Genomic DNA, 107,054 nt, shown 5'->3' with positions numbered 1-107,054 from the left:
GCCCTCTCCCTAGCCCTCTCCCACGGGAGAGGGAACAGGTTTCTGCTGCGGGTAAGAGGATGTGAATATTCAATAATTAATTGCCGCATCTATAGCTTTGTCAAAACAAAGCGTAATCGTATGCATATAGTGGAATGCATAAAAAAGTGACACGACGGGTAGGTTGGGTTGAAAACCCAACAAGCCCACGGGCCGTCTGAAACGTTGGGTTTATCAACCCAACCTACTCCGTGATAGTGCGTGGTTTTGTATCACTTTTTCTTGCATTCCACTATAACACAAAAATGCCGAAACCTTTGCAAAACGCCCGTTCTGTCGCTCCTGCGCAGGCAGGAGCCTAGTTAAAGCGCAGCTTCAGTTGCCAGACCCATTCAAAAAATAACCCCACTGCGTTGGCTCGCCTTGCCATATGTGTGTACTGTCTTCGGGCCGCCTTGTCAGCTTACTTTTTTGAATGGGTATTATTAAATGATGGTTTGTTTATTTTTGCGCAATCAAAACAGCCATTGCGACACGCTGTAAATCACCAGCCCCACCAAGCCGCCCACCAGCGTGCCGTTGATGCGGATAAACTGCAAATCGCGGCCCACGCTCAATTCGAGTTTTTCCACCATTTCGCGGCTGTCCCAGCCTTTCACCTTATCGGACACAAATTGCGCCGCCTGCTCTTTATAGCGCATCACGCCATCGCGCACCATCAACGACAAACGCACATCCGCGCGGCGCATAAATTGCGGGTATTGCGCCGCCTGCGCCAGCATATGATCCAACAACTTATTGAGCTGCACGAGCCAGAGCGAATCCGCTTGCTGCACATCGGCCGCCGTCCACGTTTGTAGGCTCTGCCACATCCGCGCCAGGCTTTGCTGCACCGCGCTGGAATGCGCAAGCTGGCGCTTGCCCGCTTCGAGCCGCTTGTGCCACAGGCGCGAATGGCGCAAGGCTTCGCTGATGCGGTCGATTTGTTCATCCACATTTTTGCGCAAACGGTGCTCAGGGTCTGCCAAGGCCGCGGCCAGATAATCATCGGCCCAATCGAGCGCTTTGGCGGCCACCCAACCATCCACCCTGTCTACCAGCGAGCCTTTGAGCGAAGCTTTGATTTTTTCCCAGGCGCTGGGCGCTTCGCTTTCAATGCGCGCCGCCCATTCGTGCAGATTTTGCTCCAACAAAGCGCGTGTTTGCGGATCGCGCAGCCAGCGGCGCGTTTGCTTCATCAAAGCGCGCAAGAGCGTTTGGTGCAAGCCTTGCGATTTCAGCAGCGCGAGCGCATCGGCCAGGGTTTTGCCGATTTTGTCGCCGCTGTATTGCTCGGCCAGCATCATGCTGCCGAAACGCGCCACCTGCTCGGGCTTGGCCACATTCAAAAGCGCCGGCAGCTGCGAGGCCAGCCACGGCAGCCAACGCGCGCGGTTGGCCGGCGCGGCCAGCCAGGCCAACAATTTTTCACTCGGCGCAGCCTGATACACGCGCAACGCAATCGGGCGGCCCTGCAAAAAATTGTTTTCAATAAAGCGCCCCAACTCATCGGCGATACGGTGTTGGTTGCGCGGCAAAATGGCGGTATGTGGAATCGGCAGGCCCAAAGGGCGGCGGAACAAGGCGGTAACGGCAAACCAATCGGCCAGCGCGCCCACCATCGCCGCTTCGGCAAAGGCTTTCACATAGCCCAGCGCCGGATATTGGCGCACATTCATGGCCGCCACCACAAACAGCACCGCAGCCAAAAAGAGCAGCCCCGTGGCCAAGCGGCGGCTTTTTCGCAAGCGCAGCCGCGCCGCTTCCGTGCGCGCTTGGGCAGATAAAATCGTCATATTCTTCTCCGGCAGATACCGATTCGGTTATTGCTTAAATTTTAGGCAACAATATTTTTCGTTATCATCACAATGGCTTGCCCAGCTTATCCACATATCTTGCACAAGATAGCAAACAAAAGCTGTGGGCAAGGCTTGAAACTCAAGCCCTTTGAATTTTCCGCGCTAAATTGATTAAATTTTAAGCAGCTCGATTTTTCGCAATTATTTCAATCCTCAGCCCGCCTTATCCACAAGCCGCCCACAGCTTTTTGCCGTGCAAATGCGGATAAACGCCGGCTTGCCGCTCAGATTTTCAGACGGCCTTTTGCCTATATTTTAAGCAAATTTATTTTTGTCTGTGCAATCAACACATCACGCGGCTTATCCACATCTATTGCACACCCACACCAACATAAATGGGGGCAATTGCCACCTTTTTTGCGCATAATACCAATCCAAAAAAATAACCTAACTTCGTTGTCTCGCCTTGCCGTACTATCTGTACTGTCGCAGGCTTCCGCCTTGTTAGCTTACTTTTTTGAATGAGTATAATTTCCGTGCTTGAACAGCGGGATTGCTATCGGCGCGGCTTCACGCCATTTTAGCATGCGCTCTGCATCCTATTGCCGCCATTCAAACAAGGACTGCACAAAAGCCTGAGGCCGTCTGAAAACATTTCAGCCTGTAGGTCGGATTCTCGAATCCGACACTTGTTCGCAGAACAAGGCACGCACATCGCTTTGGCCGTTGGCCAAATGTCGGATTCAAGAATCCGACCTACGCGGATGATGCTGCCGAACTGCTTTTATTTTGTAAGGTTATTTTTTTGAATTGGTATAAGTTGTTTAATAATAAAATGAATTTTGTAAAAGCCTGAGGCCGTCTGAAATTTTTTCAGACGGCCTCAGACTTTTACAGCCATCAATGCAAATTCAGGCTGGCTCAGCTTTTGCGCTCAACTTGCGACACATCGCGCACGGCGCCGGTGTCGGCGCTGGTGGTCATGGCGGCATAGGCGCGCAAAGCGGCCGACACTTGGCGCTCGCGATTTTGCGGCTTCCAAGCGGCTGCACCGCGCGCTTCCATTGCTTCGCGGCGCTGTTCGAGCACGTCAAACGGCACGGCCAAGTGGATGCTGCGTTTGGGGATGTCGATTTCTACCGCATCGCCCTCTTCCACCAAGCCGATTGCGCCGCCCTCGGCCGCTTCGGGCGAAACGTGGCCGATGCTCAAGCCCGATGTGCCGCCGGAAAAGCGCCCGTCGGTGAGCAAGGCGCATGCTTTGCCCAAGCCTTTGGATTTTAAATAGCTCGTGGGATAAAGCATTTCTTGCATGCCGGGGCCGCCTTTGGGGCCTTCGTAGCGGATAATCACAATATCGCCGGCCTCGATTTGATTGTCGAGAATCGCCGCCACGGCATCATCTTGGCTTTCAAACACGCGCGCTCGGCCTTTAAAGGTGAGAATGCTGTCGTCCACGCCGGCGGTCTTCACCACGCAGCCGCGCTCGGCGATGTTGCCGAACAACACCGCCAGGCCGCCGTCTTGCGAATACGCGTGCGCCTGGCTGCGGATGCAGCCGTTTTCACGGTCGAGATCCAGGCTCGGCCATTGGCGGTTTTGCGAAAAGGCTTCGGTGGTGCGCACGCCGCCGGGCGCGGCTTTGTAGCGTGTGTGCGCCGCTTCATTGGCCGGGTTGGTGATGTCCCATTTATCCAGCGCGGCTTGCAGAGTATGTTCGTGCACGGTGGGCACATCGGTGTGCAGTTTGCCGGCGCGGGCAAGCTCGGCCAAAATGCTCATCACGCCGCCGGCGCGGTGCACGTCTTCCATATGGTATTTCTGCGTGGCCGGCGCCACTTTGCACAAACACGGCACGCGGCGGCTGATGCGGTCGATGTCGGCCATTTTGAAATCCACTTCGGCTTCGTTGGCGGCGGCCAAAAGGTGCAGCACGGTGTTGGTGGAGCCGCCCATGGCCACATCGAGGCTCATGGCGTTTTCAAACGCGGCTTTGGTGGCGATATTGCGCGGCAACACGCGCTCATCGTCTTCTTCATAATAGCGTTTGGTGATATCCACAATCAGGCGGCCGGCTTCGAGAAACAATTCTTTGCGGCCTGCATGGGTGGCCAAAAGCGAGCCGTTGCCCGGCAGCGACAAGCCCAAGGCTTCGGTGAGGCAGTTCATCGAATTGGCGGTGAACATGCCCGAGCAAGAGCCGCAAGTGGGGCAGGCGCTGCGCTCCACCGCAGCCACTTCTTCATCGCTGATGCTGTCGTCGGCCGCATCCACCATGGCATCCACCAAATCGAGCTTGCGCCCGTCCACAATATTGGCCACGCCGATTACCTTGCCCGCTTCCATCGGCCCGCCGGATACAAACACGGTGGGGATATTCAGGCGCAGCGCGGCCATCAGCATGCCGGGGGTGATTTTGTCGCAATTGGAAATGCACACCAGCGCATCGGCGCAATGCGCGTTGACCATATATTCCACCGAATCGGCAATCAAATCGCGGCTGGGCAGCGAATAAAGCATGCCGCCGTGGCCCATGGCGATGCCGTCGTCCACCGCGATGGTGTTGAATTCTTTGGCCAGGCCGCCGGCTTTTTCGATTTCGCGCGCCACCAGCTGCCCCATATTGTGCAGATGCACATGGCCGGGCACGAATTGGGTAAACGAGTTGGCAATGGCGATAATCGGCTTGCCGAAATCTTCGTCGGTTACGCCGGTGGCGCGCCACAGCGCGCGCGCGCCGGCCATATTGCGGCCGTGGGTGGAGGTTTTGGAACGGTAGGCTGGCATGGTGGTTTCCTTGATTCTGGTTCTGATTGACTTAATTTCAGCAGGCCGTCTGAAAGCGTTTCAGACGGCCTTATGTGGATAAAACCTTGTGCGGCTATTTTATACCAATTGTTAACGATTAAGAAGCCGACAAAATGTCTGATTATGCTTTATGCGCGTTCAGACGGCTTATGCTTTGGTTTGCGGCAAGCAATCACCGCTCAATTATTTTTGATGTGGGGATTTTTAAGGGGCTCTGAATAGCTCCGGCGAGTGAATTTTATCGGCATGAGTTGCTCTGAGCCTCTTTAAAATATAGGCCGTTCTATGGCTGCAGCCGCCGCAAAGCAGATTGGCGTTGAAATCGCGCAATTATGTGCACAAAGTTATCCCACAGGCCGTCTGAAAAGTTTCAGACGGCCTGTGGGATATTGTGTCTTTAGCCTTTCCTTACCTTTCAAGCGCCGCGCCACAGCAGCGCTTTGGGCTATAATGGCCGCTTGAAAAATTTCAAGGCCACGCATCATGATGATACATCCGCAGTTTGACCCGATATTGCTCAGCATCGGCCCCTTGGCCATCCGCTGGTATGCGCTCAGCTATATTATCGGCTTTGTGCTGTTTATCTGGCTCGGCCGGCGCCGCATTGCAGAAGGCAACACGGTGTTTACCAAAGAAATGCTCGACGATTTCCTCACTTGGGGCGTGATCGGCGTGATTTTGGGCGGGCGCTTGGGCTATGTGTTGTTTTACAAATTTTCCGATTATCTCGCCCATCCGCTGGATATTCTCAAAGTGTGGGAAGGCGGCATGTCGTTTCACGGCGGCTTTTTGGGCGTGCTGGTGGCGATGTGGCTGTTTGGCCGCAAGCACCACATCGGCTTTTGGAAAGTAGCCGACTTTGTGGCACCGCTCGTGCCTTTGGGGCTGGCTTCAGGGCGCATCGGCAATTTTATCAACGGCGAATTGTGGGGCCGCGTCACCGACATCAATGCTTTTTGGGCGATGGGCTTTCCGCAGGCGCGCTATGAAGATTTAACCGCCGCCGCCCACAACCCGCAATGGGCGGCCTGGCTCACCCAATACGGCATGCTGCCGCGCCACCCGTCGCAGCTTTACCAATTTGCACTGGAGGGCGTGGCGCTGTTTGTGATTGTGTGGCTTTTCTCGAAAAAACCACGCCCCACCGGCCAAGTGGCGATGGTGTTTTTGGCGGGCTACGGCTTTTTCCGCTTTATCGCCGAATTTGCGCGCCAGCCCGACGATTACCTCGGCCTGCTCACTTGGGGCTTGTCGATGGGGCAATGGCTGAGCCTGCCGATGGTGGTGCTGGGCATTATCGGCTTTATCTATTTCGGCAAACGCGGCAAAGCGGCGTAAACAAGTTATACCAAACAAACAGGCCGTCTGAAGGCTTTCAGACGGCCTGTTTGTGATGCATCATGGTTCACAACACCAAAGGTGCCACCAAAAAGCCCAACGCCACGGCAAACACAATTGCCAGCACGCCCGGCAGCAAAAACGAATGGTTGAACACAAAGCGGCCGATGCGCGTGCTGCCGGTGTCGTCCATCTGCACCGCGCCCAGCAGCGTGGGATAAGTGGGCAGCACAAACAGCGCCGACACCGCCGCAAAGCTCGCCACCAAAATATACACCTGCCCATTATTCGCCGGCGTGATGCCCAGCGCCAGCACCACCGCCGGCATAATCGCCTTGGCCGTGGCCGCTTGCGAATAAAGCAGCATGCTGGCAAAGAAAAGCGCCACCGCCAAAAGCCACGGATAATTGCTCACCAGCGCGGCGGCGGTTTCTTTCACCGCATCCAAATGCGCATTCACAAAAGTGTCGCCCAGCCACGCCACGCCGAGCACGCACACGCAGGCGGCCATGCCCGATTTGAAGGTGCTGGTTTCCAAAAGCTTGCCGGTGTCGAGCCTGCAAAAAATCACAATCAGCGTGGCAATAATCATCATAAAGCTCACAATCGCACCATCGCGCGGCAGCACCGGGTTTTCCACCAAGCCGATGGCCGGTGAAATCGCGCAGGCATAAAGCACCACCGCCACCACGCCGAGCAGGAAAATCCACACCGACAAACGCGCGCCCTTGGGCAGCGCCGCCCGCGCACCGCGCTCAGGTGGCAGCACCAAGCCCGCAGCCAAGCGCTGCCGGTAAACCGGGTCTTGCGACAAATCCAGCTTGAAAAAAAGATTAATCAGCAAAGCCACCAGCATGCAGGCCGCATAAGTCGTGGCCAACCAAATCAGCAAAAGCCTAGGATAGCTCACGCCCAAAGGCTCGAGTATGCCGCTCATAAACACCACCGCCGCGCTCACGGGCGAGGCGGTGATGGCGATTTGCGAAGCCACCACCGCAATGCTCAAAGGCGCGCTGGGCTTGATGTTTTCACTTTTGGCCACCTCCACAATCACCGGCATCATCGAATAAGCCGTGTGGCCGGTGCCCGCTAAAATGGTGAGAAAATAAGTAACCGTGGGCGCTAAGAAATTGATGTTTTTCGGGTTTCTGCGCAAAATATTTTCCGCCATGCGCACCAGATAATCGAGGCCGCCGGCCAGCTGCAAAGCCGCAATCGCTGCAATCACCGCCATAATGATCAAAATCACATCGTGCGGAATATGCCCGGGCGCCAGCCCCAAGCCCAGCGCCAACACCGCCACGCCCAAGCCGCCGGTGTAGCCGATGGCCATGCCGCCCAAGCGCACGCCGAGAAAAATTGCGCCCAAAAGCACAATAATCTGCAAAATCAAAGAGGTATCCATATAATGCATTTATATTCGTTTTAAGAGGCATGCTTTGTAACATAATTTCATACATTGCGAAATAGTGCTTTCGCAGCATGCTGCACCGCCGCATCAAACACAGCAAACCGCTTTGCACAAAAGCAGCGGCGGGAAACGGCCTGCTTAACAAGAGCTTTTAAAGATTCAAAAGCTTAGCCAAAAGCCAAAGCGCTCTTTTATAGCAGCGTGTAGGATTTTGTAATTTGATTCAAGTCAATTTCTTTTCAGGTGCAGGGTATACAATTCACATAATCTATTTTTAATCGCACATAAACGAAAGGAAGTTACATGATCAAAGGCATCCAAATCACCCAATCGCAAAACCCGGCCCTGCTCAACTCATTCTGGCTCTTGGATGACGAAGCCCAAGAAGTGCGCTGCCTGTGCGCCAACAGCAACGATTTCGAAGCCGACACCGTGCTGCCGCTGCCGCAGCTGGGCGAAGTGTCTTACCGCGAAATTCCGGTTGATTTCAGCAACCGTCCGCAAGTGGAAGGCGGCCAACACCTGAATGTAAACGTGATGACCCGCGAAACCTTGGAAGAAGCCATCGCCAACCCGGAAAAATACCCGCAGCTCACCATCCGCGTGTCCGGCTACGCCGTGCGCTTCAACTCGCTCACCCCCGAGCAACAACGCGACGTGATCACCCGCACCTTTACTGAAAATATGTAATTCGTGTGAAGATGGCGCCAAGCCGTCTGAAAAGATAAACAGCCCTTTTGAACCGGGATTTCGGTTTAAAAGGGCTGTTTTTATAGTGTGTTGCACAAAATATAAAACGGAAGTCATGCCCGCTTAAATAAATCATCATGACATAGCATGCAAAAGCCGGCGGATTCGGATGCGAAGCACACAACCGGCAACCCACCGTAGGTACGATTAGGCTGTAAGCCGTAATCGTACGAATGCAGCTGCCGCAGCGAACACAGTTGGAAGTCGATCAAAGCAAGCCGTCTGAAAATCAATCTTCAGACGGCTTGCTTGTTTCATGCGTACGATTACGCCGCTGCCGGCGGCTAATCGTACCTACGCGGGCTGTTTCACGGGCAAAGCCCTCGTTACGCGGCTGCGTAGGTACGATTAGGCTGCAAGCCGTAATCGTACGAATGCAGCTGCCGCAGCAAACACAATTGAAAGTTCTATCAAAGCAAGCCGTCTGAAAATCAATCTTCAGACGGCTTGCTTGTTTCATGCGTACGATTACGCCGCTGCCGGCGGCTAATCGTACCTACGCGGGCTATTGATACGGCAATTAAATATTGAGAACCTTAAAAGTTAAATAATTGAAAATTTTAAATTTTTATGATTTAAGTTTCAATGTTTAATTGCCAAATCTATAAATTTCGATAATTTAGGCCGTCTGAAACCTTTCAGACGGCCTATCTCACTTCAAATTCAAGCCAGCTTGCCGCCGACCCAATCTTTCACCCCGTTCAACACTTCCGGCAATTTCTCCGCATCGCTGCCGCCGGCTTGCGCCAAGTCCGGCCGGCCGCCGCCTTTGCCGCCGATTTGTTCGGCCACGAATTTCACCAAGTCGCCGGCTTTCACTTTGCCGGTGAGCGGTTTGGACACGCCGGCGCAGAGGGATACTTTGCCTTCGTTCACGGCGGCGAGCAGCACCACGGCTTGGTCGGATTTGCCGGTGAGGTCGGTGACGATGTCGCGCAGGGCGGCGGCTTCGGCGTCGATTTGGGCAACCACCAGTTTGGCTGTGCCCAAATCTTGCGCGTTGTCGAAAAGTTTGGCGGCGGCGTGCACGGCCAATTCGCTTTTGGCTTGCGACAAGGCTTTTTCCAACGTTTTCGTTTGAGCCGCATTGGCTTGGATTTTGGCGAGCACGTCTTTTTCGGTTTGTGCTTTCACTTCGCCGATGATGTCGCGCACCAAGCGCTCTTGGTTTTGCGCCCATTGCAGCGCGTTTAGGCCGGTGATGGCTTCGATGCGGCGGATGCCGGCGGCAATGCCGCCTTCGCTGATGATTTTGAAGAGGCCGATGTCGCCGGTGCGCGCCACGTGGGTGCCGCCGCACAATTCGGTGGAAAAATCACCCATTTTCAGCACGCGCACTTCGTCGCCGTATTTTTCGCCAAACAGCATCATGGCGCCGGCTTGTTGCGCGGCTTCCATGCTCATCACATCGGCTTCCACCGCCACGTTGGCCAAAATGGCTTCGTTTACGCGGCGCTCCACTTCGGCGATTTCTTCGGCGCTCACGGCTTGCGGGTGGGAAATGTCGAAGCGGGTGAGCTCTGCGCTCACAAGCGAGCCTTTCTGCTCCACATGCTCGCCCAACACTTCGCGCAAGGCGCGGTGCATCAAGTGGGTGGCGCTGTGGTTGCGCATATTGGCGGCGCGGATGTCGTTGTCGATTTTAGCGCTCACGGCATCGCCCACGTTCAGACGGCCTGACACGAGCACGCCGAATTGGCCGGTAACGGCGGCTTTGATTTTTTGGGTGTCGCGCACTTCAAAGCGGTTTTCGCCGGCAAAAATATAGCCCACATCGCCCACCTGGCCGCCGCTTTCGGCATAAAACGGGGTGAAATCAATCACCACTGCGCCGCTATCGCCTTCTGCCAAGCTTGCCACCGGTTCGCTGTCTTTATAAAGGGCGACAATTTTGGCTTCGGTTTGGCGCTCGCTATAGCCTTTGAATTCGGTGTCGCCGCCTTCATAAGCCAATTGGGTGTCGGCTTTGAAGTTTTGCGCGGCGCGGGCGCGGGCGCGTTGGGCTTCCATTTCGCGCTCGAAGCCTTCGCTGTCGAGCTCGATACCCAATTCGCGCGCCATATCGGCGGTGAGGTCGTAGGGAAAGCCGTAGGTGTCGTAGAGCTTAAACACATGCTCGCCCGAAATAATCATTTTGCTGTTGGCAATGTTGTCGTTTAAATAGCGCTCAAGGGCTTCGGCAAACGGCCGGTTTTCTTCGGTGGCGGCTTTTTGCTCGATCACGTCGGCGATATTCAGATTGAGGCTCTCGTTAATTGCGCCCTCGATATGCTTGCGCACCACCACCAATTTTTGGTCGGCATTGTGGCGCGAAGCCACTGAGAATTCCACGCCGTCGGCCGTGCTCAGCAGCAGCGGCTCGCCGATGCCGTCGGCCGGCAGCAGGCTTTCCAGCTTTAAAAACTGCATGCCGCGCCAAACCTGGCTGAACAACACCATGCCTTTTTCCAAAGTTTCACCAAAGCGGGTTTCTTCGCCGCGCAAGGCTTCCATGATTTGCGTTTGCTTTTCTTTCAATTCGGGATAAGCGCCGCCCATTTCGGCCACCAAATCGGGCACGAGTTTGTAGAAAAACGCGCCTTTTTGGCCGAGCTTGTAGCCGTGGCGCACGGCGCGGCGGATGATGCGGCGCAACACATAGCCGCGGCCTTCGTTGCTGGGCATCACGCCGTCGGCAATCAGAAACGAGCAGGCGCGGATGTGGTCGGCAATCACTTTCAGGCTCGGCTCGTCCATGCTGAATGCCACACCGGTTTCGCGCGCGGCGGCTTTGAGCAGGTTTTGGAAAAGATCGATTTCATAGTTGGCGTGCACATGCTGCATCACGGCGGCCATGCGCTCCAAGCCCATGCCGGTATCCACCGAAGGCTTGGGCAGCGGGTTCATGGTGCCGCTTTCGTCGCGGTTAAACTGCATAAACACGCAGTTCCAGATTTCGATAAAGCGGTCGCCGTCTTCTTCGGCGCTGCCCGGCGGGCCGCCCCAGATATGGTCGCCGTGGTCGTAGAAAATTTCCGAGCAAGGGCCGCAGGGGCCGGTGTCGCCCATTTGCCAGAAATTATCCGAGGCATATTTGGCGCCTTTGTTGTCGCCGATGCGGATGATTTTTTCAGCCGGCATGCCGATTTCGTTGAGCCAAATATTGTAGGCTTCGTCGTCTTCGGCATACACAGTGGCCAGCAGTTTTTCTTTGGGAATGTTCAGCCATTCGGGCGAAGTAAGAAATTCCCACGCAAAATGAATGGCATCGCGTTTGAAATAATCGCCGAAGCTGAAATTGCCCATCATTTCAAAAAAGGTGTGGTGGCGGGCGGTGTAGCCCACGTTTTCCAAATCGTTGTGCTTGCCGCCGGCGCGCACGCATTTTTGCGCGGTGGTGGCGCGGTTGTAGGCGCGTTTGTCGAAGCCGAGAAACACGTCTTTAAATTGGTTCATACCGGCGTTGGTAAACAAAAGCGTGGGGTCGTCGTGCGGCACCAGCGAGGAAGAAGCCACAATCTGGTGGCCTTTGGTTTCAAAGAATTTTAAGAATTTTTGGCGGAGTTCTGCGGTTTTCATAATGTTTTCTATGTGGGTTAAACGATTTTCAGACGGCCTTAATGCATCAGCAAAGGCCGTCTGAAAAGCAAATATCAAATCTTGGCTATCTTACCGCAGATTTGCCTTTGCGCCTACCCGAGGCATACTGCTTTTGCTATACTCTGTTTGCATTTCCCCTCCACTCCAATATAAGGAATCATGATGAAATCATTGCCTTTATTCGGCCTTGTGGTGCTGGCGCTGGCCGCCTGCGGCGACAAGTCCAACGAGAAGCCCCCCAACAGCGCCGCAGCTTCTGCCACCGCTTCCACTTCCGGCACCCTGCCCGAAACCGCCAACCTGAAAATCTACAACTGGTCGGATTATGTCGACCCCGCCACCGTGGCCGCCTTTGAAAAGCAATACGGTGTGGCCGTGAAATACGATTATTACGACAGCGATGAAACGCTGGAGAGCAAAATGCTCACCGGCAAATCCGGCTACGACTTAGCCGGCCCCTCCAATGCCTTTATCGGCCGCCAAATCAAAGCCGGCGCTTATCAAAAGCTTGATAAAAGCCTGATTCCCAATTATAAAAACATCAATCCCAAGCTTTTGGCGCTGATGCAGGAAGTGGATCCGGGCAACGATTATGCCGTGCCTTTTTTCTGGGGCACCAACACATTTGCCATCAACACCGAGCGGGTGAAAAAAGCGCTCGGCACCGACAAGCTGCCCGACAATCAATGGGATTTGGTGTTCAACCCCGAATACACCGCCAAGCTCAAGCAATGCGGCATCAGCTATCTGGACAGCGCCGCCGAAGTTTACCCGATGGTGCTCAACTATATGGGCAAAAACCCCAACAGCAGCAATATCGACGACATCAAAGCCGCCAGCGAATTGCTCAAACAAAACCGCCCCAATATCAAGCGCTTCACCTCATCGGGCTTTATTGATGACTTGGCGCGCGGCGACACCTGCGTGACCATAGGCTTCGGCGGCGATCTGAATATCGCCAAGCGCCGCGCCGAAGAAGCCGGCGGCAAAGAAAAAATCCAAGTGATGATGCCCAAAGAAGGCGTGGGCATTTGGATTGATTCGTTTGCCATTCCGAAAGACGCCGCCAACGTGCTCAACGCCCACCGCTATATCGACAACATTCTCGAGCCCGAAGTGGCCGCGCAAAACGGTGATTATGTTACCTACGCGCCCTCCAGCCTGCCCGCCCGCGCGCTGATGGCCGCCGAATACCGCGACGACAACACCGTGTTTCCCACCGATGAAGACATGGCCAACAGCTTTATCATGGTGCCCATCGAGCCGGAAAGCCTGAAATTTATGGTGCGCCAATGGCAAAGCATTAAAGCGGGCAAATAACGTTTTTTGGTGATGATGTTTGGCAAACAAAGCCTGAGGCCGTCTGAAAGATTTTCAGACGGCCTCAGGCTTTTGTTGTGGGCATGCACGTCATACCAATTCTAAAAAATAACCTTACAAAATAAAAGCAGTTCGGCAGCATCATCCGCGTAGGTCGGATTCTTGAATCCGACATTTAGCCAACGGCCAAAGCGATGTGCGTGCCTTGTTCTGCGAACAAGTGTCGGATTCGAGAATCGGACCTACAGGCTGCTGAAAGATTTTCAGACGGCCTCAGCGTTTGCCCATGCATACCACATGCTGCTCGCTTGCATGCATAGGGTTGCAGCCTGCACAGCGGGCAGCTTGGGCTGAAAACCCAACGAATCCCTCAAGCCGCCTGAAATGTTGGGTTTGGCAACCCAACCTACGCGCTGAAGCTTTGATGCTCAGGCGGCACGGTTGTTTTCCGGTTGGGTGCACGTTTCATGCACACGCGCATACGAGATGCCGTCTGAATATTTTCAGACGGCATCCCGTATCAAACCATGACGGTTTATTGATTTAAACAACCATCACTTCAAGCCGCGAAACGGCACCCACGGCTGCATGTTCAGCAACAAGCCCCACAATACATCAGGAATATGTTGCGCTTGTGCGCCCAGCGGGCCGTCGAGGCTGTCGGCCAGCTCGTTTTCGCGGCCGGCGGCGATTTTGAGCGCGAAATCGGGGTTGATAATCGCGCCGCGCCCCACGGCAATCAGCTCGGCGTGGCCGCTGTTGCCCGCATCGGCAATGCTTTGCGCACTCACCAAACCGCCCACGCCGACAAGCGGCAGGCGGCCGGCCAGATGGCGGTGGATTTGCGCAATGCGCTGCGGCGGCAACTCGGGATGGGCGGCGGCGTTTTCGGCCGGCTCGTTAAAATCGCCCAGCGACACATGCAGGTATTGCAGCGGCAGCTTCACCAATTCATCAATCAAGGCCAGCGTGTCGGCCATTTTAATGCCGTTTGCAGGCGCTTCTTCGGGTGAAAAACGATAGCCGACGATAAAATCTTGGCGGCCGGATGCGGCCACGGTATCGGCCACGGCGCGGGCAACGGCCAGCGGGAAAGCCATGCGTTTTTCGCGGCTGCCGCCCCATTCGTCATCGCGCAGGTTGCTGGCGGCGGAGTAAAACTGTTGCAGCAGATAGCCGTTGGCGCCGTGGATTTCCACGCCGTCGAAACCGGCGTCTACAGCATATTGCGTGGCTTGGGCATAAGCAGCCACTATTTCACGGATTTCGGCATCGGTGAGCACGCGCGCTTCGCTTTGCAGGCGTTTGTCGGCTTCGATATCGAATGAAAACGACGGGGGAATCAGCGTAAACGCGCTGGGCGCCACCACGCCGTTGGCCGGCACCAAATGCGGCAGTGCGCGAAAGCCGCCGTGATGAATCTGCAACACGGCTTTGGCGCCTTTTGCCTGTATGCTTTGCGCCAAGCGGCGCAGGCCGGGCAGATCTTCAGCGCGGATGGCGTTGGGCTCGCCGTCAAAGGCGCGGCCGGTGGGGTGCACGGTGGTGGCGGCGGTAATCACCATGCCTAAGCCTTTGCTGCGGCTGGCCACAAAATCGATTTCGGCTTCGCTGGCCGTGCCGTCTGCATGCGAGGCCCAATGCGTCATCGGGGCGAGCACCAAGCGGTTGGGCAGAGTTGCGCCGTTGTTGAAAGTGAGGGGTTGGAACAAGGCTTCAAATTGCGGTTTCATATTTTGCTTTCTTGGTTAAATATCAATCGTAAATCGGTTTCAGACGGCCTCTACCGCCTCTTTAAACAAACGGTAAGACGCAAACTGCAAGGCTTCGTCATAAATATAGCTCACCGCCATATATTCATCGGCACGCAGGCGCGTGTGCAGCTCGCTAAATTGCGCCGCCAAGGTGGCGGGGCCGCCGATTAAAGAGCAGGCGGTCATGCTGTTAACCGTGTGTTGCTCCATCTCGTTCCAGCGCCCGGCCATGCTGTCGACTGGCGGCGAGAGCGGCTGGCGGCTGTTGCGCACCACGTTGAGAAAAAATTGCTGCTGGCTGGTGGCCAGATATTGCGCGGCTTGATCATCGTCGGCGCCAATCACATTGAGCGCCACAATGGCATAAGGCTGCGCCAAGGTTTCAGACGGCCTGAAGCGGCTGCGGTAAATCGCCAGCGCCTCTTCAAGCATACGCGGCGCGAAATGGGCGGCAAACACATAAGGCAGCCCTTTTTCAGCAGCCAAATAAGCGCTTTCGGTGCTGGAGCCGAGGATATAAAGCGGCACATGGGTGCCAATGCCGGGAAAGGCTTTCACATAGCCCTGCCCTGCCGCATCACCCAAATAGCGCTGCAAAGCGGCCACATCTTCGGGAAAATCAAGCGAGGTTTCGCGCTCGGCGCGGCGCAAGGCTTGGGCGGTGAGGCGGTCGGTGCCGGGGGCGCGCCCCAATCCCAAATCCACGCGCTCGGGATAAAGCGTGGCCAGTGTGCCGTATTGCTCGGCCACCATCAGCGGGCTGTGGTTGGGCAGCATCACGCCGCCGGAGCCCACACGGATGCGCTGGGTGTGTTGCAGCGTGTGGCTGATTAAAATCGAAGTGGCGGAGCTGGCGAGCGAGGTGGTGTTGTGGTGCTCGGCAATCCAATAGCGGCTATAGCCCAAGGCTTCGGTGTGCTGCGCCAGCACCACCATGCTTGCCAAAGCCTGCTCGGTGGTGTGGCCGGCGCGCACGGGCACGAGGTTGAGTGCGGATACGGCGGGTGTGGTCATTATTTTTCCTTTCAACGGCAAGCCTACTTTCAGACGGCCTGTTTTAATTCAGCGATAATTTCTTATATCTAAAAATATAGATTGGATAAAATCAAAATATAGTGGATTAAATTTGAATCAAGACAAGGCGGCGAGCCGCAGACAGTACACACGTACGGCAAGGCGAGCCAACGCAGTATCGGTTCAAATTTAATTCACCATAATCCCGCGGCTGCGGGGAGGCGGGCAGATTTGCGCCCTGCCCGTTTAAATCTGCTCGCGCAATTGCTGCAATAAAGCTTCCACGCCGGCGCGGTGATAGCGGTAATACGTCCATTTACCGATACGGCGCGATTCGAGCAGGCCGGCTTTTTTCAAGGTGTTGAGATAGCCCGACACCACCGATTGGGCCAGCCCGGCTTTTTCGGCCACCAGCCCCACACACACGCCGCCCTCAAAATCGTGCACCACATCGCAATGCGCATGCGCGGCAAAATGCTGCTGCGGGCTTTTCAGCCACAGCAGCATTTGATAGCGGTATTCGTTGGATAAGGCTTTGAAGGTGTCGGTGGGTTTCATGGACGCTATAATAAATCTAGTTTTATAGATATGTCAATATAAAACAGGCCGAAATCTTACAAAACGGGTGTTTTACAAAAGCCTCAGGCCGTCTGAAAAATATTTCAGACGGCCTGAGGCTTTGATTCAAATATACCGTAAAAACAATGTCGACAAAGCTTCAAAACCGCTTTCGATTGATCCTCAATCATCAATCCAATGCTGCGCCGCCTTCACCGCTTTATGCCAATAATGCAGCATTTTCTGCACGCGCTCGGGTGGCAGCTGCGGCGAAAACACTTTATCCGCCTGCCATTGCGCCCGCAATTCGTCGGTGCTCTGCCAAAAGCCCACCGCCAGCCCGGCCAGATAAGCCGCGCCCAGGGCGGTGGTTTCGGTGATGCGTGGGCGCACGATATCGAAGGCAAACAAATCCGACTGCACCTGCATCAAATAATCGCTTTGGCTCGCGCCGCCATCCACACGCAATTGCGCGGTGGCCTGGCCGGCATCGGCTTCCATCGCCTTTACAATGTCATACACCTGAAATGCAATGCCTTCAAGCACGGCGCGGGCGAGGTGGCCGTTTGACGTGCAGCGGGTGATGCCGAAAAAACTGCCGCGCGCATATTGGTCCCAATAAGGCGCGCCCATGCCTGAGAGCGCGGGCACGAAATACACGCCGCCGTTGTCGGCCACGGAAGCGGCCAGCGTGTTGATTTCATCGGCTTCGCGTATCAGCCGCGCGCCGTCGCGCAGCCATTGGATTGCCGCGCCGCCCACAAACACGCCGCCTTCGAGCGCATAAGTGGTTTTGCCGCCGATTTTCCAGGCCACGGTGGCGAGCAGATTGTGTTGTGAATCCACAGGTTTATCGCCGGTGTTCATCAACAAAAAGCAGCCGGTGCCGTAGGTGTTTTTGAGCATGCCTTTATCCAGGCAGAGCTGGCCGAATAAGGCAGCTTGCTGGTCGCCCGCGATGCCGGCAATGGCAATCGGCCGATTGGTGAAGCGCGGCGCGGTGTGCCCGTATATTTCGCTGCTGGATTTCACTTCGGGCAGCATGGCGCGGGGAATATCGAAAAGGGCGAGCAAATCTTCGTCCCATTGCAGCGTGTGGATGTTGAAAAGCATGGTGCGGCTTGCATTGCCGGGGTCGGTAACGAAGGTGCGCCCTTCGGTGAGGTTCCACACGAGCCATGTGTCTACCGTGCCGAAACACAATTCCCCTTTTTCGGCGCGCGCACGGGCGCCGGGCACATGGTCTAAAATCCATTTCACCTTGGTGGCGGAAAAATAAGCATCGAGCACGAGGCCGGTTTTGGCGCGGATGGTGTCGCCGTGCGCGGCGCGGATGCTGTCGCAATATTTGGCGGTGCGCCGGTCTTGCCACACAATGGCGCGGTGCACCGGCTCGCCGCTGGCTCTATCCCACACTATCGTGGTTTCGCGCTGGTTGGTGATGCCCAGGGCGGCGATTTGATCGGCGGCAATGCCCGATTGCGCCAGCGCTTCGGCCAGCACCGACACCTGCGTGCTCCAAATTTCTTTCGCATCATGCTCCACCAGCCCCGGCTCGGGAAAATGTTGGGCAAAGGCTTTTTGCGCCTTGGCAACGATTTGGCCTGCATGGTTGAAAATCATCGCACGCGAAGAAGTGGTGCCCTGGTCGAGCGATAAAATATAGTGTTCCGCCATAATTGTGCCTTGTTGTGGTTTGGGCAAAATGTAACGCGTTTGCAGCAGCTTTGGCAACGGCGGCGCTACTCGCGGGCGGATAAATCCCGTAAAATAGCGCCATTCTTTCAGACGGCCTCTCTTTCATGCTCAGCTACCGCCACGCTTTCCATGCCGGCAACCATGCCGATATGCTCAAACATTTCGTGCTTTATCTCACGCTCGATTATTTCAACCGCAAAGACAAACCTTATTGGTATATCGACACCCACAGCGGCGCGGGGCTTTACGATTTGCGCGGCAACGAAGCGCAAAAAGTGGGCGAATACAAGCAAGGCATCGCCCTGTTGCAGCAAGCCGCCAAGCTGCCGCCGGGTTTGCACGACTTTTTAGGCCGTCTGAACGCGATTCTGCCCGAGCCGCACCTTTATTGCGGCTCACCCTGGCTCGCGCAGGCGATGCTGCGCCCGGCCGACAAGCTGCGCTTGTTTGAGCTGCACCCGGCCGATTTCCAGCATCTGCAACACAATATGCAGCAAGCCCGGCTCGGGCGGCGCGGCCAAGTGGTGCAGGCCGACGGCTATCAGGGTTTGATTGCCTTATTGCCGCCGCCCACCCGCCGCGCCGTGGTGTTGATCGACCCGCCTTATGAAGAAAAACAGGATTACGAACGCGTGGTGCACACCCTGAAAGAGGCGCAAAAGCGCTTTGCCCAAGGCTGCTATTTGGTGTGGTATCCCTGCCTGAGCCGCGAAGAGAGCCGCAAATTGCCCGCGCAGCTGCAAAAGATTGCACCCGATAATTACCTGCAAGCCGAGCTGCATGTGCAGCGCCCGCGCTCCGACGGCTTCGGCATGCACGGCAGCGGCATGTTTATCATCAACCCGCCCTATCTTTTGGCGCAGCAGCTGCAAGAGAGCCTGCCCGCGCTGGCCGCCTTGCTAGCGCAAGACGATGGCGCGCGCTTTGTGCTGGATTTTCAAATCAAATAAACCACAGGCCGTCTGAAACCGCTATGCGTTCAGACGGCCTTGATGAATTCACCCGATGATGCGGCAAAGATAGAAAGCAGCCGCGCTTTGCATTACAATCCTCATTGTCCGCTTACCGAAAGAGCTGCTTTTTATGCGCACCACCCGCCCTATTCTCACCTTATTGCCCGCCCTCTTATTGCTGGCAGCCTGCGGCGAGCAAAAAGCAGCCGTCGAAGAAAAATTCAACAGCGAATTTATCAGTTCGTTCAGCAAAGCCTGCGTGGAAAGCATACCGGAAAACACGCGTATTTCGTCCGAGCAAAAGCAGCAAGTGTGCCAATGCGCGGCCGAGAAAGCGCTGGAAGTGCTCACCCCGGCCGACATCGCGCGCGCCATCAGCGGCAATATCGATGAAGCCACGCAAAGCAAAGCCAACACCGCGGCCCAGCCCTGCATCGAAGCCTTGATTCAACAGCATCAACCCGCCTCCGCCCCCTCAACCGATTCCCACTAAAGCGAGAAACTTATGACTACCCTGGCCGAATTCCTGCCCCAACACCTGCAACAACACGCTCTGCCCGACCAACTGGGCGGCGTGCTCCAATCCGTGGTCGATGCCTGCGTGCAAATCAACCGGCAAGTGCGCCTGGGTGCGCTGGCCGGCGTGCTGGGTGAAGCCGGCAGCGGCAATGTGCAGGGCGAAGATCAGAAAAAACTCGATGTGATTGCCAACGATGTGCTGATTGCCGCGCTCAAAGCCAATGCCGATGTGGCCGGGCTCGCCAGCGAAGAAGAAGACACATTCGTGCCCTGCCATGAAGAAGGCCGCTATTTGGTGCTGTTTGACCCGCTCGACGGCTCGTCCAATATCGATGTGAATATTTCCGTGGGCACCATTTTCTCCATTCTCACCAAGCCGCAAGGCGCGCTTGCTACCGAATCGTTTCTGCAAAAAGGCCGCGACCAAGCCGCCAGCGGCTATGTGCTCTACGGCCCGCAAACCCAGCTCGTGTTTACCTTCAAGCACGGCGTGTTTGTGTTTACCCTTGATGAAAACGGCCAATTCGTGCAAACCGGCGCCCACCCGCAAGTGCCCGCACAAACCAAAGAATTCGCCATCAATATGTCGAACCAGCGCCACTGGTATGCGCCGATGCAGCAATACATCGCCGAATTGCTCGCCGGCGACACCGGGCCGCGCGCCAAAAATTATAATATGCGCTGGGTGGCCTCGATGGTGGCCGAAATCCACCGCACCCTGATGCGCGGCGGCGTGTTTATGTATCCGCAAGACGCACGCGACCCCGCCAAGCCCGGCAAGCTGCGCCTGATGTATGAAGCCAACCCCTTGAGCTTGATTCTCGAGCAGGCCGGCGGCGCGGCCACCAATGCCGCCGCCGATATGCTCGACATCCAGCCCGAAGGCCTGCACCAGCGCGTGGCCGTGGTGATGGGCAGCCGCGAAGAAGTGGAATATGTGCGCCGGCTGCATGTATAAATATTCAAAGTAATTGTTTTATAAAGGCCGTCTGAAAACTTTCAGACGGCCTTTTGCACTTTTTTACAAACCACAACCGCAAATTCAGCGATAATACGCACCCATTTAATATCCGTTTTCTCATTATGCAAACTTTATCCAAATTCCTGCTCTGCGGCCTGCTCGGCTTTGCCGCGCTGGGCGCACAAGCCGAAACCCGCGCCGTGATCGACACCAATATGGGGCAGATCCGCCTTTCACTTGATGAGCAAAAAGCACCCAAATCCGTGGCCAATTTTGTGAACTATGCCAATAAAGGCTTCTACAACGGCACTATTTTCCACCGCGTGATGGACGGCTTTATGATTCAGGGCGGCGGCTTCACCCCCGATATGGAGCAAAAACCCACCGAAAAAGCCATCAGCAACGAAGCTGAAAACGGCCTGAAAAACACCGTCGGCACCATCGCCATGGCACGCACCGCCAACCCCAATTCCGCCACCAGCCAATTTTTCATCAACGTGGCCGACAATGATTTTCTAAACTATAAAGACCGCACGCCCCAAGGTGCCGGCTATGCCGTGTTTGGTAAAGTTACCGGCGGCATGGATGTGGTGCAGAAAATCGCCAAAGTGCAAACCGCCAACCGCGCTTATCATCAAAATGTGCCGGTGAAACCGGTGGTGATTGAAAAAGTAAGCATCCTGCCATAAAGCGCCCATCTTTAATTGATGGGAAAGATATCATCAAGCCGTCTGAAATGTTTCAGACGGCTTTTCATGTTAGGATGCAAACACTTTCACTTTCAAAAAATCAAGGAGCCCTCATGAAAAAAACCCTGTTTGCCGGCTTACTGGCCGTGGCCGCCGGCGCTGCTTCCGCCGCCACCTACACCATCGACAGCCACCACGCCAATGCCCGCTTCGCCATCGACCATTTCGGCGCCACCACCAACACCGGCGGCTTCTACAACCTCACCGGCACCGTAGCATTCGACCCGAAAGCACAAACCGGCTCGGTGGATGTGCGCATTCCCGTCAGCTCGCTCAACACCGGCAACGCCCGCTTCGACGAGCACCTGAAAAGCGCCGATTTGTTTAACGCCGCCCAATATCCCGAAATGCGCTTCCAATCCAGCAAATGGCATTTCAAGGGCAATAAAGTGAGCAGCGTTGAAGGCACGCTCACCCTGCTCGGCCAAACCCATCCGGTAACGCTTAAAGCCACCAAGTTCAACTGCTACAACAGCCCGATGCTGAAAACCGAAGTGTGCGGCGGCGATTTTGAAACCGTGATCGACCGCAGCAAATGGGGCATGAATTATCTGGTGGCCGCCGGCATGTCGAAAAACGTCAAGCTCACCATTCAGATAGAAGCCGCCAAACAATAAACCGATAAACGGCCAACCGTTTGATTCCATAAACAGGCCGTCTGAAAACTGTTTCAGACGGCCTGTTCTGTTATTGATTCCGATAAAAATAAAAAAAGCTGCCGCAGCAGCTTTTTTATCATCCGGCTTAAATCGATGCGTTTACAAACGCCACCAATTGGCCTTTGGCCAAGGCACCCACTTTGGTGGCCACGTTTTGACCGTCTTTAAACACCATCAAAGTCGGAATGCCGCGCACGCCGAATTTGGCCGGGGTTTGGTCGTTGTCGTCGATATTGATTTTCACCACTTTGAGCTTGCCCTCGAATTCGGCGGCCACTTCATCCAAAATCGGCGCAATCATTTTGCAGGGGCCGCACCACGGTGCCCAAAAATCCAGCAACACCGGCACATCTGATTTCAAAACATCTTGCTCAAAGCTCGCGTCGGAGGCGTGTACGATTAAATTGCTCATGTCGGTTTCCTTTTGAAGTGAATGCGCCTGCATTCGGTTGGTTGTTTGATGCGCTTAGAATAGGGGTTTCGGCGCAAAATTTCAAGTGCCCGCGTGCATCAATAGTTTTTTTGTATAGTCTGCATTCGGTTTGGCAAACACCGTCTCCACCTTGCCTGCTTCTATCACACAGCCGTCTTTCAACACCATCACCCGATGCGCAAGTGCGCGGATCACGGCCAAATCGTGGCTGATGATGATCAGGCTCAGCCCGTGCTGCCGCTGCAAATCGGCGAGCAAAGCCAAGATCTGTTGCTGCCATTGCACATCGAGCGCGCTGGTGGGCTCATCGAGCACCAACACCTGCGGGCGCACGATAATGGCGCGCGCAATCGCCAGCCGCTGGCGCTGGCCGCCGGAAAAAGCATGCGGATAGCGGCTCAAAATATCGTCATCCAGCCCCACCTGCCGCAACACTTCACCCACCCGCGCACGCATGGCGGCCTGATTCAGCTGCGGCTCATACACGCGCAAGGCTTCCGACACAATTTCCAGCACCGTCATGCGCGGGTTGAATGCGCCAAACGGGTCTTGAAACACCATCTGCATTTCGCGTCTAAGCTCGGGCCGCCACGCCTGCCCGTTGATGTTCAGACGGCCTTTGGCCGGCATCAACCGCATCAGCGCTTTGGCCAGCGTGGTTTTGCCGCTGCCGCTCTCGCCGATAATGCCCAGCGTTTCACCCGCCTTCAAATCAAACGATAAAGGCTCGAGCAGGATTTTTTCGCGCTTTTTAAACCAGCCCACGCGCTCGCTCACCGCCACGCTGATTTGCTCGGCCGCCAGCACCGTGGCCGCATCAGCAGGCACAGCGCCCACTTCGCGCCGTGCACCGATGCCCAGCAGCATTTTGGTGTAATCGTGTTGCGGGCGGGCAAACACATCGGCCACGCTGCCCTGTTCCACAATGCGCCCACCCTGCATCACCGCCACATCGTCGGCAAAGCGGCGCACCAAGTTCAAATCGTGGGTGATGTAGAGCATGGTCATTTGATGCTCGGCCTGCAGGCGCGCGAGCAAATCGAGAATCTGCGCCTGCACCGCCACATCCAGCGCCGTGGTGGGCTCATCGGCAATCAAAAGTTGCGGCTCGGCCGCCACTACCATCGCAATCATCGCCCGCTGGCGCTGGCCGCCGGAGAGCTGAAACGGATAAGACAGCGCCTTGGTTTCAGGCTCGTGTATGCCGGTTTCGGCCAGCAAAGCCACCGCTTTTGCCCATGCCTGTTTCGGCGGCAAACCCAAATGCAGCGTGAGCACTTCGGCAATTTGCCTGCCCACCGGCATCACCGGATTGAGCGCCGTCATCGGCTCTTGAAACACCATGCCTATGCTTTTACCGCGCAGCTTCTGCAATTGGCGCGGTGATTTTCCAAGCAGGTTTTCGCCGTTGAAATTCAGACGGCCTGTGAGCGACACCGCCGGATTAAGCTGCATAATGCCTTGCGCCAACACCGTTTTGCCGCTGCCGCTCTCGCCCACAATCGCCAGTTTGCGGCCGCGGCGCACGCTAAGATTGATGTCGTGCAGCACCGGTTTGCCGGGAAAAGCGGCGCTGAGGTTTTCGATTTCGAGGATATTCATACTCAGCTCCTCGCCCGCACATCAAAAGCCTGTCGCAGCCCCTCGCCTATCATCACCAGCAGCAACAGCATAATGGTGAGCGCGCACACGGCAGAGAGGCCTATCCACCAAGCATCGAGGTTGTCTTTGCCCTGCGCCAGCAATTCGCCCAAGCTCGCTTGCGCAGCGGGCACGCCTAGGCCGAGAAAGTCGAGGCTGGTGAGCGCGAGCACGGCGCCGGAAATGCGAAACGGCAAAAACGCCAGCACCGGCGTGAGGCTGTTGGGCAGAATATGCCGCCACATAATGGTGCGGTTGCCCACGCCCATGCTTTTGGCCGCCAGCACATAATCGGCCTGGCGGTTTTTCAGAAACTCGGCACGCACATAATCCGACAAGCCCATCCAGCCGAACAGCGCCAGAATCACCAGCAAAACCAGTAGGCCGGGGTTGAAAAACGAAGAGAGGATAATCAGCAGATAAAGCTCGGGCAGGCCGCCCCAGATTTCAAGAAAGCGCTGCATCACCAAATCCACCTTGCCGCCGAAATAGCCCTGCACGGCTCCGGCGAGCACGCCGATGACGGTGGTGACGGCGGTGAGCGCCAGCGCAAACAAAAGCGAATCGCGAAAGCCGTAAACCAGGCGCGCCAGCACATCACGGCCGCGGTCGTCGGTGCCGAGCCAGTGTTGTGCCGAGGGCGGCGCGGGATCGGGCGCGGTGTCGAAATCGTTGAGCGTGTTGGCGGCATAGGGGTTGGGCGGATACACGGCATTATTGCCATCGGCGGTGATATTGCGGCGCACCAGCGGGTCGAGATAATCGGCAGGCGTGTCGAAATCGCCGCCAAACACGGTTTCGTTATAGCTTTTCACCATCGGAAAATAATAGCTGCCCTGATAATGCACCAACAAAGGTTTGTCGTTGCTCCAAAGCGGCGCCAACAAGGCCAGCGCAAACAGCACGGCGAGCAGGCGCAAAGCCCGAAAGCCGCGTTTGTGTTGTTTGAATGCCTGCCAGGCGGAAAAATGTGAATTCATCGGCTAAACCGTAAAAAAAGCGGCATCATAGGCCACCACGCCTTGCGGCAAGGCTTTGTTGGCCAGCGCAACGGCCATAAAGTTTTCAGACGGCACCTCAAACGGCGGCAAAATGCCCAATGGCGCGGCTTCTTGATAGCCGAATTTCGAATAATAAGCAGCGCTGCCCAACACCACGCAAGCGCCGTAGCCCAGCGCACGCGCCGCTTCGTGGCCGCATTGAATCAAACGGCCGCCCACGCCCTGCCGCTGAAAATCGGGGTGCACCGCCAGCGGCGCCAACGCCAAGGCGGTTTCGCTCCCGATGCCGATTTCAGTAAACAAAATATAGCCGGCAAGCCGCCCTTCTATTTCGGCCACCAGCGACAAGGCCGGCACAAAGCTGCGGCTTTGGCGCAAGGCAGCCACCAAATCCTGCTCTTTGCCATCGCTATGCTCGGCCGCGGCAAATGCGGTTTGCACCAGCCGGTAAACGGCGGCGTAATCAGCGGGGATTTCACAGCGGATATTCATATGGCTGCCTTTTAATGTTTCAGACGGCCTCATTATTTCTGGCCGCCGAAATGGATGCGCGGGTCCACCCACGAATAGGAAATGTCCGACAATAATTTTGCCAGCAAGCCCATCAGTGTGAACACATAAAGCGTGCCCATCACCACCGGATAATCGCGCTTCATCACCGCTTCGTATGAGAGCAGCCCCAAACCATCGAGCGAAAACAGGGTTTCTATCAAGAGGCTGCCGGTGAAAAAAGCGCCGATAAAGGCAGCGGGAAAGCCCGTGATCAGCGGAATCATGGCGTTGCGAAACACATGGCGCAGCAAAATCTGCCGCTCGGGCAAGCCTTTGGCGCGGGCGGTGTAAACATATTGGCGGCGGATTTCTTCGAGAAACACATTTTTGGTGAGCACCGTCATTACCGCCAGATTACCCGCCACCGAGGCGGCAACCGGCAGCGCCATGTGCCAGAGATAATCCTGAATTTTGGCCGGCCAGCTCAAGCTTTGCCAATCATCGCTCACCAAGCCGCCTTGCGGAAACCAGGCAAAAAAGCTGCCGCCACCAAACAGCACCAGCAACACGAGGCCGAGCACAAACGGCGGAATGGTGTAGCCCAGCAGAATCAGCATGCCGGTGGCGGCATCAAAACGCGAGCCGTCGCGCACGGCTTTGATAATGCCCAGCGGAATGCAGATAAGATAAGTAAGGAAAAAAGTCCACAACCCCAGGCTCATCGACACCGGCATTTTTTCTTTCACCAGCTCAAACACGGTTTGGTGGTGGAAAAAGCTCTCGCCCAAATCGAAGCGGGCAAAGCGGGAAACCATGTCGCCGAAACGCTCCAACGGCGGCTTGTCGAAGCCGTAGAGCGCATTGAGCGCGGCCATATCGTCGGCGCTCAAATGGCTGCCGCTGCGCATCAGCGTGCCCGTGGCCGCAGCAGCGGTTTCGCCGCCCACGCTGCTTTGGGTGAGCTGCTGCACCATCTGCTCCACCGGGCCGCCGGGCACAAACTGGATAATGGCAAACGTAATCGCCAAAATGCCCAACAGCGTGGGAATCAGCAGCAGCAATCGTTGGAAAATATAGCGCCACATGTGCGCGGCCTTTTTAAAATCAAACGAGTTATCATAGCAAAGATTAAGGCCGTCTGAAACGCTTTCAGACGGCCTTTGAGCCACACCGTTTATTTAGACAGCACAAAAAATTCGATCAATACGTTTTTAAAGATAAAACCGAACACGCCCAAACCCAGCACCAAAAACAAAATAAAGGTGCCGAATTTGCCGGCTTTCGATTCTTTGCCCAAATGCCAAACGATAAAACCCAGAAAAACAATCAAAATGGTCAGGCAGATTTTTAATGCCCATTCGGAAAATACGGCTTCATCCATAATATATTCCTTATTTGAAAGGTGTTTCAGACGGCCTGAACACTTCGAGGCCGTCTGAAAGCCAAGCTGATGATTATGCCAAAGCCTGCTGCAAATCGGCAATCAAATCATCCGCATGCTCAAGGCCGACGGAAATGCGGATCAAGCCCGGGCGGATGCCGGCGGCTTCTTTGGCTTCGGCGCTCATTTTGCCGTGGGTGGTTGTCCACGGGTGGGTGATGGTGGAGCGTGCGTCGCCCAAGTTGGCGGTGCGCGAAAAAATCTGCACTGCATCAATCACTTTCCAAGCCGCCTCTTGGCCGCCGGCCACTTCAAACGCCAGCACCATGCCGCCGCCGCTTTGCTGCTTTTTCACCAAATCGGCTTGCGGGTGATCGGCAAAGCCGGCGTGATACACATTCACCACTTGCGGCTGATGGCGCAGCCACGCGGCCACTTTGTCGGCATTGGCGCATTGGCGCTCGATGCGCACAGCAAGTGTTTCCAAGCCGCCGATCAGCACCCAAGCGTGAAAAGGCGCCATCGACAAGCCCGCCGCATTCATATACATCTGCACCTGCTTCATTTTTTCGGCATCCCCCACCACCACACCGCCCTGCACGCGGCCTTGGCCGTCGATGGCTTTGGTGGCCGAATGCAGCGAAATATCGGCGCCCAATTGCAAAGGCTGCTGCAATAAAGGCGTGAGAAAGGTGTTGTCCACCACCAAAAGCGCGCCCGCATCGTGCGCGATTTGCGCCAAGGCTTCTAAATCGGCCACTTCATTGAGCGGGTTGGAAGGGGTTTCGAGGAAAAACATTTTTGTGTTCGGCTGCAACGCATCGCGCCATTCCTGCAAATCGGTTTGCGACACAAAGCTCACTTCGATGCCGAAGCGCTTGATGTGGTTTTCAATCAGGCTGATGGTGGTGCCGAACAGGCTGCGGCTGCACACCAAATGATCGCCGGCGCTCAAAAAAGTGAGCAAGGCCGCCTGAATCGCCGACATGCCGGTGCCGGTGGCCACGGCTTGCTCGGCGCCCTCCAGCATGGCCACGCGTTTGGCAAAGGTGGCGGTGGTGGGGTTGGCGGTGCGGCTATAGGTGTAGCCCGCCTGTTTGCCGGCGAATAAAGCTTCCGCATCGGCAGCGCTCGGCCACATAAAGCTGCTGGTGAGAAACAGCGCCTGGTTGTGTTCGTTGTATTCGGTTTGCTCTTTAAAGCCGCGTATGGCGAGGGTTTCGGGGTGGAGTGTTCGGCTCATGGTGCTCAATCGTTTAAATAATTGTTAACATTTTGCGCTTATTCAGGCAGGCTTTCAAGCTTTGTTTCAGACGGCCTGATGCTATCGATATAACAAAAAGTGATAACAGGCCGTCTGAAAAAAAGCCGCGCAATCTTTTCACGCGGCTTTTTGCTTCATCTTATTCTTCTTCATCATCATCGCTGATGCGCACGCTGTGATCGATCAGGCTCGGATTGAGCTGCGCGGCGGCCGCAGATGATTTGCTGCCGGATAGGCGTTGCAGATAGGCTTCGTCGATGTCGCCGGTGGGGTAGCAGCCGCTGAAGCATGAAGTGTCGAAATTTTCGATGGCCGGATTGAGCGCGCGCACCAAGTCTTCCAGCGCGCCCAATTCTTGAAACACGCAGCCGTCGGCGCTGATTTCACGCGCGATTTCGGCGGCGGTGCGCCCGTTGGCAATCAGCTCTTCGCGGGTGGGCATATCGATGCCGTACACATTGGGAAAGCGCACTTCCGGCGCGGCCGAAGCGAAATACACTTTGCGCGCACCGGCTTGGCGCGCCATTTCCACAATCTCACGGCTGGTGGTGCCGCGCACGATGGAATCATCCACCAGCAACACGCTCTTGCCGGCAAATTCGCTCTCCATCGGGCTGAGCTTTTGGCGCACCGATTTTTTGCGCGTGGCTTGGCCGGGCATGATAAAGGTGCGGCCGATATAGCGGTTTTTAATCAAGCCTTCGCGATAAGGCTTGCCCAGGCGGTGTGCCAATTCCATCGCGCTGGGGCGGCTGGTGTCGGGAATCGGCATCACCACGTCGATATCGTCGAGCGGCAATTCGCGCGCCACTTTTTCCGCCAGCGTTATCCCCATATTCACACGCGCTTGATACACCGACACGCCGTCCATCACCGAATCGGGGCGCGCGAAATACACATATTCAAACAGACAGGGGTTGAGCCGGGGCGCTTTTGCGCATTGGCGCGTAAAAATCTGGCCGTCAAAGCCCACAAACACCGCCTCGCCCGGCGCAATATCGCGCTCGCGCTCAAAAGCGATGCTGTTAAACACCACCGATTCCGAAGCCACCGCATAAGCCGTGTTGCCGGCTTCATCGGTGTGTTTGCCCAACACCAGCGGGCGGATGCCCAGCGGGTCGCGGAAAGCCACCATGCCGTAGCCGGCGATCAGCGCCACCACGCCATAAGCGCCGCGCACACGTTTGTGCAGGCTGCTCACGGCGTTAAACACATGGTTCACGCTCAGCTCTGTGGTGCCCGAACCGGTCACTTCGCGGCGCAATTCGTGCGCAAACACATTGAGCAGCACTTCCGAATCGGAGCGGGTGTTGATGTGGCGCAAGTGCTTGAAACACACGTTTTCATACAGCTCTTCGGTGTTGGTGAGGTTGCCGTTGTGTGCCAGCACAATGCCGAAGGGCGAGCTCACATAAAAAGGCTGCGCCTCGGCGCTGCTGCCGGCATTGCCGGCTGTGGGATAGCGCACATGCGCAATGCCGGCGCGGCCGGCCAAATCGCGCATATTGCGGGTGCGGAACACATCGCGCACCATGCCTTTGCCTTTGTGCATATGAAACACATTGCCCTCAACGGTGACGATGCCCGCCGCATCTTGGCCGCGGTGCTGCAACATCTGCAGGCCGTCATAAAGCAATTGGTTTACCGGCTCGTGCGCCACTAATCCTAAAACACCACACATTATTCTTCTCCAAAATCAAAGTGTCGGATACTGCACTTGATCTGCCACCACCGGCGGCAGATAAGGCACGGCCAATTGCGCCAATGCCTCGAAATATACTGCGCTGAACGATTTCCGCCAATCGGGCGTTTGCGGCAAATCGGTAAACGAACACACCAGCACCGCCAGCGTGATAATCAACACGCCCTTGGCCGCGCCAAACACCGCGCCGAGCAGGCGGTTGACACCGCCCAGGCCGATGGCCGACACAGCCGAAGTGAGCAGCGAACGTAAAAAATGCTGCACCAGCCATGCAGCAACAAACAATAAAATAAAGCCCACCGCCACCGCAAATTGCGGCGGCTGCACGGATGTGAGGGCCACAGCGGCAAAAGGCGCGGCAAACATTTTCGCCACCAAAAAAGCCACCACCCAAATCACCAGCGAAGCCACTTCGGCAATCACGCCGCGCATCATCGAAATCAAAATGCAAACCACAATAATGCCCAGCGCCACAATATCGAATATCGCCATGATTATTGGCCGATCACCATGCCGTCGAGCCCTTGCTGGCGGATTTTGGCCAGCGCCTGATTGGCGGCGGCGCGATTGGGATAGCTGCCGGTGCGCACGCGGTAAACCGTGCCTTTGCTGGTTTCACTCTCACTCACATGCGCGCTCACGCCGGCGTCGGCCAGCTTTTGCAGCACTTGATTGGCCTGGGCGCTGCTGCTGTAGGCGCCTGCCTGGATAATCACGCGACTGCCGGTGGTGCTGCCTTCCAAAATCGCCTGCGGATTGGCGGCAGATTTGGCGGCTTTATTGTTAAGCACATCTTGGGCAGCGGTTTTTTTCTCGGTTTGCGCCTTGGCCGCCTGCTGTTTTTTCAAAGCTTCGGCTTTTTGCGCTTCAGCCTTTTGTGCAGCCGCACGCTCGGCTTGCTGCTTGCGTTCGGCTTCTTTGGCTGCGGCCTGTTCACGTGCTTTTTGCTCGGCCTGCCGGCGCGCGTTGGCCGCCGCTTCACGCTCGGCAGCCGCCTTGCGCTCGGCCTGATTGTCGATTACCACCACCGGCGGCGGCGCGGTTTCGGCCGGCTTGGCGGCTTCCACAGGTTTGCTCGTTGCCGGTTTGGCCGTTTCAATCGGTTTGGCGGCATCCGCAGGTTTCGCGGTTTCAGACGGCCTCACTTCAGGGGCGCTTGTTTCTGTTGCACTTGGGGCAGCGCGCCCGGCTAGCGGATTAGCCAATTCGGTGCTGGTGCCGGTGTGGGCATCAGTGTCGGTGTCGGCTTCGGGCGCAGGCTCGAGCACGGCAGAAGGTGCCAAATCGGAAGCATCATCGGCAGATGCGGCTTCGTTATTCACCATGATTTGCGGCGCTTCAACCGAAGCGGCAACCATTTCCGGTGCGCTGGCCGCAGGCGCGGCTTCTTCACCCGCGCCTTGGTTGAGCACTTTGGCCAGCAAAATGCCGGCCAGCACCACCATGGCCGATGCGCCCACGAGGCGGCGGCGGTTTTTGCGTTTGAGTTGTTCGTATTCGTCAAGCGAATTCAAGCGTGGGTTTGCCATTGATTTAACCTTGCTGCTGCGCTGCCATCACTTCGGCAACGGTGTGAAACGATCCGAAAACGGTGATTCTATCATTTTCCGATGCGCCCGCCAAAGCGGCATGATAAGCCGCGACCACATTTTTCAAACAATGCACATGGCCGATGCCGTGCGCTTCGAGCTTTTGCGCCTGCACTTGGGCGCTTTGGCCGCGCGGCAGCGCCAGCGGCGCGAGATACCATTCGTCGAATTGGTCTTTCACGATTTCAATCACCGCATCCATATCTTTATCGGCCAGCATGCTGAACACCGCGATGCGTTTTTCAGCAAAAGGCAGCGCCATCAAGCCTTGGCGCAGCGCTCGGGCGGCGTGCGGATTGTGACCCACATCGAGTATCACCAGCGGGCGGCCGGGCAGCACTTGGAAGCGGCCGGGGTTGCTCACCAAAAGCAGGCCGCGCTTGATGGCGCCGATGTCTATCGGCAGCTCGGCATTCAGGCATTCGATTACCGCCAATGCGCAGGCGGCATTGCCCAATTGATAGGCGCCGCGCAAAGCGGGCACCGGCAAGGCATTGCGGTTGCGCATGAGGCCGTCTGAAAAATCGGGCGCCTGCGGGTGGAAGTGAAACGACCATTGCTGCTGCTCGAGCCTGCTGAAACCGAAATCGCGCCCGGCCAGCAACAATTGGGCACCTATGGCCTCGGCGTGGCGGCGCAGCGATTCGGGCGGCGGGTTTTGGCCGCAAATGGCGGGTTTGCCGCTGCGGAACACGCCGGCTTTTTCAAAGCCCACCTGCTCTACTGTGTCACCCAAAAAAGACTGGTGATCCAAATCGATGCTGGTCACCACGGCGCAATCGGCGTCAAACACATTCACCGCATCCAAGCGGCCGCCCAAGCCCACTTCCAATATCATCACATCAACATTTTCGCGCATGAAAATATCCACCGCGGCCAAGGTGTTGAATTCGAAATAAGTGAGCGAAATCTCGCCGCGTGCTTCTTCGATGCGCTCAAACGAAGCCACAATGGCTTCATCATCCACCGGCTCGCCGTTAATGGCGATGCGCTCGTTAAAGCGCAGCAAATGTGGGCTCGTGAGCGTGCCCACTTTAAAGCCGGCCTGCTTGTAGATCTGGGTGAGAAAGGCACACACCGAGCCTTTGCCGTTGGTGCCCGCCACCACCACCACCGGGCATTCAGGATTAAGCTGCATGCGCTGCTTCACTTCGTCCGTGCGCGCCAGCCCCATATCAATCAGGCCGCTGCTGTGGGCGGTTTCAAGGTGCGCGAGCCAATCGTTTAGTGTTTTCATGTGTTGTTAAACATTCAGATAAAGGCCGTCTGAAAGCATTCAGACGGCCTTCGTGGTTATGGTTCAAATAATCTGCGTTTCAGACGGCCTCAATCTTTGGGCCGCCCCCATTTTGCCCAAACCATCAAGCGGCGGTAGCTTTCGCGCTCTGTCATATCGGGCAGCACGCAATGGTAAAAAGTGCGCCCGCCGATATCCCACTGCAAAAACAAAACATGGCGTGAAATCAGGCTTTTCGGCATTAAAGTGGCGGCAAACGCGGTGTGCTCCGCGCCGGTAAACACCGCTGCGCGCCCCTGCCGGTCTACCGCGATTTTGTGCACGGCACCGCGCCCGCGCAAGGTTTGCACGCGCCACGCCCAAACCAAGCTGGCAGCCAGCAGCGATAAACCCAGCCAGCGGGCTGCGCCATAAAAAAACAGCAGGCAAAACAAAGCCGCCGCCAAATGCAGCAGCACGGTGAATATGCAGCCTGCACGCGAAGGTTTCAAGGCCGCCTGAAAAGCTTGCATGGCTTTTACATCATATTGTCAAACACCGGGCTCACATTGAGCTCGCCCGCTTCCATATCGAGCACCATATCGTGGATTTCGATAGTGAAGTATTCCCAAAAAGCGATCAGGCTCATGTCTTGCGGCCAATTTTCTTCCATGGTGTCCCACGCAGCCAATTCGGCCTGGAAAATTTCCAGATAACGCTCATCGAAATAAGCCACCGCTTCTTCCGGCTCATCACATTCGGGAATCAGATACACCGAGCAATTGGTGCGCAGCTGCTCGAGCGTGAGATCGGGCATGTCGTCATCCAGGCTTTTGAGCCATTCGAGAAATTTGGCGGTGGGCTTCACCACCACGGCGGTGCGGTCAACGAAATACATCGGCTTATCCTTTTGGGCAAATATTGTTTGGGCAAATATTGTTTTCAGACGGCATTCTACTATAAACCGCCCACAAAAAAGGCCAAATCGCCCATAAAAAAAGGCCGTCTGAAAAATTCAGACGGCCTTGCATCATGCCGGTTTAGTGATCGGAAGCTTCTTCCGCACCGATGCCGGTCATCGAGCGCACATATTGTGCTTCAAAGCCTGCTTTATCCAGCTCGGCCTGCTTCGATTTATCGGTAATCGAGCCCAGCCAAGCCATAATGAATGCGGCCGGAATGCTGAAAATCGCCGGGTTGCCATAAGGGAAAATCGGCGCTTCGTGATGCAGCACCTGCACCCACACGCTGGGCCCCAGAATAATCAGCACCAGCGCCAACATCAAGCCCGAAAAGCCGCCAATCACCGCACCACGGGTGGTGAGGCCTTTCCAAAACATCGACAGCATCAAGATTGGGAAGTTGGCCGAAGCGGCAATGGCAAAAGCCAAGCCTACCATAAAGGCGATGTTTTGATTTTCAAACATCAGGCCGAACACAATTGCCAACACGCCCAACACCAGCACAGTAATGCGCGACACACGCATTTCTTCTTGCGAAGTGGCCTCGCCTTTGCGGATTACCGAAGCATACAAATCATGGCTCACCGCCGATGCGCCGGATAAGGTCAGGCCGGCCACCACCGCCAAAATTGTGGCAAAGGCCACTGCCGAAATAAAGCCCAAGAACAAATTGCCGCCCAAAGCTTCGGAAAGGTGGATTGCCGCCATATTGGTGCCGCCGATCATCTCCACCACGGTTTTGCCTTCTTTCACCATGGTTTGGAAGAAATGCGGATTGTCTTGCGTTACATAAATAATCGCACCGAAGCCGATTACAAACGTGAGAATGTAGAAATAACCAATCAAGCCGGTGGCCACAAACACCGATTTACGCGCCTCTTTGGCATCGGGCACGGTAAAGAAACGCATCAAAATATGCGGCAGGCCGGCCGTGCCGAACATCAGCGCCAAGCCCAGCGAGAGCGCATCAATCGGGTCTTTCACCAAGCCCCCGGGCTCCATAATGCCTATGCCTTTTTCATGAATTTGCGTGGCTTTGGTAAACATATTTTCCAAGCTGAAGCCGGCGCCTTTCAAAATCATGAAGGCCATAAACGTTGCACCGCTGAGCAGCAGCACCGCTTTGATCATCTGCACCCAAGTAGTGGCCAGCATGCCGCCGAAGAGCACATAACACACCATCAAAATGCCCACGATAAACACCGCCCAAATATAATCCATGCCAAACAAAAGCTGAATCAATTTGCCCGCGCCCACAATTTGCGCAATCAGGTAGAAAATCACCACCAAAAGCGAGCCCGAAGCGGCAAACACACGCACCGGCGTTTGCTTCAAGCGATAAGCCACCACATCGGTGAAGGTGAATTTACCAAGGTTGCGCAGCCGCTCGGCCACCAGGAAAAGCACAATCGGCCAGCCCACCAAAAAGCCGGTGGAATAAATCAGGCCGTCGTAGCCGCGCATAAACACCATGGCCGAAATGCCCAAAAAAGAGGCTGCCGACATATAATCGCCCGCAATCGCCAGGCCGTTTTGAAAGCCGGAAATACCGCCGCCGGCCGTGTAGAAATCTTTGGAAGACTTATTCTGCTTGGCTGCCCACTTGGTGATAAACAGCGTAGCGCCCACAAAAATCAAAAACATCACCACCGCGGCAATGTTCAGCGGCTGCTTTTGCACTTCGCCGCCAATCGCATCGGCCCACGCATTGCCCGACAGCGCCGCTGCGGCCAATGCCAACCATAATTTGCTCATTTTTCCACTCCCATCACATCTTTCACCACTTCTTGGGTCATTTTTTCAAACTTACCATTGGCCAGATAAACATAAATGCCGGTAATCGCAATGGCAAACAAAATCACAAACAGGCCCACATAAATGCCCCAAGTGATGATGCTGCCCTCCGACACCGGCTTGGCAAACGAATGCGGATCAATGCCGATGAATAAAATATAAACCACATACACGGCAAACATCACCGCTGAAAAAGACCAGCCCAGCAACGATTTTTGCCGGGCCATTTGCGCAAATTTCGGGTTGGCCAGCACTTTTGCTGCAGTCTGCTTGTTCATAAACTTCTCCTTTGTTTTCCATGCCGAAAATCCAGCACGTTGGGATTTAAATGCTTTCGCAACCCGCTTGGCTAATTATATTTTTGAATGCCTACAATCCGTTATGCTTATCGCTTTAGGTTAAATGCTTAAATTACAAAATCTTTACACGATTAAAATACCTTTTCAGAAAGTCTTGAATATGTTAAAAATAGCAAATATAAATACAACAAGGCCGTCTGAAAGCGGCAAAATATCCTTCCGCGGGCTACACGAGAAAAATATGGACTACAACCAAATCAAAAGCTTTGTAACCGTTGCCCATCACGGCAATCTCACCCAAGCGGCCGAAAGCCTGCACTTGTCGCAGCCGGCCGTGTCGGCGCAGATCAAAGCGGTTGAAAAACATCTTAACGTTGTGTTGTTTCAGCGCACCAGCGGCGGCATGGCGCTCACCCGCGCCGGCGAAGCCTTTCTGCCCGAAGCCGAGCAGCTTTTGCAGCACCACCACCGGCTCGCGCGTTTTGCACAAAGCTTGTCTGAGCATTATGTGGAGCACGCCGAAATCGGCCTCGTGCACCCGATTTTATCCAGCCGCGTCACCACCCTCACCCGCTGCATCCGCCACCACAATCCCGATTTGCAGCTGCACATCCAATACGGCATGAGCGGCGAAATTCTCGAGCGCGTGCAAAACAAAACCCTGCAAGGCGGCTTTTATCTCGGTGCAGCCAACCATCGCGGCATCCGCAGCCTGTTTCTCGAAGACATCCGCTATTGCCTGATCTGCCCGGCCAAAGCCGCCGCCCACATTCAGGCCGACGACCCCACCGATTTGGAAAACTACACCTGGATTGAAATGTCGGGTCTATCGGGCGGGCGCAAATACCTCCAACAATTCTGGCGCCGCCACCGCCTCTCGCCCAAGCACCAGATTATCTGCGATTTTCCGCAAACCATTATCGATTTGGTCGGCGACGGCATGGGCATGGCCATGGTGCCGATACACAAAGCCGAAGCCGCCATTGCCGCAGGCAAGCCGATTGCCATGCTCGACCAATTCCAGCAAACGCTGCCGCTGCAATTTATTTACCTGGACGAATACGAACAAGATCCGGTGCTGCAATTATTGCGCCAATGCGTGTCGGAAGTGTGGCTCAACAAAGGCTGCTGAGCGGCGCTCTTTTTCAGACGGCCTCAGCGCACAAAAATATCGTTTCAGACGGCCCGCTTCGGTTAAAATAGCCGCCTTATGCTTTTTATCCGAACCGCACACCCATGAATATCCTGCAAGTAGAAAACGCCTCATTCGCCGTGGGCCACGTTGCCCTGCTTAACCACGCCGCTTTCCAGCTCGACAGCGGCGAAAAAATCGGCCTGATCGGCCGCAACGGCGCGGGCAAATCCACCTTTTTAAAAATCCTCGCCGGCGTGCAGAAGCTCGACGACGGCCAAGTGATTATCCAAAACGGCCTCAAAATCGTGTATGTGCCGCAAGAGCCGCTGTTTGATGCAAACATCAGCGTGTTTGATGCCGTGTCGGAAGGCTTGGGTGGCCTGCGCGATGTGTTGCGCCGCTATCACCAAATCAGCCATGCGCTCGAAAGCAGCCAAGATGGCGCGCTGCTCAAAGAATTAAACGAATTGCAAAGCCAAATCGAAACACAGGAAGGCTGGCAATTCGATGCCGCCATCAGCCAAACCATCAGCGAGCTCGGCCTGCCCGAGCACACCTTGATCGGCAACCTTTCCGGCGGCCAGAAAAAACGCGTGGCGCTGGCACAAGCCTGGGTGCAGAAGCCTGATATTCTGCTGCTCGACGAGCCCACCAACCACCTCGATATCGACGCCATCATCTGGCTGGAAAACCTGCTCAAACAATTCAGCGGCAGCATGGTGGTGATCACCCACGACCGCCGCTTTCTCGACAACACCGCCACCCGCATTGTGGAGCTCGATCGCGGCATTTTGCGCAGCTATCCGGGCTCATTCAGCAAATACAGCGAGAAAAAAGCCGAAGAATTGGCGGTGGAAGCCGAGCATAACCGCCTGTTCGACAAATTCCACGCCCAAGAAGAAGCCTGGATACGCAAAGGCATAGAAGCGCGCCGCACCCGCAACGAAGGCCGTGTGAAGCGGCTGGAAGATTTGCGCCGCCAGCGGGCCGAGCGCCGCAATGTGCAAGGCCAAGTCAATTTCAAGCTTGCCGCCGGCGAAAAAAGCGGCAAAATCATTGCCGAGCTGGAAGACGCCTCATTTGAATATCCCGACAAAAAAATCATGGAGCGCTTCACCGCCGTGATTCAGCGCGGCGACAAAATCGGCCTGATTGGTGCCAACGGCATCGGCAAAACCACGTTTTTAAAATTGATTTTGGGCGAATTGCAGCCCACTTTCGGCAAAATCCGCCTCGGCAGCAAGCAGGAAGTGGCCTATTTCGACCAATTCCGCAGCGCGCTGAATGAAAACGACACCGTGTTTTACACACTGGGCCAAGGCAACGATTATGTCGACATCGGCGGCAAGAAAAAACATGTGATGAGCTATTTGGAAGATTTCCTTTTCCACCCCGCCCGCGCACAAAGCCCCGTTTCATCGCTTTCAGGCGGCGAGCGCAACCGCTTACTGCTGGCCAAGCTTTTCACCCGCCCTGCCAATATTCTGGTGCTCGACGAGCCCACCAACGATTTGGACATCGACACCCAAGAATTGCTGGAAGAATTATTGCGCGATTATCCGGGCACCGTATTTTTGGTAAGCCACGACCGTATGTTTCTCGACAACGTCATCACTCAAAGCATTGTGTTTGAAGGCGAAGGCCGTCTGAAAGAATACATCGGCGGCTACCAAGACTATATCGATGCCAAAAGCCGCGAAGAAAAAACCGCCGCCGCGCCCAAGCCCCAAACCGCCGCGCCGGAAAAAGCCAAGCCCAAAGCCAACCGCACCGTGAAGCTTTCCTATAAAGAGCAGCGCGAGCTCGAAAGTCTGCCCGACGAATTGGCCGCGCTCGAAGCCGAGCAAGCCGATTTGAACACGCAGCTTTCCAACCCCGACATTTTCAAAGATTACGAAAAAGCCGCCCTGCTGCAAACCCGAGCCGAAGAAATCGAAATGCAGCTGCTCGAAAAGCTCGAACGCTGGGAAATGCTCGAAAGCAAGCAAAACAGCGCCGGTTGATTCGGGGTTTGCACACATGATGAAAAAGGCCGTCTGAAAGGTTTCAAACGGCATCGGATGGCGATGATGCTTGGGTGCAGGCAAACCTACGGTTTGCTTTGCGCAATTTAATTGTAGCGCGTAGGTCGGATTCTCGAATCCGACACTTGTTCGCAGAACAAGATTTCAGCGCTGCGGAAAATATCGGGTAGATGAAAAAGAAAAAAGGCCGTCTGAAACTTTTCTTTCAGACGGCCTTTCCATCTATCCATTTATTGCCCGGTTACATCAATCACCACCACTTCCGATTGCGAACCCAAGCGAAACGGCACGCCCCAAAAGCCGAAGCCGGAGGTAACGAAAAAGTGGCCGTTGCCGATTTGCTCATAGCCGTAAGCGAGCCGGTTCATTTGGCGCACAATCAGATTGGCCGGTGCCACCTGGCCGTTGTGCACATGGCCTGAAACCTGAATATCCACCGGTAATTTAGCATGCTCGTCAATCTGGCTGGGGCGGTGGTCGAGCAGGAGCACCGGCAAATCGGTGTTTTGCCCTTGCAACAGCGCGGCCGTGCTCGGGCGCTGGGTGTCTAAATCATCGTTGCGGCCGACCAAAAGCAGCCCGTCGACCACCAGGCTTTCATTGGCCAACACCTTGATGCCTGCGCGGGTGAGCTCTTCGGCGATTTCACGCTCGTGGCCGAACAAATCGTGGTTGCCCAAAGTGGCATACACGCCCAAAGGTGCGCGCAGCTTCTCCAAGTGCGGCTGCATGTTTTCGGCGCGATAAGCTTCTACATTATCGTCCATCAAATCGCCGGGCAGCAGGATAATGTCCACTTTTTCGCGCTGCATAATATCGGCAAGCTTGTCGAGCTGGCGCGCGCCCACCAAAATGCCGGTGTGCAAATCGCTGGCCATGCCGATGCGCAGCGGGCGCTCGAGCTTTTTATTGATGCTGATTTCATAATGGCGCACCACCGGCGTGTAGGCGTTATACACCGAATAAGCGGTAAGCCCGATGAAAAACAGCGGCGCAAAAATGCGCAGGCTGCGCGCCACCGGCTTGTGCGCCATCACGCGGCACAAAATAAGGTAAAGCACAAAAGTGGCCAAAGCGGCATACATGGCAAACAGCAGCACCACCATCCACACCGCCATCAAGCGAAACACAGCATGCCCCAGCTGCAACAGCAAGCCGGCAATCAGCGCATTGGTAATCGCAAACACGCCCGCCATCAACCAGCGGCGCCCGCGCGTGCCGATAAAGCCCGCCAGCAGCCATTGCACCGAGCGGCCCAAGCCGAATGTAAACACCTGCATCAGCAAGAGCGTGATAATCAGAATAACAATGCGCACAATATTGCCTCAATTTAAACAAGCTGCGGATTTTAGCATAGCCTGGCTCAATCGTTTTGAGGATGCAGATAACTTCTCATAATTTTGATTTTGCCAACGCTTTTTAACATTAGCTTTTAACATTGGCGGAAAAAGGCCGTCTGAACGCGGCTTTCAGACGGCCTTATTATCTTTGCTTTCACAAGCAGTATGTAGGTCGGATTCTCGAATCCGACACTTGTTCGCAGAACAAGCATCAGGTGCGGCAAATGTCGAATACAAGTATCCGACCTACAAGCAAACATCAAAAGGCCGTCTGAAAGAAAATTTTCAGACGGCCTTTTTATCTTTGGCTTCACAATCCACGGCAAAGCCCAAAAGCAAGCATATTGCCCGCTTTTCAAACACGCGGCTCATTCAAAAAACGAATCTACCCGGCCTTGCCCGCGCCGCTTTTTTCAGGAAGCATTGCCGCGGTTTTTCGGCAGGCTCTGTGCGCGTTCTTCTTCAAACTCGCCCCACATGGCGTTGAGCACCGCCAGCAACACGGCAAAGCCCAAGCCCAATACCCAAGCAAAATACCACATATCGTTGTCCTTTCTATTTGGCTTTCAGACGGCCTTGATTTAGTGAAGCAAGGCCGTCTGAACGTTTGGTGTTAATAAGCGCTGTGGTCGTTTTCACGCACATATTCGGCAGTTACCTTGCCGCGCATCACATTAAATGCCCAGCCCGTGTAGGCCACCACCACCGGCATAATCAGAATGATGGCGAAAAACATCACGGTTAACGTGAGGTGGCTCGAAGTGGCATCCCACACCGTCAGGCTCGAGCGAAAATCGCTGCTGCTGGGCAGGATAAACGGGAACATCGACACCGCAAAAGTGCCGATCACCGCCGCCACACTCACGGCCGAGCACACAAAAGCCAGCAGCGTTTTGCCCGCACGCGCCAGCACCAAAGCCGCCAACATGCCGATATAGGCCAGCACCGGCACCAACATGGTGAGCGGCCAATGTTGGTAATTGAGCAGCCAAGCGCCGGCCTGCTGTACCACTTCTTTGCCCAGCGGATTAGGCAGGCCGCCCGGATCCAGCGTGCCGGCCACCACCACAAAGCCTTCCATACCGGCCACCCACACGCCGCCAATGCTGAACAGCGCCAAAGTAATCAGCGCGCTGTAAATCAGGGTTTTGCGGGTGCGCGCATACACAATGCCCTCGGTGCGGTGCATCAAATAAACGCCGCCGTGAAACACCAGCATCGCCACCGATACCGCGCCGCACAATAAGGCAAACGGGTTGAGCAGCGCCCAAAACGAGCCGGTGTAAAACGAGCGCATGGTGTCGTCGAAATGGAAAGGCACGCCCTGAATCACATTGCCCAGCGCCACGCCGAACAAAAGCGCGGGCACAAACGAGCCGATAAAAAGGCACCAATCCCAAGTTTTGCGCCAGGTTTCATTTTGAATCATGCTGCGGTATTTAAAGCCCACCGGTCGGAAAAACATTGCCCACAACACCGCCAACATCGCCCAATAAAAGCCGGAAAAAGCCGTGGCATACACCATAGGCCAAGCGGCAAAAATGGCGCCTGCGCCGGTGATAAGCCAAGTTTGGTTGCCCTCCCAATGCACGCCTACGCTGTTTATCACAATGCGGCGCTCTTCATCGGTTTTGGCCACAAAAGGCAGCAGCGTGCCGATGCCCATATCGTGGCCGTCCATAATCGCAAAGCCGATTAAAAGCGCACCGATAAACAGCCACCAAATCCATTTCAATGTGGCGTAATCAAATAAATTGATGATATCCATATTTCGCTCCTTAATGCTCTGACTGTTCGTTATCGTATTTGCCGGTGCCCAACGAGCCCGGGCCTATGCGGATGTATTTCTGCATCAAATACACTTCGATAATCAGCAACACGGCGTAAAACGCAATAAAGCCGGCCAGCGAGCCATAAAGCGAATTTACCGACAATGAAGAAGCCGAAAGGCTGGTGGGCAGCACGCCGTAAATCGTCCACGGCTGGCGGCCGTATTCAGCCACAAACCAGCCCGCTTCAATCGCCAGCCACGGCAAGGGCAGCGAAATCACCGCCAGGCGCAAAAGCCACGGCTTATCGGCAAACGTGCCTTTGAGGGAAGACCAAAAGCTCAAACCAAACACCAGCAGCATGGCAAAGCCGCAAGCCACCATAATGCGGAAGGTGAGAAACATCGGCCACACGGTGGGCACCGAATCGCGCGCGGCCGCGGCCACCATTTCCGGCGTGGCCTGGCTCACGTCTTCAATATGCTGCTTCAGCAAAAGGCCGAAACCCAAATCTTCCTGATGCGCTCGGAAAAGAGCTTGCGCTTCGGTGTCTTTATGGTTTTTGCGCAAAGCTTCCAGCGCCACCACCGCATGGCGGCCCGACTCGATGCGCTGCTCGTTTTCCGCGATGATTTCTTTAATGCCCGGTATCGGCGTGTCGAGCGAGCGTGTGCCGATGATGCCCATTACATAAGGAATATGAATGGCATATTCGTTGCGCATTTCTTTTTCATTCGGAATGGCAAACAAATTAAACGAAGCCGGCGCAGGCTCGGTTTCCCACATCGCCTCCAGCGCCGCCATTTTGGTTTTCTGCGCCTTGCCGATGCTGTAGCCCGATTCGTCGCCCAACACCAGCACCGACAAAATCGCCGCCATGCCGAATGCGGCAGCGATGCGGAAGCTTTTTTTGGCAAATTCTACATCTTGCTTGCGCAGGATATACCAGCTGGAAATCGACAACACAAACATGGAGCCGGCCACATAACCTGCCGACACGGTGTGCACAAATTTATTTTGCGCATCGGGGTTGAGCACCACTTCGAGAAAGCTGGTCATTTCCATGCGCATGGTTTCGAAATTAAACACCGCGCCCACCGGATTTTGCATCCAGCCGTTGGCCACCAAAATCCACAAGGCCGAAAGATTGGTGCCCAAAGCCATAAAAATGGTTACCATCAAATGCTGGCGGCGCGACATTCTTTCCCAGCCGAAAAAGAAAAGTCCCACCAGCGTGGCTTCGAGGAAAAAGGCCATCAGCCCTTCCAGCGCCAGCGGTGCGCCGAAAATATCGCCGACATAATGCGAGTAATACGACCAGTTGGTGCCGAACTGAAATTCCATCGTGATGCCTGTGGTGACGCCTAAGGCAAAGTTGATGCCGAAAAGTTTGCCCCAAAATTGGGTCATGTCGCGGTAGATTTCCTTGCCGGTCATCACATATACAGCTTCCATGATGACCAAAATCCACGCCAAGCCCAAAGTGAGCGGCACAAACAAGAAATGGTACATAACGGTAATCGCAAACTGCAGCCGCGATAATTCGACCAAGTCCATAATGATGCTCCTGTGTGGTTAAACGCCGTTTCGCCCACACCGGCCATTGCGCCGCGCCGCAAGATGGCTCGCGCTACGGTGCTTTTTTCGGTGTGGTTGAAATGGTTGAAATTGAAACTAAGCTACATTCTAACGCCACGCGATGCACAAATAAAAGCACGTTTACGTTTGATATGCCCTAGCCTGAGCGCTTCCCCGCACGCAGTTTGCGCCGCCCGCATCACAATATGCACACAGGCAGCGCCCCGATAAAAGCCGCAAACAGCGGCCGAAAGCATCATGTGCCGCTCAAATTTCCGCATTCGATATAAAGCAGATTGAATTCAAAAAAACAATCTGCACCGCTTTCAGACGGCCTTTTCAGACGGCCTCAAGGCTTTTCTTTTTTTGTATTAATACAATATATAGTTTGTATTGTGCAATTAAACGCCAAGCCGCTGTTTTTGTCAACGATGCCACGCCCGCAGGCTCATGCCTTTTCCTGCAAACGCAAAACCTGAAAATCGGCTTGCGCAGGCGGCTGATGGCTCACCACAATCAGCAAGCCTTGCGCCCGCTCTTGCAGCAGCATGGCGCTCACCGCTTCGCGCGTGGCCGCATCCAGGCCGGCAAAAGGCTCATCGAGCAGCAGCAAAGCGCGCGGCTTGAGCAAAAGCCGCGCCAGCGCAATGCGCCGCGCCTGCCCGCCCGACACCGCCGCGCCGTATTCGCCCAAGCGGGTTTGCAAACCTTGCGGCTGCGCCCGCGCCCAATCGGCCAGCCGCACTTTTTCCAGCACTTGCCACAATGCATCATCATCGGCACCGGCCTTGCCCAGGCGCAGGTTTTCGGCCAACGTGAGGTCGAAAATATCCACTTGCTGCGCCAGATAGCCCACTTCATCGCCGGGCAGAAAATCGGCAAAATCCTGCCCGTTGAGTTTCAGACGGCCTTGCAGGGGCGCAAGCTCACCGGCGAGCACATCGAGCAAAGTGGATTTGCCCACGCCCGATGGCCCCGCAATCAGTAAGGCTTGGCCGCTTTCCAGCACAAAGTTCACATGCTCCGCGCCGTTTAACGCGCCCGCCCTTTTGGCGCTGATGTTTTCCGCGCTGAATATCAGGCTGCCCTGCGGCCAGCCGGCCGCTGCTTTTTCGGCGGCAGGCTTCGCGCTGCCCAACGCATTCAAGCGGTCACGCGCGGCGCTGCTGAAGCCCAGCGCCATAAATTGCGCAGCCAGCGGCGTGAGCACTTCATTCAAACCAAACACCGCCAACACCATCGCCAACAACACCGGCACACCCAACGCCCCGCTCTCCAACAGCGGCCACCCCTGCCACAAAAGCAAAGCCACCAGCAGCGCCAGTGCACATTGCTGCAACCACACATACACGCTCGCCCATTGCTGCTGGCGCAATTGCAGGCACCCATATTCGGCATCGGCTTCAAGAAACGAGGTTTCGCAATCTGCCCAACGCCGCCACAACAATAACGAAGTGATGAGGCTCAGCGGCATCAGCAAGCGCCGGCGACGCTCTTCGGCCGCCTGCGTGTCTTGCCGCGCCGGCACCATGCCGCGCCAAGCCGCCAGCGCGGGCAACACCACACCGGCCAGCAGCAAAGGCGGCAGCACATAAAGCAGCAAAGCCGGTGCGGCCAGCAGCAGCCACAACACAAAGGCCGTCTGAAGCAGCAGCGCCCACAGCCACGGCATCAAAAAACGCAGCGGCCATTGGTCGAGCAAATCGATATCGCTGGTGAGCCGGTGCATGCTGCCGGCGGAAACCACATCAGCGCTGCCCGCTGCGGCGGCCAGGCGGCCGAAAAAGCGCACACGCAAATCGCGCAGCAAAGCCAGCACGGCATTGTGCGAAGCCAGCCGCTCGCCGTAGCGACCCGCCGTGCGCACAATCGCCAGCGCACGGATAATCGCGCCGGGGCGGAAATAGTCAAACATATAAGCCGTGGCCAGCGCCACCACCCCGGCCGCCGCCGCCGCGCTGATAAACCAGCCCGACACCGCCAGCAAAGCCACCGTGGCCAATAAAGTTACGGCACCGAGCAGCCACGCCACCGACCACATGCCGCGCCGGCTCTGCCACAAATCGCGCAAACGGATATCTTGACGGCTCATTTCGCGCCCTCCAGCACCACCACATCATCCAGCCACGGCACCGCCGCCAAATCGTGGCTCACCAGCAACACGGTTTTGCCGCAGCTGATTTGCCCCAACACGCGGTATAGCTCAGCCGCCGTTTCCTCATCCAAATGCGCGGCAGGCTCATCGAGTAGCCAAAAATGGGCATCCCGTAACAATAATTGTGCCAACGACAAGCGCTGCTGCTGGCCGCCCGAGAGCCCCAACCCGCGCTCGCCCAATGGTGTGTTTAAGCCATCGGGCAGGCGTTGAATCAAATCCCACAAGCCGACTTCACTTAAAACTTTTTGCATTTGCGCCTCATCCGCACCGGCTTTGGCCAAGCGCAGATTATCGGCGATGCTGCCGGGCAGAAGCGTGGCGGTTTGCGCCAGATAAGCGCTTTGCCCTTGCAGGTATTTTTTGTCCAGCGCGGCAAAATCTTCGCCGTTGAGCACAATCCGCCCTTCATACGCGCTAAAACCGAGCAAAGCTTGCAACAAGCTCGATTTGCCGATGCCGCTCACGCCGCCGATGCCGATGCGCGCACCGGCTTTCACAGCAAAAGAAGTGGGCGCCAGCCGCTCGCGCCCTTCTGCGCCCATAATGCGCACGCCGGTCAATTGCAGCGAAGGCGCAGCGTTTAAATCCATTTTGATGCCGCTTTCAGACGGCCTTTGCCCCTCTGCCGCATCAAGTAAGGGCTGCAAAGCTTCCGCCGCCGCCTGCGCCTGCGCCTTGGCGTGATAATCGTTGCCGAGCTGGCGCAGCGGCGCGTAAAACTCAGGCGCAAGCAGCAAAATAAACAAAGCGCCCTCATAAGGCACCGGCACCACGCCTTTTGCCCACGGCAACACGCCGATCAAGCCCAAACCCAAATAAACCGCCACCAGCGCAATCGCCAGCGAAGCAAACAATTCCAGCACCGCGCCGGATAAAAACGCCAGCGCCAGCACGCTCATGGTGCGCTTTTGATAAACCAGCGCCGAAGCCGACACCTGCTTTTCCGCCTGCGCCACCGCATTCAAGCGGCGTAAAGTGGGCATGCCGCGCACCAAATCGAGAAAGCGCCCGCCCAATTGCGAGAGCGTGTCTAATTGTTGGCGGCTTTTTTTGGCCGCCGCCGTGCCCACCAATATCATAAACAAAGGCACCAAAGGCGCGGTGAGCAGCAGCAGCGCCGCCGCCAGCTTGCTGTGATAAAACACCGCCGCCGCAATCAGCAAAGGCGTGGCCACCGCCACCGTGCGCTGCACATAAAAGCGGCTGATATAGCCATCGAGCGCATCCACCTGCTCCAAAATTTGCGTGCTCAGCGCCCCATCGCTGCCGAAATGGCTGCGCGCCGGCCCCAACGCCGCCAGCGCATGCAGCAGGCGGCGGCGCACACCATGGCGCACATGCAGGCTCAGCTTTTGCAGCACACGCTCTTTCAATAAAGAAAGCAAAGGCCGTAGAAGCAAATACATCATAATTAACAGTAAAATAGTCCGCAGGCCGTCTGAAAGCGGTTTCTGCCCGGCTGAGGCCGCATTGAGCCAACCGGCAAACAAAGCCGCCAGCAGCGCGCTTTGCCAGATAAACAGCACCACCGCCGCCAAAGCCAGCAAAAGCGGCAGATAAAGGCGGCGGCGGTAAGGGCGCATCAAGCGCTCGAGCGGATTTTCGGGGCGGGAAAGTCGGCGCATCGGTTGGCATACCCTTCACAAAACACGCCGACAGGATTATCGGCGCTGCCCGATTATAAACATATTCAGACGGCCTTGCGCCTTTCCTGTGCAGCGCTTGCCAATGCGCCCTATCTTTTTTATACTGCCCCCAGTATTCAGGAAAAAGCCATGCCCCATCACCCGCAAGACAAAAAACGCGCCGTCAACCGCCTGCGCCGCATCCGCGGCCAGGCGGAAGCTTTGGAGCGCGCCATTACCGACGGCCAAGACTGTGCCGCCGTGCTGCAACAGATTGCCGCCATGCGCGGCGCGGTAAACGGCTTGATGCGCGATGTGATGGAAAGCCATTTGCGCGACTCATTCAGCCATGAAAGCTGTGATAATCCGCAGCATCAAGCCTTGCAGCAAAAGCTTGATGAAGCGGTGAGCCTGGTTAAATCGTATATCAAATAGCAGATAGTGGGCGGAGTATCTGCCCCTTTGCAAACCCACCAACCGGAGAATCATTATGGAATTCATCAAAACCCGCGCCGCCGTGGCTTGGGCACCCAACGAGCCTTTGAAAATCGAAGAGCTGGATTTAATGCCGCCGCAAAAAGGCGAAGTGCTGGTGCGCATTGTTGCCACCGGTGTGTGCCACACCGATGCCTATACTTTAAGCGGCCAAGACAGCGAAGGTGTGTTTCCCTGCGTGCTCGGCCATGAAGGCGCGGGCATTGTGGAAGCCGTCGGCGAGGGCGTCACCGATTTTGAAGTGGGCGACCATGTGATTCCGCTCTACACCGCCGAATGCGGCAAATGCAAATTCTGTTTGTCCGGCAAAACCAACCTCTGCTCATCGGTGCGCGCCACGCAGGGCAAGGGCTTGATGCCCGACGGCACGGTGCGTTTTTTCAAAGACGGCCAGCCGATTTACCACTATATGGGCTGCTCCACTTTCTCGGAATACACCGTGGTGGCCGATGTGAGCTTGGCGAAAATCCAGAAAGAAGCGCCGCTGGAAGAAGTGTGCCTGCTCGGCTGCGGCGTCACCACCGGCATGGGCGCGGTGATGAACACCGCCAAAGTGAAGCGCGGCGAAACCGTGGCCATTTTCGGCCTCGGCGGCATCGGCCTGGCCGCCGTGATCGGCGCGCGTATGAGCGGCGCTTCGCGCATTATCGGCATCGACACCAACCCCTCGAAATTCGCGCTGGCGCAAAAACTGGGTGCCACCGAATGCATCAACCCGAAAGATTTCGACAAGCCGATTCAGGATGTGGTGATCGAAATCACCGACGGCGGCGTGGATTATTCGTTTGAATGCATCGGCAATGTCGACGTGATGCGCGCCGCGCTCGAATGCTGCCACAAAGGCTGGGGCGAGAGCGTGATTATCGGCGTGGCACCTGCCGGCGCAGAAATCAAAACCCGCCCGTTTCAATTGGTTACCGGCCGCGTGTGGCGCGGCTCCGCATTTGGCGGCGTGAAAGGCCGCAGCGAATTGCCCGGCATCATCAGCCAATACATGAAAGGCGAATTCGCCCTCAGCGATTTCATCACCCACACCATGCCGCTGGAAGAAATCAACACCGCCTTTGATTTGATGCACGAGGGCAAATCCATCCGCAGCGTGATTCATTATTGATCACCTATACAAATCGTTATAGTGGAATGAATGAAAAACTTATACAAAAATAAGAAATTTAGCATCATGTGTAGGGTGTGTGGCGCAGCCACGCACGCGGTTTAAACGGCTTCTGCATATGGCTTGCTACATGCGCCTGTATAAGTTTTTCTTTCATTCCACTATATTATCTTTCATTCCACTACATTATAAGAAGGCCGTCTGAAACATTGTGTTCAGACGGCCTTTGTTGATGGAATTATTGAATGCCTATGTCCAAACACACAATCTCGCCGCACACCGCCCTGCCCGCATCCATAATGTGCGCCGGCTTGTAGGCGCCGAATGTGTAGGTAAGCTCGGCGCGAAACACATCGGCATCCACATCGCCCGTGTCGCCATTGAGGCCGGTGGGCATATCCAGCGCCACTTTCAGGCCGTCTGAAGCATTAAGCAAGCGGCAGCAATCGGCCACCGCAGCAGGCAGCCTGCCGGCAAAACCGGTGCCGAATATGCCCTCGATAAGCACATCGTAGCGCTGCTGCGCCAATTGCCCCGGCAGCGCTTGAGCGCCGATAAAGCTTATGCCCGCCAGATTGAGCAGACGGCGGCGGTTGGTTTCGGCCAGCGGCGACAATTCGCTGCCCAACACAAACACCACATCGCAGCGCCAGCCCTCGGCCTGCAACAGCCGCGCCATCACCAAACCATCGCCGCCATTATTGCCCTTGCCGCACACCACCAGCGCGCGGGCCGGCTCAGGGTGGCGGCGCAACAAATCGGCCGCCGCTGCGCCGCCGGCATTTTCCATCAATTGCTCAAAGCTCGTGCCCGCATCCACAGCCATTTGCTCGTGCGCACGCATCTGCGCAGCGGTATACACTTTCATGGTTTGCTCCCAAATTCAGACGGCCTCAACAGCAAGCGCCGCAAACATTGGTGCTGATTATAAAACAGAAAAATGGCGGCAATATGAATCAAGGCCGTCTGAAACTTTTTTCAGACGGCCTTGATTCAATTTAAAAACAACTTAAAACCCAGCAGCACGAATACAATCGGGCAACAGCAGCTCAAATCAACGCACCGGCGTCAGGCTTTATCGCTCAAGCGCCCATCGCTCATCATCATCACGCGATCAAAGCGCACGGCCAACTCATCATCGTGGGTGACCACCACCAGCGCTGTGCCCATTTCGTTTTTCAAATCCAGCATCATATCGAGAATATTTTGCGCATTTTTGCGGTCGAGATTGCCGGTGGGCTCGTCGGCCAGCAGGCATTTGGGCTGCGTCACCAATGCGCGGGCAATGGCGGCGCGTTGGCGCTCGCCGCCCGACAATTCGCTCGGCCGGTGCAAGGCGCGTTGGTGCAAACCCACTTTTTCCAGCATCGCCGCCGCCGCCGCTTCCGCCTCGGCTTTGGGCTTTTTGCCGATTAAAAGCGGCATCATCACATTTTCCAACGCCGAAAATTCGGGCAGCAGATGATGGAATTGATACACAAAGCCCAGATAGCGGTTGCGCAAATCGCCCAGCTGCTTTTGGCTCATCTTGCCCAAGTCGTTGCCCATCAGATTCACGCTGCCCGAAGTGGGCATGTCCAGCCCGCCCAAAATATGCAAGAGCGTGGATTTGCCGCTGCCCGAAGCGCCGATAATGCTCACGCTCTGGCCTTCGGCCACATCGAAATTCAGGCTGTCGAGCACATCCACATGCAATTCGCCGTCGCGATAGTTTTTGCTCACCGAGCGGCAAGCCAACACCGTATTATTCATAACGCAAAGCCTCCGCCGGTTGGGTTTTCGCCGCACGCCAGCTCGGATAGAGCGTGGCCAAAAATGCCAGCACCAGCGAAATGCAGGCGATAAAAGCCACATCGCCCATGTTCACATCGCTGGGCAGATAATCGATAAAATAAATTTGCGAATTAATCAGGTGCACCCCGAAAAGCTTTTCAAAAAACGCCACGATTTTGCCCACATTCCAGCCCAGCAACACGCCGCAAATCACGCCGATCAAGGTGCCGAAAAAGCCGGCAAACGCGCCCTGCACCATAAAAATCTTCATCACCCCGCCCGGCGGCAGCCCCAAAGTGCGCAAAATGGCAATATCGGCCTGCTTCTCGGTAACCGCCATCACCAACGACGACACCAAATTAAACGCCGCCACCGCAATAATCAGCGTGAGAATGATAAACATCATGCGCTTTTCCAATTCCACCGCCTCAAAATAGCTGCGGTTTTGAAACGTCCAGTCGCGCACCCACACTTTGTCTTGCGCAGCCGCCGGAATCAGATTGGCGATAAAGGCGGGCGCATTTTGCGGGTCGGCCAGCTTCAAGCGCAAGCCGCCCACGCCGTCGCCCAAGCGGTAGAGCACTTGCGCATCCTGCAAATGCGTGAGCGCAAGCGAATTATCCACCTCATACACGCTGGTTTTCACCACGCCCACCACATTAAACTGCTTCAAGCGCGGCACCACGCCGGCGGGGGTGACATTGCCCTCAGGCGTGATCACCGTTACCTTGCCGCCCACTTCCGCGCCCAAAGCCTGCGCCAGCCCTTCGCCCAACACAATATCAAACTCACCCGGCTTCAAATCGGCAAAGCTGCCCTGCGGCATATTTTTACCGTAATCCACCACTTTGTTTTCTTCTTCAGGCAAAATCCCGCGCAGCTGCACGCCGCGCACCTCGCCCGCATTGGCCAACAACGCCTGATCGGCCACATAAGGCGCGGTGGCCAACACCTCTTTTCTGCCCGCCGCATATTGGCGCAGGCTCTGCCAGCCTTCGCCATTGCCCGTGTCGTAATAGCCGATTTCCGCATGCGGCGCCACATTCAAAAGCTGGCCGCGAATCTCTTTTTGAAAGCCGTTCATCACCGAGAGCACCACAATCAGCGCGGTGACGCCCAGCGCGATGCCGGCAATCGAAATCATGGTGATAAACGACATTAAACCATTGCGTTTTTTGGCCCGCAAATAGCGCAGGCCGATCCAGGTTTCCAAAGAAGCCATATATACAGGCCGTCCTTAACAATCAACAAAGCGGGCATTGTACCGCAATTCGGGTTAAATCGGTTTAGGCTCGGTTTACATTAATATCGAATATTGGCGCGTGAAAAGTGCAATCCAGCCGAGAGGCCGTCTGAAAGCTTTCAGACGGCCTGTTTGTCAACAATGATATAGCATAACATTTACGCAGGCTTTCAATCGGGCAAACCCCTTGATGATTATCAATCGCGCCCTGCCCCGATTTGGTTATACTGTAAACACACACATTGATTACTGGGCGGTTTGGCTTCATTAAAATATCAATATTTATGGCAGCCTCAGACGCGGAAATTTCCAACCCGCTCCCGCAAGGGTTTGCCCACATTTCAGCCGCGAGTCAGGTTTTGAGCAAAAAAGCATGTTTGCAAGGCGGAAAGCACGGCAAGGTTGCACACTTTGCGCGCATTTCCATTGATTCGATATCACCAACCAAGGAGTATCTACTATGAAAGCAGCAGTGGTTAACCAAGCCTGTACAGGCGTTGAAGTGATTGAAAAAGACCTGCCCAAAATCGGCGCGGGCGAAGCGCTGGTGGAAGTGGAATATTGCGGCGTGTGCCACACCGATTTGCACGTGGCCGCCGGCGATTACGGCAAACAACCCGGCCGCACGCTCGGCCACGAGGGCATCGGCATTGTGAAAGAAGTGGCGCCCGATGTGACCAACCTGAAAGTGGGCGACCGCGTGAGCATTGCTTGGCTGTTTGAAAGCTGCGGCCATTGCGAATATTGCAACAGCGGCCGCGAAACCTTGTGCCGCACCGTGAAAAATTCGGGCTACACCGTAGATGGCGGCATGGCCGAATATTGCGTGGTGAGCGCCGATTATGCCGTAAAAGTGCCCGAAGGCCTCGACCCGGCACAAGCCAGCTCCATCACCTGCGCCGGCGTTACCACTTATAAAGCCACCAAAGTGGCCGGTGTGCGCGCAGGCCAGTGGATTGCCATTTACGGCGCCGGCGGCTTGGGCAACCTCGCCGTGCAATACGCCGCCAAAGTGTTCAACGCGCGCGTGATTGCTGTCGATATCAACGACGACAAGCTGGATTTGGCCAAAAAAGTGGGCGCGGAATTCACCGTGAATGCCGCCAAAGAAGATGCGGCCGAGCGCATTAAAGAAATCACCGGCATCGGCGCACACGCCGCCATGGTGACCGCCGTGTCTAAAGCCGCATTCAACAGCGCCATCGATTGCGTGCGCGCCGGCGGCCGCGTGGTGGCCGTGGGCCTGCCGGTGGAAACCATGGATTTGTCTATCCCCCGCACCGTGCTCGACGGCATCGAAGTGGTCGGCTCGCTGGTGGGCACGCGCCAAGATTTGGCCGAAGCCTTCGATTTCGGCGCGCGCGGCATCGTGGTGCCGGTGGTGCAAACCCGTGCGCTGGATGAAGTGGGCGATATTTTTGAAGAAATGCACGCCGGCAAAATCCAAGGCCGCATGGTGCTGGATATGAAAAAACCCTGCGGGCACAATCATTGAGCTTGATGATGGATTGTGATGAATAGGTAGCCCCAGAGGCCGTCTGAAAAGCAAACAGCTGACTTATCAAAGATTGTTGCAACAAACCGTGTCATATCGACATGTCGGACAATTTTTTGACAGGCAACGCGGCTTTCAGACGGCCTCTATGTTTTATATCGGCCGTGGGTTTCATGCATACGATTACGCCGCAAAAACGCGGCGTGCGCACCTACGACGGGCTATCGAATGTAACGGCAAAGGAATGCATAAATGAATAACTTGTCAAAATTATTGCTTGCCGGCGTGTGTTTAGCTATCAGCAACGCCGCTTGGGCTGACGAAATCACCCGCCACCCCCTGCCGAATTTCCCCACCTCGCTGGCAGTGGAAGTGCCGGCCGGAGCCAGCACGATTTATTTGAACGGCGTGGTGCCGGGCATTATCGACAATAAAGCGGATCCGCGCAGTGAAGCGGCTTACGGCAACACGGCGCAGCAAACGGCCAACGTGTTGGCCGAAATTGAAAAACGCCTGAAAAGCTTGGGCTTGGGCATGAGCGATGTGGTGAAAATGCAGGTTTTTTTAAAAGCACCACAAGGGCAGAACGACATGGATTTTCGCGGCTTTTCCCAAAGCTACTTGCGTTTTTTTGATGCAAAGGCGGGCGTGAAACTGCCTGCACGTTCTTTATTGCAAACGCAGGGGTTTGCCAACCCCGGTTGGCTGGTAGAAATTGATGTGATTGCGGCCAGACCGGCGCAAAACCGATAGCAAGGTACGATTAGCTTTGTCAAAACAATGCGTAATCGTAGGCATGAAGCACTATGCCGTCTGCAATTTTTTTTCAGACGGCATCGCTTGGTTTGATACATTTAAGCAAGCCGCAGCGACGATCAGCTTTGTCAACACAAAGCGTAATCGTAGACATGACACACAGATGCCGTCTGAAACCTTTTTTCAGACGGCATCTGTGTTCCGCATTCAAAGCAAGCCAACGCAGGAAGCTTATTTTTGGACCGGGCATTGCGCGCAAATGAAAAGTAGCAAGCCGTAGGTATGATTAGCTTTGCCCAAACAAAGCATAATCATACGCATAGCACACAAATGCCGTCTGAAACAGTTTTTCGGTTTGGAAATGTTTTATTCAAAAACGCTTATTCCGCCATGCGCGCCAGCAATTCCGCCTGATGCTCGGCGCTCAGCGCGCCGGTGAGCTCGTCCAAATCGCCGTCCATAACAAAATCAAGTTTATGCAAAGTGAGGTTGATGCGGTGGTCGGTCACGCGGCCTTGCGGGTAGTTGTAGGTGCGGATGCGCTCGCTGCGGTCGCCGCTGCCGATCAGGCTTTTGCGCTCGGCCGCTTCTTTGGCTTGCGCTTCGCGCTTTTGCATATCGTTGAGGCGCGCGGCCAGCACTTTCATGGCCTGCGCTTTGTTGGCGTGCTGCGAGCGGCCGTCTTGGCATTCCACCACCATGCCGCTGGGCAAGTGGGTGATGCGCACGGCAGAATCGGTTTTGTTGATATGCTGCCCGCCGGCGCCGCTGGCGCGAAACGTGTCGATGCGCAAATCGGCAGGGTTCAGCTCGATTTCTTCCAATTCATCGGCTTCGGGCATCACCGCCACGGTGCAGGCCGAAGTGTGGATGCGGCCCTGGCTTTCGGTGGCCGGCACGCGCTGCACGCGGTGGCCGCCCGATTCGAATTTGAGCTTGCTGTAGGCGCCCAGCCCGATAATGCGGGCAATCACTTCTTTATAGCCGCCCAAATCGCTTTCGTTGGCCGACACGATTTCCATCTGCCAACGGTTGCGCTCGGCAAAGCGGCCATACATGCGCAGCAAATCACCGGCAAACAAGGCCGCTTCGTCGCCGCCGGTGCCGGCGCGCACTTCGATAAAGATGTTTTTATCGTCATCGGCATCTTTAGGCAGAAGCAAGGTTTGCAATTCGTTGCCCAGCGCTTCGATTTTCGCCTGCGCCGCTTCGATTTCTTCAGCGGCAAAGTCTTTCATTTCCGGATCTGCCAGCATTTCCTGCGCCTCGGCCAAATCGCTTTGCGCCTGCCGGTAGCGCTGAAAAGCTTCCACCACCGGCGTGATTTCCGCATGCTCGCGCGTGAGCTTGCGATAATTATCCATATCGGCGGTGGCCTCGGGCGAGCCGAGCAAATGGGTCACTTCTTCAAGGCGCTCGGCCAGTTGCTGCAATTTTTCCAGAATAGACGGCTTCATAATGGCGCGTTTCACAACATTGATAACAAGATGCGGCATTTTACACGAGCCGGCCACTTACTTCTATAATCGTTTTTTTCTGCCCGCTTTTGCCGCTTATGTCCGATTTGCATATTGATTTGCTTATAGCCGATGCCGTTTGTGCACCGGATTATCAAGCCGCCCTGCTTGACCAAGCCGACCGCGCCCGCGTGAGTGCCGCACCGGCGCTGGCGATGCGCACCGATTGGCAGGTGAGCCGCTTTTTAAAACAACAAACAAAAGCGCCCGTGCTGTCGCTCTCGCACAGCCACGGTGCAGCGCTTTTGGCGGCCGGGGCTTATCCGCTGCCGCTGGGCGTGGACATCGAATGGCTGCGGCCGCGCGATTTTTCGGCGCTGGCGGATTTATCGTGCAGCGCCGAAGAGCGGCAATGGCTGGCGGCGCGCGGCTGGCGTGCGGCAGATTATTACCGCTTGTGGTGCACCAAAGAAGCCTTAATTAAGGCCGCCGGGCTGGATTTTCCGGCAGACTTGCCGCATGCGGGTGTGTGCCGGCAAGGCGGGCACGCAAAATTGCACATCGGCGGCCAAAGCGGCTGGCAAGGCTTTGCCGGCTTGTGCGGCGGCTGGGCGCTGGCCTGCGTGTGGCCGGATTGGGCAAGCCCGCAGATGCGCTGGCAATATTTCGGCACTCTGGCGCAGCCTCAGCACACCGTTTGCAAGGTGTGGCATTTTTCACCGGAATAAGCAGCGGCCAAGGCTTTCAGACGGCCTCGCATGCCGTACAAACATAATATAGTGGAATGCATAAAAAAAGTGACACAACGGGTAGGTTAGGTTGATAAACCCAACAAGCACACAGGCCGTCTGAAATGTTGGGTTTATCAACCCAACCTACCCGTTGTGTCACTTTTTCTTGCATTCCACACTATAGTACGGCAAGGCGAGACAACGAAGTTAGGTTTTTTTGGATTGGTATCAGACAGCTGCGGATTGCCGCAAAGCAAACACAATACCAATTGCCCGCCTTTCAGCGATTTTTAGCCCCTTATGCCATTTTTTTAAAAGCAGCGTAGGTGCGCACACCGGGTTTTGCGCGGCGTAATCGTAGGCATGAACATCCACCGCTGCATAAAACAAAAAGGCCGTCTGAAATACTGACATTTCAGACGGCCTGTTTTAACTGCAGGGCTTGGCAACCCAACTGCGCTCGTTCACAACGTTCAATCCAGCAGGTTTTTCCTGATTACCGCCGGATTACCCGCCGCCACGCTGTAAGGCGGCACATCTTTCGTTACCACTGAAGCAGCACCGATGGTAGAGCCTTCGCCAATGGTTACACCGCCCATGATGATAGCGCGGCGACCCAACCAAACATTATCTTCGATAACAATCGGCCGAACATCGGTGTAGCCATCGTATTGCTTGGTTACTGGGTCGAATTTATGTTGATAGGAATAAAACAAGCATTCGGGGCCCATAAACACATTTTTGCCAAGCGTAAGACCTTTGCAAATCTCGCTGTTCACACCTATGCTCGAATTTTCACCAACCACCGTATCTGCCAGCACATAAGCGCCTTTTTCGATATTCACATTTTTCGCGATATTATCGGAAATCCGGCAGGCGAAAAAATAGCGGACTTTTTTCGCCACCGGGCCAAACGGCTTTTCGTAAGAAGGGGGAAGCATAGAACCGATCATTCTCAACAACCTCAAGTAAATCTTCTTTTTCACAGACACTCTCTCTTTACTTCATTTGTTCAAGTGAGTTTAGAGTGCGGAAATCAGCAAATAGTTTACACGACCCTTTAAATTAAATACTCAAATCTCATAATTCATCTTCATTTTCCGGCATCAAGGCCTCGATTTGAGTGGAAATTTCAGTCTCTTCTTCTGATTCCGGTATTGTTTCTTCCGGCTCGGCCACGCGCTCCAGGCTTACCAAGGTTTCGCCTTCGTCCAGATTAATCAGGCGCACGCCCGCTGCGGCGCGGCCGGTTTCGCGGATTTGCTCGACCTTGGTGCGGATGAGCACGCCGCCGCTGGTGATCAACATCAAATCATCGCTTTCAGCCACCAGGGTTGCCGCCACCAAATCGCCGTTGCGCTCGCCGGTGTTGATGGCGATATTGCCCTGCCCGCCTTTGCCTTTGCGGCTGTAGTCGCCAATCGGGGTGCGTTTGCCGTAGCCGTTTTCCGTGGCGGTGAGCACTTGCAGCCCTTCTTGCGCTTCACATTCGGGTGCAAAAGTAATCAGGCTCACAATGCGGCCGTCATCAGGCAGGCGCATGCCGCGCAAGCCGCCGCTACCGCGGCCGGAGGGGCGCACGCCTTTGTTGGCTTTGGGCGCACTGCTCTCGGCGGCATCGCCCTCTTCGCCGCTATCTGCATCGATTTCTTGATCGTCTTCGCTTTCTTCGGCTTCGCTGCTGCCTTCCCAATATTCGTTAAAGCGGATGGCTTTGCCCAAATTGGAAAACAGCATGATATCGTGGCAGCCGCCGGTTTTCGCCACGCCCACCAGCGAATCGCCTTCTTTGAGCGCAATCGCTTTAATACCTTGGGTGCGCACGTTTTTAAAGGCGCACAGCTGCACTTTTTTCACCATGCCTTGTGCGGTGGCGAAAAACACATATTCATCTTCGGGGAAATCGCGCACCGCCAAAATGGCGCTTACTTTTTCGCCTTCATCAAGCTGAATCACATTATTGATCGGGCGCCCGCGGCTGTTGCGGCCGCCTTCGGGCAGCTTGTAAACTTTAATCCAATGGCATTTGCCCAAGTTGGTGAAACACATTAGATAATCGTGGGTGTTGGCCACAAACAGGGTTTCGATAAAGTCTTCGTCTTTGGTGGCTGCGGCCTGTTTGCCGCGCCCGCCGCGGCGCTGCGCCTGATAATCGGTGGTGGGCTGGGTTTTGATGTAGCCGCCGTGGGTGAGCGTTACCACCATTTCGCGCGGCGGAATCAGGTCTTCATCGGCAATATCGCCGCCAAACGGGTTGATTTCACTGCGGCGCTCATCGCCGAATTGGGCTTTGATTTCTTCCAGCTCATCATTGATGATTTGGGTGATGCGCTCGGGCTTGGCCAAAATATCCAGAAAATCAATAATCTGCGCCATAATGTTTTTATAATCGCCGATAATGCTGTCTTGATCGAGGCCGGTAAGGTTACGCAGGCTCATGCGCAAAATGGCATCGGCTTGCAGCTCGCTCAAATAATAACCTTCGTCCTGCAAGCCCAGATTGGCAGGCAGGCCTTCTGGGCGCGCCATGCTCAAATCGAGATCGGTGCGGCCGAGCATCTCTTCCACCAGCGATGAGCGCCAAGCGCGTGCCAGCAGGCGCACTTTGGCTTCGGGCGCATCGGCGGAAGTTTTAATCAGCTCGATCATTTCGTCGATATTCGACAAAGCCACGGCTTTGCCCTCGGCGATATGGCCTTCGTGACGGGCTTTTTTCAGACGGAATAAGGTGCGGCGCGTTACCACTTCGCGGCGGTGGCGCAAAAATTCGCTCAAAATCTGCTTGAGGTTGAGCAGGCGCGGCTGGCCGTCGACCAAGGCCACCATATTGATGCCAAAGCTGTCTTGCAGCTGGGTGAGCTTATAGAGCTGGTTTAACACCACTTCGGCATTTTCGTTGCGCTTGAGCTCGATCACCACGCGCATACCCGATTTATCCGATTCGTCGCGCAAATCGGACACGCCTTCCAGCGTTTTCTCGCGCACCAATTCGCCGATTTTTTCCACCAATCGGGCTTTGTTTACCTGATAGGGAATTTCATCAATGATAATGGCTTCGCGCTCGCCGTGTTTGCCGATGGGCTCGATATGGGTTTTGCCGCGCATCACCACGCGGCCGCGGCCGGTTTTATAGCCTTCGCGCACGCCGCTCAAGCCGTAAATGGTGGCGCCGGTGGGAAAATCGGGCGCCGGCATCAGTTGAATCAATTCTTCGATGCTCATTTCGCCGTTGTGCAGCAACGCCACGCAGGCATTGATGGTTTCGCTCAGATTATGCGGCGGAATATTGGTGGCCATGCCCACGGCAATGCCGGATGAACCGTTTACCAGCAAAGCGGGAAAGCGGGTGGGCAACACCAGCGGCTCGTGCTCGCTGCCATCATAGTTGGGGCCGAAATTTACGGTTTCTTCTTCAATGTCAGCCAGCATTTCGTGGGCGATTTTCGCCATGCGGATTTCGGTATAACGCATGGCCGCTGCGCCATCGCCGTCTACCGAGCCGAAGTTGCCCTGCCCGTCGATCAACACATAGCGCAATGAAAAATCCTGCGCCATGCGCACAATGGTGTCATACACGGCGATGTCGCCGTGGGGGTGGTATTTACCGATCACGTCGCCCACGATACGGGCGGATTTTTTATAGGCGCTGTTCCAGTTGTTTTTCAGCTCGTGCATCGCGTAGAGCACGCGGCGGTGCACGGGCTTCAAACCATCGCGCACATCAGGCAGCGCACGGCCTACAATCACGCTCATGGCGTAATCGAGATAGCTGCGGCGCATTTCGTCTTCAAGGCTGATGGGAATGGTTTCTTTGGCGAAGTGGTGGTCGTTGCGTACGGTGGCGTCGGTCATAATGGATATTTCGATTTCAGCAGATAAATGTGTGTCGATTTTAGCACAAAACAGGGGCTGGTTGGCGGCGCGTTGCCAAGATATACGGCTTGCATTTTTTTCAGACGGCCTCAGGTATTTACACCTTTTTAGGCCCATTATTCACATTTCATCCGCAAGCCGGATTTTGAACCAACATTGCCGTGATGAATTGTGAACAGACCCTAACCAAACAAGCGGTTGATATCAGATGATTCTTTGCGGTAAGGCAGGCGGATATCCACCCGGAAAACCCCATCGAGCTGGCGGCTTTTGATTTGCGCATCGTTGTCATACATCAGCGTGAGCCGCTCTTGCAGATTGCGCAAAGCCATCGAATTGCCTTTGTGCGGCTTCACGTTGTCTTCGCTCTCTGAGGGCACATAAGGGTTTTCGATGCGGATATAAATCCAATGATTTTGGCGGGTGGTTTTCACCGAAATCATGCCCGGACGGTGAGTGGATTCAATGCCGTGAAACACTGCATTTTCAAGCAAAGGCTGAAGCAGCAGGTGCGGCGTTTCCGCATCATCAGGCGCATCGTGCTGCCACATCACCTGCACCCGTGTGGGGCCCATGCGGATTTGCTCGATGGCCACATATTCCTGCGCCCATTCGATTTCCTGCCTCAAAGTGCTGTTTTGGCTGCCATCTTTGAGCTGCGCCCGAAAAAGATTGGCTAAGTTTTCCAGCAAGGTTTCCGCATCATAAGGGCGCAGGCGGATCAGGCTGATGGCGGCATTGAGGCTGTTAAACAAAAAATGCGGGCGGATGCGGGCGGTGAGTGCTGTGAGGCGCGCCTCAGAGAGCGCCGGCGTGAGCGTGCGCCGGCGCACCCCTTCGCTATACATAAACATCAGCAAAAAGCTGTTGAATTGCCAAAAATGCTGCCAAAAATAAAGCAGCTCGCCCAGCAGCAAATGATCTACCAGCACGAAAAAGCCCACGCCCGCCCCATAGGCAATCGGCACGGCAAAGCGGCTGCCCGCCAAAAAATCGCCGGAAAGATAGCCTGCCACCACCAGCAAAAGCAAAGTCGGCCCCGCCCAAGCCGCCGTCACATAAACCACCTTGCCATAATCGGCTAACGATGCAACCAGCAAGGGGAAAAGCAACACGCAGGCAAAAGCAAACAGCATCAATCTTTGAATCGAGCCGAAATTACGCATATCCGGAACCGCAAACAAAGACCTTATTTGACGTATAATGGGCATAAGCAACAAACCTTAACTTCTAAAAACCAACAACGCAGTGGATAATTAAGCATGACGGATAATAAAACATGGTCGGGCCGCTTCAACGAGCCTGTTGCCGAGCTGGTGAAAAAATACACCGGCTCGATTGATTTCGACAAACGTTTGGCCAAATGGGACATACAAGGCTCGCTGGCGCATGCGCAAATGCTGCAGCAAGCCGGTGTGTTGAGCGCAGAAGATTTGGCCGCCATCGAGCAAGGCATGGCCGAAATTATAGCAGAAATCGAAGTCGGCAAAATGCCTTGGTTGCTGGATTTGGAAGACGTGCACATGAATATCGAGCGGCGCCTCACCGATAAAATCGGCGATGCTGGCAAACGCCTGCACACCGGCCGCAGCCGCAACGATCAAGTGGCCACAGATATCCGCCTGTGGCTGCGCGATGAAATCACCGAAATTCAGGCGCTGCTGCAAAGCCTTCAGGCTGCCCTGCTCGATTTGGCCGAGCAAAACGCCGAAGTGGTGATGCCCGGCTTCACCCACTTGCAAGTGGCCCAGCCGGTGAGCTTCGGCCACCACATGCTCGCTTATGTGGAAATGCTCGGCCGCGACCACGAGCGCATGGCCGATTGCCGCCGCCGCGTCAACCGCATGCCGCTGGGCGCCGCCGCGCTGGCCGGCACCACTTATCCCATCCGCCGCGAAACCACCGCCCAATTGCTGGGCTTTGAGCAAATCTGCCAAAATTCGCTCGATGCCGTGTCGGATCGCGATTTTGCCATCGAATTCACCGCCGCAGCCAGCCTGGTGATGATTCATTTGAGCCGCCTTTCCGAAGAGCTGATTTTATGGATGAGCCCGCGCTTCGGCTTTATCGACATTGCCGACCGCTTCTGCACCGGCTCCAGCATCATGCCGCAAAAGAAAAACCCCGATGTGCCCGAATTGGTGCGCGGCAAATCCGGCCGCGTGATCGGGCACCTCACCGGCCTGATGATGCTGATGAAATCGCAGCCCTTGGCCTACAATAAAGACAATCAGGAAGACAAAGAGCCGCTGTTTGACACGGTAGACACGCTAATCGACACCTTGCGCATTTATGCCGACATGATGCGCGGCGTTACCGTGAAGCCCGAAAACATGCGCGCGGCCGTGATGCAGGGCTTTGCCACCGCCACCGATTTGGCCGATTATCTGGTGAAAAAAGGCATGCCTTTTCGCGACAGCCACGAAGTGGTGGCGCTGGCCGTGCGCCATGCCGACCGCGCCGGCGTAGATTTGAGCGAGCTGCCGCTCGAAGATCTGCAAAGCTTTTCCGATTTAATCAACGAAGATGTTTACAACGTGCTCACGCCCGAGGGCAGCCTTAATGCCCGCAACCACTTGGGCGGCACCGCGCCCGAGCAAGTGCGCCGGCAAGTGGCGCGCTGGCGCGCCCTTATCGCCGGCTGAGTCCAGCGCAAACAAAAAAATATACTTTTTTATATAAGCATTTATCAGGCCGTCTGAAAGTTTTCAGACGGCCTTTCGCTTACACGCAGTAATGTTAATAAACCGCTTGAACAGCGTTTATGATACGAAGCGATATTTCATTATTTGATTATCTCTTTTCATTTATCATACCCATTCAAAAAAGTAAGCTAACAAGGCGGCGAGCCGCAGACAGTACACACGTACGGCAAGGCGAGACAACGAAGTTAGGTTATTTTTTTGGATTGGTATCAGGCCGTCTGAAACTTTTTTCAGACGGCCTGATAAACAACAGCCGTTTTGCGCCTGTTTCACGATAGCGTATAATTGCCGCTTGAATTTTCACCCTGCACAAAACCATGTCTAAAAAACCGAAACACGAGCTGGAAAACAACAAATTAAACAAGCGCCTGCGCCATGCCGTGGGCGATGCTGTTAATGATTTCAACATGATTGAAGCCGGCGACAAAATCATGGTGTGTCTCTCGGGCGGCAAAGACAGCTATGCGCTTTTGGATATTTTGCGCCAGCTTCAAGCCAGCGCGCCGATTGATTTCGAGCTGATGGCCGTCAACCTCGACCAAAAGCAGCCGGGCTTTCCCGAGCATGTTCTGCCCGAATATCTGCAAAGCATCGGCGTGCCCTACCACATCATCGAAGAAGACACTTATTCCGTGGTGAAGCGGGTGATTGAAGAGGGCAAAACCACCTGCTCGCTGTGCAGCCGCCTGCGCCGCGGCGTGCTTTACCGCGTGGCAAAAGAATTGGGTTGCAGCAAAATCGCGCTCGGCCACCACCGCGACGATATTTTGCAAACGCTGTTTTTAAATATGTTTTACGGCGGCAAGCTCAAAGCCATGCCGCCCAAGCTCGTGAGCGACAATGGCGAACACATCGTTATCCGCCCCTTGGCCTATGTGAAAGAAAAAGATTTGGCCCGCTATGCCGAGCTGAAACAATTTCCGATTATCCCGTGCAACCTGTGCGGTTCGCAGCCCAATCTGCAACGGCAGGTGATTAAAGAAATGCTCAACGATTGGGACAAACGCTTTCCCGGCCGCATCGAGAGCATGTTTTCAGCGCTGCAAAACGTGGTGCCCTCGCACCTGGCCGACCCCGATTTATTCGACTTCAAATCACTCGCAAAAGGCCAAGCGCTCAAGCACGGTGGCGATTTGGCGTTTGACCGCGAAAGCATGCCACCGCAATTTGCCACCGCTTCAGACGGCCTTAATGACAGCGCTGAAAACAGCATTAAAATAGAAGCGGCTGCACCGCAAAAAGTGATCAATATTTTGGCCAGCAGGCCGAAAGCCTAAACCCTAAAGCAGAGCGTTTGCGCCCATTTAAATACAAATAGCCGTCTGAAACCTTTCAGACGGCCATTTGTATGCACTTCTTTGCAGATATAATCTATTGGCCTGTCATCACAACAAACCTAAAATCATACGCATCTTCAAATAAACAAATATAAACATCCGCGCCGGCATTGAATTTAGCGCTTTTCCCCGCATGTAAAAGGCCGTCTGAAACCTTTCAGACGGCCTCTGTTTTAATATGCAAACACAAGGACAAACATGCTCATCATTCTCATCATTCTCGGCCTGATGGCGCTCTTGATCGGCCTGCTCGGCACCGTTTACCCCGCCATTCCCGGCCTCGGCCTGATGTTTGCCGGCGCATGGCTGCTGGCCTATGCCGGCGATTATCAAATTATCGGCACTGGCACGCTGGTGTTTCTCGGCGTGGTGGCCGCCGTGGGCACCGCCATGGATTATATCGCCGGCATGCTCGGCGCCAAATTCACCGGTGCCAGCAAAACCGCGCTTTGGGGCGCTTTAATCGGCGGCATCGCCGGCGCTTTTTTCTCGCTGCCCGGCCTGTTGCTCGGCCCCTTGCTCGGCGCCGGCATCGGCGAATTTTGGGCGCGCAAAGATTTATGGTCGGCCGGCAAAGTGGGCGTGGGCACGTTTATCGGCTTTATCATGGGCGTGATTGCCAAAGTGGGCTGCGCACTCACCATTATTTTAACGCTGGCCGTGCTGGGCATTATCAGCCTGTTTTAAAAGCCCTTATTTCGCTTACAAAGTGAATTCGGCTCACCAAAAACAACAAAATTAAAATAAAACTATACTTTTTCTTATTTTATGAGACAATAGCTAAGATAATTCTTAGTTTACACACGAGAGCCCTTATGTCAGACGAAAAAAGCAAAGCCTTGGCCGCCGCCCTAGCCCAAATTGAAAAACAATTCGGCAAAGGCTCCATCATGAAAATGGACGGCAGCCATAAAGACGAAAACCTCGAAGTTATCTCCACAGGTTCACTCGGCCTCGATTTAGCCCTCGGCGTCGGCGGCCTGCCGCGCGGGCGCGTGGTGGAAATCTTCGGCCCCGAATCTTCCGGCAAAACCACCCTCTGCCTCGAAACCATCGCCCAATGCCAGAAAAACGGCGGCGTGTGCGCCTTTATCGATGCCGAAAACGCGTTCGACCCCATTTATGCACGCAAGCTCGGCGTGAAAGTGGAAGACTTAATGGTGTCTCAGCCCGACACCGGCGAGCAGGCGCTCGAAATCTGCGATATGCTGGTGCGCTCCGGCGGCGTAGACATGGTGGTGGTCGATTCCGTGGCCGCGCTCGTGCCGAAAGCCGAAATCGAAGGCGAAATGGGCGACAGCCACGTCGGCCTGCAAGCCCGCCTGATGAGCCAGGCTTTGCGCAAGCTCACCGGCCACATCAAAAAAACCAACACGCTGGTGGTGTTTATCAACCAAATCCGCATGAAAATCGGTGTAATGTTCGGCAGCCCCGAAACCACCACCGGCGGCAACGCGCTCAAATTCTATGCCTCCGTGCGCCTCGATATCCGCCGCACCGGCCAGATTAAAAAAGGCGACGATGTAATCGGCAACGAAACCCGCGTGAAAGTGATTAAAAACAAAGTCGCCCCGCCCTTCCGCCAGGCCGAATTCGACATTCTCTACGGCGAGGGCGTGAGCTGGGAAGGCGAATTGATCGACATCGGCGTGAAGCACAATATCGTCGACAAATCCGGCGCCTGGTATAGCTACAACGGCGCCAAAATCGGCCAAGGCAAAGACAACGTGCGCCTGTGGCTGAAAGAAAACCCCGCCATCGCCACCGAAATCGACGCCCAAATCCGCGCCGCCGTGGGCGTGGACATCGACATCACCGAAGGCAAAATCGACGACACCGACGGTGAAACGCCGGAAGAATAAACGCTTGAAATAAAACGCCAAAGGCCGTCTGAAAGACTTTTCAGACGGCCTTTGCTGCATATAGTGGAATGCAAGAAAAAAAGATACAACTACGCTCTATAACGGTGTAGGTTGGGTTGCTAAACCCAACGTTTCAGACGGCCTGCGGGCTTGTTGGATTTTCAACCCAATCTACCCGTTGCGTCACTTTTCTTGCATTCCACTATAACTACGGTCAGCTTTGTCAAAACAAAGCCTAACCATACGCATGAAACTTGCATTCAAACCATTCAAGCAAGCAGCAAAGCTTCAGACAACCTGAAAACTTTCAATCAACTTAAAGCCGATATCATCGTTCATACCTACGATTGCACCGCAAAAACGCGGCTAATCACGCCTACCATCATTACGGGCTTGGCGGCGCTTACCTACAAACAACACAATGGCATAGATGCAGCCAAACAGCAAAACGCCGAATACAATATTTTTCATCATGGTGTGCCTTTATTTTCAGAGAGTTGCTCGATAATCGCGCAATCAGGCTCTTGGTTGCCCTTGCAGCAGTCGTACCAGCCCTGCAGCGTGTCGGCCATACTTTGCAGACGGTTGATTTTATGCTGCAAGGCGCTGATGTGTTCGCCCACCAATTGCTTCACATCGGCGCTGGCGCGGTGCGGGTTGTGTTTCAATTCGAGCAGAGTTTGAATTTGGGCGAGCGAAAAATCCACCTCGCGCGCGTGTTTGATAAAGTGCAGCGTGTCAAGGTCGCGGGCGCTGTATTGGCGGTAGCCCGCTTCGCTGCGCCCTGCCGGCGGAATCAAGCCCAGCCGCTCGTAATCGCGTATCATTTTGCTGGAAAGGCCGCTGAGGCGTGCAGTTTCACTGATGTTCATAATAAAGGCCGTCTGAAAGATTAATGCTTCAGCAATATAGGCAAAACATGAATTTGCAAGGGCTTAGGGTCTGTTCACATTTCATCCGTGCGTAAGATTTTGAGCGCAAAAGCGCGCTTGCAAGGCGAAAAGCGCAGCAAGGTTGGACACCTTGCGAGCATTTTCAACGCAGCAGGCGCGTTTTTGGACCCAAAGATTGCCGCGTGATGGATTGTGAGCAGACCCTAATGCAATAAATCCCAGCCGAATTTGCCGATCATGATGCACAAAAGCGCCATAAAACCGTAGCGCAGAAATTTGCTGCCGCCCCTCATGGCCAAATGTGCGCCCACCAAGCCGCCGCTGAGGTTGGCCAGCGCCAAAGGCAGCGCCCACGCCCACACAATATGGCCGTTGGGCACGAAAAAACTCAGCGCGGCCAGGTTGGTGGTGAGGTTGATGACTTTGGCCGAAGCGGTGGCGGTGAGGAAATCATAAGCGAAAAAGCGCACGAAAATAAAGGCCAGCAGGCTGCCGGTGCCCGGGCCGAACACGCCGTCGTAAAAGCCGATAAGCGCGCCGAAAAACAAGCCCCAAGCGGTTTCTTTGCGGCTGAGCGCGGTGGTGCGCACGGCTTGGCCGAGGTCTTTTTTGCAAAAAGTGTAAACAAACATCACCGCCATAATCGCCAGCATGGCGGGCTTCATATATTGCACGGGAATGTAAGACACCAGCCGTGCGCCGCTGTAAGAGGCAAGAAAGGCCAGCGCGGCGGCGGGCAGCAGCATTTTCCAAGGCACGGCGATGCGGCGCACAAATTGGCCGGTGGCGGTGAGCGTGCCGCAAAACGAAGCGAATTTGTTGATGCCCATCACCGTGGCCACCGGCATATTGCGCGGCAGAAAGTTAAACAGGCCGGGAATTTGCAGCAGGCCGCCGCCGCCCACGGCGGCATCCATCAGCCCGGCGAGAAAGCCAAGCGTGAGCAGAAAAATAAGATGGGCATCCATGATGAGGTGAATCAGTTAAACAGCAAGCGGCTATCATACACGCAAAGTATCTGTTTGGCAGAAAATTGTTAACAATAATGATTACCCAAAAGGCCGTCTGAATGTTCAGACGGCCTTTTGGGTTTATTGATCGATTTTAAGCAAACGCTATTTGCCCGGATTGCCCAAGCTCTTGGCATAGCGGCCGCTGCGCTCGCGCACGCGCTGCTGCAAGGCGGCATTGCTGTCGGGGCGACCGTCTACACAAAAGGCGCGATAGAGCACTGTGCGCACCGGGTCGGCGGTATTCAAAATCGAGCCGATGGGCTTCCATTCGCTGTTGCGCGCGCTGATCCAGCGTCGGTTTACCGTGTCGGCATAGCCGAAAATTTTATAGGCGGAGCGTTTGGCTTCGTTGAGCGACAAAGAAGTGTCTGAGCACAAAAAGCCTTCGGTGCTTAAATTATCATAGCCTTTGGCCGAGCGGATATTGAGCACATAGCGCACGCTGCCGTCGGGTGCCAGCGCAATGCTGTCGAGCAGGATGCGCGGCTGTTTGTCGAAGCCGTTGCCGACATAAAGGTCAAACCAGCCCTCGCCGCCGGCATCGGGCACGGGCGGCAGCGCCACATCGGCTTCTTTGAATTCGCCTGAGGCCCGCTCGGCGGCGCTTTCCACATAGCGGGTGTTGGTGGTGGTGTTTTTATCGTTGCGCGGGGTGGCGGCAAGCGAAGTGCCGGCCACAATCAGGGCCAGCAGGCATAAGCGGCGCATGGGCGTCTCCATTTCAATATCAGCCGCTATTGTAGGGGCTTAAAAGCCCCGGCGCAATCAGGCGGCAAACAGGTTATAATAAGCATTAAGCCAGTTTTACCGAATCTGAACATGAACACACAAACCTTAGACCTCACCGGCCTTAAATGCCCGCTGCCGATTTTGAAAACCAAAAAAGCGCTGGCGCAGATGCAGGCCGGTGAAGTGATTACTGTGCTGGCAACCGATGCCGGCGCACCCGATGATTTTGCCGCTTTTTGCCGCCAAACCGGCCATGTGTTGCTCGAATCCACACAGGCTGGGGAAATCTTCACCTTGGTGGTGCAACACAAATAAGGCCGTCTGAAACATGCGAATTTTATTATTGCTCGGTTTGTTGCCGCTCTTGGCCGCCTGCCGCGCCGAAGAAGAGCAGGCGCAGAAAAATGCCCAAAGCTACGCGCAGCAGGCGGTGCAGCTTTATTTCAACGGCTGCGTGGCCAACGGTGCGGATGAAACCAAAATCACGGCTTGGGCGCAAGAAGCCAAAATGCAGGCGCTCAGCGCAGATGAAATCCAAAAATGGGGTTTCGAGCCGGGCGTGCGTAAGGCTTGGGGCGGCCACAGCCCCAACGGCGGCCGCTTTTTGCTGGCTGCCGGCGGACAATATTGCAGCGTGAAAGCTCGTGTGGCCGATGAAGCAATCGTGCGCCGCGAATTTATGCGGCTGGCCGAAGCTGGCGGCGGCGGTTTGCGCGCCGAGCCGCGCGGCGATTTGCACACCGATGCGCCTTTTTCGCTCAGCCAGCTGGCTTATGCGTGGAACAGCGAAGGCAGCGCAAACGAATGGATGCTCACCGCCACTACCTCTTCAGCCTCAGAAGCCCCGATGCAGGCGGCTTTGAATATGTATGTGGTGCCGCGTGAAATCACCCGCGCCATCAGCAATTGACGCTGTATTCTCGATTAAACCCAACCGGCAAAGGAATGCCATGCAAACCCTCACCATTATCCAGCCCGACGATATGCATTTGCACCTGCGCGACGGCGAGGCGCTCAAAGCCGTGCTGCCTTTCACTGCCCGCCAAATGGGGCGCGCAGTGATTATGCCCAACCTCAAGCCGCCGGTGGCAAGCGTGGCCGATGCGCTTGCCTATCGCGCGCGCATTGAGGCTGCGCTGCCCGAAGGCAGCACGTTTGAGCCGCTGATGACGCTTTACCTCACCGACAACACCACGCCCGACACCGTGCGCGAAGCCAAAGCTGCCGGCATTGTGGCCTTCAAGCTTTATCCCGCCGGCGCCACCACCAATTCCGATTCGGGCGTAACCGATTTATTCAAGCTGATTCCGGTGCTGCAAACCATGGCACAAGAAGGCATCTTGTTTTTGGTGCACGGCGAAGTAACCGACCCCGAAATCGATATTTTCGACCGCGAAGCCGTGTTTATCGAGCGCGTGATGAAGCCGGTGCTGGAAAAAGTGCCGGCGCTCAAAGTGGTGTTTGAACACATCACCACCGCCGATGCCGCACGCTTAGTGATGGAAGCGGGTGAGAATGTGGCCGCCAGCGTGACGCCCCAACATTTGCTGCTCAACCGCAACGATTTACTGGTGGGCGGCGTGCGCCCGCATCATTATTGCCTGCCCGTGCTCAAGCGCGAAAGCCACCGCAAAGCGCTGGTGGCCGCCATCACCGGCGAAAAAGCACATAAATTCTTTTTGGGCACCGACAGCGCGCCGCACGCGCAATCGGCCAAAGAAAACGCCTGCGGTTGCGCGGGCATGTTCAGCGCCGCCACTGCGATTGAACTTTATGCCGAAGTGTTTGAAGCGGCCGACGCGCTCGACAAGCTCGAAGCCTTTGCCGCGCAAAACGGCGCCCACTTTTACGGCCTGCCCGAAAACCCGCACACGCTTACGCTGGTGAAAGAAACCCAATTGGTGCCGCCGAAAGTGCCTTTTGGCGAAGATGAAGTCTTGGTGCCGATGCGCGGCGGCGAGAGCGTGGGTTGGCGTGTGCGCTACGCAGATTAATCGTGCAGGCTTTATGCTGCAAAAATAATGTTTTATAATCATAGGCCGTCTGAAAGGTTTCAGACGGCCTGCTATTAATCAAATGATAAAAAACAAATCTGCACATCATGGAAAACAACGCCCTCTCTCAAACCTCTCCCCTCATCGAGCGCCGCCGCCTACTGCTGGTCGGCGGCGCTTTGCTGCTCTCGCCCGTGCTGGCGCGCGCCGGTGCGCAACGCGAAGAAACCTTATCCGACGATGTGGCATCGGTAATGCGCAATTCGGTAAACAATGCCAACCCGGCGCGGTTGGTGTTTGCCAAGCCGGCCGACGGCGCGCGCTGGCTGCGCGATATGTCGGCGCGGCTGGCGCGTTTTGTGCCCGATGAAGCCGAGCGCCGCCGCCTGCTCACCCATATCCAATATGAATCCACCCGCGCCGGGCTCGACACGCAAATGGTGTTGGGGCTGATCGAAGTGGAAAGCGCTTTCCGCCAATACGCCATCAGCGGCGTGGGCGCGCGCGGCTTAATGCAGGTGATGCCATTTTGGAAAAACCACATCGGTCGCGCCGAGCACAATCTGTTTGATATCCGCACCAACCTGCGCTACGGCTGCACCATTTTGCGCCACTACAATAATGTCGAACGCGGCAATCTCACCCGCGCGCTGGCGCGTTTCAACGGCAGCCTCGGCAGCAATAAATACCCCAACGCCGTAATCGGCGCTTGGCGCAACCGCTGGCAATGGGCCGGATAATGCAGGCCGCCGCCACTACGCGCGCCGCGCTTTTGCGGCCTAATCGTATGCATGAAAACCTGCTGTCTGTATAAAACGCAAATGCCGTCTGAAAAAAATTTTCAGACGGCATTTGCGTGCCATGCGCACGATGACGCTTTGTTTTGACAAAGTCAATCATACCTGCGCTTGTTGCCCGTGGTGTGCGCGCCACGCTTTTGCGGCGTAATCTTGTCGCAAGCCTGCATAAAACATACAGGCCGTCTGAAAGCTTTCAGACGGCATGTGTGTTTATTTTATATAGTGGAATGCATAAAAAAGTGACACAACGGGCTGCATAAAACACACAGGCCGTCTGAAAGCTTTCAGACGGCCTGTGTTTATTTTGCATACGCTTTATTGTGCGCCGTAGCCGGCTTGCAAAAGCGCGCATTTGGGGCGCTCGCGGCGGCTGCGGCGGCTGCGGCCGGCGATTTTGCCGCAAGCGCTGCCGGCATCGTTGCGCTCGGCGGTGCGGCTTTCGCTGCGTTTATCGGTGCGCTCGCTGCGGCCGGCCTCACGCGCAGGGCGCTCATTGCGGCTGCTGCTGCGCGCACGCGCTTCGGTTGTGACAGCCACTTCGGCGGCCGGCTCGTCGCCATTGCGCCACCAGCGCGGCTCGAAGCCTTCGATGCGCTCCACGGCGATTTCGCTGCCGGTGAGTGCTTTGATGGATTCAAACATTTTTTGCTCGGCTTCATCCATCAGCGAAATCGCCACGCCGTCGGCGCCGGCGCGGCCGGTTCGGCCGATGCGGTGCACATAATCTTCGGGCTGGGTGGGCAATTCATAGTTGATCACAAACGGTAATTCGGCAATATCGAGCCCGCGCGCGGCCACATCGGTGGCCACCAGCACGCGCAACCGCCCTTCTTTAAACGCCGCCAAGGTTTCGAGGCGGGTTTGCTGAGATTTGTCGCCGTGAATCGCTTGGGCAGCGATATTGCGCCGCTGCAAATCGCGGTTGACCTGGTCCACGCTTTGCTTGGTTTTGCAAAACACGATCACCTGATTCATGTTCAAATCCACAATCAACCGCTCAAGCAGGCTGCGTTTGCGGGCGGTGTCCACCGCAATCACATGCTGCTCCACATTGGCATTGGCGGTGTTTTGCGCGGCCACTTCCACTTGCTCGGGGTTTTTCATAAAGTCTTGCGCGAGCTTGCGGATCGGCGGAGCGAATGTGGCGGAAAAAAGCAGGGTTTGGCGCTGCTTAGGCAGCATCTGCATGATGCTGCGGATGTCGTCGATAAAGCCCATGTCGAGCATGCGGTCGGCCTCATCGAGCACCACGATTTCCACTTTGCTCAGGTTGATGTTTTTCTGCTTCACATGATCGAGCAGGCGGCCGACCGTGGCCACCACGATTTCGCAGCCGGCGCGCAGGGCACGGGTTTGCGCATCCATGTTCACCCCGCCAAACAGCACGGCGTGGCGCAGCGGCAGGTTTTTGATATAGGCTTGCACGTTTTGATCGATTTGGTCGGCCAATTCGCGCGTGGGCGTGAGCACCAACATGCGCACCGGATGCATGGCGGGCGAGGTGCTGGGCGTGGCATAGCGCTTGAGGCGCTCGAGGCTGGGCAGCATAAAGGCGGCGGTTTTGCCGGTGCCGGTTTGGGCGGCGGCAAGCAAATCGTGGCCGGCCAAGGCCTTGGGAATGGCGGCGGCCTGAATCGGCGTGGGCGTTTCGTAGCCCTGCTCGGTGAGCGCAGACACGATTTCGCTGCCCAAGCCCAAAGATGCAAACGGGTTCATAATGATATTCTTTCTTTTTCTTTCAGACGGCCTGCCGGCATGTTCAAGCGGCCGTCTGCATGCAATTCATCAAACAATCAGCCGCCGGCAGCATGGTGTTGCTGCCGGCGCAAACGGGTAAAGGTGTGCCATTATGCCACAAAACCGCCGCCGCTTCGGGCGCGATTGCGCATCAGGGCTTTTCATGCCCGGCTCGAAATCAAGATAAACAAAATGGGTTTTATTTGGGATAAAGTTTCACGCTATTTCAAATACATCAATCTGATCAAAAAAGCAGGCAAAGGCCGTCTGAAAGCTTTTAGCGCCTTTTCGCCATCAGCGAAACAGCGCCACCATCGTTTCAGCCGCCGCCACGCATTCGGCCACACCGGCCACCAGCGCAATGCGCACATAGCCTTCGCCGGCATTGCCTTCCGGGGTGTCGCGCCCCAAAAAGCGGCCGGGCAACACCTGAATCGCCGCTTCGCGCCACAGTTTTTGCGCAAAAGCCAAATCATCGCCGCCGGGCACTTTAAGCCACAGATAAAACGAAGCATCGGGCATCTGCACATCAAACGCCTGCCGCAAAATCGGCACCACTTTGCTGAATTTTTCCTGATACAGGCGGCGGTTTTCGGCCACATGGGCTTCATCTTGCCAAGCGGCAATGCTGGCGCGCTGCACCGGCACGCTCATGGCGCTGCCGTGATAAGTGCGGTAGAGCGAAAAAGCCTTGAGCAAAGCGGCATCGCCCGCCACAAAGCCCGAGCGCAGGCCGGGCACGTTGGAGCGCTTGGAAAGGCTGGTAAACATCACCAAGCCTTTATTGCTGCGCCCCAATTGTGCAGCCGCTTGCAAGCAGCCTATGGGTTTGGCGCCATCAAAATAGATTTCGGAATAACATTCATCAGAAGCCACCACAAAGCCATAACGGTCTTGCAGGGCAAACAAAGCCGCCCAATCATCGCGCTGCATCACGCTGCCGCAAGGATTGTTGGGCGAGCAGACAAACACAAGCTTGGTGCGCTGCCAAATCTGTTCGGGCACTTCCTGCCAGGCCGGCATAAAATCGGGCGCACGGCAATTGGCAAAATAAATGTCGCCGCCGCCCAAATAAGCCGCGCCTTCATAAATTTGATAGAAAGGATTGGGGCTGATAATGATGTTTTTTTCGGCGGCACTCGGGTCGAGCACCACTTGCGCAAAGGCAAACAGCGCTTCACGGCTGCCGAGTACGGGCAGGATCTCGGTGTCGGGGTTGAGCGTGAGGCCGTCGTAGCGGCGCGCTGCCCAATCGGCGCAGGCTTGACGCAATTCGAGCAGGCCGGCCGAGAGCGGATAGCTTGATAATTCGTTTAAAGAAGCGGTGAGCGCATCGGTGATCACTTTGGGCGTGGCGTGCTTCGGCTCGCCGATGTGCAGCGGCACCGGCTTCACGCCGGCCGGCGCGTCAATGCCTTGCATGGCTTCGCGCAGGCGGGCAAAAGGATAAGGTTGCAATTGGTTGAGCAGCGGATTCATGGTGTGGGCTTTGAGCGGGAACAAGCACGTATGTTAACATTATTTGCCTATTTTGCGGGTGCAGAGGCCGTCTGAACGCTTGCGCAGGCAAGCGCATAATACCCATCCCAAAAATAACCTATAGATGCGGCAATTAATTATTGAATATTCACATCCTCTTACCTGCAGCAGAAACCTGTTCCCTCTCCCGTGGGAGAGGGCTAGGGAGAGGGCAACAAACCAAAGGCTTGTTTGCCGGCATCTGAAAATGTTCAATATTTAATTGCCGAATCAATAACTGCGTTGGCTCGCCTTGCCGTACTGGTTGTAGTGTCGCAGGCTTCCGCCTTGTTAGCTTACTTTTTTGAATGGGTATAAATCATTTCCGGCGGCAAAATGCCAAAGCCGCCGCGTATTTTATCGGCGCTTGGGCGGCGGAAAATAGCCGTGTTGCAGCCCCTGCCCGATGCAGCGGCTGCGGCGGCTTGTGGCGGCGGTGCGATGCGGTATAATCGCGTTTATCTGTTTTTCTTGATTTCTTAATAAATAATGAGCACGGCCGTTTCAGACGGCCTGTTTGATTGTGAAAGCATTCCATGAATAAAAAACGCGTACTCACCGGCGTGACCACCACCGGCACTCCCCATTTGGGCAATTATGTGGGCGCCATCCGTCCCGCCATCCGCGCCAGCCGCGACGAAAACACCGAATCGTTTCTTTTTTTGGCCGATTACCACGGCCTGATCAAATGCCGCGACCCGCAATTGATTCACGAATCCACCCGCGCCGTGGCCGCCACTTGGCTCGCCTGCGGCCTCGACCCCGAACGCACCACGTTTTACCGCCAGAGCGATATTTCCGAAATCATGGAATTAAACTGGATACTCACCTGCGTTACCGCCAAAGGCCTGATGAACCGAGCACATGCTTATAAAGCCGCGGTGCAAGCCAATGAAGAAGCGGGCAACGATGCCGATGCGGCGGTGGACATGGGCTTGTTTTGCTACCCGATGCTGATGAGCGCCGATATTTTGATGTTCCGCGCCAACGATGTGCCGGTGGGGCGCGACCAAATCCAACATGTGGAAATGGCACGCGATATTGCCGCCCGCTTCAATCATTTATATCAAGATCTGTTTACGCTGCCGCAAGCGAAAATCGATGAAGAAGTGGAAACCTTGGTGGGCTTGGACGGGCGTAAAATGAGCAAAAGCTACGGCAACACCATTCCTTTGTTTGAAGACGAGAAAAAGCTGCAAAAAGCCGTCAACAAAATCGTGACCAATCTGAAAGCGCCGGGCGAGCCCAAAGACACCGACGAGAGCCCGCTGTTTGAAATCTACAAAGCCTTTGCCACGCCTGCCGACACCGCCGCTTTCACCCAAGCATTGGCCGACGGCCTGGCTTGGGGCGAAGCCAAAAAAATGCTGGCCGCCAAGCTCAACGAGGAGCTGGCCGACAAGCGCGAACGCTACCACGCACTTATGGCCGATCCGGCGCAAATCGAAGCCATTTTGCAGGCGGGTGCAGAAAAAGCCCGTGCAGAAGCACGCCTGTTGCTGGCAAAAGTGCGTGATGCGGTGGGCATCCGTTCACTGAAATAATAAAGGAGGCTCTAAATAACTCTGGCAAGTGAATTTTGCCGGCGTTTTTATGCTAGGCAAGGCGTTTTTTTGAGGGAATAGTGGTTCTATTTCCTCAAAAAACCAACGCAGCATAGCGTAAAAAGGACGATAAAAGGCACCGCCATGAGTTATTCAGAGCCTCCTTAAGCAACGCGCAGCGGCTTGCCGATCAATTTCAATTTGCTGAAGTTGGCTTTTGGCTTAAGTGTGTCGGTCGGATTCTCCAATCCGACGCTTATTCGCAGAACAAGATTTTCTGAGTTGCCGAAAATATCGGATACCATTACCCGAACGGCAACTGTTTAACTGAACAAATGCCTCCCCCGCTTGAGCCACCATTTGCGGCAGGCCGTCTGAAACCCTTTCAGACGGCCTGCCGCAAATGTTAGATAGATACACATATCCGACCCGCGCCCGACGGTTTCAAAGGCAATGCCAAAGTTTACAGCCATAAAAAACAAAGGCCGTCTGAAATAAACGTTTCAGACGGCCTTATTGGTTCTGTCAAACAAAAGCCGTATTCGGTGCAGATGCGGCATCGGCAAATGATACCCATTCAAAAAAATAATATACAAACAGGCAGCCTGTAGGTCGGATTCTCGAATCCGACACTTGTTCTCAGAACAAGGCATGCACATTGCTTTGGCCGTTGTCCAAACGTCGGATTCAAGAATCCGACGTACGCAGATGATGCTGCCGAACTGCTTTTATTTTGTAAGGTTATTTTTTTGGATTGGTACGATTACAGAACGCTTATTTTCCGGCCGCTGCTTCCATCGCTAAAAAAGACGGTGCCAAGCGCAAAATGGTGTGGCGCAGCGGCATCAGCTTGCCGTGAAAAAAGTGCGACGATTCCGGCAACACCACCACCGGCAAATCTTGCGGCGCCGCCCAGCTAAAGGCATTGCCCAGCGGCACCACATCGTCGATTTCACCGTGTATCAGCAAGGTGCGGGCGGCATCGGCGGCGGCAGGCTCGGCGCGTTCATACATGCCCACGGCCGGTGCAATCAGCAGCAGCAAATCGGGGCGGCGCGCTTGGGCGGCAAAAAGCGACACATAGCCGCCGAATGAAAAACCGCCCAACACAAATTGCGCCGCGCCGGGGTGTTGTGCACGCGCATAATCAATCACGGCGATGCAGTCGTCGGTTTCACCGCGCCCGTAATCGTGTTCGCCCCCGCTGCTGCCCACGCCGCGCAAATTGGGCAGATAGCAGTGAAAGCCGAGCTGGTTTAAGGCTTTGGCCGCGGTTTGGATAACCTTATTGGTGTTGGTGCCGCCTTGGCGCGGATTGGGGTGGTTGATCACGGCCACGCCGCGTTCGCGGCCTTGGGCAGGTAAATAAAGCGTGGCGAGTTTGCCGGCGGGGCCGGCGATATCGAGCGCATTTTCCAATGTGAGCATGGTGGTTTCTTTGGGTAGAGGCCGTCTGAAAAGGCTTTCAGACGGCCTTTTGATATTGAAGTTTAGGAGGCTTTGAAAAACGCTGACTTATGGATTTTGCCGTCATGATGAGTTATTCAGAGCCTCTTTAGGTGTTTCAGCTGTCGGGCGCATCAATCAGCAAGCGGGCAACGGCTTCGCCTTTGGCCAAATCTTGGTCTAAAATTTCTTGCAGATCTTCTTCATCCACATAGGTGTACCAACGCGCTTCGGGATAAATCACCATCGCCGGACCCGATTCACAGCGACCCAGGCAGCCGGTGCTGCTGATGCGCAGTTTGCCCGGCCCGATTAAATCGCGCTTTTTGGCGTGGCCTTTTAAAAAATCCACCGCCGCATCGCCCTCGCCGTTGTCGTTGCAGCTTTGTTTGCAATCGTTGTGGCGCGCGTTGGTGCAGATAAAGAGATGACGTTCGAAATAGCTCATAATCAGGCTTCCTGAATCGTGGCCGTCTGAACGTTTCAGACGGCCGAAAGTGTGTGGGGTTTATTGTATGCGCTCGTGGCAGCCTTTACAAATAAAGGCTTTTGCCGTTGTTTTGATTATGGCTTTTGATGGCAGCGAGCATGCGCGGAAAATCGAGGCCGTATTGGCCGCCCAATTTATCGGCGCGTTTTTTGAGCTTGTCGAAATGCTGCTCTTTGGGCACACTTTGAAAGCCGAACACCGCCATATTGCCGTAGCTCTCGGCCGGCAATTCGAGCACACGGCCTTCAAACACATCCAACAGGCTTTCGACAAAACGGCCATAGCGCTTGTCGCCGCTCCACCAATTGGTTACAAACACGCCGTCAGGCGAGAGCGCGCGGCGGCAATCGCGGAAAAAGGCCTCGCCCACCAAAGCGTCGATAATCTGCTCGCCATCAAAGCCGTCAACCAAAATCACATCGGTGCCGCCGCGCACGGTTTTGATGTATTCCGCGCCATCGGCTTCAACAATTTCAAAATGCGCGTCTTCAAAAGGCAGCTCAAATAAGCTGCGCGCCACGCTGATTACTTGCGGGTTGATGTCGATGGCGGTTTGGCGGGTGTCGGGCAGATAAGCGTCTATCCAACGCGCAAACGAGCCACCGCCCAGGCCGATTTGGGTGATGTGCGCCGGCGCCTGCTCGGCAAACAGCAGCCAGCCCATCATGGCGCGGCTGTAAGAGAGCACCAAATCGGCCGGGTGGTCGAGATTCATCGAGCTTTGAATAGTGGCGCTGCCCAAATGCAGCGAGCGGATGTTGCCTTCTTCGGAAATGCCCACTTCGGGCAGCTCGAAGCGCTGCGGGCGCAGGCGGCGGTAAGGGTGTTGAGCCATGTCGGGATATGATGTTTCAATGCAGCGTGAGAAAGGCGTTATTTTAATACAATTTCGCTGCCAAGATGAGGAATTTGCGGTTTAGCGCCCCGCCGGCCTTGCGGATTCAACAGGCCGTCTGAAAAAAATCCAAATAAAAAACAAAAAAATAGGTGGATTTAGCGGAAAAGCTGCCCAAGCTGTATTGCCAAATAAAGTAATCCTCGGCATAATACGCGCTTCTTTGCCGGTATAGCTCAGTTGGTAGAGCAGCTGACTTGTAATCAGAAGGTCCCGAGTTCGACTCTTGGTGCCGGCACCAATAAAAAATCAGCCCAGTCTATTGATTGGGCTGATTTTTTATTGCATGAAAGCATTTATGTCAAACCTGAAACACAGACAATCAGGCGGCAAACCGCAGGCAGCTGAGGATAGCCCGGCTAAGTGAGGCAGCGCCGTTAAGCTGCTTTCAGATTTGGCATCAGATATCGTTTTCACCCGATTCGTCATCACTTTTGCGCCGATAAGCAACCAGCCACGAAAGCAGCCACGCCAGCAGCGCGAGCGCCGACACCACCAGCGTGGTGACCAACAAATGCGACAGCAGCGATTGCCCGAGAAACAGCGGCGTCATGGTTTTCTCCTCAATGCCTTTTTGTCCGGCAGCAAGCGGACAATATTTTAGCGTAACGAATCAATCGGATGATGCGTTCTTCAATATAGCTAGCGGCAAGCGGTGTTTCCAGCCCGTTTCGTAAATCAAATCTAACAAATTTTATATATTTTTACACAGAATACAGTAAGGCCGTCTGAAACACAATCTATTTCAGACGGCTTTATCGAAAAAATATCAGTAAAACAGAATGATTCTGCTTTATCCGTTTATCACACCAACACGCCCAAAATCACGCTGCCCGCTTTGAATATCGCGGTGGCGCGCTGGCCGGGGTGCAAATCCAAGCTTTCCGCGCTTTGAATGGTGATGCCGGCCGTGAGGCACACGCCCTCGCCTGCGTTGATGCTCACCAACGCATTCACCGCGCCGCGCTCGATGTGCTCGATAATGCCCTCAATCTGGTTGCGCGCGGAAAGGCGGATGTGCGCCAAATCGGTGGCCACAATGATATGGCTGGATTTCACCAGCGCAATCACCGCCCTGCCCTGCGCCAAGGCCAATTCTTCGCAGCTCTCATTCGTTACCGTGGCCGTGAGCGTTTGCCCGCCGGGCAGGCCGATGCTGATTTCACTGTTTACCGCGCCGGTTTTCACGGCAAGCACCGTGCCTGAAAATTGATTGCGTGCACTGGTTTTCATAATCTTATTTCTCCTTCGTTCACATTCAAAATCATCTCATATAGCAGCTTTTGCCAGCATCGAATATACAGCAAAACAAAAGCAAATCTTAACCGTTTTCAGCACTCTTCCACCGCCCTAATCCCAAATAACTAGCCGCCATAAGCTTTACGGCCAAAGCCTGCCTATGCCGATGCCGCATCAAAAGCCCCTTTTGGCGCATGTTTTTTACATCAGCGCTACTTTATATTACACGCTATAGAAATCGGTTTTGATGTGAAGTTTTGATTGAACACGGCTTTTCAGACGGCCTTGCAACCGGCCGGCGAAAAAAGCCCATAAATAAAGTGAGGGACACTCCATGAGCCACTTTTTAGACAGACTGAAATTCCTCGGCAAGGCACACGAAACCTTTGCCGGCGGCCACGGCGCGGTAACGCTGGAAGACCGCCAGTGGGAAAACGCCTACCGCAACCGCTGGCAGCACGATAAAGAAGTGCGCTCCACCCACGGCGTGAACTGCACCGGCTCTTGCAGCTGGAAAATTTATGTGAAAAACGGCTTGATTACCTGGGAAATCCAGGCCACCGATTATCCGCGCACCCGCCCCGATCTGCCCAACCACGAGCCGCGCGGCTGCCCGCGTGGCGCTTCTTATAGCTGGTATGTGTATTCCGCCCAGCGCGTGAAATACCCGATGATGCGCGGCGTGCTGGCCGAAATGTGGCGCGAAGCACGCAAAACCATGTCGCCCACCGAAGCTTGGGCCTATATCGTGGAAGACGAAGCCCGCGCCAAATCCTACAAAACCCAGCGCGGCTTGGGCGGCTTTGTGCGTGCCAACTGGGATGAAGCCAACGAAATCATCGCCGCGGCCAATGCCTACACGGTGAAAAACTACGGCCCCGACCGCGTGATCGGCTTCTCGCCGATTCCGGCGATGTCGATGGTGAGCTACGCTTCCGGTGCCCGCTATTTGGGCTTGATCGGCGGCGTGCCGCTGTCGTTTTACGACTGGTATTGCGACTTGCCGCCCGCTAGCCCGCAAATCTGGGGGGAGCAAACCGACGTGGCCGAAAGTGCCGACTGGTACAACAGCAATTATTTGATGGTGTGGGGCTCCAACGTGCCGATGACGCGCACGCCCGACGCCCACTTCTACACCGAAGTGCGCTACAAAGGCACCAAAACCGTGGCCGTATCGAGCGACTTTGGCGAAATGGCCAAATTCGGCGATATTTGGCTCGCGCCCAAGCAAGGCACCGATGCCGCGCTGGCCATGGCCATGGGCCATGTGATTATGAAGGAATTCCACCTCGATAATCCTTCGCCTTACTTCACCGACTACATCCGCCGCTACACCGATATGCCCATGCTGGTGCGCCTGCATGAAGACGGCGCAGGCTTCGAGCCCAAATACTTCCTGCGCGCCTCCGACATCAAAGACGGCCTGGGCGAAACCGACAACACCGAATGGAAAACCTTGGTGTGGAACACGCTTTCAGACGGCCTCGCCGTGCCCAACGGCTCGGTGGGCTTCCGCTGGGACGGCAGCCAAAAATGGAACTTGGAAACCCGCGCCCAAGGCGAACACACCGAAGCTGCGCTCAGCCTGAAAGACGCACACGATGAAGTGGTGCAAGTGGCCTTCTCTTATTTTGCCGCCGAAAAAGACGAATTGGTGTACCGCAAAGTGCCGGCCAAACGCATCACCTTGGCCGACGGCAGCACCACGCTTGTGGCCACCGTGTTTGACTTGATGGCCGCCAACTACGGCATCGAGCGCGGCTTCAACGATGAAAACTGCGCCACTTCTTATGATGACGACAAACCCTACACCCCCGCCTGGCAGCAAGCCCACACCGGCGTAAACCCGGCGCAAGTAATTCAAGTGGCACGCGAATTCGCCCAAAACGCACACGACACCGAAGGCCGCAGCATGGTGATTGTGGGCGCAGGGCTGAATCACTGGTATCACATGGACATGGCCTACCGCGGCATCATCAATATGCTGATGTTGTGCGGCAGCATCGGCAAATCCGGCGGCGGCTGGTGCCACTATGTAGGCCAGGAAAAACTGCGCCCGCAAAGCGGTTGGGCGCCGCTCACCTTCGCGCTCGACTGGCACCGCCCTCCGCGCCAAATGAACGGCACTTCATTCTTTTATGCCCACACCAGCCAATGGCGGCATGAAAAAGTGGCGGCCGAAGAAATTCTCGCCCCCAATGCCCACGGCGAAATGGCGCAATTGAGCATGATTGATTACAACGCCAAAGCCGAACGCATGGGCTGGCTGCCCAGCGCGCCGCAATTGAGCGCCAACCCGCTCGATGTGGTGGATCAAGCCGAAGCCGCGGGCATGAGCCCGGCCGATTATGTGGTGAACGGCCTCAAATCCGGCAGCCTCGATATGGCGTGTAACGACCCGGACAACCCGCAAAACTTCCCGCGCAACCTGTTTGTGTGGCGCTCCAACCTGCTCGGCTCTTCCGCCAAAGGCCACGAATATTTCCTCAAATACCTGCTCGGCACCCAAAACGCCGTGTTCAGCGAAGAAGAAGACTGCATCACGCCGTCTGAAATTACCGTGCGCCCGGCGGCTGAAGGCAAGCTTGATTTGCTTACCGTGCTCGATTTCCGCATGTCCACCACCTGTCTTTATGGCGATGTGGTGCTGCCCACCGCCACTTGGTATGAAAAAGACGACTTAAACACGTCGGACATGCACCCGTTTATCCACCCGCTCACCGCGGCGGTAGACCCCTTGTGGGAAAGCAAAACCGACTGGGAAATCTACAAAGGCATCGCCAAGAAATTCAGCGAAATTGCCGCTGATTACATCGGCGTGCGCAAAGACATCGTGCTCACCCCGTTGATGCACGACAGCCCGCAGGAAATGGGCCAGCCTTTCGACCCGAAAGACTGGAAACACGGCGAATGCGAGCCGATTCCGGGCAAAACCATGCCCGCCATGAGCGTGGTGGAGCGCGATTACGGCCTGATTTACCAAAAATTCACCAGCATCGGCCCCTTGCTGGAAAAAATCAACAACAACGGCAAAGGCTTGGCATGGCAAACCGGCCATGAGGTTGAGCTCTTGCGCAAACTCAACGGCGTGCGCGCCGACGGCATCGGCAAAGGCCAGCCCAAGCTCGACACCGCCATTGATGCCGCCGAGATGATTCTCACCCTCGCCCCCGAAACCAACGGCCACGTTGCCGTGAAAGCCTGGGAAGCGCTGAGCAAAGCCACCGGCCGCGAACACAAGCATTTGGCCGAATCGTCTGAGCACACCCAAATCCGCTTCCGCGATGTGGTGGCGCAGCCGCGCAAGATTATCTCCTCGCCCATTTGGTCGGGCATTGAGAGCGAAGAAGTGAGCTACAACGCCGGCTACACCAATGTGCACGAGCTGATTCCGTGGCGCACCCTCACCGGCCGCCAGCAGTTTTACCAAGATCACCTGTGGATGCGCTCGTTTGGCGAAGGCCTGTGCGTGTACCGCCCGGCGGTGAACTTCAAAACCACCGAAAAAATGCTCGGCAAACACCACAACGGCAACCCGGAGATCACCCTCAATTTCCTCACCCCGCACCAAAAATGGGGCATCCACAGCACCTATAGCGACAACCTGCGTATGCTCACGCTGTTTCGCGGCGGCCCCAATGTGTGGATTAGCGAAATTGATGCCAAACGCGCCGGCATTGTCGATAACGACTGGGTGGAAGTGTTCAACGCCAACGGCACCATCGCCGCCCGCGCCGTGGTGAGCCAGCGGATTCCGGAAACCATGATTTTGATGTACCACGCACAAGAAAAAATCGTGAATGTGCCCGGTGCGGAAACCTCCGGCAAACGCGGCGGCATCCACAACTCGGTAACGCGCGCCATTCTGAAGCCCACCCACATGATCGGCGGCTACGCCCAACTGGCCTACGGCTTCAACTACTACGGCACCGTCGGCTCCAACCGCGACGAATACGTGGTGGTGCGCAAAATGAACCGTGTCGACTGGATGGACGAACCAGCGCGTTAAAGCACCTGCCGGCAATCCATACTTTCAGACGGCCTTTTCATCAAACAGGCCGTCTGAAAAGAAAAACAAATCTTTCAGACGGCCTTATCTATCCTGTTTACATTCACAGGCCGTCTGAAACAAGCAAAAGGACAACACCATGAAAATCAGAGCGCAAGTAGGCATGGTTCTGAACCTGGACAAATGCATCGGCTGCCACACCTGCTCCGTTACCTGCAAAAACGTGTGGACCAGCCGCGACGGCGTGGAATACGCCTGGTTCAACAACGTGGAAACCAAGCCCGGCATCGGTTTTCCGAAAAACTGGGAAGACCAGGAAAAATGGCAGGGCGGCTGGGTGCGCAAGCCTGATGGCAAGCTTGTGCCCAAACAAGGCGGCAAGCTGAAAATTCTGGCCAATATTTTTGCCAACCCCAATATGCCGCAGATCGACGATTACTACGAGCCGTTTACCTTCGACTACGAGCATCTGCAAAACGCGCCCAAAATGAACACCCCGCCCACCGCGCGCCCCGTTTCTGTGCTCACCGGCAAGAAAATGGACAAAATCGAATGGGGTCCCAACTGGGAAGACGATTTGGCCGGCGAATTTGAAAAACGCGCCAAAGACGTGCTGTTTGAAGGCATTCAAAAAGACATGCACGCCGCGTTTGAGCAAACCTTTATGATGTATCTGCCGCGCCTGTGCGAACATTGCTTAAACCCCACCTGCGTGGCCTCCTGCCCTTCAGGCAGCATCTACAAGCGTGAAGACGACGGCATTGTGCTCATCGACCAAGACAAATGCCGCGGCTGGCGCATGTGCGTGTCCGGCTGCCCCTACAAAAAAATCTACTACAACTGGACCAGCGGCAAAGCCGAAAAATGCACCTTCTGCTACCCGCGCATCGAAGGCGGCCAGCCCACCGTGTGCTCGGAAACCTGCGTCGGCCGCATCCGCTACTTGGGCGTGCTGCTTTATGATGCCGACAAAATCGAGCAGGCCGCTTCAGTAGAAAACCCGCAAGATTTGTATGAAGAGCAACTGGGCGTGTTCCTCAACCCGCACGACCCCGAAGTGCAACGCGAAGCGCTCAAACAAGGCATCAGCCAACAATGGCTTGATGCGGCCAAACGCTCGCCGGTGTATAAAATGGCGATGGAATGGAAAGTGGCCTTCCCGCTGCACCCCGAATACCGCACGCTGCCGATGGTGTGGTATATCCCGCCCTTGTCGCCGATTCAATCCGCCATCGAAAACGGCTTGGTGGGCGAAAACGGCATCATCCCCAGCGTAGACGAAATGCGCATTCCGCTGCGCTACTTAGCCAACCTGCTCACCGCCGGCAAAATCGAGCCGATTAAAGCCGCGCTCGAGCGCATGATTGCCATGCGCCGCTTCAAACGCGGCCAAACCGTGCACGGCGAAACGCTGGAAGCCACGCTCTCGGGCACCGGCCTCACCCCGGCCATGGTGGAAGACATGTATCAAATCATGGCTATTGCCAATTATGAAGACCGCTTTGTGATTCCCTCTTCGCATAAAGAATTGGTGGAAAACAGCTTTGATGATAAAGCCAGCTGCGGCTTCACCTTCGGCAACGGCTGCTCCGGCGGCAGCAGCGAAGAGAGCCTGTTTGGTAAGCGCAAAGGCACGCCGATTATTTTCCACGAGCGCCGCCGCGATATCGAAGAAAACCGGGATAAAGGAGCACATTGATGAACCGCGAATACCAATGGTTTTCCGCGCTTCTGTGCTACCCCGAGGCCGAATTGCTCGAAGCGCTGCCTGAATTTCAGACGGCCTTAGGGCAATGGCCGCTGCCGGCCGCACAAAAAGCGACGCTGCAAAGCTTTCTCGATTATCTGGGCAGCCGCAGCCTGATTGAGTTGCAGCAAACTTATGTCAACACCTTCGACCGCAACCGCAGCCACGCCATGTATATCTTCGAGCACGTTTACGGCGAAGATCGCGGCAGAGGCATGGCGATGGTGGATTTGCTCGAAGAATACAAAAGCGAAGGCTTCTCGCTCAACAGCAACGAATTGCCCGATTATCTGCCGGTGCTGCTGGAATTTTTCGCTCAAATCGATGCGGAAAAAGCCCGCCGCCTGCTGGGCGATGCCGTGCACGTGATTGCCCACATCGGCAACAAGCTCGAAGCCAACGGCTCGCCCTATGCCGCGCTGATGAGGGGCATCACCGCCATGAGCCCGGTGGCGCCGCAGCCCTTAATCGAGCCGCCCGTGCGCGATATGGACGAAGCCATGGAAACCTTCGGCCCCGATGTGTCCGGCACCGAGCCCTTGCTCAAGCCCGCCGTGGATACCGTAAAGTTTTACCCCAAAGATGCCTATCGGGCAGCACAAGGAGTATAAATCATGAATACCTTCAATCAATTTTTCTTCGGCATTTTCCCCTATATTGCCTTGAGTATTTTCTTTTTCGGCAGCCTGTTTCGCTTTGACCGCGAGCAGTATTCGTGGAAAAGCGATTCCAGCCAGCTGCTCTACCGCGGCCAGCTGCGCTTGGGCAATATCTTGTTTCACGTCGGCATTTTGATGGTGTTTTTCGGCCATCTGTTCGGCCTGCTCACCCCGGTGTGGTTTTGGGACGCCATCGGCATCAGCCACAGCGCCAAGCAAATGATTGCCATCGTGCTGGGCGGCGTATTCGGCCTGATGGCCATGGCCGGCTTGCTGATTTTGCTCAACCGCCGTTTGAAATCCGACCGCTTGGCCGCCAACGCCACCTGGCGCGACAAATTGGTGCTGATTTGGCTGATTGCCACCTTGGCCTTGGGCTTGCTCACCATTTTTGTGAGCCTCGGCCACCGCGACGGCCACGAAATGGTAAAACTGATGACTTGGGCGCAGCACATTGTCACCTTCCGTGGCGATGCCGCCAGCTACATCGCCGATGTGTCGCCGCTGTTTAAACTGCATATGCTGATGGGCATGGGCTTGTTTGTGATTTTCCCCTTCACCCGCCTGGTGCATGTGTGGAGCGGCTTTGCCAGCGTGAGCTACTTAGGCCGGGCTTGGCAATTGGTCCGCCGCCGCTAAGCCAAGCGTATTTTACTCACAGGCCGTCTGAAAACTTTTCAGACGGCCTGTTTTGTTGATCATACCTATTCGACAAAGTCAGCCTACAAAGCGAAGAGCCAACACAATAAGCTTGTTTTTTTGGATGAGCATCACGCTTTCTGCTACAATGAGCCGCTTTATCCCGCTGTTTTCAGACGGCCTTTTTCCTTTCTCCAAACATCATGAACACAACACCCCGCGCCATTCTTCCACCCGCCATGCTCGGCATACTCGGCGGCGGCCAGCTCGGCCGCATGTTTACCGTGGCCGCCCAAACCATGGGCTACCGCGTTACCGTGCTCGATCCCGACCCGCACGCGCCCGCCGCCGCTTTTGCCGAGCGCCATTTGTGCGCCCCGTTTGACGATGCCGCAGCGCTGGCCGAGCTTGCACAATGCGCCGCCGTTACCACCGAATTTGAAAACGTCAGCGCCGATGCCATGCGCTTTTTGGCCAAACACACCACCGTGTCGCCCAGCGGCGATTGCGTGGCCATCGCCCAAAACCGCATCGAAGAAAAAGCGTGGATACGCAAAGCCGGCCTGCAAACCGCGCCCTATCAAGTGGTGCAAAGCGCGGCCGACATCAGCCAAGCGAGCGCCGGATTTCTGCCCGGTATTTTAAAAACCGCCACGCTGGGCTACGACGGCAAAGGGCAAATCCGCGTGCATTCTCTCGCCCAGCTGCACGAAGCCTTTGTCGCCCACGGCAAGGTGGCCTGCGTGCTCGAAAAAATGGTGGATTTGCGCAGCGAAATTTCTGTGATTGTGTGCCGCCTCGGCAATGAAGAATCGCACACCTTCGACCCGGCTGAAAACATCCACGAAAACGGCATTCTCGCCTATTCCATCGTGCCTGCGCGGCTGCCGCAAACCGTGCTCGGGCAGGCGCGGCAAATGGCGCAGCAGCTGGCCGATGCGCTCGATTATGTGGGCGTGTTGGCGGTGGAATTATTCGTGGTGGGCGATGAGCAAACGCTGGTGGTGAACGAAATCGCCCCGCGGCCGCACAATTCCGGCCACCACACGCTTGATGCCTGCGCCGCCGACCAATTCCAGCAGCAAGTGCGCATCATGTGCGGCCTGCCGCCGGCCGACACCCGCCTGCTCGCCCCCGCCTGCATGGCCAATATTCTCGGCGATGTGTGGCCGGAGCAAGGCGGCGCGCCCGATTGGCTGCCGCTGATGGCCGACACGCGCGCCCACCTGCACCAATACGGCAAACAAAACGCGCGAGCCGGCCGCAAAATGGGCCATTTCACCGTGCTCGCCGACAATGCCGACAGCGCCTTTGCCGCCGCCCAAGCCCTGCACCGCACTCTTTGAGGCAAACCGCACTTTTTGCAGCAGAATGAATGGCTTCTGCCGCAGCAAGCCGATATAATGCTTCAAGCCTGTTTCAGACGGCCTGTGCAGAACAAAGGCCGTCTGAAAACCAACCCCGCTGCCCGAGCACACACCATGAGCCTGATCACCATTTTGCGCGCGGCCACCCCGCACGATTGCGAGCATATCTACAACGCCCACGTTTATTCCGTGCAATACACTTGCGCGCGCAGCTATAACGACCGCATTCTCGCCGCCTGGCGCAGCCTGCTCAGCCCCGAGAGCTATCTCGACACCATTGCCGATGCGCAAAAAGCGCTGTGGGTGGTGGAATACAAAAATCATATTCAGGGCTTTTTCCAGCTTGATTTCAAAGAAGCCCAGCTCGATGCGCTTTATGTGCACCCCTTTGTGCACAACCAAGGCCTGGGCACCGCGCTGCTGCAACGCGCCGAAGAGCTCGCCGCCGAAGCCGGCTTGAGCTTCATCAAGCTCTATGCCTCGCTCAATTCCGTAACCTTCTACCAGCTCAACGGCTACGATTCCCTCGGCGCCGCCGTGCTGCCGCTCAACCGCGAAGTCACCGTGGCCTGCGAATTGATGCGCAAATATCTATAGTGGAATGCAAGAAAAAGTGACACAAAACTACGCACTATAACAGGTAGGTTGGGTTGCCAAACCCAACGTTTCAGACGGCCTGTGGGATTGTTGGGTTTTCAACCCAACCTACCCGTTGCGTCACTTTTTCCCGCATTTCACTATATAAACAAAATATATTTTCTTGCAAGCATCCAAAGGCCGTCTGAAACTTTTTTCAGACGGCCTCTCGATTTCAACTCAATACTTTTTGCGTATAAAAACCGACTCAATCGGTCTTAGACAATACCTTTGCGCGCATATATCGTGTGTTTCCACAAAAACACATTAGATAACAACACGCAAAGGAGCAACCGCATGAGCCGCATTTTGGTGGAAGAAGTGATTGATAAAGCAAAGATTTCGCCGTTTCATTGGCGCATTTTGTTTTGGTGTACGCTGATTATTATTTTCGACGGCTACGATTTGGTGATTTACGGCGTGGTGCTGCCGATTCTGATGCAGCAATGGCAGCTCGATCCGGTCACGGCCGGGGCGCTGGGCAGCACGGCCTTATTCGGCATGATGATAGGCGCGATGCTGCTGGGCACGCTTTCCGACCGCTTCGGGCGCAAGAAAATGATTGTGTTGTGCATTGTGCTCTTCAGCGGCTTTACCGCGCTCAACGGCTTTGCGCAAACGCCGCTGCAATTCGGTGTGATGCGCTTTATTGCCGGGCTGGGCATAGGCGGGGTGATGCCCAATGTGGTGGCGCTGATGAGCGAATATTCGCCCCGCCGCATCCGCAGCACGCTGGTGGCGGTGATGTTTAGCGGTTATGCTATCGGCGGCATGCTCTCGGCGGTGTTGGGCATTTGGATTGTGCCGCAATTCGGCTGGCAGGTGATGTTTTATCTGGCGGTGATTCCGCTCTTGCTGCTGCCGCTGATTTGGACGCAATTGCCCGATTCGGTGGCTTTTTTGGTGCGCCAGGGCAAAATAGCCGAGGCGCGCAAAGTGCTGGCCGCGCTCACTGGCAAGCCCTTGCCCGATGATGCCGAATTGGCGGTGCACCAGCCGCAGAAAACCGAGCAGTCGCTCGCGGCTTTGTTCAGCAACAACCGCGCTTTGAGCACCTTGATGTTTTTTCAGGCGTTTTTTATGTGCCTGCTGATGGTGTATGGTTTGGGCTCGTGGCTGCCCAAGCTGATGACCATGGCGGGCTACGGCTTCGGCTCCAGCTTGATGTTTTTGCTGTTTTTGAATATCGGCGGCATCATCGGCGCGATTGGCGGCGGCTGGCTTTCCGACCGCTTCCACCCGCGCCCGGTGCTGATGCTGTTTTTCACGCTGGCAGCGGTGTCGCTGGCGCTGCTCGGTTTTAAAAGCCATGTGGCGGTGCTTTATTTTCTGGTCACCGTGGCCGGTGCCACCACCATCGGCTCGCAAATTCTGCTTTATGCTTATGTGGCGCAGTTTTACCCCACGGCGATTCGTTCTACCGCTTTGGGCTGGTCTTCCGGCGTGGGGCGCATCGGCGCGATTTTGGGGCCGGTGCTGGGCGGCGCGCTCTTGGCCATGCAGCTTTCGCACCAAATGAACTTTTTGGCCTTTGTGGTGCCCGGCGCGCTGGCGGTGATCGCGATTATGCTGACGGCGGGGCGTAAAGAGGCCGTCTGAAAGAAAATCAATCACATAAGGTTTATCAAGCCCATATCAAAGGCCGTCTGAAACGTTTCAGACGGCCTTTGATATGCCCGATGATGCGCTGTTGTTTACCCGCAATTAAATCTGCTCACGGGTGTAAGCCACCCCCGCTTGGTCGTAAAGGATGTAGATAATATCAAGCAGTTTGCCCAAGTTTTCGGAATGGTCGTGCTGGCGCATGCTCATAATCACGGGTGAAACGGCATTGGCATCGTAGATCGGCATAAAATGAATGTCGTTGCGCAACATGCCGTAAAGGCTTTTGGGCACGATGCTCACGCCCTCACCCGCCGCCACCAGCCCCAGCGCAATTTGCAATTCGCGCACTTCGATAATGCGCTCAGGCTTGAGCGAGCGGTCGGCAAAGATGCTCAACACCTGATCGGCGAAGCTCGGGCGCGGGGTTTGCGGAAATATAATCAGCGGCTCTTCTGCCAAATCAATCAAATTCAGCGCGCCACCGCGCTCGGCAAGCGGGTGGCCCTGCGGCAGCGCCACCACCAGCTTTTCATGGCGCAAAATAATGCGCCGCACCAGTGAATCTTCTATGCGCAAGCGGCCGAAGCCCACATCGATTTTGCCCTCTTTGAGCGCGCTAATTTGCTCACCGGTGCCCATTTCGTGCAGCGTGATGGGGGTGTCGGGATATTGCTGCCGCCAGCGGTAAATGATACGCGGCAGCATGCCGTAGAGCGTGGAAGCCACATAGCCCACGGCCAAATTGTGCTCGATGTGGCTGATGCGCTGCGTCATCGATTTCAAATCGGCGGCTTTGGCCAATAATTGCTGGGCGTGGCCGTAGAAAAACTGCCCCGCTTCGGTGAGCTTGAGCGGACGCGCGCCACGCTCAAACAATTGCACGCCCAATTCTTCTTCAAGCTGCTGAATCTGGCGGCTTAAAGGCGGCTGGGCGATAAACAGCTTTTCAGCGGCGCGGGTAAAGCTCTGCTGCTCGGCCACGGCCACAAAATAGCGCAGATGTCGAAGCTCCATATGATACCTTTTAAGTATTGAGTTGATACCGAATCGGTTTTAGACAGGCTATATCGGCTGTTGTATGGTGTAATCAGCTTGTGAATATACCCAATGGCTATGATTAAGTCTATCAAAACCTTGCACCGCTTTTCTACGCGCACCCCCACACAAGTGGCGGTAAAAAAGCATGCCGCCCTTTGATTTTTCGGTTATCGTGATGCGCAGGCATTTTAAAGAGATAAAGGATAAAGGATATGTCGTTATTAAATGATCAAGCCCTTTGGCAGGGCAAGTTTTTCAACGGGCAATGGCAAGCCGCTTCGCAAAGCAGAGAAGCGGTGGAAGTGGCCACCGGTCAAGTGTTGGGCGCTATCGGCTATGCCGATGGCCGCGATATTGCCGCATCAGCTCAAGCCGCCAAAGCCGCCCAGCGCGATTGGTGGCGGCGGCCTTATCAAGAGCGGCAGGCGGTGATGGAGCGTGCGGCGGATATGATGGTGCAGCATCAGGCGGAAATCATCGACTGGCTGGTGAAAGAAAGCGGCTCGCTGCCGCTGAAAGCGGGCTTTGAATGGCGCGTGTCGCATCAGGTGATGAAACACTGCATCGGCCTGCCGGCGAGTGATCAAGGGGTGTTGCTGCCCACGCAAAACGGCAAATTAAGCATGGCCAGGCGCTTGCCTTTGGGCGTGGTGGGCGTGATTTCACCGTTTAATTTTCCTTTATATCTGGCTTTGCGCAGCGTGGCGCCGGCCTTGGCGCTGGGCAATGCGGTGGTGCTCAAGCCCGATGAGCGCACGGCGGTGTGCAGCGGCTATGTGATCGCCCGCATTTTCGAGCTGGCTGGCCTGCCCGCGGGCTTGCTGCATGTATTGCCGGGTGGTGCTGAAGCGGGCGAAGCGCTCACGCTGGATGAAAATATTGCCAGCATTCAATTTACCGGCTCCACGCAAGTGGGCCGCATGGTGGGCGCCAATGCCGGCAAAACCTTGAAAAAAGTGTCGTTGGAGCTGGGCGGCAAAAATTCGCTGATTATTTTGGACGACGCCGATATCGAGCGGGCGGCGGAAAACATTGTATGGGGCGCGTTTTTGCATTCGGGTCAAATCTGCATGACTTCAGGCAAGATTTTGGTGCAAGAAGCCATTTATGAGCGCCTCAAAGCGCGCGTTACCGAAAAAACCCGCCAATTGGTGGTGGGCAACCCCGCACAAGAAAATGTCACCATCGGCCCCTTGATTGATGAAAAACAATGCCGGCGGGTGGCCGACTTGGTACAGGCTGCGGTGACGCACGGTGCGCGGCTGGAAACCGGCGGCGATGCCCAAGGGGTGTTTTTCCGGCCGGCGGTGCTCTCGGGCGTGTCGAAAAACAATCCTGTGTTTCACGAAGAAATCTTCGGCCCGGTGGCTGTGCTGATTCCTTTTGCCGACGATGCAGAGGCCGTGGAATTGGCCAACGACGGCGATTACGGCTTGTCCGCCGGCATCATCACGGGCAATGTGGGCAGGGGCATGCAGCTGGGGCAGCAGCTCAATGTCGGCCTGTTGCACATCAACGACCAAACGGTAAACGATGAAGTGGTCAACCCCTTTGGCGGCTTCGGCGCTTCAGGCAACGCCACCCGCATCGGCGGGCCTGCCAATGCCGATGAATTCACCCAATGGCAATGGATGACCATCCAGCCCCAAGCGCCTCATTACCCGCTTTGAGCGCCCTGCCCACCTTTCATTTGCCGCCTGATAAGGGGCGGCAAATGCCAAACCCAGGAGAGAAAAAATGAGCCAAACAACACCGCTTCAAAACATCACCGCCGCCGTCACCCCGGGCAAAGGCGCAGATTTTGTGTTGACGCCCCTTAAAATCCGCCGGCCGCAACGGGACGAAGTGTTGGTGAAAATCGTGGCCACCGGCATGTGTCACACCGATTTGATTGTGCGCGACCAATATTACCCCGTGCCCCTGCCTTCCGTACTGGGGCACGAAGGTGCCGGCATTGTGGAAGCCGTGGGCCCCGAAGTGCGGGCTTTGCAGGCGGGCGACCATGTGGTGCTCAGCTACGGGCATTGCGGCATCTGCAAGCAATGTGTATCGGGCAGGCCGGCTTATTGCGCCGAATTTTTCGGACGCAATTTCAGCGGCGCCGATGAGCAAGGCGGCCATGCCGTGTGCAGCCATGATCATTCCGATATGCACGATCACTTTTTTGCCCAATCTTCTTTTGCCAGCTATGCCATCAGCCGCGAAAGCAATGCCGTGAAAGTGGATGCCGGTGCGCCGCTTGAATATCTGGGGCCTTTGGGCTGCGGCATTCAAACCGGCGCAGGTTCGGTGATGAATGTGCTGAAAGTGCCGCCGGCTGCCAGCTTTGCCACTTGGGGCGCCGGAGCGGTGGGCTTGAGCGCTTTGTTGGCCGCCAAATTTTGCGGCGCCGCCACCCTTATCGCCGTGGATATCGATGAATCGCGCTTGGCGCTGGCGCGGGATTTGGGCGCCACCCACACCGTTAACAGCAAAAATGAAGATGCGGTGGCGGCGGTGAAGGCCATCACCCACGGCGGCGTGGATTTTGCGCTGGAATCCACGGGCCGGCCGGAAGTGTTGAAACACGGTGTGGATGCCTTGGGCACATTGGGCAAAATCGCCGTGGTGGGCGCACCGGCCTTGGGCACCACCGCCCAATTTGATGTAAACGATTTATTATTGGGCGGCAAAACCATTGTGGGCGTGGTAGAAGGCAGCAGCGTGCCCAAAGTGTTTATTCCCGAGCTGGTGGATTTGTTTATGCAGGGCAAGTTTCCTTTCGACAAGCTGATTAAATTTTATGATTTCAAAGACATCAATCAAGCCGCCATCGACAGCCAAAAAGGCATTACCTTAAAGCCGGTGATTAAAATCGCGGACAGCCATTCCGATTAATAAATCATCTTTGCATAAACAGAGGCCGTCTGAAACTTTTCAGACGGCCTTTGTTCACCCATTTTATCTTTACACAAGCAAGCCCGCCCAGCAAAGCACAGCACAGCACAGCAAACTTCAGCTTTCCCGCACTCATCCGACACGCCAAACCGCATCTGCTTCCGCCCTCAATCTTTATACCTTTTAAGTATTAAATTTATACCAAATCGGTTTTAGACAGCCTATATCAGCTGTAGTAAGGTGTAATCACTTCTTAAATATACCCAATAGCTATGATTCATTCTATTAAAACCCTGCTACTGGAATTGCCCACCATCAGGCCGCACAAATTGTCTGTCACCACCATGCACACGCAAACTTTGGTGTTGGTGCACATCACTTTTTCAGACGGCATTGAGGGCTGGGGCGAGGCCACCACCATCGGCGGGCTGAATTATGCCGAAGAAAGCCCGGCGGCGATTAAAACCAATATGGACACCTATATCGCACCGCTGCTGCTGCAAAAGCAGCCGGAAAACGCAGCGCAGGCGATGCAGCTTTTGGAAACACACATCAAGGGCAACCGCTTTGCCAAAAGCGCGGTGGAAACGGCGCTGCTCGATGGCGAAGCCAAGCGCCTGGGCGTGCCGCTGAGCGCGCTGCTCGGCGGCGCGCTGCACCAAGCGCTGCCGGTGGCCTGGACTTTGGCCAGCGGCAACACCGAGCGCGATATTGCCGAGGCCGTGCACATGATAGAAGCCGGCCGCCACCGTATTTTCAAGCTGAAAATCGGCTTGTGCGGCGTGGAAGAAGATGTGCGCCATGTGCTGGCGATTAAAAAGGCTTTGGGCGGCAGCATCAGCGTGCGGGTGGATGTGAACCAAGCGTGGACGGAGCTTGAAGCCATGCGCGGCATTGCCCTGCTGCAAGAGGGCGGTATCGACTTAATCGAGCAGCCTGTGGCCGCACACAACCGCAACGCGCTCAAGCGCCTGAGCGATTATTTCAGCGTGGCGCTGATGGCGGATGAAGCCGTGCTGGGGCCGCAAAACGCCTTTGAGCTGGCCGCCGGCCATTATGCCGATGTGTTTGCCGTGAAAATCAATCAGGCCGGCGGCTTGCGCAATGCCGCATTGGTGGGGCAAATGGCCGCGCTGGCCGGCATCGGTTTATACGGCGGCACCATGCTCGAAGGCGCCATCGGCACGCTGGCTTCGGCGCATGTGTTCAGCACTTATCCCGAGCTCGCATTCGGCACCGAATTGTTCGGCCCCTTGCTGCTCACCGAAGAGATTATGGCCGAGCCTCTGCCCTATCGCAATTTCATGCTGCATCTGCCGCAAAAACCGGGCTTGGGCATTGAAGTGGATAAAGAAAAAGTTTACCGCTTGAGCAAAACCTGAGCCGCCACCACAACATTATTCTGCCAAGGAACACATCATGTTATTTCACGTAAGAATGGATGTACACATTCCCAAAGACATTCCGTCTGAAACCGCCGAGCGCATCAAGGCCGATGAAAAAGCCTATTTCCAAAGCTTGCAGCAAAGCGGCAAATGGCGGCACATCTGGCGCGTGGCCGGCCAATATTCCAACATCAGTATTTTCGATGTGGAAAGCAACGAAGAATTGCATCAGCTTTTGATGTCGCTGCCGCTCTTTCCCTACATGCACATCGAAGTGATGGCGCTTTGCCGCCACCCTTCATCGCTGCATGCGGATGATCGTTAAACCTTTCCCCACCCTTTCAGACGGCCTGAACACACGCTCAGGCATGTGAAAACCCGTGCTGCGTTTGCGCTGCACAGCTTTGCCACACCCTAAAAATCTACAAACCGCCCAGGAGAAACACCATGAACCACCAGCAAATCGACCAATTGGTTAAAACCTTCAACATCGACACCGCCAAAGGCCAAGTCAACCCGCGCGTGCAGGAAATCACCGTACGCCTGGTGGCCGATCTTTTCAAAGCCATCGAAGATCTCGACATGAGCCCGCACGAAGTGTGGAAAGGTATGGAATTTCTGATTGACGCGGCCAAAGCCAACGAAATCGGCCTCTTTGCCGCCGGGCTCGGCCTTGAGCGCTTTGTCGACATCCGCGCCGACGAAGCCGAAGAAAAAGCCGGCCTCTCAGGCGGCACGCCGCGCACCATCGAAGGCCCGCTGTATGTTTACGGTGCGCCCGAAAGCACCGGCTTTGCCCGCATGGACGACGGCGCCGAATCGGCACACGCCAAGCCGATGATTCTGGAAGGCACGGTTTACGATGCCGAAGGCCGCCCCGTGCCCCATGCCAAAGTGGAAGTGTGGCACGCCAACACCTTGGGCAATTATTCGTTTTTCGACAAAAGCCAGAGCGATTTCAACCACCACCGCACCATCATCACCGATGAAAAAGGCCGCTACAAAGCCCAATCCATCGTGCCCAACGGCTACGGCTGCCCGCCCGAGGGCTACACCCAAGCCTTGCTGAACCTGCTCGGCCGCCACGGCCGCCGCCCCGCACACGTGCATTATTTCGTTACCGCGCCGGGCCAGCGCAAGCTCACCACCCAAATCAATATCGACGGCGACGAATATCTGTGGGACGACTTCGCTTTCGCCAGCCGTGAAGGCCTGGTGCCGCCGGTGCAGGAAGTAAACGACGAAGCCGCGATTGCCGCGCAAGGTTTGGATAAACCTTATGCGCACATCGTGTTCGACATCCACCTGCTGCCCGAAACCGAGGGCGTGTTTGAAGCCGAAAACGAGCGCCGCCGCGCGGCCGCCGCCTGAGCGCAGCCCGAAGCATTCAGACGGCCTCACCAATCAATCCAGGCCGTCTGAAACCCCTTTTAAGGAGCACACCATGATTCCCATCCACACTGAAAAAAAGCGCCTCGACGACTTTTTAATCGAAAACCACGAAACCGGCGATTACCGCCTGCACCGCAGCGCCTTCACCGATGAAGAATTGTTTGAGCTGGAAATGAAACACATTTTCGAGGGCAACTGGATTTATCTGGCGCACGAAAGCCAGATTCCCAACATCAACGATTACTACACCACCCACATCGGCCGCCAGCCGATTGTGATTGCCCGCAACCGTCAGGGTGAGCTGAACGCGTTTATCAACGCCTGCACCCACCGCGGCGCGCAATTGTGCCGCTTCAAAAAAGGCAACAAAGCCACCTACACCTGCCCGTTTCACGGCTGGACCTTCAACAACAGCGGCAAACTTTTGAAAGTGAAAGACCCCGACGAAGCCGGCTACCCCGAATGCTTCAACAAAGAAGGCTCGCACGATTTGAAAAAAGTGGCGCGCTTTGAAAACTACCGCGGCTTTCTCTTCGGCAGCATCAACCCCGATGTGGCGCCTTTGAGCGAATTCTTAGGCGAAGCGGCCAAAATCATCGACATGATTGTGGACCAATCCGCCGACGGGCTGGAAGTGTTGCGCGGCTCCTCCACTTATACCTTCAACGGCAACTGGAAGCTGCAAGCCGAAAACGGCGCCGACGGCTACCACGTTTCCGCCGTGCACTGGAATTACGCCGCCACCACGCAGCACCGCAAAGAAGTGCAGGCCGCCGACAACATCCGCGCCATGAGCGCCGGCAGCTGGGCCAAACAAGGCGGCGGATTTTATTCGTTTGAAAACGGCCACATGCTGTTGTGGACCAACTGGGCCAACCCCGAAGACCGTCCCAATTGGGACAAACGCGAAGCCTATGCCGAGCAATTCGGCCAAGCCACCGCCGATTGGATGGTGCAGCGCTCGCGCAATTTATGCCTTTATCCGAATGTGTATCTGATGGATCAATTCGGCTCGCAAATCCGCCTGCTGCGCCCGCTCTCGGTAGACAAAACCGAAGTGACGATTTACTGCATCGCCCCCAAAGGCGAATCCGACGAAGCACGCGCCCACCGCATCCGCCAATACGAAGATTTCTTCAACGTGAGCGGCATGGCCACGCCCGATGATTTGGAAGAATTCCGCTCCTGCCAAGAAGGCTACAACGGCATCGCGCTGGAATGGAACGATATGTGCCGCGGCGCCACCCACTGGATCGAAGGTGCCGACCAAGCCGCCGCCGACATCGGCCTCAAGCCGCTGCTCTCGGGCGTGAAAACCGAAGACGAAGGCCTCTACACCGTGCAACACCGCTACTGGCTGCAAGAAATGAAAAAAGCCGTGGCCGACCAAGGAGCAGAAAAATGAGCCGCATCGAACAAATCAGCCAGTTCCTCTACCGCGAAGCCCGCTATCTCGACGACAAACAATGGGAAAAATGGCTGGCCTGCTACCACCCGCAAGCCTCTTTCTGGATGCCGAGCTGGGACGACGATGGTTCGCTCGTCACCGACCCGCAGCGCGAAATTTCACTGATTTATTATCCCGACCGCCAAGGCTTGGAAGATCGTGTGTTCCGCATCGAAACCGAACGCTCCAGCGCCACCATTCCCGACACCCGCACCTCGCACAACATCAGCAATGTCGAGATTCTGGCCGAAGAAGGCGCGAAGCTCACCGTGCGTTTCAACTGGCTCACCTTCAGCTTCCGCTACCACACCACGCACACCTATTACGGCTGCTCGGAATACGATTTGGATGTGTCGGGCAACGAGCCGCTGATTACGCGCAAATATGTGGTGCTGAAAAACGATTACATCAACCAACCGATTGATGTGTATCACGTTTGAGGCCGTCTGAAAGAGATGCGTAGGTACGATTAGCGCAGCGTAATCGTACGCATGCAAAAGGCCGTCTGAAAGGATGCGTAGGTTCGATTAGCACAGCATAATCGCACGCATGCAAAAGGCCGTCTGAAAGGGTGCGTAGATACGATTAACACAGCGTAATCGTACGCATGCAAAAGGCCGTCTGAATGTTTTGCGAATAATTTCATACCGGCCACTGAAAAAAGCAAACCTCACGGCTTGCGAGCCACCGCAACAACACAACAAAAACCTTGCAGACAAGCATCACAAAGCCGTCTGAAACACAAAAACAAAGGAGAAGCCCAATGGAACACACCATCGCCCTGCAATTCGAAGACGGCGTTACCCGCTTTATCGGCTGCCGCAGCGGAGAAACCGTGGCCGATGCGGCCTACCGCCAAAAATTCAATATCCCGCTCGACTGCCGCGACGGCGCTTGCGGCACCTGCCGCAGCTTTTGTGAATCGGGCAGCTTCGATATGCCCGAGAGCGGCTACATCGAAGACGCGCTCACGCCCGAAGAAGCTGCCGAAGGTTTTGTGCTCACCTGCCAGATGAAGCCCACTTCCGATTGCGTGCTGCGCATCGCTTCTTCATCGGAAGCGGCCAAAACCGGCGTGGCCGTGTATGAGGGCGAATTGGTGGAATTGGCGCAGCTTTCCGAATCCACCATCGCCTTCGGCATCAAAACATCCGCGCCGGAAGAATTGGTGTTTCTGCCCGGCCAATATGTCAACGTAAGCCTGCCGAGCACGGAAGAAACCCGCTCTTATTCGTTCAGCTCGCCGCCGATGGCCGACATTGCCCGCTTTGTGGTGCGCAACGTGCCCGGCGGCAAAATGAGCAGCCATTTGAGCAGCGCGGCCAAAGTGGGCGACAAAATGCAGTTTGCCGGCCCTTACGGCAGCTTTTACCTGCGCCCCGTGATCCGCCCCGCCCTGTTTCTGGCCGGCGGCACCGGCATCGCGCCTTTTCTTTCCATGCTCGACAGCCTGGCCGTGTCGGGCTGCCATTATCCGGTGAACCTGGTGTTTGGCGTCACCAACGATTTCGATTTGGTGGCGCTGGAAAAGCTCGATGAAATACAGGCGCACCACCCGTGGTTTCACTACACCACCTGTGTGGTGAGCGAGGCGAGCGCGCACCCGAAAAAAGGCTATGTTACCCAGCATATCGAGCCCGAGTGGCTCAACGATGGCGATGTGGATGTTTATCTCTGCGGGCCGGTGGCAATGGTGGAAGCCGTGCGCGGCTGGCTCGAGCAATCGGGCATTGCGCCGAAAAGCTTTCATTTTGAAAAATTTTCCGCCAGCGAGCAGAAATAGGAGCCCTTATGAATCCGCGTTTTAACAACAAAATCTGCATTGTCACCGGCGCAGCACAAGGCATCGGCCAAGGTGTGGCGCTGGCGCTGGCGGCAGAAGGCGGCACCGTGGTGCTGGCCGACCGCAGCGAATTTGTGCACCACACCGCCGAGGCCATCCGCAGCGCCGGCGGCAAATGCCTCACCGTGATGGCCGATCTAGAAACCTTTGCCGGTGCGCAAAGCGTGGTGGATGCAGCGGTGGCCGAGTTCGGACGCGTGGATGTGGCCGTGCACAATGTGGGCGGCACCATCTGGGCCAAGCCTTATCAGGAATACGCCGAAGCCGAAATCGAAGCCGAAGTGCGCCGCTCGCTCTTTCCCACGCTGTGGAGCTGCCGCGCCGTGCTGCCGACGATGATTGCCCAACAAAGCGGCAGCATTGTGAATATTTCTTCGATTGCCACCCGCAGCATCCATCGCATTCCCTACGCCGCCGCCAAAGGCGGGGTAAACGCCATGAGCATGAGCTTGGCGATGGAGCACGCTTCAGACGGCATCCGCGTCAATGCCGTGGCCACCGGCGGCACCGAGGCACCGCCGCGCAAAGTGCCGCGCAACCCCCAACCCTTGAGCGCGCAAGAGCAGGCTTGGTATCAGGCGATTATTGACCAAACCGTCGAATCCAGCCTGATGAAGCGCTATGGCAGCATCGAAGAGCAAGTGCGGGCGATTTTGTTTCTGGCATCGGATGAAGCGAGCTACATCACCGGCACCGTGCTGCCCGTGGGCGGCGGCGATGTGGGCATGGGATAAGGCCGTCTGAACGATTTCTGCTTAATGCGTAGGGACGATTAGCGCAGCGTAATCGTACGCATGCGAAAGGCCGTCTGAAGGTTTAAAGAGCATGATTCATGCGGATGATTTCATGCTAAATGCCCACGATTTAACCCACTTTGCAACCCAGCACAAGGAAGCTGCCATGCTGAAAGACTTTTCCCTTTCCGCCCTTACCGCCGGTTTTCTGGCGGTGCTGATTTCCTATGCCGGGCCGATGGTGTTGATGTTTCAGGCAGCCTCGGCGGCGCAGATTTCCACCGAGATGATGATCACTTGGGTGTGGGCGGTTTCCATCGGCGCGGCGGTGTCGGGCATTGTGCTCAGCACGCTTTTGAAAGTGCCGGTGATCACCGCTTGGTCGGCGCCGGGCAGCGCGCTGCTGATCACGCTTTTTCCCGCGCTGAGCCTGGGCGAAATGGCCGGCGCTTATCTCACCGCCGCCGCGGTGATGCTTGCCATCGGCTGGCTGGGCTATTTCGATAAACTGATGGCCTTTATTCCAAAAGGCGTGGCCGCCGGCATGATGGCGGGCATTTTGTTTCAGTTTGGCACACATGCATTTGGCGCAGTAGCCGAGATGCCTTTTTTGCTGTTTGCCATGCTTTTGGCTTATCTCACCGCCAAAAAATGGCTGCCGCGCTACACCGTGGTGCTGGTGTTTGCCATCGGCCTGCTGCTCACGGCGCTGGGCGGCCACTTGGATTTCAGCCGCGTGGCGCTGAGCATCACCCGCCCGGTGTGGATTGCGCCGGAATGGACGCTCTCTTCCACCTTAAGCCTCGCGCTGCCGCTGATTATGGTGAGCCTCACCGGCCAATTTCTGCCCGGCATGGCGGTGTTGCGGCTGGCGGGCTACACCACGCCGGCCAAGCCGATTATGACCATTACCGGCATTGCTTCGCTGGCGGTGGCCTGCTTCGGCGGCATCAGCATTGTGTTGGCGGCCATCACCGCTTCGCTGTGCACCGGCAAAGATGCCCATGCCGATCCGGCCAAACGCTATATCGCCGGCATCAGCAACGGCGTGTTTTACCTTATCGGCGGCCTTTTTGCCGGCGCGATCGTGACCTTGTTCACCGTGCTGCCCAAAGCCTTGATTGCCATTTTGGCCGGGCTCGCGCTGATCGGAGCCATCGGCAGCAATCTGGCCGCAGCGATGGAAGACACAAATCACCGCGAAGCGGCGGTGATCACTTTTCTCGCCACCGCCTCCGGCATGACACTTTGGGGCTTGGGCGCGGCTTTTTGGGGCGTGGTGATCGGGCTTTTGGGGGCATGGCTGCTCAAGCCCAAAACACAACCCACGCTTTCAGACGGCCACACACATCAAAAATAAAGGAGCAAACCATGATAGACAAAACCGCCTTATCCCTGCATGAAGCGGTGGCGCAAATCCACGACGGCGCCACCGTGATGATCGGCGGCTTCGGCACCGCCGGCCAGCCGGCCGAGCTGATAGACGCACTGATTGAGCACGGCGCCAAAGGGCTGACCATTGTCAACAACAATGCCGGCAACGGCGACATCGGCCTAGCCGCTTTGCTCAAAGCCGGCCAAGTGGAAAAAATGATTTGCTCGTTTCCACGCCAGAGCGATTCTTATGTGTTTGACGAACTTTACCGCGCCGGCAAAGTGGCGCTGGAATTGGTGCCGCAAGGCAATCTGGCCTGCCGCATCCAGGCCGCAGGCGCGGGGCTGGGCGCGGTGTTCACCCCCACCGGCTACGGCACGCTTTTGGCCGAGGGCAAAGAAACGCGCGAAATTAACGGCCGCCAATATGTGCTCGAATACCCGATTCATGCCGATTTCGCCCTGATTAAAGCCTATCAGGGCGACCGCTGGGGCAACCTGGTTTACCGCAAAACCGCGCGCAATTTCGGCCCCATTATGGCCGCCGCCGCCCAAACCACCATCGCGCAAGTGAAAGAAATCGTGGCCTTGGGCGATTTAAACCCCGAGCACATCATCACCCCCGGCATTTTCGTGCAACACGTTGCGGCCGTCTGAAAGGAGCCTTGCCATGAATTACCAAGCCAGAAGCCGCGCCGAAATCGCCCGCCGCGTGGCGCAAGATATCCGCGAAGGCATGTATGTCAACCTCGGCATCGGCCTGCCCACCAAAATCGCCGATTATCTGCCTGCCGATGCGGAAATCTTCCTACACAGCGAAAACGGCCTGCTCGGCATGGGCCCCGCCCCGAGCGAGCGCGAGCGCGACAGCGAGCTGATTAATGCCGGCAAAGAATACGTTACCCTGATTAAAGGCGGCAGCTTTTTCCACCACGGCGACTCATTTGCCATGATGCGCGGCGGCCACATCGATTTGTGCGTGCTCGGCGCTTTCCAAGTGGCGGCCAACGGCGATTTGGCCAACTGGCACACCGGCGCAGCCGATGCCATCCCCGCCGTGGGCGGCGCAATGGATTTGGCCGTGGGCGCCAAAGAAGTGTATGTAACCATGGAGCACACCACCAAAACCGGCGCACCCAAAATCGTGGAAACCTGCCGCTACCCGCTCACCGGCATGGCCTGCGTCAACCGCATCTACACCGATTTGGCCGTGATCGACATCACGCCGCAGGGCTTGCTCGTGCGCGAAATGGTGGAAGGATTAGATTTAGCCGAGTTGCAAAACCATACTGAAGCCAAGTTGCAAGACGGCCGCTGATGCCTTGAGGCCGTCTGAACGCTTTTCAGTTTGCAGTGCGTAGGTACGATTAGCGCAGCGTAATCGTACGCATGGATGCGAACGCGCTCCGGGCTTGTCGGGATAGAGCGCATTCCGGCCGGATTACATGCGTACGGTTACGGCCTGCGGCCTAACCGTACCTACGGGTTTTGCGAGTGCACGCGAAGCCTGTCTGAAACACAAAACAAACACCATGCCGTCTGAAAACCTATTCAGACGGCCTACCGACACCAAGGAAAAACCCATGAGCCAAGCCTATATTATCGATGCCGTGCGCACTCCTTTCGGCCGCTACGGCGGCAGCCTCGCCGGCGTGCGTGCCGACGATTTGGCCGCCGTGCCGATGGCCGCCCTGATGGCGCGCCACCCCCATCTCAATCCCGCCGCGCTCGATGATGTGCTATACGGCTGCGCCAACCAAGCCGGTGAAGACAACCGCAACGTGGCGCGCATGGCCGCGCTTTTGGCCGGCCTGCCCGAGAGCGTGGGCGGTGTCACGCTCAACCGCTTGTGCGGCTCCGGCCTCGATGCCGTGGGCACTGCCGCGCGTGCCATCAAAGCGGGCGAGCAGCATTTGCTGATTGCCGGCGGCGTGGAGAGCATGAGCCGCGCGCCTTTCGTGATGGGCAAGGCCGACAGCGCTTTTTCGCGCAGCCAAATCCTTGAAGACACCACCATGGGCTGGCGCTTCGTCAACCCCAAAATGCAGGCCGCCTACGGCGTGGAAAGCATGCCGCAAACCGCCGAAAACGTGGCCACCGAATGCAACATCAGCCGCGCCGACCAAGATCAATTTGCGCTCGCCAGCCAACAAAAAGCCGCGCGCGCGCAAGCGGCAGGCATATTTGCCGAAGAAATCGTGCCCGTGTCTGTTCCCCAACGCAAAGGCGATGCCTTGCTGGTGAGTGCCGATGAGCATCTGCGCCCGCACACCACGCTCGAAGCGCTCGCCAAACTCAAGCCCGTTACCCGCGCCGATGGCAGCATCACCGCCGGCAACGCCTCGGGCATCAACGATGGCGCTTGCGCCTTGCTGATCGCTTCCGAAACCGCCGTGCAGCAACACAGCCTTGCCCCCAAAGCCCGCATTGTCGGCATGGCTGTGGCCGGGCTGGCACCGCGCATTATGGGCTACGGCCCCGTGGCGGCGGTGCAAAAAGTGCTCGCGCAAACCGGCCTCACGCTGGCGCAAATGGATGTGATCGAATTAAACGAAGCCTTCGCCGCCCAAGCGCTGGCGGTAATGCGCGCGCTGGGCTTGCCCGACGATGCCGCCCACGTCAACCCCAACGGCGGCGCGATTGCACTGGGCCACCCGCTGGGCGCATCGGGCGCGCGCCTGGCCGCCACCGCGCTCTACCAATTGCAGCGCAGCGGCGGGCGCTATGCCTTATGCAGCATGTGCATAGGCGTGGGGCAAGGCATTGCGCTGATTATCGAGCGCGTGTCTTGATATTGAATACAAACAGGCCGTCTGAAACTGAAAGCGTTCAGACGGCCGCAAAACCCAAAAAAAGGAACACACCATGTGGATCAACACCCACGATAAAAACCGCCTCTATGCCCAATCATTCGGCGATGAGCAAGCACCTGCCCTGATTTTCTGCAATTCGCTGGGCACCGACCACACCATGTGGCAGCCACAAATCGATGCCTTGGCCGCCGATTACCGCATGATTGCCTACGACACGCGCGGGCACGGCCGCTCAAGCGCCGAGGGCAGCGGCTGGACGCTGGCCGATTTGGGCAAAGACGTGATCAGCGTGCTCGACGGCTTCGGCATCGAAAGCGCACAATTTTGCGGCATTTCCATGGGCGGGCTCACCGGCTTGTGGCTGGCCATTCATCGCGCCGAACGCTTCAGCCGCCTCACCGTGAGCAACACCGCCGCCAAAATCGGCAATGCCGCCGCTTGGCAAGTGCGCGCAGAAATCGTGCGCAGCGAAGGCATGGGCAGCATTGCCGATTCCGCCGCCTCGCGCTGGTTTACCCCCGCCTTTTGCGAGCGCCGCCCCAGCATCGTGGCGCGCCTCACCGACACCCTGCGCCACAGCCACGCCGAGGGCTATGCCAAATGCTGCGACGTGCTCGCCACCGCCGATGTGCGCGCGCTGGTGCATCAAGCCGATGTCGATGTGCAAGTGATCGGCGGCAAACACGATGCCGTCACCACCGTGGCCGATGCGCAATGGCTGGCGCAAAACCTGCCCCGCGCCTCGCTGGCCGTGTTACCCAGCGCGCACATCGCCAATATCGAGGCGACCGCCGAATTCAACCGCCTGCTGCGCCCGGCTTGAGCCGGAAAAGCCGGTTTTCGCACCCCACCCGATGCCGGCCGGGTAGATTTAAATTGAACTTTTTACTCTAAACCCTTTCAGACAACACATGCATGCCGCCAACCGGCGCTTGCCGCAGGCCGCATTATCCGGCTGGGCGCACTAGGGCGTCCTGACAATTACTTGTCATAAAAATAATCAGATAAAAGAAAGGCAGATAAGTTAAAATTTTTGTCGCCAAACAAAACATACTTATC

At 55.9% G+C, this 107,054-nt stretch carries 94 protein-coding genes and 1 tRNA gene; 47 read left to right on the top strand and 48 right to left on the bottom strand.

Going from position 1 to position 107,054, the window contains the following annotated elements:
* Positions 1-494 precede the first annotated feature (494 nt).
* Together EV680_RS03140 and ilvD are read right to left on the bottom strand one after the other, a co-directional pair.
* Positions 495-1,814, bottom strand: coding sequence for a DUF445 domain-containing protein (locus EV680_RS03140; protein WP_132953123.1), 1,320 nt, complete (start codon positions 1,812-1,814; stop codon positions 495-497).
* A gap of 924 nt (positions 1,815-2,738) precedes the next feature.
* Positions 2,739-4,604, bottom strand: a complete 1,866-nt coding sequence (gene ilvD / locus EV680_RS03135) for a dihydroxy-acid dehydratase (protein ID WP_132953121.1) — start codon at positions 4,602-4,604, stop codon at positions 2,739-2,741.
* Positions 4,605-5,108: 504 nt separating this feature from the next.
* Here ilvD and lgt point away from each other — a divergent pair.
* On the top strand, positions 5,109-5,963 hold the full coding sequence (gene lgt, locus EV680_RS03130) for a prolipoprotein diacylglyceryl transferase (protein WP_132953119.1): 855 nt from the start codon (positions 5,109-5,111) through the stop codon (positions 5,961-5,963).
* Between the two features lie 67 nt (positions 5,964-6,030).
* On the opposite strand, the gene EV680_RS03125 is transcribed toward lgt, so the two are convergent.
* Positions 6,031-7,368, bottom strand: a complete 1,338-nt coding sequence (locus EV680_RS03125) for an anaerobic C4-dicarboxylate transporter (protein ID WP_132953117.1) — start codon at positions 7,366-7,368, stop codon at positions 6,031-6,033.
* 309 nt (positions 7,369-7,677) lie between these two features.
* Between EV680_RS03125 and grcA the strand changes: the two genes are divergently transcribed.
* Entirely contained in the window at positions 7,678-8,064 is a 387-nt protein-coding gene (gene grcA, locus EV680_RS03120) for an autonomous glycyl radical cofactor GrcA (protein WP_132953115.1), read from the top strand.
* A 723-nt stretch (positions 8,065-8,787) separates the two neighbouring features.
* On the opposite strand, the gene alaS is transcribed toward grcA, so the two are convergent.
* Positions 8,788-11,682, bottom strand: a complete 2,895-nt coding sequence (gene alaS / locus EV680_RS03115) for an alanine--tRNA ligase (RefSeq protein WP_132953113.1) — start codon at positions 11,680-11,682, stop codon at positions 8,788-8,790.
* Between the two features lie 180 nt (positions 11,683-11,862).
* On the opposite strand from alaS, the gene EV680_RS03110 reads away from it, so the two are divergent.
* Positions 11,863-13,023 carry a polyamine ABC transporter substrate-binding protein gene (locus EV680_RS03110; RefSeq protein WP_132953111.1) on the top strand — a complete coding sequence of 387 codons (1,161 nt, stop codon included), beginning with the start codon at positions 11,863-11,865 and terminating at the stop codon, positions 13,021-13,023.
* Between the two features lie 554 nt (positions 13,024-13,577).
* Here EV680_RS03110 and EV680_RS03105 read toward each other — a convergent pair.
* From EV680_RS03105 to glpK, 4 genes are all read right to left on the bottom strand, one after another.
* Positions 13,578-14,756: an oxidoreductase gene (locus tag EV680_RS03105; protein ID WP_132953109.1), complete on the bottom strand. Its 1,179-nt coding sequence runs from the start codon at positions 14,754-14,756 to the stop codon at positions 13,578-13,580.
* Between the two features lie 39 nt (positions 14,757-14,795).
* Positions 14,796-15,791: an LLM class flavin-dependent oxidoreductase gene (locus tag EV680_RS03100; RefSeq protein WP_132953107.1), complete on the bottom strand. Its 996-nt coding sequence runs from the start codon at positions 15,789-15,791 to the stop codon at positions 14,796-14,798.
* Between the two features lie 246 nt (positions 15,792-16,037).
* Complete coding sequence (locus tag EV680_RS03095; protein ID WP_132953105.1) at positions 16,038-16,349, bottom strand: ArsR/SmtB family transcription factor; 312 nt, start codon at positions 16,347-16,349, stop codon at positions 16,038-16,040.
* A gap of 183 nt (positions 16,350-16,532) precedes the next feature.
* On the bottom strand, positions 16,533-18,026 hold the full coding sequence (gene glpK, locus EV680_RS03090) for a glycerol kinase GlpK (protein ID WP_132953103.1): 1,494 nt from the start codon (positions 18,024-18,026) through the stop codon (positions 16,533-16,535).
* Between the two features lie 125 nt (positions 18,027-18,151).
* Between glpK and EV680_RS03085 the strand changes: the two genes are divergently transcribed.
* The 5 genes from EV680_RS03085 (at position 18,152) to EV680_RS03065 (ending at position 21,846) form a co-directional block, all read left to right on the top strand.
* Positions 18,152-18,997: a 23S rRNA (adenine(2030)-N(6))-methyltransferase RlmJ gene (locus EV680_RS03085; RefSeq protein WP_132953101.1), complete on the top strand. Its 846-nt coding sequence runs from the start codon at positions 18,152-18,154 to the stop codon at positions 18,995-18,997.
* 133 nt (positions 18,998-19,130) lie between these two features.
* Positions 19,131-19,493, top strand: a complete 363-nt coding sequence (locus EV680_RS03080; RefSeq protein WP_132953099.1) for a hypothetical protein — start codon at positions 19,131-19,133, stop codon at positions 19,491-19,493.
* Positions 19,494-19,505: 12 nt separating this feature from the next.
* A complete protein-coding gene (locus EV680_RS03075; protein WP_132953097.1) occupies positions 19,506-20,477 on the top strand; it encodes a class 1 fructose-bisphosphatase in 972 nt (323 codons plus the stop codon).
* A gap of 125 nt (positions 20,478-20,602) precedes the next feature.
* Positions 20,603-21,169 carry a peptidylprolyl isomerase gene (locus tag EV680_RS03070; protein WP_132953095.1) on the top strand — a complete coding sequence of 189 codons (567 nt, stop codon included), beginning with the start codon at positions 20,603-20,605 and terminating at the stop codon, positions 21,167-21,169.
* Positions 21,170-21,282: 113 nt separating this feature from the next.
* Positions 21,283-21,846 carry a YceI family protein gene (locus EV680_RS03065; protein WP_132953093.1) on the top strand — a complete coding sequence of 188 codons (564 nt, stop codon included), beginning with the start codon at positions 21,283-21,285 and terminating at the stop codon, positions 21,844-21,846.
* Between the two features lie 127 nt (positions 21,847-21,973).
* Here the strand turns inward: EV680_RS03065 and trxA are convergent, their stop codons facing one another.
* From trxA to EV680_RS02990, 15 genes are all read right to left on the bottom strand, one after another.
* Complete coding sequence (trxA, locus tag EV680_RS03060; RefSeq protein WP_132953091.1) at positions 21,974-22,300, bottom strand: thioredoxin TrxA; 327 nt, start codon at positions 22,298-22,300, stop codon at positions 21,974-21,976.
* Positions 22,301-22,381: 81 nt separating this feature from the next.
* A complete protein-coding gene (locus EV680_RS03055) occupies positions 22,382-23,929 on the bottom strand; it encodes an ABC transporter ATP-binding protein (protein WP_132953089.1) in 1,548 nt (515 codons plus the stop codon).
* Entirely contained in the window at positions 23,926-24,942 is a 1,017-nt protein-coding gene (locus tag EV680_RS03050) for an ABC transporter permease (protein WP_132953087.1), read from the bottom strand. The genes EV680_RS03055 and EV680_RS03050 overlap by 4 nt, the downstream gene beginning before the upstream one ends.
* 3 nt (positions 24,943-24,945) lie before the next feature.
* Complete coding sequence (locus EV680_RS03045; protein WP_132953085.1) at positions 24,946-25,455, bottom strand: GNAT family N-acetyltransferase; 510 nt, start codon at positions 25,453-25,455, stop codon at positions 24,946-24,948.
* A gap of 32 nt (positions 25,456-25,487) precedes the next feature.
* Complete coding sequence (locus EV680_RS03040; protein WP_132953083.1) at positions 25,488-26,540, bottom strand: ABC transporter permease subunit; 1,053 nt, start codon at positions 26,538-26,540, stop codon at positions 25,488-25,490.
* An 89-nt stretch (positions 26,541-26,629) separates the two neighbouring features.
* A complete protein-coding gene (locus EV680_RS03035) occupies positions 26,630-26,836 on the bottom strand; it encodes a DUF2788 domain-containing protein (RefSeq protein WP_132953081.1) in 207 nt (68 codons plus the stop codon).
* Between the two features lie 73 nt (positions 26,837-26,909).
* Positions 26,910-28,079, bottom strand: a complete 1,170-nt coding sequence (gene metZ, locus EV680_RS03030) for an O-succinylhomoserine sulfhydrylase (RefSeq protein WP_132953079.1) — start codon at positions 28,077-28,079, stop codon at positions 26,910-26,912.
* A gap of 160 nt (positions 28,080-28,239) precedes the next feature.
* A complete protein-coding gene (gene purF / locus EV680_RS03025; RefSeq protein WP_132953077.1) occupies positions 28,240-29,781 on the bottom strand; it encodes an amidophosphoribosyltransferase in 1,542 nt (513 codons plus the stop codon).
* 15 nt (positions 29,782-29,796) lie between these two features.
* Positions 29,797-30,294, bottom strand: coding sequence for a CvpA family protein (locus EV680_RS03020; protein WP_132953075.1), 498 nt, complete (start codon positions 30,292-30,294; stop codon positions 29,797-29,799).
* A gap of 2 nt (positions 30,295-30,296) precedes the next feature.
* A complete protein-coding gene (locus EV680_RS03015) occupies positions 30,297-31,331 on the bottom strand; it encodes an SPOR domain-containing protein (RefSeq protein WP_132953073.1) in 1,035 nt (344 codons plus the stop codon).
* A 4-nt stretch (positions 31,332-31,335) separates the two neighbouring features.
* Positions 31,336-32,628, bottom strand: a complete 1,293-nt coding sequence (gene folC / locus EV680_RS03010) for a bifunctional tetrahydrofolate synthase/dihydrofolate synthase (RefSeq protein WP_132953071.1) — start codon at positions 32,626-32,628, stop codon at positions 31,336-31,338.
* A gap of 89 nt (positions 32,629-32,717) precedes the next feature.
* Complete coding sequence (locus tag EV680_RS03005) at positions 32,718-33,140, bottom strand: protein YgfX (protein ID WP_132953069.1); 423 nt, start codon at positions 33,138-33,140, stop codon at positions 32,718-32,720.
* Positions 33,141-33,145: 5 nt separating this feature from the next.
* Positions 33,146-33,505: a hypothetical protein gene (locus tag EV680_RS03000; protein ID WP_132953067.1), complete on the bottom strand. Its 360-nt coding sequence runs from the start codon at positions 33,503-33,505 to the stop codon at positions 33,146-33,148.
* A gap of 142 nt (positions 33,506-33,647) precedes the next feature.
* Entirely contained in the window at positions 33,648-35,324 is a 1,677-nt protein-coding gene (locus EV680_RS02995) for a cation acetate symporter (RefSeq protein WP_132953065.1), read from the bottom strand.
* Positions 35,321-35,641 (bottom strand): DUF485 domain-containing protein, encoded by a 321-nt coding sequence (locus EV680_RS02990; protein ID WP_132953063.1) that lies wholly within the window; start codon positions 35,639-35,641, stop codon positions 35,321-35,323. The genes EV680_RS02995 and EV680_RS02990 overlap by 4 nt, the downstream gene beginning before the upstream one ends.
* Before the next feature lie 262 nt (positions 35,642-35,903).
* On the opposite strand from EV680_RS02990, the gene EV680_RS02985 reads away from it, so the two are divergent.
* Together EV680_RS02985 and EV680_RS02980 are read left to right on the top strand one after the other, a co-directional pair.
* On the top strand, positions 35,904-36,794 hold the full coding sequence (locus tag EV680_RS02985; protein WP_132953061.1) for a LysR family transcriptional regulator: 891 nt from the start codon (positions 35,904-35,906) through the stop codon (positions 36,792-36,794).
* A 104-nt stretch (positions 36,795-36,898) separates the two neighbouring features.
* Positions 36,899-38,800, top strand: coding sequence for an ATP-binding cassette domain-containing protein (locus EV680_RS02980; protein ID WP_132953059.1), 1,902 nt, complete (start codon positions 36,899-36,901; stop codon positions 38,798-38,800).
* Positions 38,801-39,051: 251 nt separating this feature from the next.
* Here the strand turns inward: EV680_RS02980 and EV680_RS02975 are convergent, their stop codons facing one another.
* The 6 genes from EV680_RS02975 to cydD form a co-directional block, all read right to left on the bottom strand.
* Complete coding sequence (locus EV680_RS02975) at positions 39,052-40,101, bottom strand: metallophosphoesterase (protein WP_207894275.1); 1,050 nt, start codon at positions 40,099-40,101, stop codon at positions 39,052-39,054.
* A 473-nt stretch (positions 40,102-40,574) separates the two neighbouring features.
* Positions 40,575-40,703, bottom strand: a complete 129-nt coding sequence (gene cydX / locus EV680_RS02970; RefSeq protein WP_132953055.1) for a cytochrome bd-I oxidase subunit CydX — start codon at positions 40,701-40,703, stop codon at positions 40,575-40,577.
* 71 nt (positions 40,704-40,774) lie between these two features.
* The gene (gene cydB, locus EV680_RS02965; protein ID WP_132953053.1) at positions 40,775-41,929 is read right to left on the bottom strand and encodes a cytochrome d ubiquinol oxidase subunit II; all 1,155 of its coding nucleotides are present in this window, start codon (positions 41,927-41,929) and stop codon (positions 40,775-40,777) included.
* A gap of 10 nt (positions 41,930-41,939) precedes the next feature.
* Entirely contained in the window at positions 41,940-43,487 is a 1,548-nt protein-coding gene (locus tag EV680_RS02960) for a cytochrome ubiquinol oxidase subunit I (protein ID WP_132953051.1), read from the bottom strand.
* A 469-nt stretch (positions 43,488-43,956) separates the two neighbouring features.
* Complete coding sequence (gene cydC / locus EV680_RS02955) at positions 43,957-45,600, bottom strand: thiol reductant ABC exporter subunit CydC (RefSeq protein ID WP_132953049.1); 1,644 nt, start codon at positions 45,598-45,600, stop codon at positions 43,957-43,959.
* A complete protein-coding gene (gene cydD, locus EV680_RS02950) occupies positions 45,597-47,291 on the bottom strand; it encodes a thiol reductant ABC exporter subunit CydD (RefSeq protein WP_132953047.1) in 1,695 nt (564 codons plus the stop codon). The genes cydC and cydD overlap by 4 nt, the downstream gene beginning before the upstream one ends.
* A gap of 3 nt (positions 47,292-47,294) precedes the next feature.
* Between cydD and EV680_RS02945 the strand changes: the two genes are divergently transcribed.
* Both EV680_RS02945 and EV680_RS02940 read left to right on the top strand, forming a co-directional pair.
* Entirely contained in the window at positions 47,295-47,726 is a 432-nt protein-coding gene (locus EV680_RS02945; RefSeq protein WP_425316040.1) for a metal/formaldehyde-sensitive transcriptional repressor, read from the top strand.
* Positions 47,727-47,781: 55 nt separating this feature from the next.
* Positions 47,782-48,900, top strand: coding sequence for an S-(hydroxymethyl)glutathione dehydrogenase/class III alcohol dehydrogenase (locus EV680_RS02940; protein ID WP_132953045.1), 1,119 nt, complete (start codon positions 47,782-47,784; stop codon positions 48,898-48,900).
* 238 nt (positions 48,901-49,138) lie between these two features.
* Here the strand turns inward: EV680_RS02940 and EV680_RS02935 are convergent, their stop codons facing one another.
* The 3 genes from EV680_RS02935 to EV680_RS02925 form a co-directional block, all read right to left on the bottom strand.
* Entirely contained in the window at positions 49,139-49,768 is a 630-nt protein-coding gene (locus EV680_RS02935; protein ID WP_132953043.1) for an NAD(P)H-hydrate epimerase, read from the bottom strand.
* 200 nt (positions 49,769-49,968) lie between these two features.
* Complete coding sequence (lolD, locus tag EV680_RS02930) at positions 49,969-50,652, bottom strand: lipoprotein-releasing ABC transporter ATP-binding protein LolD (RefSeq protein ID WP_132953041.1); 684 nt, start codon at positions 50,650-50,652, stop codon at positions 49,969-49,971.
* Positions 50,645-51,895 (bottom strand): lipoprotein-releasing ABC transporter permease subunit, encoded by a 1,251-nt coding sequence (locus tag EV680_RS02925; protein ID WP_132953039.1) that lies wholly within the window; start codon positions 51,893-51,895, stop codon positions 50,645-50,647. The genes lolD and EV680_RS02925 overlap by 8 nt, the downstream gene beginning before the upstream one ends.
* A gap of 481 nt (positions 51,896-52,376) precedes the next feature.
* Between EV680_RS02925 and adhP the strand changes: the two genes are divergently transcribed.
* Entirely contained in the window at positions 52,377-53,411 is a 1,035-nt protein-coding gene (gene adhP / locus EV680_RS02920) for an alcohol dehydrogenase AdhP (protein ID WP_132953037.1), read from the top strand.
* Positions 53,412-53,663: 252 nt separating this feature from the next.
* Complete coding sequence (locus tag EV680_RS02915) at positions 53,664-54,164, top strand: Rid family hydrolase (protein ID WP_132953035.1); 501 nt, start codon at positions 53,664-53,666, stop codon at positions 54,162-54,164.
* Positions 54,165-54,547: 383 nt separating this feature from the next.
* Here EV680_RS02915 and prfA read toward each other — a convergent pair whose 3' ends face one another.
* A complete protein-coding gene (gene prfA / locus EV680_RS02910; protein WP_132953033.1) occupies positions 54,548-55,624 on the bottom strand; it encodes a peptide chain release factor 1 in 1,077 nt (358 codons plus the stop codon).
* 98 nt (positions 55,625-55,722) lie between these two features.
* Here prfA and EV680_RS02905 point away from each other — a divergent pair, with 98 nt between their 5' ends.
* The gene (locus EV680_RS02905) at positions 55,723-56,352 is read left to right on the top strand and encodes a 4'-phosphopantetheinyl transferase family protein (RefSeq protein WP_132953031.1); all 630 of its coding nucleotides are present in this window, start codon (positions 55,723-55,725) and stop codon (positions 56,350-56,352) included.
* A 231-nt stretch (positions 56,353-56,583) separates the two neighbouring features.
* On the opposite strand, the gene EV680_RS02900 is transcribed toward EV680_RS02905, so the two are convergent.
* The 4 genes from EV680_RS02900 to EV680_RS02885 all read right to left on the bottom strand — a co-directional run bounded on the left by EV680_RS02900 (position 56,584) and on the right by EV680_RS02885 (position 61,439).
* Positions 56,584-56,769, bottom strand: coding sequence for a hypothetical protein (locus EV680_RS02900; protein WP_132953029.1), 186 nt, complete (start codon positions 56,767-56,769; stop codon positions 56,584-56,586).
* A gap of 59 nt (positions 56,770-56,828) precedes the next feature.
* Entirely contained in the window at positions 56,829-57,296 is a 468-nt protein-coding gene (locus tag EV680_RS02895; protein WP_132953027.1) for an acyltransferase, read from the bottom strand.
* A 139-nt stretch (positions 57,297-57,435) separates the two neighbouring features.
* Positions 57,436-60,207 (bottom strand): DNA gyrase subunit A, encoded by a 2,772-nt coding sequence (gyrA, locus tag EV680_RS02890; RefSeq protein WP_243650327.1) that lies wholly within the window; start codon positions 60,205-60,207, stop codon positions 57,436-57,438.
* Positions 60,208-60,410: 203 nt separating this feature from the next.
* The gene (locus EV680_RS02885; protein ID WP_132953025.1) at positions 60,411-61,439 is read right to left on the bottom strand and encodes a sensor histidine kinase; all 1,029 of its coding nucleotides are present in this window, start codon (positions 61,437-61,439) and stop codon (positions 60,411-60,413) included.
* A 51-nt stretch (positions 61,440-61,490) separates the two neighbouring features.
* Here EV680_RS02885 and argH point away from each other — a divergent pair, with 51 nt between their 5' ends.
* From argH to recA, 4 genes are all read left to right on the top strand, one after another.
* Positions 61,491-62,873: an argininosuccinate lyase gene (argH, locus tag EV680_RS02880; RefSeq protein ID WP_132953023.1), complete on the top strand. Its 1,383-nt coding sequence runs from the start codon at positions 61,491-61,493 to the stop codon at positions 62,871-62,873.
* Positions 62,874-63,250: 377 nt separating this feature from the next.
* Complete coding sequence (gene ttcA, locus EV680_RS02875; protein WP_132953021.1) at positions 63,251-64,210, top strand: tRNA 2-thiocytidine(32) synthetase TtcA; 960 nt, start codon at positions 63,251-63,253, stop codon at positions 64,208-64,210.
* A 258-nt stretch (positions 64,211-64,468) separates the two neighbouring features.
* Entirely contained in the window at positions 64,469-64,957 is a 489-nt protein-coding gene (locus EV680_RS02870; RefSeq protein WP_132953019.1) for a DUF456 domain-containing protein, read from the top strand.
* Positions 64,958-65,085: 128 nt separating this feature from the next.
* Positions 65,086-66,132, top strand: a complete 1,047-nt coding sequence (gene recA / locus EV680_RS02865; RefSeq protein ID WP_132953017.1) for a recombinase RecA — start codon at positions 65,086-65,088, stop codon at positions 66,130-66,132.
* Positions 66,133-66,602: 470 nt separating this feature from the next.
* Here the strand turns inward: recA and cueR are convergent, their stop codons facing one another.
* The 3 genes from cueR to EV680_RS02850 all read right to left on the bottom strand — a co-directional run bounded on the left by cueR (position 66,603) and on the right by EV680_RS02850 (position 68,746).
* Positions 66,603-67,004, bottom strand: coding sequence for a Cu(I)-responsive transcriptional regulator (gene cueR / locus EV680_RS02860; RefSeq protein WP_207894273.1), 402 nt, complete (start codon positions 67,002-67,004; stop codon positions 66,603-66,605).
* A gap of 224 nt (positions 67,005-67,228) precedes the next feature.
* On the bottom strand, positions 67,229-67,993 hold the full coding sequence (locus EV680_RS02855) for a sulfite exporter TauE/SafE family protein (protein ID WP_132953013.1): 765 nt from the start codon (positions 67,991-67,993) through the stop codon (positions 67,229-67,231).
* A 147-nt stretch (positions 67,994-68,140) separates the two neighbouring features.
* Positions 68,141-68,746 carry a CNP1-like family protein gene (locus tag EV680_RS02850; RefSeq protein ID WP_132953011.1) on the bottom strand — a complete coding sequence of 202 codons (606 nt, stop codon included), beginning with the start codon at positions 68,744-68,746 and terminating at the stop codon, positions 68,141-68,143.
* A 111-nt stretch (positions 68,747-68,857) separates the two neighbouring features.
* Here EV680_RS02850 and EV680_RS02845 point away from each other — a divergent pair, with 111 nt between their 5' ends.
* From EV680_RS02845 to EV680_RS02830, 4 genes are all read left to right on the top strand, one after another.
* Positions 68,858-69,082 (top strand): sulfurtransferase TusA family protein, encoded by a 225-nt coding sequence (locus EV680_RS02845; protein WP_132953009.1) that lies wholly within the window; start codon positions 68,858-68,860, stop codon positions 69,080-69,082.
* A gap of 13 nt (positions 69,083-69,095) precedes the next feature.
* Positions 69,096-69,677: an NMCC_0638 family (lipo)protein gene (locus EV680_RS02840; protein WP_132953007.1), complete on the top strand. Its 582-nt coding sequence runs from the start codon at positions 69,096-69,098 to the stop codon at positions 69,675-69,677.
* Positions 69,678-69,717: 40 nt separating this feature from the next.
* A complete protein-coding gene (pyrC, locus tag EV680_RS02835; RefSeq protein ID WP_132953005.1) occupies positions 69,718-70,761 on the top strand; it encodes a dihydroorotase in 1,044 nt (347 codons plus the stop codon).
* Positions 70,762-70,868: 107 nt separating this feature from the next.
* The gene (locus tag EV680_RS02830; RefSeq protein WP_132953003.1) at positions 70,869-71,501 is read left to right on the top strand and encodes a lytic transglycosylase domain-containing protein; all 633 of its coding nucleotides are present in this window, start codon (positions 70,869-70,871) and stop codon (positions 71,499-71,501) included.
* Between the two features lie 375 nt (positions 71,502-71,876).
* On the opposite strand, the gene EV680_RS02825 is transcribed toward EV680_RS02830, so the two are convergent.
* Positions 71,877-73,277 (bottom strand): DEAD/DEAH box helicase, encoded by a 1,401-nt coding sequence (locus EV680_RS02825; protein ID WP_132953001.1) that lies wholly within the window; start codon positions 73,275-73,277, stop codon positions 71,877-71,879.
* 59 nt (positions 73,278-73,336) lie between these two features.
* Here EV680_RS02825 and EV680_RS11905 point away from each other — a divergent pair, with 59 nt between their 5' ends.
* Positions 73,337-73,510: a hypothetical protein gene (locus EV680_RS11905; RefSeq protein ID WP_165870894.1), complete on the top strand. Its 174-nt coding sequence runs from the start codon at positions 73,337-73,339 to the stop codon at positions 73,508-73,510.
* An 82-nt stretch (positions 73,511-73,592) separates the two neighbouring features.
* Here EV680_RS11905 and dapC read toward each other — a convergent pair whose 3' ends face one another.
* Complete coding sequence (dapC, locus tag EV680_RS02820) at positions 73,593-74,777, bottom strand: succinyldiaminopimelate transaminase (RefSeq protein ID WP_132952998.1); 1,185 nt, start codon at positions 74,775-74,777, stop codon at positions 73,593-73,595.
* A gap of 575 nt (positions 74,778-75,352) precedes the next feature.
* On the opposite strand from dapC, the gene trpS reads away from it, so the two are divergent.
* Entirely contained in the window at positions 75,353-76,360 is a 1,008-nt protein-coding gene (trpS, locus tag EV680_RS02815) for a tryptophan--tRNA ligase (RefSeq protein WP_132952995.1), read from the top strand.
* Between the two features lie 774 nt (positions 76,361-77,134).
* Here trpS and EV680_RS02810 read toward each other — a convergent pair.
* From EV680_RS02810 to EV680_RS02800, 3 genes are all read right to left on the bottom strand, one after another.
* Positions 77,135-77,788, bottom strand: coding sequence for an alpha/beta hydrolase (locus tag EV680_RS02810; RefSeq protein WP_132952993.1), 654 nt, complete (start codon positions 77,786-77,788; stop codon positions 77,135-77,137).
* 136 nt (positions 77,789-77,924) lie between these two features.
* Positions 77,925-78,254, bottom strand: coding sequence for a (2Fe-2S) ferredoxin domain-containing protein (locus EV680_RS02805; protein ID WP_207894272.1), 330 nt, complete (start codon positions 78,252-78,254; stop codon positions 77,925-77,927).
* Between the two features lie 85 nt (positions 78,255-78,339).
* Positions 78,340-79,131 carry a polyamine aminopropyltransferase gene (locus EV680_RS02800; RefSeq protein WP_132952989.1) on the bottom strand — a complete coding sequence of 264 codons (792 nt, stop codon included), beginning with the start codon at positions 79,129-79,131 and terminating at the stop codon, positions 78,340-78,342.
* Between the two features lie 225 nt (positions 79,132-79,356).
* On the opposite strand from EV680_RS02800, the gene EV680_RS02795 reads away from it, so the two are divergent.
* Positions 79,357-79,432, top strand: a tRNA-Thr gene (locus EV680_RS02795).
* A gap of 159 nt (positions 79,433-79,591) precedes the next feature.
* On the opposite strand, the gene EV680_RS11900 is transcribed toward EV680_RS02795, so the two are convergent.
* Positions 79,592-79,744, bottom strand: coding sequence for a hypothetical protein (locus tag EV680_RS11900; RefSeq protein WP_165870893.1), 153 nt, complete (start codon positions 79,742-79,744; stop codon positions 79,592-79,594).
* Positions 79,745-79,995: 251 nt separating this feature from the next.
* On the bottom strand, positions 79,996-80,424 hold the full coding sequence (locus EV680_RS02790) for a TOBE domain-containing protein (protein ID WP_132952987.1): 429 nt from the start codon (positions 80,422-80,424) through the stop codon (positions 79,996-79,998).
* Between the two features lie 340 nt (positions 80,425-80,764).
* Between EV680_RS02790 and EV680_RS02785 the strand changes: the two genes are divergently transcribed.
* The 7 genes from EV680_RS02785 to EV680_RS02755 all read left to right on the top strand — a co-directional run bounded on the left by EV680_RS02785 (position 80,765) and on the right by EV680_RS02755 (position 91,086).
* The gene (locus EV680_RS02785) at positions 80,765-84,439 is read left to right on the top strand and encodes a nitrate reductase subunit alpha (RefSeq protein ID WP_132952985.1); all 3,675 of its coding nucleotides are present in this window, start codon (positions 80,765-80,767) and stop codon (positions 84,437-84,439) included.
* Positions 84,440-84,578: 139 nt separating this feature from the next.
* Positions 84,579-86,138 carry a nitrate reductase subunit beta gene (narH, locus tag EV680_RS02780; protein WP_132952983.1) on the top strand — a complete coding sequence of 520 codons (1,560 nt, stop codon included), beginning with the start codon at positions 84,579-84,581 and terminating at the stop codon, positions 86,136-86,138.
* A complete protein-coding gene (gene narJ, locus EV680_RS02775; protein WP_132952982.1) occupies positions 86,138-86,797 on the top strand; it encodes a nitrate reductase molybdenum cofactor assembly chaperone in 660 nt (219 codons plus the stop codon). Before narH ends, narJ begins: the two co-directional genes overlap by 1 nt.
* 3 nt (positions 86,798-86,800) lie before the next feature.
* The gene (narI, locus tag EV680_RS02770) at positions 86,801-87,484 is read left to right on the top strand and encodes a respiratory nitrate reductase subunit gamma (RefSeq protein WP_132952980.1); all 684 of its coding nucleotides are present in this window, start codon (positions 86,801-86,803) and stop codon (positions 87,482-87,484) included.
* 203 nt (positions 87,485-87,687) lie between these two features.
* Positions 87,688-88,830 (top strand): 5-(carboxyamino)imidazole ribonucleotide synthase, encoded by a 1,143-nt coding sequence (locus EV680_RS02765; RefSeq protein ID WP_132952978.1) that lies wholly within the window; start codon positions 87,688-87,690, stop codon positions 88,828-88,830.
* Between the two features lie 135 nt (positions 88,831-88,965).
* Positions 88,966-89,448, top strand: coding sequence for a GNAT family N-acetyltransferase (locus EV680_RS02760; protein WP_132953128.1), 483 nt, complete (start codon positions 88,966-88,968; stop codon positions 89,446-89,448).
* 336 nt (positions 89,449-89,784) lie between these two features.
* Positions 89,785-91,086 (top strand): MFS transporter, encoded by a 1,302-nt coding sequence (locus EV680_RS02755; RefSeq protein ID WP_132952976.1) that lies wholly within the window; start codon positions 89,785-89,787, stop codon positions 91,084-91,086.
* A gap of 105 nt (positions 91,087-91,191) precedes the next feature.
* Here the strand turns inward: EV680_RS02755 and EV680_RS02750 are convergent, their stop codons facing one another.
* Positions 91,192-92,106, bottom strand: coding sequence for a LysR family transcriptional regulator (locus EV680_RS02750; protein WP_132952974.1), 915 nt, complete (start codon positions 92,104-92,106; stop codon positions 91,192-91,194).
* A gap of 236 nt (positions 92,107-92,342) precedes the next feature.
* Between EV680_RS02750 and EV680_RS02745 the strand changes: the two genes are divergently transcribed.
* From EV680_RS02745 to pcaD, 14 genes are all read left to right on the top strand, one after another.
* Entirely contained in the window at positions 92,343-93,800 is a 1,458-nt protein-coding gene (locus tag EV680_RS02745; protein ID WP_132952972.1) for a benzaldehyde dehydrogenase, read from the top strand.
* A gap of 67 nt (positions 93,801-93,867) precedes the next feature.
* Positions 93,868-95,007, top strand: coding sequence for an NAD(P)-dependent alcohol dehydrogenase (locus tag EV680_RS02740; RefSeq protein WP_132952970.1), 1,140 nt, complete (start codon positions 93,868-93,870; stop codon positions 95,005-95,007).
* A 272-nt stretch (positions 95,008-95,279) separates the two neighbouring features.
* Complete coding sequence (locus EV680_RS02735) at positions 95,280-96,389, top strand: muconate/chloromuconate family cycloisomerase (protein WP_132952968.1); 1,110 nt, start codon at positions 95,280-95,282, stop codon at positions 96,387-96,389.
* Between the two features lie 37 nt (positions 96,390-96,426).
* Positions 96,427-96,717 carry a muconolactone Delta-isomerase gene (catC, locus tag EV680_RS02730; protein ID WP_132952966.1) on the top strand — a complete coding sequence of 97 codons (291 nt, stop codon included), beginning with the start codon at positions 96,427-96,429 and terminating at the stop codon, positions 96,715-96,717.
* A gap of 122 nt (positions 96,718-96,839) precedes the next feature.
* Positions 96,840-97,763 carry a catechol 1,2-dioxygenase gene (gene catA / locus EV680_RS02725; protein WP_132952964.1) on the top strand — a complete coding sequence of 308 codons (924 nt, stop codon included), beginning with the start codon at positions 96,840-96,842 and terminating at the stop codon, positions 97,761-97,763.
* Positions 97,723-99,189: a benzoate 1,2-dioxygenase large subunit gene (benA, locus tag EV680_RS02720; RefSeq protein ID WP_279387850.1), complete on the top strand. Its 1,467-nt coding sequence runs from the start codon at positions 97,723-97,725 to the stop codon at positions 99,187-99,189. The genes catA and benA overlap by 41 nt, the downstream gene beginning before the upstream one ends.
* The gene (gene benB / locus EV680_RS02715; RefSeq protein ID WP_132952962.1) at positions 99,186-99,671 is read left to right on the top strand and encodes a benzoate 1,2-dioxygenase small subunit; all 486 of its coding nucleotides are present in this window, start codon (positions 99,186-99,188) and stop codon (positions 99,669-99,671) included. Before benA ends, benB begins: the two co-directional genes overlap by 4 nt.
* Positions 99,672-99,994: 323 nt before the next feature.
* Positions 99,995-101,014, top strand: coding sequence for a benzoate 1,2-dioxygenase electron transfer component BenC (gene benC, locus EV680_RS02710; RefSeq protein WP_132952960.1), 1,020 nt, complete (start codon positions 99,995-99,997; stop codon positions 101,012-101,014).
* An 8-nt stretch (positions 101,015-101,022) separates the two neighbouring features.
* On the top strand, positions 101,023-101,808 hold the full coding sequence (locus EV680_RS02705) for a 1,6-dihydroxycyclohexa-2,4-diene-1-carboxylate dehydrogenase (RefSeq protein WP_132952959.1): 786 nt from the start codon (positions 101,023-101,025) through the stop codon (positions 101,806-101,808).
* Between the two features lie 166 nt (positions 101,809-101,974).
* Positions 101,975-103,168, top strand: coding sequence for a benzoate/H(+) symporter BenE family transporter (locus EV680_RS02700; protein ID WP_132952957.1), 1,194 nt, complete (start codon positions 101,975-101,977; stop codon positions 103,166-103,168).
* Between the two features lie 11 nt (positions 103,169-103,179).
* Positions 103,180-103,839 carry a 3-oxoacid CoA-transferase subunit A gene (locus EV680_RS02695; RefSeq protein ID WP_132952955.1) on the top strand — a complete coding sequence of 220 codons (660 nt, stop codon included), beginning with the start codon at positions 103,180-103,182 and terminating at the stop codon, positions 103,837-103,839.
* A 13-nt stretch (positions 103,840-103,852) separates the two neighbouring features.
* On the top strand, positions 103,853-104,500 hold the full coding sequence (locus EV680_RS02690) for a 3-oxoacid CoA-transferase subunit B (RefSeq protein ID WP_132952953.1): 648 nt from the start codon (positions 103,853-103,855) through the stop codon (positions 104,498-104,500).
* A gap of 265 nt (positions 104,501-104,765) precedes the next feature.
* Positions 104,766-105,974: a 3-oxoadipyl-CoA thiolase gene (gene pcaF, locus EV680_RS02685; protein ID WP_132952951.1), complete on the top strand. Its 1,209-nt coding sequence runs from the start codon at positions 104,766-104,768 to the stop codon at positions 105,972-105,974.
* Positions 105,975-106,047: 73 nt separating this feature from the next.
* On the top strand, positions 106,048-106,818 hold the full coding sequence (gene pcaD, locus EV680_RS02680) for a 3-oxoadipate enol-lactonase (RefSeq protein ID WP_132952949.1): 771 nt from the start codon (positions 106,048-106,050) through the stop codon (positions 106,816-106,818).
* Positions 106,819-107,054: the final 236 nt, after the last annotated feature.

The organism is Uruburuella suis (assembly GCF_004341385.1).
GTDB lineage: Bacteria > Pseudomonadota > Gammaproteobacteria > Burkholderiales > Neisseriaceae > Neisseria > Neisseria suis.
Note: the sequence above shows the minus strand (reverse complement) of the source record. Positions and strands in the feature narration are given on the sequence as shown.

Coding starts and splice junctions, on each gene's coding strand:
- EV680_RS03140 (WP_132953123.1), bottom strand. CDS start 1,814: ATGACGATTTTATCTGCCCAAGCGCGCACGGAAGCGGCGCGGCTGCGC.
- ilvD (WP_132953121.1), bottom strand. CDS start 4,604: ATGCCAGCCTACCGTTCCAAAACCTCCACCCACGGCCGCAATATGGCC.
- lgt (WP_132953119.1), top strand. CDS start 5,109: ATGATGATACATCCGCAGTTTGACCCGATATTGCTCAGCATCGGCCCC.
- EV680_RS03125 (WP_132953117.1), bottom strand. CDS start 7,368: ATGGATACCTCTTTGATTTTGCAGATTATTGTGCTTTTGGGCGCAATT.
- grcA (WP_132953115.1), top strand. CDS start 7,678: ATGATCAAAGGCATCCAAATCACCCAATCGCAAAACCCGGCCCTGCTC.
- alaS (WP_132953113.1), bottom strand. CDS start 11,682: ATGAAAACCGCAGAACTCCGCCAAAAATTCTTAAAATTCTTTGAAACC.
- EV680_RS03110 (WP_132953111.1), top strand. CDS start 11,863: ATGATGAAATCATTGCCTTTATTCGGCCTTGTGGTGCTGGCGCTGGCC.
- EV680_RS03105 (WP_132953109.1), bottom strand. CDS start 14,756: ATGAAACCGCAATTTGAAGCCTTGTTCCAACCCCTCACTTTCAACAAC.
- EV680_RS03100 (WP_132953107.1), bottom strand. CDS start 15,791: ATGACCACACCCGCCGTATCCGCACTCAACCTCGTGCCCGTGCGCGCC.
- EV680_RS03095 (WP_132953105.1), bottom strand. CDS start 16,349: ATGAAACCCACCGACACCTTCAAAGCCTTATCCAACGAATACCGCTAT.
- glpK (WP_132953103.1), bottom strand. CDS start 18,026: ATGGCGGAACACTATATTTTATCGCTCGACCAGGGCACCACTTCTTCG.
- EV680_RS03085 (WP_132953101.1), top strand. CDS start 18,152: ATGCTCAGCTACCGCCACGCTTTCCATGCCGGCAACCATGCCGATATG.
- EV680_RS03080 (WP_132953099.1), top strand. CDS start 19,131: ATGCGCACCACCCGCCCTATTCTCACCTTATTGCCCGCCCTCTTATTG.
- EV680_RS03075 (WP_132953097.1), top strand. CDS start 19,506: ATGACTACCCTGGCCGAATTCCTGCCCCAACACCTGCAACAACACGCT.
- EV680_RS03070 (WP_132953095.1), top strand. CDS start 20,603: ATGCAAACTTTATCCAAATTCCTGCTCTGCGGCCTGCTCGGCTTTGCC.
- EV680_RS03065 (WP_132953093.1), top strand. CDS start 21,283: ATGAAAAAAACCCTGTTTGCCGGCTTACTGGCCGTGGCCGCCGGCGCT.
- trxA (WP_132953091.1), bottom strand. CDS start 22,300: ATGAGCAATTTAATCGTACACGCCTCCGACGCGAGCTTTGAGCAAGAT.
- EV680_RS03050 (WP_132953087.1), bottom strand. CDS start 24,942: ATGAATTCACATTTTTCCGCCTGGCAGGCATTCAAACAACACAAACGC.
- EV680_RS03045 (WP_132953085.1), bottom strand. CDS start 25,455: ATGAATATCCGCTGTGAAATCCCCGCTGATTACGCCGCCGTTTACCGG.
- EV680_RS03040 (WP_132953083.1), bottom strand. CDS start 26,540: ATGTGGCGCTATATTTTCCAACGATTGCTGCTGCTGATTCCCACGCTG.
- EV680_RS03035 (WP_132953081.1), bottom strand. CDS start 26,836: ATGGATGAAGCCGTATTTTCCGAATGGGCATTAAAAATCTGCCTGACC.
- metZ (WP_132953079.1), bottom strand. CDS start 28,079: ATGAGCCGAACACTCCACCCCGAAACCCTCGCCATACGCGGCTTTAAA.
- purF (WP_132953077.1), bottom strand. CDS start 29,781: ATGTGTGGTGTTTTAGGATTAGTGGCGCACGAGCCGGTAAACCAATTG.
- EV680_RS03020 (WP_132953075.1), bottom strand. CDS start 30,294: ATGGCGATATTCGATATTGTGGCGCTGGGCATTATTGTGGTTTGCATT.
- EV680_RS03015 (WP_132953073.1), bottom strand. CDS start 31,331: ATGGCAAACCCACGCTTGAATTCGCTTGACGAATACGAACAACTCAAA.
- folC (WP_132953071.1), bottom strand. CDS start 32,628: ATGAAAACACTAAACGATTGGCTCGCGCACCTTGAAACCGCCCACAGC.
- EV680_RS03005 (WP_132953069.1), bottom strand. CDS start 33,140: ATGCAAGCTTTTCAGGCGGCCTTGAAACCTTCGCGTGCAGGCTGCATA.
- EV680_RS03000 (WP_132953067.1), bottom strand. CDS start 33,505: ATGTATTTCGTTGACCGCACCGCCGTGGTGGTGAAGCCCACCGCCAAA.
- EV680_RS02995 (WP_132953065.1), bottom strand. CDS start 35,324: ATGAGCAAATTATGGTTGGCATTGGCCGCAGCGGCGCTGTCGGGCAAT.
- EV680_RS02990 (WP_132953063.1), bottom strand. CDS start 35,641: ATGAACAAGCAGACTGCAGCAAAAGTGCTGGCCAACCCGAAATTTGCG.
- EV680_RS02985 (WP_132953061.1), top strand. CDS start 35,904: ATGGACTACAACCAAATCAAAAGCTTTGTAACCGTTGCCCATCACGGC.
- EV680_RS02980 (WP_132953059.1), top strand. CDS start 36,899: ATGAATATCCTGCAAGTAGAAAACGCCTCATTCGCCGTGGGCCACGTT.
- EV680_RS02975 (WP_207894275.1), bottom strand. CDS start 40,101: ATGCAGGTGTTTACATTCGGCTTGGGCCGCTCGGTGCAATGGCTGCTG.
- cydX (WP_132953055.1), bottom strand. CDS start 40,703: ATGTGGTATTTTGCTTGGGTATTGGGCTTGGGCTTTGCCGTGTTGCTG.
- cydB (WP_132953053.1), bottom strand. CDS start 41,929: ATGGATATCATCAATTTATTTGATTACGCCACATTGAAATGGATTTGG.
- EV680_RS02960 (WP_132953051.1), bottom strand. CDS start 43,487: ATGGACTTGGTCGAATTATCGCGGCTGCAGTTTGCGATTACCGTTATG.
- cydC (WP_132953049.1), bottom strand. CDS start 45,600: ATGAGCCGTCAAGATATCCGTTTGCGCGATTTGTGGCAGAGCCGGCGC.
- cydD (WP_132953047.1), bottom strand. CDS start 47,291: ATGCGCCGACTTTCCCGCCCCGAAAATCCGCTCGAGCGCTTGATGCGC.
- EV680_RS02940 (WP_132953045.1), top strand. CDS start 47,782: ATGGAATTCATCAAAACCCGCGCCGCCGTGGCTTGGGCACCCAACGAG.
- EV680_RS02935 (WP_132953043.1), bottom strand. CDS start 49,768: ATGAAAGTGTATACCGCTGCGCAGATGCGTGCGCACGAGCAAATGGCT.
- lolD (WP_132953041.1), bottom strand. CDS start 50,652: ATGAATAATACGGTGTTGGCTTGCCGCTCGGTGAGCAAAAACTATCGC.
- EV680_RS02925 (WP_132953039.1), bottom strand. CDS start 51,895: ATGGCTTCTTTGGAAACCTGGATCGGCCTGCGCTATTTGCGGGCCAAA.
- adhP (WP_132953037.1), top strand. CDS start 52,377: ATGAAAGCAGCAGTGGTTAACCAAGCCTGTACAGGCGTTGAAGTGATT.
- EV680_RS02915 (WP_132953035.1), top strand. CDS start 53,664: ATGAATAACTTGTCAAAATTATTGCTTGCCGGCGTGTGTTTAGCTATC.
- prfA (WP_132953033.1), bottom strand. CDS start 55,624: ATGAAGCCGTCTATTCTGGAAAAATTGCAGCAACTGGCCGAGCGCCTT.
- EV680_RS02905 (WP_132953031.1), top strand. CDS start 55,723: ATGTCCGATTTGCATATTGATTTGCTTATAGCCGATGCCGTTTGTGCA.
- EV680_RS02900 (WP_132953029.1), bottom strand. CDS start 56,769: ATGTCAGTATTTCAGACGGCCTTTTTGTTTTATGCAGCGGTGGATGTT.
- EV680_RS02895 (WP_132953027.1), bottom strand. CDS start 57,296: ATGCTTCCCCCTTCTTACGAAAAGCCGTTTGGCCCGGTGGCGAAAAAA.
- gyrA (WP_243650327.1), bottom strand. CDS start 60,207: ATGACCGACGCCACCGTACGCAACGACCACCACTTCGCCAAAGAAACC.
- EV680_RS02885 (WP_132953025.1), bottom strand. CDS start 61,439: ATGCCCATTATACGTCAAATAAGGTCTTTGTTTGCGGTTCCGGATATG.
- argH (WP_132953023.1), top strand. CDS start 61,491: ATGACGGATAATAAAACATGGTCGGGCCGCTTCAACGAGCCTGTTGCC.
- ttcA (WP_132953021.1), top strand. CDS start 63,251: ATGTCTAAAAAACCGAAACACGAGCTGGAAAACAACAAATTAAACAAG.
- EV680_RS02870 (WP_132953019.1), top strand. CDS start 64,469: ATGCTCATCATTCTCATCATTCTCGGCCTGATGGCGCTCTTGATCGGC.
- recA (WP_132953017.1), top strand. CDS start 65,086: ATGTCAGACGAAAAAAGCAAAGCCTTGGCCGCCGCCCTAGCCCAAATT.
- cueR (WP_207894273.1), bottom strand. CDS start 67,004: ATGAACATCAGTGAAACTGCACGCCTCAGCGGCCTTTCCAGCAAAATG.
- EV680_RS02855 (WP_132953013.1), bottom strand. CDS start 67,993: ATGGATGCCCATCTTATTTTTCTGCTCACGCTTGGCTTTCTCGCCGGG.
- EV680_RS02850 (WP_132953011.1), bottom strand. CDS start 68,746: ATGCGCCGCTTATGCCTGCTGGCCCTGATTGTGGCCGGCACTTCGCTT.
- EV680_RS02845 (WP_132953009.1), top strand. CDS start 68,858: ATGAACACACAAACCTTAGACCTCACCGGCCTTAAATGCCCGCTGCCG.
- EV680_RS02840 (WP_132953007.1), top strand. CDS start 69,096: ATGCGAATTTTATTATTGCTCGGTTTGTTGCCGCTCTTGGCCGCCTGC.
- pyrC (WP_132953005.1), top strand. CDS start 69,718: ATGCAAACCCTCACCATTATCCAGCCCGACGATATGCATTTGCACCTG.
- EV680_RS02830 (WP_132953003.1), top strand. CDS start 70,869: ATGGAAAACAACGCCCTCTCTCAAACCTCTCCCCTCATCGAGCGCCGC.
- EV680_RS02825 (WP_132953001.1), bottom strand. CDS start 73,277: ATGAACCCGTTTGCATCTTTGGGCTTGGGCAGCGAAATCGTGTCTGCG.
- EV680_RS11905 (WP_165870894.1), top strand. CDS start 73,337: ATGCAATTCATCAAACAATCAGCCGCCGGCAGCATGGTGTTGCTGCCG.
- dapC (WP_132952998.1), bottom strand. CDS start 74,777: ATGAATCCGCTGCTCAACCAATTGCAACCTTATCCTTTTGCCCGCCTG.
- trpS (WP_132952995.1), top strand. CDS start 75,353: ATGAATAAAAAACGCGTACTCACCGGCGTGACCACCACCGGCACTCCC.
- EV680_RS02810 (WP_132952993.1), bottom strand. CDS start 77,788: ATGCTCACATTGGAAAATGCGCTCGATATCGCCGGCCCCGCCGGCAAA.
- EV680_RS02805 (WP_207894272.1), bottom strand. CDS start 78,254: ATGAGCTATTTCGAACGTCATCTCTTTATCTGCACCAACGCGCGCCAC.
- EV680_RS02800 (WP_132952989.1), bottom strand. CDS start 79,131: ATGGCTCAACACCCTTACCGCCGCCTGCGCCCGCAGCGCTTCGAGCTG.
- EV680_RS11900 (WP_165870893.1), bottom strand. CDS start 79,744: ATGACGCCGCTGTTTCTCGGGCAATCGCTGCTGTCGCATTTGTTGGTC.
- EV680_RS02790 (WP_132952987.1), bottom strand. CDS start 80,424: ATGAAAACCAGTGCACGCAATCAATTTTCAGGCACGGTGCTTGCCGTG.
- EV680_RS02785 (WP_132952985.1), top strand. CDS start 80,765: ATGAGCCACTTTTTAGACAGACTGAAATTCCTCGGCAAGGCACACGAA.
- narH (WP_132952983.1), top strand. CDS start 84,579: ATGAAAATCAGAGCGCAAGTAGGCATGGTTCTGAACCTGGACAAATGC.
- narJ (WP_132952982.1), top strand. CDS start 86,138: ATGAACCGCGAATACCAATGGTTTTCCGCGCTTCTGTGCTACCCCGAG.
- narI (WP_132952980.1), top strand. CDS start 86,801: ATGAATACCTTCAATCAATTTTTCTTCGGCATTTTCCCCTATATTGCC.
- EV680_RS02765 (WP_132952978.1), top strand. CDS start 87,688: ATGAACACAACACCCCGCGCCATTCTTCCACCCGCCATGCTCGGCATA.
- EV680_RS02760 (WP_132953128.1), top strand. CDS start 88,966: ATGAGCCTGATCACCATTTTGCGCGCGGCCACCCCGCACGATTGCGAG.
- EV680_RS02755 (WP_132952976.1), top strand. CDS start 89,785: ATGAGCCGCATTTTGGTGGAAGAAGTGATTGATAAAGCAAAGATTTCG.
- EV680_RS02750 (WP_132952974.1), bottom strand. CDS start 92,106: ATGGAGCTTCGACATCTGCGCTATTTTGTGGCCGTGGCCGAGCAGCAG.
- EV680_RS02745 (WP_132952972.1), top strand. CDS start 92,343: ATGTCGTTATTAAATGATCAAGCCCTTTGGCAGGGCAAGTTTTTCAAC.
- EV680_RS02740 (WP_132952970.1), top strand. CDS start 93,868: ATGAGCCAAACAACACCGCTTCAAAACATCACCGCCGCCGTCACCCCG.
- EV680_RS02735 (WP_132952968.1), top strand. CDS start 95,280: ATGATTCATTCTATTAAAACCCTGCTACTGGAATTGCCCACCATCAGG.
- catC (WP_132952966.1), top strand. CDS start 96,427: ATGTTATTTCACGTAAGAATGGATGTACACATTCCCAAAGACATTCCG.
- catA (WP_132952964.1), top strand. CDS start 96,840: ATGAACCACCAGCAAATCGACCAATTGGTTAAAACCTTCAACATCGAC.
- benB (WP_132952962.1), top strand. CDS start 99,186: ATGAGCCGCATCGAACAAATCAGCCAGTTCCTCTACCGCGAAGCCCGC.
- benC (WP_132952960.1), top strand. CDS start 99,995: ATGGAACACACCATCGCCCTGCAATTCGAAGACGGCGTTACCCGCTTT.
- EV680_RS02705 (WP_132952959.1), top strand. CDS start 101,023: ATGAATCCGCGTTTTAACAACAAAATCTGCATTGTCACCGGCGCAGCA.
- EV680_RS02700 (WP_132952957.1), top strand. CDS start 101,975: ATGCTGAAAGACTTTTCCCTTTCCGCCCTTACCGCCGGTTTTCTGGCG.
- EV680_RS02695 (WP_132952955.1), top strand. CDS start 103,180: ATGATAGACAAAACCGCCTTATCCCTGCATGAAGCGGTGGCGCAAATC.
- EV680_RS02690 (WP_132952953.1), top strand. CDS start 103,853: ATGAATTACCAAGCCAGAAGCCGCGCCGAAATCGCCCGCCGCGTGGCG.
- pcaF (WP_132952951.1), top strand. CDS start 104,766: ATGAGCCAAGCCTATATTATCGATGCCGTGCGCACTCCTTTCGGCCGC.
- pcaD (WP_132952949.1), top strand. CDS start 106,048: ATGTGGATCAACACCCACGATAAAAACCGCCTCTATGCCCAATCATTC.